This window comes from Sphingobium sp. FW305-3-2-15-F-TSA7 (assembly GCF_058787155.1).
Window position 1 is genome coordinate 1 of sequence record NZ_JBYSZM010000007.1, and the last position, 114,453, is coordinate 114,453.

A 114,453-nucleotide genomic window follows, 5' to 3' on the forward strand; every position below is an offset into this window, starting at 1 on the left:
TCAGGGAGCGTTGCCGCCTCGCTTTCGACCGCACCCGTCAGCGGATAACAGCCGAGCGTGCGGAAACGGATCGAGCGTTCCACCGGCACTTCGCCCTCGCGCAGCGGAAAGCGATCGTCGTCGACCATCAGCAACAGCCCGTCGCGCTCCACCGTCGGGCGCTTCGCCGAGAAATAGAGCGGCACGATCGGGATATTCTCCAGATGGATGTACTGCCAGATATCGAGCTCGGTCCAGTTCGAGATCGGGAACACCCGGATGCTCTCGCCCTTCGCCTTCCTCGCATTGTAGAGCCGCCACAGCTCGGGCCGCTGGTTCTTGGGATCCCAGCGGTGATTGGCCGAGCGGAAGCTGAACATGCGTTCCTTGGCGCGGCTCTTTTCCTCGTCGCGCCTGGCGCCGCCGAACGCCGCGTCGAAACCGTGCAGGTCGAGCGCCTGCTTCAAGCCTTCGGTCTTCCACATATCGGTGTGGAGCGAGCCATGGTCGAACGGATTGATGCCCCGCTCCAGCGCTTCCGGGTTGCGATAGACCAGCAGCTCCATGCCGCTTTCCGCCGCCATCCGGTCGCGCAGCGCGTACATGTCGCGGAACTTCCATGTCGTATCGACATGCAGCAGCGGAAAGGGCGGCGGGCTCGGGTAGAACGCCTTCCTCGCAAGGTGCAGCATCACCGCGCTGTCCTTGCCCACCGAGTAGAGCATCACCGGACGCTCCGCCTCCGACACCACCTCTCGCATGATGTGGATGCTCTCAGCCTCGAGCCTCTGCAAATGGGTCAATGTTGCGGAACGCATTGCTTCCTCTCCTGTCGATTGCCGCTCTGACAGGATTCGAAGGCCATTGAACCTCCCATATGGGAGGATATAGGATCGGCCATGCGATGGAATGACGACGCCCTGCTCGAAGCCCTTTACGAGGGCATGTTCCAGCAACCCTTGTGGCATGATTTCCTTGAGAGGCTGCGTGTGCGCACAGGCGCGCTCTACACGACGTTGATCTTCCGGACGATCGACGAGGATACCGTCGTCGAACTGTTCGCCGGCCGTACGCCGCCCGCGCATCTTCGCACGCTGTTCGTCGAGAAATATGTCCGCGATCCGCTGGCCTATCGCCATATGCGCGAGGGCCGCGTCTATACGCTGGACGAGCTGATCGACCCGGACGATCCGGTCCATCGCGGCTTCAAGGAAGAATTGATGCTGCCGCAGGGGATGACCGATCTTCGATCGGTGCGCGTCAGCGAGCCCAGCGGGGTCGAGGCATGGCTGGGCTGTGCCGGCGGTCCCGCGATCGGCGCAGCGCAGGGCGCGGTGCTGAGCGCGCTGGCGCCGCATCTGCGCATCGCGTTGCGAACCTTCGTCGCCTTCGAACGCGAGCGGTTTCGCTCGTCGGTCACGTCCGAAGCGTTCGGGCGGCTGAACTTCGGCTGGCTGACGCTCGATGCCAAATGCCGGGTGATCGACATGACCCCGCATGTCGAGCACCTGCTGGAAAGGACGATGGTGCTTCGGCGCGGGCGCTACGGCCGGCTGTTTCCCGCCAATCCAGCGCTCGACCGCGAGCTGACCGGATTGGTCAAACATTATGCGGCCAATCCCGCGAGCCCGCCAAAGGCGATCAATCTCAGCCGCGATCCGCAGATGGACATGCTGCTGGCGCCGCTTCACGACCGCTCGGTCTCGGCAAGCTCGACACCCGTCGCCATCGCCTATCTGAGCGGCGACCGCCGATCGCGCGCCGATCGCTGCGAACAATTGGCCGAGCTGTTCGGCCTGCTGCCCAGCGAAGCGCGCTTCGCCTGGGCGCTGACGAGCGGGCTCTCGATCGCCGAAGCCGCCGAGGAACTCGGCCTCAGCCTGGAAACCGGCCGCCATTATTCCAAGCGCATCTATGCGAAGACCGGCGCGCGCGGCCAGGCCGAGCTGGTTCGCAACATCCTGACCAGCGTGCTCGCCGTCGCATAACGCCCATTCACCCACCCTGCTCGGCCGAGTCCACGCCGCCTCCCCCAAATGGATGTAGCGCGCCCTACCCTGCCGTGAGACCCCGCGATGCGACGCAGCGGCGTCCCTTGCAGAGGAAGGCGGCAAAGGCATGACGGCCAATCTCGATTCACGCGCCTTTCGCGATGCGCTGGGATCCTTCGCCACCGGCGTCACGATCGTGACCGCGCGCGACGCGGAGGGATGCGATGTCGGCCTGACCGCAAGCAGCTTCAATTCGGTGTCGCTCGATCCGCCGATGATCCTGTGGAGCCTTGCGCGCAGTTCGCAGAGCATGGCTGCATTCCGTGGCGCCGGGCATTTCGCGGTCCATATCCTGGCCGCCGACCAGGAAGCGCTTTCCAACCGCTTCGCGAAGAGCGGCACCGACAAGTTCGCCGACATCGCGCTCGAACGCGGAACCGAGGGCCTGGCGCTGCTGACCGGCTGCTCGGCGCGCTTCGAATGCCGAACCGCCTATCAATATGAAGGTGGCGATCACATCATCTTCGTCGGCGAGGTGATCGGCTTCGAGAAACAGGATCGTGCGCCCTTGCTGTTCCATGGCGGCCGCTACGCGCTTGCCGCGCGCAGGGCGCAGGCGCTGTCCCCCCACCATGGCGGATCGACGCAGCCGGCGGGAAGCTTTGGCGAGGATTTCCTGGGCTATCTGCTCGGCCGCGCGCATTTCCAGCTTTACGCGCGCATGCAGGCGAGCCTCGATGCACACGGCCTCGACGCGCGCGATCATTTCATCCTGAGCGTGCTCGGCATCGGCGACGGGCGCAGCGCCGCCGAAATCGAGGCGATGATCGGCTATACCGGCGCGCACGTCACGCCGGAGCGGATCGGTTCGCTCGAAACGCGCGGCATCCTGTCCGTGGATGCGGACGAAGCGCGGCTGTGGCTCACCGAGTGCGGCCGCCGGACATTGCTCGAACTCACCGCCGCCGCCAAGGCGGCCGAGGAGGATGCGCTCGGCGCGTTCGACGAGAACGAGACCGCGCTGCTCAGGCATTTGCTGAAACATGTCGTCCGCAACACCGATCCCGGCCTGCCCGATCCATGGATGGCCGGCGCGGCACAGGAGGAAATCCGATGACCGCACCGCTGCTCGCAAGCCATGGTCCGATCCGCCAGATCGCCTGGGTCACCGATGATCTCGACCGGTCGATCGCGCATTGGCGGACGATCATGGGGGTCGGCCCCTGGACCGTCTATCGCAACGTCGTGCTCGACGGCGTGTTGCGCGGCGCGCCGGCAACGGTGAGGATCGATGTCGGCCTTTCCTATCAGCACGGCATGCAGATCGAGCTGATCGCCCCGCACGGCGATGGCCCCTCCCCCTATCATCATGCCGATGGCCGCGTGAAATCGGGAATTCATCATATCGCCTGGCTGGTGGCCGACATCGTATCGGCCACCGACGATGCGGTGGCCACGGGCCTCGAACGCGTGTTTCGCGCCGACGATGCCGGCGGCGCGACGCGTGTCGCCTATCTGGCGCAGCCCGCCGATCCTTCGCTGCTCATCGAGCTGATCGAGGCCACCCCGATGATCCAGGACGCCTTCGCCCAGGGCGTTGCCGCCGCAGGCGACGAAAGCGGGCGCAACGCAGTGACCGTGATCGACCTAGGCGCGCGAACCGCCTCACAATCCGCAAAGCGTGATCATAAACCCATAAATATCACGAAATGCGTAAAGCAGGCTTGACGAACCAGGCCTGACTGCGGCAAACCCTACGCAAATAGACACCATTGCGGATTCATTCCGACACAATGCGTCATTGAGCAGGAGAGGTTATGCGCGACACGCAAGATACACTGACGCGCGTCGACCCCGACGCGATCGTAAGTTCGGCGCGTGTCGAGATCGCGGCCCCCGCCGCGATCGTGTGGGAAATCCTGATCGACCTGCCGCGCTACGGCGAATGGAACCCGTTCTGCATCGCCGCGACATCGACGTTGGAAATGGGCGCCCCGGTCAATATGACGCTCAAAAGCTATACCGACCCCGACGTCACCTTTCCGAACTGCGAATATGTCTGCGCGTTCGAGCCCGAACGGCTGCTGTCCTGGGAACTGCCCCATGACGATGCCTGGCCCTATCCCGCGCGCCGCGACCAGATCATCGAAACGCTCGGCCCCGAGGCCTGCGCCTATCATTCGACCGACGCCTTTCTGGGCCCCAACGGCATCCATGTGATGCGGTTCGCGGGGTCGTGGGTGAAGCGCGCATTCGACGACACCGCCCTCGCGCTCAAGGTACGTGCGGAGGCGATGCACCGCGCGCGGAAAGACGCACGATGACACTCGACCTCGAGGCGATCGAGCGCATCAAGCGCGTCAAATATCTCTATTGCGAAGCGATCGACCGCTGCGACCTCGCTCAGCTCGAGGCGATCCTCACCGAGGATTTCAGCGCCGATTACCAGGGCGGCAGCTATCGCCTGCAAGCGACCGGCCGAACCGAGTTCCTCGCCGCGATCGAGGCGGCATTCCATCCGGAGTTCGTCGGCTGCCACGCCGTCCAGCATCCGATCATCGACGTCCATGGCGACGGCACCGCCGATGGCCGTTGGCGGCTGGTCGATTATGCGATGAGCCTGAGGGACGACAATCTGACGACGATCGGCGCGGCCAATTATGTCGACCGCTACGTGCTTCAGGATGGCGCCTGGAAGATCGCGCGGTCGCGCTACACGCGGATCTACGAACGCGTCTTCAACGAACCCAATCCGGCGATCACCTTCCACATATTGGGGAGCGTCGCGCGATGATCGACCTTTACGCGATGACGAGCCCCAATGTGCTGAAGCTCGTGCTCATGCTCGAGGAATGCGGGCTCGACTATCGGCTGCATCATGTCGACGTCTTCGCGGGCGAGCAGCATGCACCGGCATTCCTGGCGATGAACCCCAATGCGAAAGTGCCAGTGCTCGTCGATGGCGATTTCGCGATATTCGAAAGCGGCGCGGCATTGCTCTGGCTCGCGGAAAAGACGGGGCGCTTCCTGCCGCGCGCCGATCGCGACCGGTCGATCGCGCTGCAATGGCTGTTCTTCCAGGCATCGACGGTCGGCGCGGCATTCGGCCAATATGTCCATTTCTTCCGCTACGCGCCCGATCAGACCTATGCGCTGCGGCGCTATGAAAGCGAGACCGCGCGCGTGCTGCGCGTGCTCGAACACCGGCTGGCCGACAGCCCCTGGCTGAGCGGCGCCGATTATGGCCTGGCCGATATCGCGACCTGGCCGGGCGTGCGCACGGGCGACGCGATCTTTCCGCTGCTTGGCCCCCAAGGCGGCTGGGCCGCGCTGCCGAATGTGCGGCGCTGGTTCGACGCGATCGCCGAACGCGCGGCGGCGACACGCGCGATCGCCGCGCTCGACGCGCTCCTGCCGCAGGACAAGGCCGCCTTCGCCCGCGCCGACAGCGATGCGCTCGATCGTTTTTTCGGGCGCGGCAACCACGATCACGCCCGCGCGCTCGTCGCGCCGGAGCCCGTATGACCCGTTATTTCTATCCGGAGGGACAGTCTGCCATGAGAAACCGAGTTCATCGTTCGACCGCGAGCCTGTTCGCGATGATCACCGCACTCGGCGCACCGCCAGCGCTTGCGCAGGTTGCGGCGCCCGCGGCGGACGAAGCCGCGGCGCCGCAGGATGACGGCACGGGCATCGCCGACATCGTCGTCACCGCGCAGAAGCGCGCCGAGAACGTGCAGGACGTGCCGATCGCGATCTCGGCGGTCGATTCGGCCTATCTCCAGTCGCGCGACATCAGCTCGATCGACCGGCTCGGCTCGATCGCGCCCAACGTCAAGATCGACCGCGCGCCGTCGAACAAGACGATCTCGCAGATCGCGATCCGCGGCTCGGTGACGATCAATCCCGCGATCACCTGGGAACCGGCGGTCGGCCTATATCTCGACGGCGTCTATATCGCCAAGGCGCAGGGCTCGATCTTCGACGTCGCCGATCTCGAACGCGTCGAGGTGCTGCGCGGCCCGCAGGGCACGCTCTACGGCCGCAACACGCTGGCCGGTGCGGTCAACCTCATCACGCGCAAGCCGAGCGGCGAGTTCGGCGGATCGTTCGAGGCGACCTATGGCAATTTCGACTATTGGAAGCTGAAGGGCGCGATCGACCTGCCCAAGTTCGGCATCTTCTCGGTCAAGGTCGCCGGCCAGATCCAGAAGCGCAACGGCTTCATCGCGATCGGCCCCAATCCCCACCCGCAGGCCGCGTTCCTCTCCGGGCCCAATTCGGTCAACAGCACCAACGATATCGATGGCCAGAGCGCGATGGTCCAGGTGCGGGCGGAACCCACCGACAATCTGACCTTCGACTATATGTTCGACTGGACGCGCTACAATCAGCGCCCCGATTATGCACAGCTCTACCAGGTCAACCGCAACGGCGACCTGCGCGACATCTTCGATCCGAACTCGCCTTCCTATTCGGGCCTGCCGCTCTATCTGTTCGCCAACCACGAACGGCAAAGCAAAGGCAGCATCGACGCCGATCCGCTGTTCGAGAAATCCAAGACCTGGGGTCATGCCCTGACCGCGACGCTCGACCTTGGCGACGCCACGCTTAAGTCGATCACCGCCTATCGCAAGCTGCGCTGGTCCGACAGCATCGACCTGGACGGTTCGCCGATGGCGATCGCGCTCACCCAGCGCTTCAGCCGCTATCGCGCCTTCAGCCAAGAATTGCAGCTTTCGGGCAGCGCGCTCGGCGACCGGCTGAAATATGTCGTCGGCGGCTATTACTTCAAGGACAAGGCGGAGACCGACAATCCGCAGCACTTCTTCTTCGGCGCGCAATCCTTCGTCTCCAATTACGGATCGCACACCGAAGCGCTCGCCGCCTATGCGCAGCTCGATTTTTCGGTGACCGACGCGCTGACATTGGTCGGCGGCCTGCGCTACAATCACGAAAAGAAGGATATCAAGCGGCTGCTGTCGATCACGGCGGCGCCCAATCCACCGTTCACGCTGATCAACGTGCCTTATGGCGGCCTGCCCGATGTCAGCTACAATGATCTGAGCCCGGCCTTCACCGTCCGCTACGAGGCCGGTCGCCATGTCGACCTCTATGCCCGCTATTCGAAGGGCTTCAAATCGGGCGGCTTCAACGGCGAGACCAACGTCGTCGCGGCGCCGACGCCCGACTGCCCGTCGGGCGCGCTCGAACTGTGCCAGCCCTATCGGCCCGAAAAGGTCGACAGCTATGAAATCGGCGTGAAAACGCGGCTGCTCGGCAACACGCTGCAGCTCAATGCCGCGGCTTTCTGGGACGAGCATAAGGACCTGCAGCTTTCGGTGTTCCTGGGCACCGGGTCGGCGGCGTCGATCGTGCGCAACGCGGCAGCCGCGCGCATCCGCGGCATCGAGCTCGAAGCGATCATCCGCCCCGCGGACTGGCTGACCTTCAACGGCTCGTTCGCGCTGCTCGACACCAAGTACAAGAATTTCATCGAAGTGCCGGGTGGTCCCGACGTCTCCAACAATCGCGCCTTCCCGCATGCGCCGAAATATACGGCATCGGCGGGCGTCGACTGGCGCGTGGTCGAGGGTGACTGGGGCCGCTTCAACATGGTCGGCGACCTCAATTTCGTCTCCGCTTATTACACCTTCCCCTATGCGCTGCGCGTCGACAATCCGTCGGACCAGAATGCGCGCACGACGCGCTCGCCCGGGCGCGCGCTCGTCAATCTGCGCGGCACTTTCGCCGATCTGCCGCTGGGTGGGGTCAAGGGCGAGTTGTCGCTCTGGGTGCGCAACCTGACCAAGGAAAAGGCGCCGCAGAACTTCATCGATTTCGGGCCGAGCTTTGGCGGCCTCACTGTCGCCTATTATCCCGATCCCCGCACCTATGGTGTGACCCTGGGCGTGCGCTTCTGACGCGCACCGCTCCTCTCTGGGAACCTCGGGCGGGGCGACGATCGTCGTCCCGCCCTTCTTTTATGTGGAGACCCGCATGACACGCGACGCCAAGATTCAGGATCTGCTCGACCGCGAGGAGATCCGCCAGCTCATCACCTGCTATTGCAACGCCGCCGACCGGCACGATCACGAGAAGATGCGCAGCCTCTATCATGAGGATGCGATCGACGAGCATGGCGCGATGTTCTCCGGCCCCGCGATGGAGTTCATCGACAAGCTGCCCGAGATCCAGGCGAATATGGAGATCCTCCATCACAATGTGACGACGATCAACCTGGCGATCGACGGCGATTATGCGGAGGGAGAGGTCTATCTGCTCGCGCTCCATCGCGCGCGTTTGCCCGACGGGCCGATCGATGTGCTCGTCGGCGGCCGCTATTTCGACAAATATGCGAAACGTGACGGGGCGTGGAAATTCCTCCACCGCGCGATTGTCGCCGACTGGGCCAATGTCCATTCGCCCTCGATCATCGATCTCGACCACCCCTTCCTGACGGGCGCCAAGCTCGGCCGGCCGGGGCCAGGCGATCCTTCCTATGATTTCTTCAAGCTGCTGAAGCGGGGTGGCTGAGGGAGCATTCTCCTTCGCCAACGCCCGCGGCCTCTCCTCCCTGCGCTTCAGCGCGGGGAGGGGGACCACGACGCGAAGCGGCGTGGTGGAGGGGAATTGCGATGCATCCTACGCCCCCGCATCCAGCAGAAATCGTTCGATAAATACTGCTCGAATCCCTGTGCAGTGATGGATATCGTATTTTCCCCTCCACCACGCGACTGCGTCGCGCGGTCCCCCTCCCCGCGCTGAAGCGCAGGGAGGAGAATGGCCCCGGCGCCTCAGGATCGTCGCATGCCGCGGATCAGAATTTGATCGCCAGCTCCACGCCATAGCTGCGCGGATCGCCGTACATCACGCCGGCAAAGCCCAGCGATCCGAAATCGATGCCCGACAGCACGTAATCCTTCTTCGTCAGATTCTTGCCCCAGAGCGAAATCGATGCCTGCGAACCGCCGAACGCGACTTCCGAGAGCGTCAGCCGCCCGCTGAGCAACCCGACACCGCCGTCGGCGATCTCCTCGTTGAACGGATTGACCGGGTGCCAGTAGATCTTGCTGCGATAGGTCCAGTCGGCACGCGCAACGAGCTTGCCGATGCTGCCGACCGGCGTTTCATATTGGACGCCGAGATTGGCGGTTTTCGCCGCGGAATATTGGAATTTGGCGATGTCCGAGATATCGCCGACGACGCCGGTGACAGGATCGACGAACAGGAATTTCTTGTACTTGCGATCGGTATAGCCGACCGAGGCCTCGACGGTGAGCCCGGTCGTGATCAGCGCCTGCAGCTCGGCCTCGATCCCCGTATAGGTTGCCTTGGCAGCATTGACCGTGGTGCTCGCGGCACCGCCCGTGCCGGCCAGGAACTGCTGGACCTGGAGATCGTCATAGATCGCGTGGAACGCCGCGACGTTGAACCGCAGGCGGCGATCGAACCATTCGCTCTTCACCCCGATCTCGTAGGAAACCAGATCCTCGGGATTGAAGCCATTATTGTCGGCCGCCCGCGCATTGAAGCCGCCCGCCTTGTAGCCCGTGCTGGCGCGGGCATAGGTCATCACGTCATCGGTCCATTCATAGGCGATGTTGGCGAGCCAGTTGAGCCGGTTGAACTTCCTGCGCAGGTCGCGCGGCGCGGTCGGCAGCGGCGAGGACTGGATGAGGTGCTTGCGATCCTCGGTATAGCGCAGCCCGCCGGTGACGCTGAACCGCTTGTCGAGCGCAGCGGGTTTCCAGGTCAGCTGGGTGAATGCCGCCATCGAGCGTGAGATGTGGCGATAGGTGAGCTGCGTATCGAGATTGACGCCGAAGCTGTTGAGATTGACGCCCGGCGCGATCGGGATCGGCACCGGCGACGGCAGCACCAGGGTGAAACCCTGCGGATTGTCCTCGCTCGCCTTCTCGCGGAAATAATAGGCGCCGACGACATAATCGAGATCGTCGCCGATCGAGCCGATCAGGTTGAGTTCCTGCGAGATCTGGTTCTGGTGCCGCTCGTTGCTGGTGTGGAACAGGTCGACCGGGCCGATGCCGAGCGGGATGAACGGATTGGGCGGCGCCAGGATCGCCGGGCTGACGAGAAAGCCGACCAGCCCGCCATTGCCGTCGATATCCGATCCATCGATGACATTGTCCCATTTGCGATAGCCGGTGATCGAACGCAGCGTGGCGTCGCCGATCTCGACATTGAGCGTCAGCGTATGCCCCTGGACGCGATCGCGCACATTGCCGTCGCGATCGAGGCGGAGCGCGGCGAGGCGATCGGGGGAGATCTGCACCGCGCTGCCGCCGAACGCCGGCGAGAAGCCGAGATAGGCGAGCAGATCGGGCCGCATGGCGCGCAGCTGGAACGCATTGGCGCGGCCGTTGCGGTCGCTGAAGTCGTAGGAATAGTCGAGCGTGAAGCCGGTGCCGCGGTCGAACCGCAATGCGGCGCGCAGCGCATCGGTATTGCGCGCGCCCGGGTCGCGCTTATCCGAAGGCTCAAGCAGATTGTCGACGGTGCCGTCGCGCTGGCTGTGGAGATAGCCGAGCTTGATCGACAGGCCCGATCCCAGCAATTCGCCGGTGTCGAGCGTCGCCTTCATCACGAATTCGTCGAAGCTGCCATAGCCCAAAGTGACGCGGCCGCCGAAATCCTTGCTCGGCTTGGCGGAGATCAGGTTGACCGCGCCGCCCGTGGTGTTGCGGCCGTACAATGTGCCCTGCGGCCCGCGCAGCACCTCGATCCGCTCCAGATCCATCATGTCGAACAATGCACCCGCCGAACGGCCGACGATCACACCGTCGACATAGAGCCCCACCGCCGGATCGGCGGTCAGGATCGGATCATTATCGACGATGCCGCGGATCGCGATCGAGGGATTGGCGGTCGCCGACGGCGTCTCGCTGATCACCAGATTGGGCGCCGCGCTGCCCAGATTGGCGACATTGGTGATGCCGCGCTGCTGGATCGCCTCCGCATCGAGCGCGCTCACCGCGAGCGGCGTGTCCTGCAGGCTCTCCGCGCGCTTCTGTGCGGTGACGATGATATCGGCCAGCGCATCGGGGGCGGCCTCCGCCGCCTCCTGCGCCAGCGCGGCCGCGGTCAGCCAGGGGGCGACGAGCGCCAATGTCGCGACGGCCGCGCGAAAACCGGTCTTCGAATGCATAGGCGTCCTCCCCCTTTGAACCGCCGGCTTCCGGCGTATTCCGTATCCTATTTGCCAATTGAGTAGCACTATGCGCATTTTTTTTAAGAAAACAATACGCACTATGCATGATCATCGGCAGCTGTTGCACAAAATGCACAGTCGGAACGCAGGAGAATCGAAAAACCGAAGCGTGATCGGGGCTTATGCCCGCGTGCCGCGCGTCAGACGCCCGGCTGATCGGTGGGGACATGGACGCGCAGCCCGTCCAGTTCCTCGGTGATATGGATCTGGCAGCTCAGCCGACTCGTCGGCCGGACCTCGACATTGTCGGCCAGCGCCTCGATCATGACCGACTCGTCCTCGCCCGGCGGACCGACGCGATCGGTCCAGACCGGATCGACATAGACATGGCAGGTGCCGCACTGACGAACACCGCCGCACAGCGCGTCGATGCCGTCGACAAGGTTGGCAACCGCAAGGTGCATGACCGCCATGCCCTCGAAATTGGTGCAGGTCTTTTCGCTGCCGTCGGGCTGGACATAGGTGACGCGCGCCATCAGCCGCCCGCCTTCGCATGGGCAGGGCATCCGGCCGCGGCCGCGGCGATATCGGCGGGCGCGCGATCGGGGATGGTACGGCGGCGATACCGGACGCGGCACGGCTGGTCGGGCCAATAGGTGCCGGCACCCGCGATCGGCCGCGGCTCGTCGATCAATTCCATCTCGTAGCGCTGGAGGAGGATGGCGATCACCACCTTCATCTCCATGCGCGCGAAATTCACGCCCGCGCAGCGATGCATGCCGCCGCCGAAACCGATCAGGCTATTCGATTCCACCTTGGTATCGGCGCGTTCGGTATCGAAGCGATGCGGTTCATATGCGTCCGGCCGCTCGAACACCTCGCGCATCCGGTGGCTGACCGAAGGCGCGAGCAGGATCCAGTCGCCCTTGCGGATGCGATAGCCGTCGCGTTCGAAATCGGCCGCCGCCTTGCGGATCATCGTGAAGGCCACGGGATGGAGCCGCTCGGTCTCGCGCAGCGCCAGATCCATCTTCTGCATCGCCAGCGCCTGTTCCCAGCTCAGGTCCGCGCCCGACGCGCTGCCCAATATGCCGCCGATCTCGTCGCGCAGCGTGTCGCGATAGCCGGGGTTCTGGAGGATATCGATCAGCGCCCAGCTCACCTGCCCCGCCGTCGTCTCGTGCCCGGCCCAGACGAGCAGCAGGATCAGGTTGATGATGAGTTCGTCGGGGATCGGCCGGCCGTCGGGATAGGTCGAAGCGATCATGTCCTGGAAAAAGTCGGCGGGCTCGACCGGATTGGCACGGCGCTGGTCGATCCAGCTCTGGAGGATGCGGTGGAGCTTCTTCTTGGCGGCCTGGCTGCGGCGCATCTTCTTCGTCGGCAGCCACAATGGCAGCACGAATTCCATCCCGCCCGAAAAGTCGCGGAACAGCTCGAAGAATTCATGGCCGAGCTTCTGCTTGAAATCGCGCCCCATGAAGCTGTGCGCGGCGATGTCCATCACCACAGGGCCCAATGTCGGGATCAGGTCGAACTCGCCGCTGTCGCCCAGCCGGTGGCAGAGCGCGGTCGCCTCCTCCGCCATCACCGGCACATATTGTTTCATCGCCGATGCCTTGAAGCGCGGCATGATCACCGCGCGCTGGCGGAGATATTCCTCCATCTCGGCGAAGGAGTAGAAATCGGGCGAGAACATCTTGTGGAAGAAGGGCATCGATTCGCGGATCGACAGCAGCTTGTCGGTTTCCTGGAAGACGAAGCGGTTATTGTCGGGGCCCAGCATCACCACCATCTTCCGCCCGCCCATGCGGAAGGAATAGATCGGCCCGCGCGCTTCATACCCCTCGCGCAGCAGCTTGACGGGATCGCGGAAAAAATGGGGCAGATGCCCCAATAGGGGCTTTCCGCCGCGAAGCGCCGGCGGGTCGATGGCAACGGCCTGCATGATCCGATCCTCTCCTCCATGCCGGTATCCGTTCCGGCGATGGTGCGACTATCGCGCGGCGCAGCGCATCCGCCGACAGGCTTGGAGGAAAGTCGCGGCGGCTAAGCCCTGAAGTTGCGCCTCGTGCGACTTTCAGTGCCGAGCGAGCCATGACTGACATCGCGCGCCACCAGCGGCAGCGGGATCGGCGTGGAAGCGATGAGCAGCCCGACATTGGTCTTGACCGAGGGCGGCAGCGCCGCGTCATGCGCAACCAGGTCGCGCACTTCGCGGAACAGGCTGTGCAGCCGGCGTTCGAGCAAAGCGCGCGACGCGTCGGACAATTCGCCGATCTCGAACTCCCAGATCGATCCCGGCGCCGAGAAATCATGCTGGAGGAACTCCTCCTTGACGCGCCGGTCGAAGAAGCGGCGCATCGGGCCGCCCGGGCGCCAGCTGATGCTGCGCGCGGTCATCAGCCGGATCACATTGCCCGGCAACAGCTTGATCAGCCCGATCCGCTCCAGCATCAGCAATGCAGGGATCAGGAAACACTGGTCGATGCCATAATCGGTTTCGATCCGCGCCACCGTCCAGCCGCCCAGAACGAGGTGGAAGCAGAACAATGCCAGCGGTTCTTCCACCAGCGCCTGTTCCTGCGCATCGCTGAGCGTGTCGGGCCGGGGTGGGCGCCCCTCCTCGGCAAGCCGTGCCAGCTCGAGGAAGTTGAGACCGAGCAGCTCGCAAATCTCGTCGATCCGCGCGAGCGTGAAGCTGTGCTGCGCGAAAATGCGCTTGATGCTGGCATGGCTCACCCCCAGCGCCAGCGCGACATCGGCATAGGTGAGCCCGCGTTCCTTGAGCGCGCGTTTGAGCGCGTCGACAAGATAGACCGACTGGCTGTGAAAGCGCTCCGCGACCGCCACTGCGATCCTCTCCCCGGTCTTGGGCGGCTGCTCCGATCCGCACCGCGCCATATGGTCTTTACCGGATGATAGACCGACCGGCGCGACGGGCAAGCATCCCGTCAATCCAGCAGCGCCCCAACAGCGGCGTCGCAGAAACTGTGACAGATATGCGGGCCGACGATGCGATCGGGGCATTCCGGATCGAACCAGCGATCGATATGCGCCCAATGATAGGGGTGCAGCATATAGGGGCCCAGCAGAGAGCCGATATCGGCGTAATCCTGTTCCCAGACATGCGTCCAGCGCTGCGTGCCCGATGCGTTTTCGACCCGGCTCAGCTGCCAGTTGAGAATCGCCGGAATGTGATGCGGCATCCGCCGGGTCTCGTCCTCGAAGCGGCGGACCGTCGCCGCATCGGTGCCGTCGTCGATCCGCAGCAACAGCGTGCGATAGACGCCATTGCGGAGCCCCGGTGCATGCACGCCGTCGGCGACGCCGCGATAGTGTACCGTCTCGGTCGATGCGACAGCCGGCATCGCGAGCAATCCGGCGATAGCGGCATCGCAGGCTGCGCGTGCGACCGCGCTGTCGAACTGGAGATGGACGATCAGGTCGCCGCCCAACCAGCTGCCGTCCAGCGTGGGCGCGACGAGCGTCCGCAGCGGCCGGTGCGCCGCAACCAGTGCGCGCAATTCGGCGATCAGCGGTTCGCGATCCGCAGCCTCCGCCAGCGTCACCAGCTTGGTCAGCTTATACATTGCCAAGCTCCACGATATCGTCCGGGTCCGACGCGAAGATGCGGCGGCGGCTGACCGCACGGGCGTCGGTCTCGGTCCACCAGGCGGCGACGGTGGGATCACCGCCGCCGATAGCGCGCATCCCCCACCATGCCGCGGCATCGGTGAGCGACCAGCGGAAGCTGAGCGTGTTGGACTGATCGTCGAGCCAGACCGGCGGGCTGACCAATATCTGTTCGAGCACCATGCCGCGCGCGCGGGCGCCGGGCGCATAGCGCGCCAGATAATCGTCGAGCAGCGCCTTCCCTTCGCCGGGCCGCGCGACGATCTCGTCGATCACCTGGATCAGCGGGCGCTCACCATCCGGCATGATCGGCCACCTCGAGCACGATCTTGCCACGCGCATGGCCGCTTTCGATCGCACGATGCGCCTCGACGGCATCGCCCAGCGGCATCAGCCGGATCGGCACGGGCTTGACGCCGCCATCGTTGCACAAGGCCGCGAGCCCCCGGAGATGCTCGTCGATCCGTGCGATGGCGACCATGTTGGACAGGACCTGGATGCCGGCCGCCGCCGCAGAAACCTGCGCCTCGCTCGCGCGCGACATCAAAGTCTCGATTTCGACATAACGGCCGCCCGACGCGACGATGTCGGTCGCGCGCGGCAGCAGCGTGTCGAGCCCCACGGCATCGAGGACAAGGTCGACGCCGCCGGGCGCCCAGGCGCGAACCGCCTCCGCGACAGCGCCGTCACGATAATCGATGGCCAATTCCGCGCCCAGCGCGCGGACATGATCGGCATTGGCGGCGCCGCACGTAACCGCGACGCGCGCGCCGAGCGCCCGGGCGACCTGGATGCCGATGCTGCCGACCCCACCGGCACCGCCGTTGATCAGCACGGTCTGCCCCGCCTTCAGCGCGCCAACATCGACCAGCCCGCCATAGGCAGTCGTCCCGGCGACGGGCAGCGCCGCGGCGTCGGCGAAGCTCCAGCCCATGGGCAAAGGCGCCAGCATCGCGGCATCGGCGATGCAGAATTCGGCATAGGCGCCGTCACTGCCCTGCCCCTGCCTCGACATGCCGAACACCCGGTCGCCGGGCTTCACCGCGTCGACGCCCGCACCGACCGCTTCGACGATTCCGGCCAGATCGAAGCCGAGCACGAAGGGGAAATGATAGTCGATAAAAGCCGATAATCTGCCTTCGCGCGTCTTCCAGTCGGCCGGATTGACCCCCGCACAGGCCACGCGCACCCGCACGTCACCGGGACCAGGTTCGGGCCGGGGCAGTTCGGCCCAGTGCAGCATGTCCGCACCGCCGAAGCCGTCGATCACCATTGCGCGCATGCGCTTCTCCACATTTTCGGTCGTATCGGGAAAGCCGGTCCGGCGCTTATTCGGCGGCGATCGCCTGTTGCGCGCGGAAGTGCGGGATCACTTTCTCGCCGATATTGCGGATCGTCTCCATGATCACATCATGCGGCACCGCGCCCATCTGGAACAGGAACAGGATCTCGTCGGCGCCGGCATCGAACAGGCGCTGGACGTAACGGATGCAATCGTCGGCGGTGCCGTACGCGTCCGCGACTTCCTCATAGGCGCCGGTATGCTCGGACCCGATGGTGATCTTCTCCTCGGAGAGATAGGCGACGACCGCTTCCTTCTCCTTCTGGAGGATCGCGGCCTGCTCGTCTCCCGACAGATCCTCGACCGTCGGCTTGGGCCCGCCCTGATACCAATAGCCCAGCGATTCGACGAAGAAGCGCTGGCCGCGCAGGCCGATCCGGCGCGCCTTTTCGCGATCGTCGAGCACCAGCGCGGGGCACAGCGCCGCCAGATGCTCGGTCGGGCGGAAGCCCACCTGATCCTCGACCTTCCGGCTGCTCCAGGCGGCGCGATAGATTTCGTTCTTCTTGGCGATATCCTCGGGGCCGGCGAAACCGAGCACCAGCGCGCCGATGCCACGCGCGCCGGCGGTGGTCAGCGCATCGGCGCGCGTGCACGCCATGTAGAGCGGCGGGTGCGGATCCTGATAGGGCTTGGGATGGATCGGGCGCGACGGGATCTGGATATATTCGCCGTCATGTTCGATCTCGTCCTGCACCATGATCTTGGGGATCAGGTACATGGATTCGTCGATCATCGGCTGAAGATCGGCGAGGTTATAGCCGAAGGTGCCGGCTTCCTGCTGGGTGCCGCCCTTGCCCATGCCGAAATGGACGCGGCCGTTCGACAGGATGTCGAGCGTCGCGATGCGCTCGGCCACCTTCACCGGATGGTTCATCGCGGGCGGCAGGCAGACGACGCCATGGCCGATGCCGAGCCGGCTGGTCTTGCCGGCGAGAAACGCCAGGAAGGTCTCGGGCGCTGACATATGCGCATATTGGGTGAGCGCGGTGTGCTCGACCGCCCAGACGGTGTCGAAGCCCATTTCCTCGGCGAGCAGCGACTGCTCGACGATCTCGTGGAAAGTGCGCGCCTCGTTCTCGCGCGACGTGTCCACCATCTGCGCTTCGTAAATGATCGAGAATTTCATGCGTTTCAGTCCTCTCGGCGGTTCGGTTGCCGCTGACATAGGAGGATCCCGATCCCCTCATCCTCGTCCGTTTGGATCAATTCGTGGCCGCCGGCGGATGCTAGGCCTGTCGCCAACAGATCGAAGGAGACGGACCTGATGAGCATGTATGCGGGCAAAGTGGCGCTGGTGACGGGCGGCGCATCGGGGATCGGTGCGGCCGCCGCGCTCCGTTTCGCGGAGGAAGGCGCGGCGGTGATCGTCGCCGACATGAATATTGCGGGCGCGGAAGCGATCACCGGGCGGATTCGCGACGAGGGCGGACAAGCCAGCGCGGTCGCGGTCGATGTCGCGAGCGCGGCCGACAATGCCGCGATGGTCGCCGCTGCGATCGACAGCTTCGGTCGGCTCGATGCCGCCTTCCTCAATGCCGGCGCCTATGCGCAGATGCCGCTGGAGGCGCATGACGAAACCGCCTTCGACCGCATGGTCGCGATCAACCTGAAGGGCGCGTGGCTCGGTCTGCAGGCGGTGCTGCCCCGGCTCGAACGCGGCGGTGCGGCGGTGGTGACCGCGTCGACATCGGGCGTGATCGGTCTCAACGTCGCCGCCGCCTATAGCGCGGCCAAGCATGGCGTGATCGGGCTCGTCCGCTCGGCATCGCAGGATTTCGCGGCCAAGGGATTGCGCGTCAACGCGATCTGCCCCGGCCCCGTCGCCACCGCGATCCTCGGCGTCACCGAATTGCCGCCGATCCAGCCCGCCGACGCACTCGAAACGCCCGCCTATGGCGGCATGCTGCTGCCGCAGCATATCGCCGAAGTCGCGCTGTTCCTGGCAAGCCCGCGTTCGGGCGGGATCAACGGTCAGGCGCATATCGTCGATGCCGGCTATCTCGCCAGCTATCCGCCGATGCCCCAGTGAAAGAAGATCAGCCGCTTTCGACGCGGATGCGGCTCAGGCGCGTGGAGGCGATCAGCCAGCGCCCGCGCGCCTTGCGATAGCAGTCGTGATAATGGCCGAAGCCGCGCAGCCAGCGAAAGGGCAGTTCGCTGCCCTCGTCGACCCACAGGCGATCGTCCATCGCCCAGATCGCCTTGGCCTCGCGCGCGCCGGTCAGCATGATCTCCGGCGTATAGCCGTGATGCACGGTGGTGACGCCGGCCAGTGTCGCCCGAACCGAAGCGACAAAGGCGTCGGCGCCGTGGGTGAGCAGCCGATCGTCGGCCACGCCGGCGGATTCGCGGAAATCGGCGACGAGGTCGTCGGTCAGCTGGTCGCGCAGCAAGGCCCAGTTCTTGGTGTCGATCGCGCGGAAATAGCGCGCCTTGAGCAGCTTGATCTGGGTGATGACCGCGCCGTCCTCCGGATAGGACATGGCTCAGCCCGCCTCGACGAATGCGGCGCGATAGCCGGCGAAGCGGCGATCGACATCGGCCTTGTCCAGGCCGAATTCCTCCAGCGTGTAGCGGTGCGCCGCGCGATCCTCACGCTTGTTGCCCTCGATCCATTGCCCCATGCCGGCGCGGATCTCGGGCGTGACGGTAACGCCCGCCGCTTCGAGCACGCGCGTGCCTTCGCCGATCGGATCGGTGAGCAGGTCGGCATAGCGCACATCGACGAAGTTGCGCCCTTCGACGCGTTCGCGCACCAGCATGAAGCGCGCCATCAGATCGGCCAGGCGATCGACCCAGAATTCGGCGACACTGGCCTTGTCCACGCTGTCGGAGACCATCTGGTACAGGCTGTGCTCCATGCTGCAATAGCTGGGCACCGTCGCAACGGGATCGCGGTGGGTCATGACGATCTTGGCGTTCGGAAAAACCTCCATCACCGCATCGAGCGCCATCAGATGTCCGGGCGTCTTGAGCACCCATTTCGCGCCCTGCCGGCCGGGATCCTGCCACTGGAGCGACTGGAGGATCTGGCGGAGATCGCGATAGCATTGGAAACGGTCATTGGCGGTCAGCCAGTGCGCGAAACTCGGCACATAATAAGTGCCCTCGATCATCGTGCTGGAATAGAGCTGGCCGAGGATGATCAGTTCCTCATCGGGCTGATCCAGGCTCATCGGATGGATCGACATGAGATCGGGAATGTTCGCGATCATATAATCGAGAAAGCCCTGCGCGGTGGCGCGGCGCAGATGCGTCTCGCCGCGCGCCTCACCCGGCATCGGTGCGTAATTCTGAGTCTCGAACCAGCGCGCACCGGTCATGCCGGGCGCGGATGCGAGCAGGCGGTGGAGCATGGTGCTGCCGGTGCGCGGCAGTCCGACCACGACCGCCGCCACATCGATCGGCTCGTCCAGGATCTCGGGGTTGTTCTTGACCAGCTCGACATGGCGCAGCCGGTTGACCAGCCCGTTGACGATCATCGCGCTCGCGCTCTGCACGCCCGCCGGGCTCAGTCGCGCCTCGGTGTTGAGCGCCGGGATCAGCGCGTCGATGTTGGCGAAGAACCAGGTGTCGCCAAGGTCCGAAAGCCCCGTCTGCTCACGCGCACGGTCGACCAGCAATTCGCGGTCGGGCACGTGCCCCATCGCCATGTCCACCAGGCACCTCCACCATATTTCGTTGCGCGTCGCGATCGGTCGCGACCCTTCATGCTGGCAAGGCTAGGCGCGCAACCGACAGGCGCGACACCCCTGAATGGGAGGGGAGCTAGTCCGAATGGGAGGGGCTCAAGCGCTCGCGCCGAACTCGGGCATCGCGGCGTGCAGCAGATGGACGAGCTGAGACTGGCGCCGCGCGCCCGTCTTCGCGAAGATCGAGCGCAGGTGCGAGCGTGCGGTATTGTGCGCGATGCCCAGCCGGTCGGCGGCATCGACGAGCGAGGCGCCGCTCGCGAGCGCCGCCGCCAGCATCGCCTCCATGCGGGTGAGCTGGAACAGATCGCGGATCGCCTCGGGATCGGGCCGCGCGTCCTGCCCCGGATCGCTGACGAACAGCGCGAGGGCTGCGGCCGCACCGCTGCGCATGAAGGCGGGCGCGGTGACAGGCTTGGCCACCGCCCCCAGATCGCGCCGGCCCGACGGGCGCTCGATGCGGAAACGCTGCGCGGCGATCGAAGCGGGATCCGCATCGGCCTTCAGCGACTGGAGCAGTTTTTCGAGCATGCGATGCTCGGCGGTGGCGGTCAGCCGCAGCCGCCCGCCCGCGAGCACGACGCCATCCTTTTCGGCCAGCAGCCGGTCCGCGACCGCATTGGTGCGCATCACCTTGCCGTCATGATCGAGGATGATCGCCGCGACGCCCATCTGCTCGACCATGCCGCGATAGACGCCATGCTCGGTGTCCCAGGCCTGGAGCCGTTCGAACAGCCGCAGCGCATCGCGCAGATGCGGCACGATCGACTGAAGCGCGTCGCGCTCGGCGCTACCGAAATCGGCACGGCTGGCGTCGCGCGTCACCCGCAGCCGCGCTTCGAAACCGCTGTCGAAGCGCAGGTCGACGCCCAATATCTGGTCGCCGCCCGCCGCTTCGAGGAAATCGCGCCAAAAGGCGCTCTCTCGCGCATCGCCCTGAAGAAATTCGGTGAAGGACATCACCTTGCCTTCGGGCAGGCCCTTGAAGGGATCGCTGGTGAAGAAGCTCTCGGCATAATCCTCCGCGGTCCGCGGATCCGCGCCGGGCGTCACGATCGTACCCGGCCGGCTGGTGCCCGGCGCGGTCAGGATCAGCGTCGCATAGCTGGCGTCGAGCCAGGCGGCGAGCATGCGCAGGAAATCCTCCCATGGCGGTTCGGCCAGCAGGCCGCCGAACAGCGCGGAGATCAACCGCGAGAAATCCTCGACTTCATCGGTCGCGTTCACATGTCACCCATCCTCGACCTCGTTTCCATCCCATAACAAGCAGGAGTTTGCCAATGCCTCTCGATCCCGCGCTCGTACCGCTGCTCCAGATGCTCGCCGATGTGCCGCATATGAAGCCGCCCTTCGATCCGGCCGCGTTCCGGCTCGCCGACCGCCAGCCCATGCCGTTCGCACGCGCCGAAATCGCCGAAATCCGCGACCTGACGGTCGGTGCCATCCCGGCGCGCCTCTATCATCCCCGGCCCGGCGAGACATTGCCGCTGCTCGTCTTCATGCATGGCGGCGGTTGGGTGTTCGGCACGCTCGACACGCATGATCCGCTGTGCCGTGCGCTCGCGTCCGCCGCGGAGGTCGCGGTGCTGGCACTCGATTATCCGCTTTCGCCCGAAAGCCGCTACCCCGTCGCGCTCGACGCAGTCGCGGGTGCCCTGTCCGAGATCGTCGCACAGGCGGCTACGCTCGAAATCTATCCCGACAGGATCGCGCTGGGCGGCGACAGCGCGGGCGGCAATCTGACGGCGGCGCTCTGCCTCAAGCTTCGCGACGAAGGCGGGCCGGCGATCGCGCATCAGTTGCTGCTCTATCCCGTGCTCGATCCCGACTTCGCCCGACCGTCCTGGGTCGAGAATGCGACCGGCTACATGCTGTCGAGCGAGATGATGCAATGGTTCTGGGCGCAATATCTCGAAAGCCCCGCCGAAGCGCCTGCTTTCGCCGCGCCGCTGCGCGCCGACACCTTGGCCGGCCTGCCCTCGGCGACCATCGTCACTGCTGGCTTCGATCCGCTGCGCGACGAAGGCCTCGCTTATGCCACGCGCCTCGAGGAGGCGGGCGTCGCCGTGGCCCATGAGCATTTTCCGGACATGATCCACGGCTTTGCGAGCATGCTCGGCATGCTGCCCCAGGCCGACAGGGCGGTCGGCACCGCCGCGCGCGGCCTGAGGACGGCGTTCGCGCTCGATCAGATCCCGTATCCGCCGGCGACGGCAATCTGCTGACCGGTGACGTAAGCGGCTTTCGACGAAGCAAGGAAGACGGCGGCATGACCAATTTCCTCGGGCTGACCCCAGCGCTTGAGCGCCAGGTTCTTGTGGACCTCAGCGGTCCAGGCTTCGTCGAACACGCCCTGGCGGGAGAGTTCGAGGAACATGCCGGCCTCGATCACGCCGACCAGCACCGTATTGGCGCGGATGCCGAACTTGCCTTCTTCGCGCGCGAAACCCTTGACCAGCGCTTCGTTGGCGGCCTTGGGCGCAACCGAAAGCCCGTCCTTGTCGGGCCAGCGCAGATCACCCGCCGATCCGAGATGCACCAGCGATCCGCCGCCCAAGGCCCGCATATGCGGGATCACCGCGCGCGCGGCATTGAAGAAGCCATGCACCTCGACATCGATCGCGCGGCGCCATTGTTCGGCGGTCGTATCGGCAAGATGGACCTGATCGACCAGCGGCCCCGCGGCCCATACCAGAGTGTGGATACGCCCATGCGCGGCGACGGCGGCCTCGACCGCCGCAGCCAGCGCCGCTTCGTCGGTGACATCGCATTGATGCAGGCTGGCGGCGCGCCCGAGCGACTCGATCTCGCCGCCCAATGCTTCGGCACGCTCGCGCTTGGATCGCCACGCGATCGCGATATCGCTGCCCGCACGCGCGAATTCGGTCGCGACCGTCGCACCGATCCCCCCGGTCGCGCCGAATATCAGCGCAGCGCCTTCGGGGAAAAGCCGATCATCACCCATTTGCATCCTCCTTGATCTGATCCGCCTTGTATGCCGCTATCATTTGTGGGATGCTACCACGAAATGCGGTAGTAAACCCGCAACATAAAACGCAAACCGTAGTCAATATGACGTCGCAGCAATCAGAGAGAGGGTTTTCAATGGCGACGACCGCAGAATATGGGCTGGGCGAACACAGCTTTCCGCGCGGCTGGTTCATGATCGCCGCCGCCGCCGAGCTCGAGGGCACCACGCCGCTTCCCGTGCGCTTCTTCGGGCGCGATCGCATCCTGTATCGCGGCGAATCGGGGCAGGCCTATCTGGTCGATGCCTATTGCCCGCACATGGGCGCGCATCTGGCCAAGAACCAGACGAGCTTCGTGATCCGCGACAAGGAACATGTGCAGGGCGATTCGATCCGCTGCCCCTATCATGGCTGGCGTTTCGGCCCCGACGGCACGTGCAACCAGATCCCCTATTCGCCGCAGAAGATCCCGGCGGCCGCCCGGCTCGAGACCTGGCCGGTGATCGAACGCGCGGGCTGCATCTGGATGTGGCACGATCCCGAAGGGCTGGAACCCGAATATGACCTGCCGCCCTTCGAGGAATATGAACAGCCGCATTGGGTGAAATGGGAACTCGACCAGTTGGGCGAGCTTGCCAGCCATCCCGTCGAGATCCTCGACAATATGGCGGACCGCGCGCATTTCGAGCCCGTCCACGGCAACGACAAGGTCGACGTCTTCGAGAATGATTTCGACGGGCACCGCGTCGTCCAGCGCCTGCGCGCCGGCCATCGCACGCTGCAGGGCGACGCGCCGCTGGAAACCGATACCTGGTATACCGGCCCCGGCATCCTGCAGTCGCGCATGTCGGGCCAGTTCCCGGCGATCATCATGATCACGCACACGCCCATCGACGACGGCGTGGTGAAGGTGTGGCACGGGTTGCTGGTCAAGGTTCCCAATGCCGAGCCGACGGCCGAGGACACCGCCATGGCGCGCGCCTATCAGGCGGCCGCCTGCGCCGCCTTCGCGCAGGATTTCGAGATCTGGTCGAACAAGAAGCCGTGCATCAACCCGATGGCGGTGCAGGGCGACGGGCCGGTGGGCAAGCTGAGGATCTGGTACCGCCAGTTCTACAATCCCCGCGCGCGGGCGCAGGAGTTCCAGGCGCGCGTCAACGGCACGCACATCACGCGCGGAACATTGTCCGCGCCGTTCGAACAGAAAGTCGCCTGAGCGCGACGCTAGCTACAAGGACAGGAGAAGATTTTGGCCAGACTGGATGGCAAGGTGGCGATCGTCACCGGTGCGGCGCAGGGCATGGGGGCCGCCACCGCGCGGCTTTTCGCCGCCGAGGGCGCGAAAGTGGTGCTCGCCGACATATTGGAGGACAAGGGCAAGGCGACCGCCGCCGAGATCGGCGACGCGGCGCTGTTCCTGAAGCATGACGTGCGATCCGAACAAGATTGGGCGGCTTTGGTCGCCGCCGCGGTCGCGCATTTCGGCAAGCTCGACATCCTCGTCAACAATGCAGCGATCGTGCATTATTCGCCGATCGAGGCGATGTCGGCCGAGGATATCGAGCGCGTGCTCTCGATCAATGTGCTCGGCGTGATCCTGGGCGCGAAACATGCCGCGCCGGAGATGACGAAGGCCGGGCGCGGCGTGATCGTCAACATCTCGTCGGTCGACGGCCTGCGCGGCTGCAACGGCCTCACAGCCTATACCGCCAGCAAATGGGCGGTGCGCGGTCTGTCCAAATCGCTCGCTTATGAACTCGGCCCGCGCGGCGTGCGCGTGTGCAGCGTCCATCCCGGCGGCGTGAACACGCAAATGGGCAATCCCGCGGGGCTGAGCGGCGATGCGCTCAACACCGGCTATGAGCGCGTCCCGCTCCAGCGCATCGGCGAGCCCGAGGAGATTGCGCGCGCGAGCCTGTTCATCGCGTCGGACGAGGCGAGCTATATCACCGGCGCCGAGCTGGCGGTCGATGGTGGCTGGTCCGCCGGCTATTATCAGTCGATGCTGCCGGGCGCGCCGACCAGCCTGGGCCTATGAGCCGGCTCGACGGCAAGGTCGCGATCGTCACCGGCGCCGGCCAGGGCGTCGGGCGTGGCATCGCTGTCGCGCTCGCCGCGCGCGGCGCCGCCGTGGCCTTGCTCGGCCGGACGGTTGCCAAGCTCGACACGGTCGCCGCAGAGATCGGCGACGGTGCGGTCGCCTTTGCGTGCGACGTCAAGGATGCCGCGGCGGTCCGCGCGACCGTCGATGCCGTCGCGGATCGCTTCGGCGGCATCGACATCCTCGTCAACAATGCACAGGAAGTGCCGCTCGGCCCGCTGCTCTCGGTCAGCGACGAGGCGTTCGAAGCGGGCTTCGCATCGGGCCCGCTCGCCAGCTTCCGCTTCATGAAGGCTTGCCATCCCCATCTCGAACGGCGCGGCGGCGGCACGATCGTCAATCTCGCCAGCTCGGCGGCGCTGCGCTGGGACATGTCGGGCTATGGCGCCTATGCCGCGGTCAAGCAGGCGACGCGCGCGCTGACCCGCGCCGCCGCCGCCGAATGGGGCCCCGCCAATATCCGCGTGCTGACGATCGCGCCGCACGCCCGTTCGCCCGGGCTGGCTGCGTGGATCGACGCCAATCCTGAGGAAGCGGAGGCGTTCTTCCGTTCGATCCCGCTGCGCCGCGTCGGCGATTGCGAAACCGATATCGGCAATGCTGTGGCGGCGCTCTGCGGCGAGGACCTGGCATATCTGACCGGCGCGACCATCCCGCTCGACGGCGGGCAGGCCAATTTCGACTGAACCGCTCAGACAGGAGGACGCGGCGATGCACTATCCCAGGGAAGAGGTCGAAGCCGCGATCAGGGGATTGCGCGACGCTTTCGTCGAGGCGGAAAGGCGCGGCAGCTGGTCGTGGATCGCCGACGCCTTCTATCATGAGGATTGCGTCTATGAATGCCCCTATGGCGGCGCGATGTTCGTCCGCGCCGAGGGGCGCGAAGCGATCCGCACCACCCATTATGGCCGCGACATGGATGTCGGCTCGGGCTGGCAGGGATGGAGTTTTCCGATCCTGAGTTGGGCGATCAACGAGGATCGCATCATCAGCGAATGGGTCAATCGCGGTCCCGGCATGCGCCCCGACGGCAGCCATTACGAAACGCGCGGCGTCTCTCTGATCACCTATGGCGGCGGCGGCAAATTCTCCTACCAGATGGATTTGTTCGACATCGCGCACCAGATGCATCTGTGCGACGAACTCGATGCCGCGGGCCTGCTCAGCGCCGACCTCAAGCGCGACTGGGTGAAGCCGATGAAGGCGCGGATCGTCGCCATGCTCACCCGGGACGCAAGCGCATGAGCGCGGAGGATATCGTCGCGATCCAGCAATTGCTGGCGACCTATGTCTTCGCGATCGACGCGAAGGATTATGACGCGCTCGACGCGGTGTTCACCCCCGATGCCGAGATCGACTATCGCGCAACCGGCGGTGCGGCGGGGCGCTATCCGGAGATCAAGCCCTGGCTCGGACGGGCGCTGGCCCCCTTCCCGCTCACCCAGCATCTGATCGGGCTGCCGCTCATCCGGCTCGACGGGGACCGGGCGACCGCGCGGACGATGCTGTTCAATCCGATGCAATTGGCCCGTCCCCAGGGCGAGCATCTGTTCCTGCTCGGCTGCACCTATGCGGACGAACTGGTGCGCACGCCCGATGGCTGGCGGATCGCCAAGCGTGTCGAAACCGATTTCTGGGTGAAGGATCCGCCCGCCGATTTCACGCCGGAGCCGATGGCGTGAGCGCCGATCCGTTCAGTCCGGTCCAGATCGGCCCCGTCACGCTGCGCAACCGTTTCATCCGTTCGGGCGCGAACGAGATGATGAACAAGGACATGTTCCCGACGCGCGCGCTGACCGAATTCCATCGCGCCTATGCGCGCGGCGGCGTCGGCATGACGACGCTTGCCTATGTCGCGGTGTCGAAGGACGGACGGACCTTGCCGGGGCAAGGCACGATGCGCGCCGAAAGCGTGCCGCACTACCGTGCCGTCACCGATGCGATCCATGCCGAGGGCGCCAAGGCCTCCGCCCAGATCACGCATGGCGGCAGTTTCTGCCAGATCGACGATCTGTCGACGCCGCGCGCCATGTCGGCATCGGGCGGCATCGACAAGATGGGCGTGCTCAAGGGCCGTTTCCTCCAGCGCGCCATGACCCGCGCCGATATGGAGATGGTACGCGACGAGTTCGCACAGGCCGCTTTGCTCGCCGAACAGGCCGGCTTCGACGCGGTCGAGATCCATATGGGCCACGGCTATCTGCTCAACCAGTTCATCTCGCCGCTCTCCAATGTCCGCCGCGACGATTATGGCGGTTCGGCCGAGAACCGCGCGCGCTTCCCCGCCGAGGTGCTGGAGGCGGTGAAGCAGGCGACGGGCGGGCGGCTGGCGGTGCTCGCCAAGATCAACCTGACCGACGGCGTGCCCAAGGGGGCGACGGTCGACGATGCGATCGTGACGGCGCGTGCGCTGGAACGCGCGGGCGCCGACATGCTCGTGCTGTCCGCCGGCCGCAACATCGAAAGCACCTGGGCGATGTTCGGCAGCGCGCTGCCCTATGACGATCTGGCGGCGATGCAGACGGGCCTGCTCGCCCGGCTCCAGTTCGCGATCCTCAAGATGAGCGTGCCGCGCCTGCCGCCCTTCCGCGAAAACTATCTGATCGAACATGGCCTGAAGCTCAAGGCCGCACTGGCCGGCAGCCCGATGAAGCTCGCGCATCTGGGCGGCGTCCAGTCGCTCGCCGCCGCGAACCAGGCGATGGCGGAAGGATTCGACGCGATCGTGATGGCGCGCGCGCTGATCCACGATCCCGGCCTGGTCGCCAAATGGCGCCTGGGCACGGATCTCCGATCGGGCTGCACCGCGTGCAATCGCTGCGTCGCCGCGATGTACGGCCCGTCGGGCACGCATTGCCCGGAGGTCGGCAATGCGCTCGATCCGGCGCTCAAGGACATACTCGCAGGAAAGGAACTGGCGGATGCTGCTTAAGGACAAGGTGGTGGTGATCAGCGGAGTCGGCCCCGGCATGGGCCAGGCGCTGGCGCGCATCGCCGCCCGCGAAGGCGCCCGGGTCGCGCTCGGCGCGCGCAATCGCGATTTCATCGAAGCGGTGGCGAGCGAGATCCGCGCCGACGGCGGCGAAGCGGTGGCGCTGGCCACCGACATCGCCGATGCCGCCCAGTGCAACGCGTTGGCCAAGGCGACGACCGATGCGTTCGGGCGGATCGATGGCCTGGTCAACACCGCCTATATCCACGGCGCCTGGGTGACGGTCGATCAGGCCGACCCCGAGGATTGGGCGCGGGTGTTCGACGTCAACTGTCTGGGCGCTCTGCGCATGGCGCAGGCGGTGCTGCCCGCGATGAAGGCGCAGCAGGACGGTGCGATCGTCAACGTCGCCACCATGTCCCAGGTCAATCCCTTTCCGGGAGAAGGCGGCTATGCGACGGGCAAGGGTGCGCTGACGACGATGACCAAACACATGGCCAAGGATCTCGGCCGCTTCAACATCCGCGTCAACGCGACGCGCATGGGCTGGATCGGCGGCAAGCCGGTTTACGATTATATCGACGGACAAGTCGCGAACGGCGCCGATCGCGAGGCGCTGGTCGGCGAAATCACCGCGCGCATCCCGCTCGGCATCATTCCACCCGAAGAGGATTGCGCGAGGAGCGTGCTCTTCTTCCTGTCCGATCACGCCAGGGTCGTCACGGGCGCCACGCTCGACGTCAATGGCGGCCAATATATGGCGCCCTGACCATGGGAGACGAGATGTTCACGCGCGAGATGTGGCAGGATTTCTGCCGACGGCTGGAAGCCGCGGGAGAGGTGGTGCTGGCGCCCGAGGCGGCGGCATCGCCGCTCGATCGCGCCGAGGGCTTCCGCTATCTGACGCGGCTGCTGCGCATCGGGCTCGACATGCATCTGGAGCATGCCGATCCCGATTTCCCCAGCTTCTACGCGGCATCCCACCAGACCGCGAAGATCGGCGCCGACAATCCCGACAATATCTATATGAACGCCACGGTTTCGGGTGCGCGGCGCTACCGCATCACCGGCAGGCGCGGCAGCGTGCCGATCCTGAGCTTCGGGACCAAGGCCAATCGCTATGCGATCGACGGCACGATGGCGTCGACGGGCGAGCTCGATTCCGCCGACATGCAGGTCGCGCCCGACGGATCGTTCGAGATCGTCGTGAGCCGCGAACGGGCGGAGGGCAATTGGCTGCCGCTCGCCGAGGACAGCACGATGGTGATCGTGCGCCAGACCTTTCTCGATCGTGCCGTGGAGACGCCGGCGACCGTCGAGATCGCCGCGATCGACGGCCCCGCCACCCCCGTTCCGCTCACCGCCGGCCGGCTCGGTTCGGCGCTCGGGCGCGTCACCGCCTTTGTCGAGGGCACTGCCAGGACCTTTGTCGACTGGACCGAAAGCTTCCGTGCCGAACAGTTCAACCGGCTCGCGACGATCGACCAGACGCGCTTCTTTCGCGCGGGCGGCGATCCGACGATCTTCTATCTCCATGGCTGGTGGCAGCTCGCCCCCGGCGAGGCGCTGCGCATCGACACGCCCGTTCCCGAATGCAGCTTCTGGAATTTCCAGCTCGACAATTACTGGATGGAATCGCTCGATTATCGATACCATCGCATCCATGTGAACGGCCATGGCGCGCGCCTCAACGACGACGGCACGTTGACGCTGGTCGTCGCCGATCGCGATCCGGGCTTCGGCAACTGGATCGACACCGCCGGCCACGATCGCGGCACGATGCTGCTGCGCTGGACCGGCGCCACCGACCATCCCGTCCCACAAAGCAGGATCATCCGCCTCGATGACTGATCTCGAACCGCGCATCGCCCGGCTCGAGGCCGAGAGCGATATCCGCCGCCTCAAGGCACGCTATCTCAATGCCTGCGACGCCAAGGACGTGGCGGCGATCCGCGCCTGCTTCACGCCCGACGCGGTGATCGACTTCCCGCCGGTCGGCACATTCGATCTCGACGGCCTGATCGGCATATTCACGCAGATGGCGGCGACGACGCCGATCGTCGACGTGCATCAGGCACATAATGGCGAGATCGAAATCGACGGCGACGCGGCGAGCGCGCGCTGGAATCTGGGCTATGCCAGCTATGATCCGCGTGAGCGCAGCTTCCGGCTGCTCGCCAATTTCTATCACGACCGCTATCGCCGCACCGCCGATGGCTGGCGCATCTGCTACACCCGCTCCGAACCGCGCGCGATCGTCGACGGCACACTGGCAGAGGATGGGCTGAAAGCCGGCTGGGTTGGCCCCTGAGCTCCGGTGCGCGTCAGTCGACCAGCGCGCACCACCGATAGTCGTGCTTGATGAAATTCTGGCCCAGGCTGTAATTGACCCGCCGGATTCCCGGGATCTTGTCGACCGTCTGGTGCAGGAAATCGGTGAGCTCGTTGCCGTTCTCGACCAATGTCATCGCGAGCACGTCGGCGCGGCCGAGCGTCGTCGCGACAAAGGCAATCTCGGGCAGCGCGGCCAGGCTCGTCGCGACATTCTCGATATCGGCGGCGGTGTCGGCCTCGATCCAGAGATAGGCGAGGATCGGATTGCGCAGCCGGTTGGCATTGGTCACCGCGGCGACGCGGATCACCTTGGCGTCCAGCAGGCGCTTCAGCCGCGACCGGATCGTGCCTTCGGTCAGCCCGAATTCCCGGCCGATCTCGCGGTTGGAAACGCGGGCGTCATGGCCCAGCCGGTCGATGATCCGGTGATCGAGCTCGTCGAGGCCGATACGCGTGCTCATAGGGGTGCCCATTCCGGATTATATTTGAAGACCTTGAGCGCCAGGCTCGGGAACAGGCGTTCGACCCCCTCGATCTTCGCGATCACGTTGGTCAGCAGATTCTGCATCTCGTCCAGGCTCTGCGCGACCACCTGGATCTCCAGATCGTGCGTACCGATCGCCACATTGACCGTGATCACGCGTTCGAGCTTGGCGATGTCGGCGCCGACGGCGGCGGCCGAGCGCCCTTTCACCTGCACGCCGACCGGCGAGAGATATTCGAAGCCCAGCGCCGCCAGGTCGCGAATTGCGACGACACGCACCATATTGGCCTCTTCCAGCCGGCGCAGCCGCGTGCGGACCGTCGCCTCATTGACGTCCATGTCGCGTGCGAGATCGCGATTGGCGATGCGGCCGTTCTTACGGAGTGCCGCGATGATCTGGTCGTCGACCTCGTCGACGCGGTACATGCCGTCCTCGCGGCCGCTCCCCTGCGCCTTGCCGCGCGTCCGGCGCTCGCTCTTGCCCTCGGTTCGCAACGCGGCTCTCTCCTCAATTGCGACAATGCGCGGCCATCCAGCAGGCGACCTACGCGAAACGACGATGCACAGACCTTATTGCCGCAATCGTGTCAATATTTTCGGCCGAAGCAAGTCATTATCACACTTTGCGTACAGATTATGACTTCTCAGAACGCATTTCGTATGCAAAACCTCATCATGAACCGGAATGATGCCGGAAGCCGGGATTGGAGCCGCCGTGGAAGCCTTGCATGAAGTCGATGTGCTGGTCGTGGGATCGGGCGCGGGCGCGCTGACCGCGGCGTTCACCGCCGCCAATGCGGGCGCGGAGGTTCTCGTGGTGGAGAAATCGGCGCGATATGGCGGCACCTCGGCGACATCGGGCGGCGGCATCTGGATTCCCGCCAGCGACGATGCCCGCGCCAAGGGACATGCCGACGATCCCGAAGAGGCGCTCGGCTATATCAAGGCCCTGATCGGCGACGACGTGCCCGAGACCAAGCTCCGCGCCTTTGTCGACAATGCGCCGCGGATGCTGCGCGACATGGAGGCGCATTCGGAGCTGCGCTATACCGCCTATGCCTATGCCGATTATCACATGGACGTGGCGGGCGCGCGTGACGGCTGGCGGACGCACGACCCGATCCCGCTGATGGCCGACCGACTGGGCGAGGATTTCTGGCGGATGGAGCCGCCGCACACGCTGACACTCACCTTCGGCCGCTTCACCTGGACGATGGAGGAAGCCAAGCTGTTGCTGACGATGAGCCCGGGCGCCAAGCCCCTCCTCTTCAAGCTGATGATGAAATATCTGTTCGACCTGCCCTGGCGCTTCAAGACCAAGCGCTCGCGCCGTCTGACCGGGGGCAACGCGCTGATCGGCCGGCTCAAACTGTCGATCGATGCCAAGGGCGTTCCGATCTGGCTGGATGCGCCGATGGTCTCGCTCGTCGACGGCCCCCATGGCGTGACCGGCGCAATCGTCGAACGCGACGGCGAGGCAATCGAGATCCGCGCGCGCAAGGGCGTGATCCTCGCCAGCGGCGGCTTCGATCATGATCCGGCATTGCGCGCACGCCATTCGCCCCAGCCCGCCTCGGCCGACTGGAGCGCGGGCGTGCCCAGCAACACCGGCGACGGGCTGAAGGCCGGCATCAGCGTCGGCGCCGCGACCGGACTGATGGATTCCGCCTGGTGGGGGCCGGGCTTCATGCTCGATGGCGAGGATCGTGCACGTATCATGTTCGTCGAGCGCGCATTGCCGTCCTCGATCATCGTCAACCAGGCGGGCCGGCGCTACATGAACGAGGCCGCGTCCTATCATGTCGCGGGCGGCGAGATGCATCGCGCCAACCGGCCCGATGCGCCGACCGTGCCGTCCTGGTTCGTCTTCGACGCGCGCTATCGCGGGAAATACATGCTCGGCCCGATGATGCCCGGAAAACCATCGGCCGATGCGCGCATCCCGGCGCCGATGCGCAAGATCCTGAAAAAGGCGGATTCGCTCGACGGGCTGGCGGCGCAGATGGGCGTCGATCCGGCGGCGCTCCGCGAAACAGTCGCGCGCTTCAACGGTTTCGCGGCGCGCGGCGAGGACCCCGATTATGCGCGCGGCCAGTCGGCCTATGACCGTCACTATGGCGACGCCTCGGTCTCGCCCAATCCCACGCTCGCGCCGATCGAGCACGGGCCCTTCTACGCGATCGCCATCTATCCGTGCGATCTCGGCACCAATGGCGGGCTCGCGACCGACGAACGGGCGCGCGTGCTCGATGAGGACGGCAAGCCGATCCAGGGTCTCTACGCGGTGGGCAACGTCTCCGCCGCCGCCATGGGCCGGACCTATCCGGGTGCCGGCGCGACATTGGGCCCGGCGATGACCTTTGGCTGGATCGCCGCGCGCGACATGCTGGGCGTCAACCGGTGACGGGCGGCTTCAAGGTCATCTCGCTCTTGAAGGCGCGCGCCGATATCGATCGCGCGCGCTTTCGCGACTATTACGAAACCGATCATGCGCCGCTGATCCTGGAGTTGATGCCCAATATCCTCGCCTATCGGCGCAATTACGTCGCGGCGGACGGCGGCATCGCCTTCGATCGGACGCCGCCCTTCGACTATGATGCGGTCACCGAGATATGGTTTCGCGATCGCGGGGCTTATGAGGAGGCGCTGGCCGTGCTCATGCAGCCGGCAAATGCCGCGCGGCTCGCGGCGGATGAGGAGGAATTTCTCGACCGCTCGCAGACACGGCTGCTGGTCGTCGATGAAACCGAGAGCGCGATCTGCCGCCCGTAAATCTAATGGGCTGTCTCATTTCTTGTCATTCCCGCGTGCGCGAGAATGACAGAGCATGTCTTAACTACCGCGCCAGATAACCGCCATCGACGGCGAGCGGATGGCCGGTGATGAAGCTGGCCTTGTCCGAACAGAGGAAGACGACGGCATCGGCGACTTCCTGCGCTTCGCCCAGCCGGTTCATCGGATGCATTTCGGCGATGAAGCGCGCCGCGGCTTCCTCCTTCACCACCGCCTCGACCATCGGCGTGCGGATCGCGCCGGGGCAGACCGCGTTGATGCGGATGCCTTGCGCGGCATAGCGCATCGCGGCCGACCGGGTGAGGCCGATCACCGCATGTTTGGACGCGCAATAGCCGGCGCCCCCTGCCCCGGCCATGCCCGCGATCGAGGCGGTGTTGACGATCGCGCCGCGCCCGGCGCGTTCCATGTGACGAAGCTCGGCCGCCATGCACAGGGTCAGCCCGCGCTGGTTGACCGCGATCGTGCGGTCATAGGCGTCCAGATCACCCCAAGGGGTCTCCATGCCCTCCAGCGACACGCCGGCATTGTTAAATGCGCAGTCGAGTCCGCCCCAGCGCAAGACGATATCGTCGACAAAGGCATCGACCGCCGCCCGATCGGTCACGTCGAGCGCGCCATGATGCGCCTCGGCGCCCGCCGCACGCACCATCGCGGCGGTCTCGGCGGCGCTGTCGGCATTGAGGTCGGCGACAGCGACGCGTGCGCCCTCCGCGGCAAAGGCGAGCGCGGCGGCGCGGCCGATGCCACTGCCACCACCGGTCACGAACACGCTTTTTCCATGCAGCGAAGACGCCATGACCGCCTCAGACGATCTCGAACAGTCCGGCAGCACCCATGCCGCCGGCGACGCACATCGACACCACGACATAGCGGACGCCGCGGCGCCTTCCCTCGATCAGCGCATGGCCGACCAGCCGCGAACCCGTCATGCCGAAAGGATGGCCGAGCGCGATCGCACCGCCATCGACATTGATCCTTTCGGGATCGATGCCCAGCGTATCGCGGCAATAGAGCGCCTGGCTGGCAAAGGCCTCGTTGATTTCCCACAGGCCGATGTCGTCGACCTTCAGCCCCGCGCGATCGAGCAGCTTGGGAACCGCGAAAACCGGGCCGATCCCCATTTCCTCCGCCTTGCAGCCAGCAACCTGGAAACCGCGATAGATGCCCAGGATCGGCAGCCCTTCCCTTTCAGCGGTCGCGCGGTCCATCACCAGCTGCGCCGAGGCGCCGTCCGAAAGCTGGCTGGCATTGCCCGCAGTGATGTGGCGGCCTTCCTTGACGACGAGCCCGTCCTTGAACACCGGCTTGAGCGCGGCGAGCTTCTCGGCGGTGGTGTCGCCGCGCACGCCCTCGTCGCGATCCAGCGTCACCTCTTCCTTGCCGGTCTCGTTGCCTTCCTTGTCGAACAGCGCCTTGGTGACGGTGATCGGCACGATCTCGTCGTCGAACCGGCCCGCCGCCTGAGCCGCGCCGGCGCGCTGCTGGCTGGTCGCGGAGAATGCGTCCTGCGCCTCACGCGAGACGCCGTAGCGATCGGCCACGATCTCGGCGGTCTCGATCATCGCCATATAGGCGTGGGGATCGGCCGCCTTCACGAATTCGGAGCGGTTGCGATAGCTGGGCGCATGCTTGTTGATGGTGAGCGAGATGCTCTCCACGCCGCCGGCCACCGCGACGTCGATCTCGTCGCACATGATGCCGCGCGCGGCGAGCGCGATGGCGTTGAGCCCCGACGAACATTTGCGGTCGAGCGTGAAGCCCCCGGTCGCATCGGGCAGCACCGAGCCCTGAACCGTCAGGCGGCCGACATTATAGCCCTGCGTACCCCAATGATTGCCGACGCCCATATAGACATCGTCGACCCGGGCGGGATCGATCCCGGCGCGCGCGATCGCGGCATTCACGACATGCGCGGTCAGCACGGGCACTTCGGTATCGTTGAAGGCCCCGCGATAGGCCTTGCCGATGCCGGTGCGGGCAGTGGCGACGATGGCGGCTTCGCGCAAACTCGTCATGCCTCGAAGCCCTGCATATTCGCCTGGCTCCAGAAAGCGCGCATTTCGACCACTTTGCCCTCCTCGTCGAACTTGAACGTGTCGATCACGTCGATCGACTTGCGGCCGCCATAATCGAGCTCGACCGAGAAAGCGAAGGCCGCATAGTCGCCACCGGTGCGAACGGGGCCGTGCAGCTTCAGCTTCGGCCCCATCGTCATCGAGCGCGTGTAGAATTCCCGGATGGCGTCATGCCCCGCATGAGCGGGCGTGCCGATCGGATCCTCCACCGTCGCATCGGCGGCATAGAGCGCCACGACCATTTCGGGATCGCCCTTTTCGAACGCTTCGACATAGCGCTCGACCGCCTCGACCATCACCGCGTGACTGGGCATCCATTCCTCCTCAACCGCAAAAATTCCGGGAACCGGCGAACCGATCGGATCCCCATTGTCCCAACGGCGACATGGGACGCCACCACCATTTCGGGGCTACCCGTCTTTCGAACGTCCCGGTCGTCATCGACCGGCCATTCTCAGCCGCCGAAATTCCAGTGATGGCCCCACTCATCCTCCTTCAGGCTGATCGTCGGCGTGAAGGTTTTCCAGTCGGGACGGATGCCGCCGCAGCCATATTCGACGTCGAAGCCCGATGGCGTGCGCATGTAGAAGCTCGTCATCTTGTCGTTCATATGCTTGCCGAGACTCGACGAGATATGGACGCCGGCGGCGATCGCACGGTCGAGCGCGCGGCCGACATCGTCGAGCCCGGGCACTTCGACCATCATGTGGATCAACCCCGAAGGCGCTGGATATTCGCCGAGCGCCACGCTGTGATGGCGCGGATTGTCGCAATGCAGGAAATGGAAACCGATCCCCGGATCGTCGGGCCCGCCCTGCATGAAGGCGCGCATCTCGTCGCTGTCGCCGAAACCGAGCAGGTCGACATAGAAAGCGCGCGTCTCGGCGAGCTTCATCGCGGGAAAGACCACATGGCCCAGCCCCATCTCGCCGGTCACGAAACCCGGCACGCCGGCGGGCGAGACGAAGGGCCTGCCATCGACGATGTTGCCCCAGCCCAGTTCGAGCCGATTGCCCGACGGATCGCTGCAGCGGACAAAGGCGCGCAGATGGCGCTCGGCCGCCTCCTCCGCACTCGCCGCTTCGAACGTGACGCCGGCGGCGCGAAGCCGGGCAAGCCCGGCCTCGAACGCATGCGCATCGGCATAGACCAGACCCGCCGCGTGAAAGCTGTCCGTATCGCCCTTGCGGATCTGAATGCGGAAGGGCCGGTCGTCCATGCGCAGGCGGATGCCGTCTTGATGATCAATGGCCTGCATGCCCAGCACGGTTTCGCCGTAAACGCGCCAGGCTTCGACGTCCGCCGTGTCGACGACCACATAGGCAAGCGATCGTATCGCCATTCGCTTCATCCCCAGATTGCGCGTCTCCTGACGCCTCTCGCTGCGCAAGCTAATAGCATATTTGGCATCATACAAGCATTATACGTACCTATGACGTATAAATCATACGCATACCGCAGAAAATTTCAACGAACGATCGCGGGATGCGGGATGCGCGGCTCGCCGAGCATTTCGCGATAGGAGGGCGGACGACGGCCGCCCGCCTCGGTAATGCCATAGCGTTCGGCGAGCTCCGCGCCGATCCGGGTGCTGCCCGACAGCGTCATGCGCTCGGGGTCCTTGTGGACCGCCGCGATCAGCCGCCCCGTGAATTCGGGCGTCTCGGCATTGGCCATGAAACTCTCATACTGATCGGGCCGCTCACCGAGCGCACGCGCGGTACGCTCGGTGGCAAGCGGCCCCATCCAGATCGCGATCGTCGCGACGTCATGATCCTTGAGATCGACACCCATATCGGCGGCGAACTTGTCGACCCCGGCCTTTTGCGCGCCATAGGCCGGGCCGTGCATATAGCAGACCGATCCGAAGGACGAAGTGAAGGCGATCAGCCCACCGCCCGTCTCGATCATCAGCGGCGCCGCATGGAAGCTCGCGACATAGCTCGAACGCAGCCCGATATCGAGGATATCGACCAGCGCGACGGGCCGCTCCCAGAAGCCGCCGGGCATGATCAGCGCGTCGTGGATCGCGGTGGCGTTGTTGACGAGGATGTCGAGCCGGCCTTCGTCGCGACGCACGCGCTCGAACAAGGCGGCGACCTGCGCGTCGTCGCCATGATCGACGGCAGCGGCAACACCGCGCCCACCAGCAGCGGTCACCGCTGCGGCAGTGGCGGCAACGGTTCCGGGAAGCGGCGCGCTCCCCTCCTCCACCGTCCGCCCCGTCACATAGACGGCATAGCCCTGTTCACCGAGCGCGCGCGCGATCCCCGCACCCGCGCCGCGGCTCGCGCCCGTCACCACTGCCACCTTCTGCTCGCCCATCTGCAACATCCTCGCTTGCCCGATTGCGGGCCCGTTGACATCCGTGATCGGATATTCGATTCGATATTGCGTCATAGAACGCGTTTTGCGTAGTTTGGAAGCATATTTCATACGCAACACAACAATCACTGCTAAACGGCAGGAATCGCACGATACCGTCGCACGCAGCCTGGAGGCGGCACGACGCTCCCCCGAAGTGGATTGACAGCTTGCGTAGCAAATAATAGATTTCTGTACGAATATAGCAGTTGATCATTCTTATTTGCTGCAAACGGCGTACAAGAATCGCAAGGAGAGACCATGGCCACCGCCCTCGACCAGACCGGGCAGATCGCGATTCCCAGCGCCGAGGCACTGATCGAACGCGCGCGGGCAATGATCCCCGCACTCAAGGCGCGCGCCGCACAGGCCACCGCCGATCGCCGCATCCCCGACGAGACGATCGCGGAGATGCAGGCGGCGGGATTTTTCCGCATTCTCCAGCCGAGGCGCTGGGGCGGCTATGAAATGCACCCCAATGTGTTTTTCGAAGTCCAGAAGCTGCTTGCCGAAGGCTGCATGTCGACCGGCTGGGTCTATGGCGTGGTCGGCGGGCACCCCTATGAACTCGCGCTGTTCCACGATCGCGCGCAGCAAGAGGTCTGGGGCGACGACGACGCGATGCTCGTTTCCTCCTCCTATCAGCCCGTCGGCAGGGTCGAACATGTCGAGGGCGGCTTCCGCCTTTCCGGCCGCTGGGGCTTTTCGAGCGGATCGGAACATTGCGGCTGGGTGCTGCTCGGCGCCGTCGTGCCGCCCGCAAAGGAAAGCGACGCACCCGATATGCGCACTTTCCTGGTGCCGCGTAGCGACTACAGGATCGAGGATGCATGGCATGTCTTCGGACTGCAGGGAACGGGCAGCCAGGACATCGTCGTCGATGGCGCCTTCGTGCCCGACCACCGCACGCACCGGGCGGTCGACGGCTTCCTCTGCCAGAATCCCGGCCAGGCCGAGAATGACGCGCCACTCTACCGCCTGCCCTGGGCGCAGATCTTCGTAAGGCTCGTTTCGACGGCCGCGCTGGGCGGCGCCCGCGCCGCGACTAAAGGCGCGCTGGAGATCATGCAGACACGCGTCTCGACCAATACCGGCAAGGCATCGAAGGCCGATCCGCTGCTCCAGAACGCGATCGCGAAAGCCTGGGCCGAGATCGACGAGATGGAAACCGTGCTGGCGCGCAATTTCGACGCGATGATCGCCCATGCCGAAGCGAGCGAGGATGTGCCGATGGACAAGCGCACGCTTTACCGTTTCCAGTCGGCATCGGTCGTCCGGCGCTGCGCCGCGCTCGTCGATACGCTGATGCCGTTGCTGGGTGGGCGCGCAATCTACACGTCGAGCCCGGTCGTCCAGCCCTGGCTCGACCTCCACGCCGCGCGCGCGCACATCGCCAACGACCCCAATAATTTCGGACCCGACCTCACCAACGGGCTGCTGGGCGAAGCGCCGGGCTTCATGTTCCTTTGAGCAAGGCCGAAACGATGGGAGAGACGAGAATGGGCGGGATCAGCCAGGCGCGCTACGCCGTTACGGGTGGGTATGAGATTGCGATCGCGGAGGCAGGATCCGGCCCGGCGATCATATTCATCCACGGCAGCGGCCCCGGCGCGTCCGGCCAATCGAACTTCAAGCAGAATATCGCGCCGTTCGTGGCGGCGGGCTATCGCGTGCTGCTGCCCGACATGATCGGCTATGGCGCCTCGTCCAAGCCCGAGGGGATCGACTATACGCTCGCGCTGTTCACCGACACCCTGTTCGAAGCGCTGACCCAGGCGGGCGTGACAGAAGCCGTTCTGGTCGGCAATTCGCTCGGCGGCGGCGTGGCGGTGCAGATGGCGCTCGACCATCCCGGTTTCGCGACCCGACTGGTGCTGATGGCGCCGGGCTGTATCGAGGAGCTGCCGGTCTATTTCGCGATGCCCGGCATCGCCAGGATGGTCGGCGACTTCACCAGCCCGGACTTCACGCTCGAGGATCAGCGCAAGCTCGTCTCGAACCTGGTCTATGACGCCTCGGCCATCACCGATGCGCTCGTCGCCGAACGCTATGCCGTCGCGCGGACCCAGCCCAAGGACGTGCTTGCACGAATGCGCACGCCCAATCTCGCACCGCGGCTCGGCGAACTGCCCATGCCGATCCTCGGCTTCTGGGGATTGAACGACGAATTCTGCCCGGCCTCGGGTGCGCAGCATTTTCTGGATGCCTGCCCGAATGCGCGCTTCATGACTTTCAACAAGGTCGGCCACTGGGTCCAGGTCGAGCGGACGGAGGAATTCAACCGCTACACGCTGGCGTTTCTGCATGGCTGACATTGCCGGATTGCCCGATGCGCGGCCCGGCGACCCGCATTGGCATTCGGACGTCGAGGCCGCGCACATCGTCGATGGGCCGGACGCCATCGCCTGGGACGATGCCGCCGACCTGGTGGTGATCGGCTATGGCGGCGCCGGCGTCTCGGCGGCGCTCGAGGCGGCAGAGGCCGGGCTGGAGGTGATCGCCGCCGACCGCTTCGAGGGTGGCGGCGCCACGGCGATGAATGGCGGCGTCTTCTATGCCGGCGGCGGCACGCCCGCGCAGCATGAAGCCGGCGTCAGCGACGATGCCGGGGAGATGTTCAAATATCTCCGCATCGAGGCGGCGGGCGTGGTTTCCGACGCGACGCTCAGGCGCTTCTGCGACACCAGCGTCGAGACGGTCGACTGGATGACACGCCATGGCGTGCGCTTTCGCGGCATCCTCTATCCCAAGAAAACCAGCTATCCGCATTCGAGCTTCTATCTCTATCATCCCGACAATTCGCTGCAGCCCGCCTATGCCCGCGTCGCCCGCCCCGCACCGCGCGGCCATCGCGCCTTCGTGCCGGGCACGAGCAGCCCGGTCGGCTATGGCGTGGGCCTTTACGATCCGCTGCGCGACGCCGCCGAAAAGGCGGGCGTTCGCCTGCTCACCGGCGCCGAGGCGCGCCAGCTTGTCGTCGATCGCGCCGGCCGCGTCCTAGGCGTCAAGCTGATCCAGGTGCCTGGCGACGCGCCGGTCGCGGTGCGCTATCAGAAGCTCCAGCGGCGCGCGACGCGCCTGCTGCTCAAACTGCCGCCGGCCTTTCCCGGCGCCGGGTTCGCCGCGCGCATCGCCGAACGCTGGTTCGCCGAAACGCGCCGGATCGAGGCGAAGCACGGCGTCGCCCGCCATGTCCGCGCGCGGCGCGGCGTGGTGCTGTCGGCGGGCGGCTTCATCTTCAACCGCGCGATGGTGCGGCATTATGCGCCGCGCTATGCCCAGGGCATGCCGCTGGGCTCGCCCGGCGACGACGGCAGCGGGATCCGCCTGGGCCAGAGCGCCGGCGGTACGGTCTCGCGGCTCGACCATGTCAGCGCCTGGCGCTTCATCAATCCGCCTTTTGCCTGGGCGAAGGGCATGATCGTCGACGCGCGCGGCGAACGCTATGTCAACGAAGCGCTTTATGGCGCCACGATCGGGCAACCGATGGTCGAGGATCGCGGCGGCGTCGCCTGGCTGATCATCGACCAGTCGCTCTATGACGAAGCGATGGCGCAGAGCCGCGACAAGCTGATCCTGCCCTTCCAGAAATATCCGGCGATCGCGGCGATGCGCCTTGGCCGCAAAAAGGCCGCGACGATTGAGGCGCTCGCGCGGAAATGCGGCTTCGATCCGGCGATCTTCCAGGCCAATGTCGCGCGCTACAATGCCGCGGCACGCGGCGAGACCCCCGATGCCTTCGACAAGGCGACGGAGGATATGCACGCGATCGGCACCGGCCCCTTCTACGCGCTCGACATGTCGATCACGGCACGGCTGATGCCGCTGCCCGTGCTCACGCTGGGCGGGCTTCGCGTCGAGGAGGAGAGCGGCGCCGTGCTCGACGAAGCGGGCAAACCGATCGCCGGCCTCTATGCCGCGGGCCGCACCGCGATCGGCATCTGTTCAAACATCTATGTAAGCGGTCTGTCGGCCGCCGACTGCGTCTTTTCCGGGCGCCGTGCAGCACGTCACGCGGTCACGTCCATTTAGTCCGAACGGAGGATTTGCGACGCAGCGTGCCGGGATATGGCTTCCGATCAGGAGGCCCATGACCATGTTGATGACCCGCTCCCACCTTTCCAGCGTCGAGGAGATCATCGACGAGGCCCGCAATGGCCGGATGTTCATCCTGGTCGACGACGAGGATCGCGAGAATGAAGGCGACCTGATCATTCCGGCGCAGATGGCGACGCCGTCGGCGATCAACTTCATGGCGAAGCATGGCCGCGGACTGATCTGCCTGGCGCTGTCCAAGGCACGCGTCGACCAGCTCGGGCTCGACCTGATGAGCCGCAACAACGGCACGCGGCACGAGACCGCCTTCACCGTCTCGATCGAGGCGCGCGAAGGCGTCACCACCGGCATTTCGGCCGCCGACCGCGCGCGCACCGTCTCGGTGGCGATCGACGCGTCGAAGGGCCCCGAGGAGATCGCGACCCCCGGCCATGTCTTCCCGCTGGTCGCGCGCGAGGGCGGCGTGCTCGTGCGCGCCGGCCATACCGAAGCCGCCGTCGACGTCTCGCGCCTTGCCGGGCTCAATCCCTCCGGCGTGATCTGCGAGATCATGAAGGACGACGGCACCATGGCGCGCATGGACGACCTCGTCGCCTTCGCACAGGAACATGGCCTCAAGATCGGCACCATCCGCGACCTCATCGCCTATCGCAGACAGCACGACCATCTCGTCGAGAAGGTCGCCGAGACCGAGTTCGACAGCCAATGGGGCGGGCGCTGGCGCCTGATCACCTATCGCAACAGCGCCACGCGGTCCGAACAGCTCGCGCTCGTCAAGGGCATGATCGATCCCGATCGCCCGACTTTGGTGCGCATGCATGCCATGGAGTTCGGCACAGACATGTTCGGCGGCACCGGCACCCGCGCCGGGCTGCTGCGCGGATCGATGGAGATCATCGGCGCGGAAGGTGCGGGGGCGATCGTCGTCATCAACCGGCAGATGCCCGACCTGCTTTCACGCGCGGTCAAGGCGCTGGCCCGCGACGGCGATGACGATGCTGACGACGTGAGCGAGACCGAAACGCTGCGCGACTATGGCGTCGGCGCACAGATCCTGGCCGAACTGGGCGTGCAGGACATGGTGCTGCTCACCACCGGCACCCAGTCGCCGGTGGCCCTTGCCGGATACGGCCTCAACATTGTCGACCAGCGATCGCCGTTGCCCGCCTGATACCAAGATGCGATGAGCTTGACTCATCGCATCTTGGTGAAGCCCGCGCGGCGCTTGAGCGTTCCAAGGTGCGGATGCGTCAGCATCCCTGCACCTTGGTATGAGCGCTCTCAGGCGCCGGTCAGCAAAGCCTTTTTGAGCGCCGCAACGGTGGCATCGTCGATGCCTAGGCCGTCACGCACATAGGCCTCCATTGACCCATAACGTTTGTCCACCTCGGCAAAGGCGGCCTCGATATAGGCGGCACGAACGGTCAGCACCGGTTCGAGCTTCGCCGGATCGAGCGGCGTCGATGATTTGGCGAGCGCGGCAAGCGTCGCGCGGTTCTTGCCCGCGAGATAGGTGTTGCTCGCCAGATAATCCGCCATCACCGTCTCGCGCGGCACGCCGAGCAAGCTCAGCAGCACCGCACTGGCCCAGCCCGTCCGGTCCTTGCCGGCGGTACAATGATAGAGCACCCCGCGCCCGCCTGCCGAAGCCATGCGTGTCAGCAAGCGCTGATAGGCGTTACGTGCACTCGGCAGCGCGACGAAGTCGCGATTGGCCGCGGTCAGCATCTCGACGCCGCGCCCGCTCTGGATCATCGCCATGGCCTGACGCATGTCGCCGCCCAGGCTGCCCTCGCTGTCCGCCGCGACGTCGAGGATCAGATGCTCGACCCCGGCGGGCACGCGATCGGGTTCGCGCTTGCGTTCGGCTTCGGTGCGCAGATCGGCGATCGCGCCCAGGCCGAGCGTAGAGAGCGCCGCGAAGTCGCGATCGTCCAAGCGATCGAGCTGATCCGAACGATAGATCAGCCCCATCCGCACCCAGCGGCCATCGGCGGTGCGATAACCACCGATATCGCGGAGATTGGGGACGGTCGCGAGATGCAGGCCGCGATCGGCGACGACGAGCGCCGCACCGCGATCGGGCACGAGCGCGAAGAACCAGCGCCGGTCCGGTGCGAGGCCCATGACGGTGGCATTGCCCGTCGCCCCGCCCTTCGCGACGGCACGCGTCCGATCGATCGCATCGGGGCTGGCGCCGGCATAGATGGTGACGTTCGACGCGCCAGGCGCCGACCAGCGGATATCATGGCCACCATCGCCGCGCACGATTTCGGCCTGCGCAAAGGGAATGACATCGGACCGGACGGCTGCGGTCGCCGCGTGCGGCTCGACCGTCGTGCACGCCTGGAGCGCGGGTGTCAGCGCGAGCGCGAACAGGATGGGCAGGCGCTTCATCATGTCGATCCTATACGCGCTGCGAGGAGATATTGCCGCCATCGACGACGATCTCGGCTGCGGTGACATAGCTCGCTTCGTCCGACAGCAGGAAGCGGACGACACGGCCCACTTCCTCCGGCGCACCGATCCGTTCGAGCAGAATGCGCTTTTCAAAGAAACCCTGAGGCAGATTGTCGATCGCGGGGCGGGTCATCGGCGTCACGATCTGGCCGGGCGAGACCGAATTGATCCGGATGCCGTCGCGCGCCAGCCGGTCGGCGAGCGAACGGACGAGCGAGAGCATGCCGCCCTTGGCCGCGCTGTAGATCGGGTTGATGCCATTGCCGAGCGTCGCGTTGATCGAGGTGATCGCGACCACAGCCGATCCCGGATTGGCGGCGAGGTCGCCATGGATCGCCTGGGTCAGCATCGCCAGCGGGCGCAGATGCGTGTTGATGCCCGCCGCCCAGCTTTCCGCCGTGATCCCTTCGAGCGAGGCGGTGTCGACGATGCCCGCGGCATGGACGAGCCCGCCGATCGTGCCCATCGCTTCGCGGCTCGCGGCGATCGCCGCAGGATAGCTATCAAGGTCTGTAAGGTCGATCGCCACGCCCAGCGCGGCCACACGGAATTCGGCGGCGATCGCGGCAGCGCTCGTTCGGGCGCGATCGGCGTCGATATCCCAGAGCGCGACGGGACGGCCGACCGCGGCAAGCGCGCGCGCGGACGCCAGCCCGATGCCGGAGGCACCCCCGGTCACGATCACGCCAGTGGCGGGTGCGCCGAGCGCGGGCGATAAACTGGTCGAACTCATCGGAACATCATCTCCATATCATGATCATCGGGCCGCGCCCGGCCCTTGTTTTCCAAACATGCCGTCGAGCTTCAGATTGCTGATGCGCGGTGCGCCCTCCGCCATCGACACCCACATCACATGATCGACCACCGCCGGATCGCCCGGTGCACCACCAGGCATCCCGCCCGTCGTACCGAGCTGGATATGATCGACACCCCCGCGCTGTTCATAGGCATATTTGTGATAATGCCCCGCCAGCACGGTATGCGGGCGCCCCTTCAGCATCGTCTCGATCTCTCGGAAAGCGGCGGATTCGACCTTCCATGCCGGGCGGTGCATCAGGACGAAGGTCCAGCGCGCCTTGCGGTGCTTCGCCAGCGCGTCGCGCACCATCTTCACCTGGTCCGCGCTGAACGCGACATTCTCCGATCCGCGAACCCTGGCGGCAAGCTCGGCGAGCTTCGGATCGCCCGCGAAGATCGCCTCAGCCTTGGCGGGATCGCCCTGCAGCGCGGCGAAGACGGTCTTCATCGCGTCCGCGCCATATTGCTGGAGCAATTGCATCCGTGCGATCTTGGGCTGAGGCGGATCCTCGGTGTTGAGCACGAGGAACAGCGCGTCCTTATAGGTGAAACTGTAGTAATCCGCGCCCAACCGCTTGCGCCAGATCTCGCGCTGGACCGCGTTGGTCAGGTCGTGATTGCCCGGCACGTAGAAGAAGGGGACGCCGAGCCTGGCGACCGCGGCGTCCACTTCATCCCACTCCCCCTCGATCCGCGCGCGATCCTCCGTATTCCCCTCGATCAGGTCGCCAATATTGATGACGAAATCGGGGCGGAGCTGCTCGACCTTCGCCATCGCATCCTCGAACACGCCCGGCCGGTGCTGGCCGGTCCGATCGCCGATCACGACGAAGCGGAATTCGCGCGCGCCGCCGCCGAACGGCTTCTGCGTGCGCGCGATCGATGGTTGCGCACCCGCCCCCTGCGCGCCGGCCATGGGCAGCGCCAGCGCCGCCAGGCCGAGCACAAGGCCCAGGCGGCGCATCGCACGCCCGCGCATCAGAATTCGACGCTCAGATCGATGCCATAGGTGCGCGGTTCGCCGAACAGCGCGCCGGGGCGGCCGATGTTGAACTGCATGATGTAATATTCCTTGTCGGTGAGGTTGCGGCCCCACAGGCCGACGCGCACGCCATCGAGCCCCGGAATGTCGGACAAGGTCAGCCGCGCGTTGAGCAGGCCGTAATCGCCGATGATGTACTTGCCCCCCGCGATCGTCGAGCTGGCATATTTGTCGCTCTGCATCGTGTAGTTGATGTTGGTCGAGAGCGTGCCGATCGGCAGCGATTTGAGATCATGGTTGAGGTCGAGCGCCAGCGTGTGGCGCGGCGCGTTGGTGAAGCGATAATTCGCCGAGATATCGGCGCCGTTGGCGTCGATCACCTCGTCATAGCGCGCGGAGAGCCAGCCATAATTGACGGTGAAGCGCAGGTTGCGCACCGGCGCCAGGGTCAGATCGGCCTCTACGCCCTTCACCGTCGCCTTGCCCGCGTTGAGCACGTCGGTGATCCGCGCATTGGTCGGATCGGACTGCACGTTGATCTGGATGTCGCGATATTTGGACTGGAAGGCCGCGACGTTGAAACGGACGCGGTTGTCGAGCCACTGGCTCTTCATGCCCAGTTCGTACGACCAGAGCGTCTCCGAATCGAAACCGTCGTTGAAGCGCGCGATCGAGCTGGCGCGGATATTGTAGCCGCCGGATTTATAGCCCTTCACCGCCTTGGCATAGAGATTGACGTTGTCGGCGGCGTCATAAGCCAGGATGAAGCTGGGGCTGAAATCCTTGAACTTGCGGTCACCGTTGCCGAAGCCCGGCACGGTGACGATCGCGCCGTTGTTGACCTGGGTCTGGCGCGCCAGCGTGGCGGCGCGCTGATCCCAGCTATGGCGCATGCCGACGGTCAAATGAAGGCGGCGATCGAGCCATTCGGGGCTGTAGGTCGCCTGGCCGAACACCGCCCAGCTTTCATTGGCGATCGTCGCGGTGGTGAAGCTGCGCGTCAGCGTCGGTGGGCTGTAGCTGTTGGAGAAATTGCTGCCGTCCTCGGAGAAATAATAGACGCCCAGCACATATTCGAGCTGCCGGTCGAACGTGTCGCCGATCAGTTGCAGTTCCTCGCTCCACTGGTCCTGCTTCGCCCGGCTGCTGTTCTTCTGCAACGGATTGGGCCCGGTGACGCCGGACAGATAATCCTGGTTCTGGAAGTTATCGAGCTTGCGATAGCCGGTGATCGAGCGGACGGTGAGCGCGTCGCTCGCATGCCATTCGGCGATCAGGCTGTGCCCTTCGGCGGTGACGTCGTTGGGCAGCAGATCGCGGACAAAGGGGCTGCCCGCCTTGGGGCGCCGCACCGTCAGCGGATGCAGTGGAGAGAACGCCACATAGATCGGCGTGTCATTGATCTCCGAACGATCATAGCTGTAGCGCAGGCTGAAATCGTCGGACGGCTGCCACAGCACATCGCCGCGCATCGCCCGGCGATCCTTGTCGCCCCAGCGCTTCACGCCGGTGCCCGGATTGGCGACGAATCCGTCCTGCCGGATATAGGCATAGGACAACCGCGCCGCGAGCGTGCTGCCGATCGGGATGTTGACCGCGCCCTTCAGGCGAAGATTGTCGTAATTGCCGTAGGTCGCCTGCCCCTTGAAGCCGAACTCGCCAAGATCGGGCTTTTTGGTGATGAAGTTGATCGCGCCGCCCGTGGCGTTGCGGCCGTAAAGCGTGCCCTGCGGGCCGCGCAGCACCTCGACACGCTCCAGCTCGGCGACTTCGAGCGCCTGGCCCTGGCTGCGCGCGACATAGACGCCGTCCATATAGACCGCGACGCCGCCATCCTGGGTGATCTGGTCGTCGCTCAGCCCGACGCCGCGCATGAAGATCTGCGTCGTCGCCGCGCTGTTGGGATGCGGGGTGAGCTGAAGGTTGGGGACGTTGGCGCGCAGATCGGTCAGTCCGGTGATGCCCTTGGTCTCCAGATCGGCCTGGGTGAAGGCGGCGATCGAGATCGGCGTATCCTGCAGCGACTCCTCACGCTTCTGCGCGGTGACGACGATGTCGCCCAGTCCGTCGTCGGTCGCCTGCGCAGCCTGCGATTCGTCCTGTGCCCAGACCGGCGCAGCCATGGCGAGAACCGCCGAACCCATCAGCGCGCGCAGCAGCAATCCGTCTCTTTTCATCGAAATCATCCTCCCCTGAATGCCATGTCGCAGTGGTGGCACTCCACTTCTACCTACGCGACGGTAGACATTTTTACCTACATGAAGGTAGAATTGCAATCATGAAAAGAATGAAGGCTTCCACGCCGTCGCTTCGCGTGCTGCATCCCCCTGCCCCGGGCCACCGGGATCGCATCATATTGCGCGGAAAACCGGTTCCCACTTCGTCACGCGATGCTTTAGGAAGAACGGCAATGAAGCCGATCAAACATCACCGTGGCGAAGCGACCCGCCAGTCGATCCTGGACGCAGCCGAGCAGGTCTTCGCCGATCTCGGCTTCGCGACCGCGCGCCTCGAGGATGTGGCGCAGGCGGTCGGCATCCGCCGCCCGTCCATCATCTATTATTTCGCGGGCAAGCAGGAACTCTACGACGCGGTCGAGGCGGAGATCTTCGCATCGATGCACGAGGCTGCGCTGGGGCGCGTCGCCGATGCGACGGCGCCGCTCGACCGGCTGTTCGCATTGTTCGACGCGTGGCTCGACTTCCTCGTGGCACGCCCAACCGCGGCGCGCATCATCCTGCGCCTGGTCGCCGACGTCACGCCACGGCATGGCGATCCGACGCAATTCTCCAACGTGCTGCTGAGCGATATCGAGAAGCTGGTCGCCGAAGGGGTCGCCTCGGGCGACTTCAGGCCGCTCTCCGCGATGCATCTGGTCAATGCGGTGGGCAGCGGCGCGCTCTTCTATGTCTGCAACGGCAACCAGATCGGCGACAACCGCCGCTACGACCCCGCCGATCCCGAGGAACTCGCCCAGTTCCGGGCCCTGATGCACCTGCTCGCGAGATCGGCTGTCACGCCGGCGGGCTGAATGATTGGGGCACATGGTTCGCAGCCCGAGGCGGGTGGCCGAGGGCGCGTTCGGCCTGTTGCAATGCGATATGCGTGACTTCGGGTAGCATCGCGACCCGCTCCCGGGCCGCATCGGATGCGGCGTTGCCGCGCACGATCCTCCCCTTGATGCCGTGGAGGATCGCCGCGACCCGGAACAGATTGAACGCCAGATAGAATTCGAAATGGGGAAGGTCCGTGCGACCGGTCCGCCGGCAATATTCCGCGAGATAGGATTGCTCGTCGGGAATGCCGGTCCGCCAATAGTCGGTGCCCCGGAGCCCTGCGACGAGGCCGACAGGCATCCGGTACATCATGGCGTGATAGGCAAAGTCCGCCACGGGATTGCCGATCGTCGACAATTCCCAGTCGAGAACCGCGATCACGCGCGGTTCGACCGGATCGAAAATCAGATTGTCGATGCGAAAATCGCCGTGAACGAGGCTGACCTCCTCATCACCCGGATCATAGTCGGCGAGCAGTTCGACCAGCCTGTCCATCGCGGGATCACGCCCCGCATCGCGATCGGCCAGATACTGGCCCGACCAGCGGGATATCTGCCGGGCAATGTAGTTTTCCGGGCGCCCGAACCCGGTCAGGCCGGCGGCGGCGGGGTCGATCGAATGAAGCCGCGCGATCGTCCGGTTCATCGCGCCATAGAGCGATGACCGCTCTTCGACCGTACAGTCCGGCAGCGCCGGATCCCAGAAGATCCGCCCCTCCACCAGTTCCATCACATAGAATGCGCTGCCGATGACATCGGCGTCGGTGCAGAGCGCATGGATGCGCGGCACCGGAAAACCGACACCGTGAAGCCTGTCCATGACCAACGCCTCGCGGTCGATGGCATGGGCCCCCTTGACGATAGGGCCGAACGGCTTGCGCCGAAGCACGAACGATCGGCCGGAACCCGTGACCCTGTAGGTGGGATTGGACTGTCCACCGCTGAATCGCTCGATCGCCAGGGTGCCGGAAAAGCCGTCGACATGATCCGACATCCACCGCGCAAGCGATGCGGTGTCGATCGCGCGATCCGCCGGAGCATTGATGGATATGGTCGTCATCGCTCCCTTCAACCGTGCAAGAGGATCTGCGCACGCGCGCCTTCGGACAATTGCGCGCGCGAAACCCTGCCCAGCGCCCAGGCCGCGCCCCCCAGCATCAGCCAGATGCAAAGCGTGATCCATTCCAGTGGAACGATACCGGTCCTGTTGCGATAGGCTTCGGCCAGGGCGATGCAGACCAGGGCGGCGGAAAACAGCATCGCGCTTGTCGAGACCAGCCGACCGAAGACCGGATGCGCGAACGCGATCTGCCTCCGGCTCTGTGAGACGTGAACCGAAAGCGCCATGACGAAGAACACGATCGAAATGACCGTCACATGCGTCTTCACCAGCGGCAGGATGATCCCCTTTCCGAAGAAAATGACCGCCGCGCCGGTCAGGGCGACAAGCAGCGTCGCGATCGAAGGTGTCCCGTGGGGGGAGAGCCGGGCAAGCGAGGGCGGCAGGAGCCGAGCCCTGCCGAGCGCGAACAGGACGCGCGTTCCCGCGAAGAACAGGGCGTTCCAGCTCGAAAGAACACCGAAAAGTCCGCAGACGAGCACGAGTTTTCCAAAGATCGGAGACCCCAGGCTCAATGTGAATGCCTCGGCGACGACCAGTTCGAGACCGGCGAACTGCCCGCGCGGCAGCAGCATCGCCGTGCCCAGGATCACCGAAACATAGAATATCACCGCGAGCATGATCGCACCGACGACGGCGATCATGACGTGCCGTGGCGTGACGCTTGGATGCTTTTCCCCCATCGCCTGCGGGACGACATCGAAACCGGAGAGGAAAAAGGGCGTCGTGGCCAGCACGGTCAGAAACCCCGCGAAGGAGACGGACCAGTCCGCGCTTTTGAACAGCGGCCAGAGATTGTCGACCCGCCCGTTATAGACCCCGCCCACGACGATGACCGCCCCGAGCAGGAGGAAGATATAGGTCAGATAATCCTGGATCCGCGCGGTGAGGCCGGCCCCGCGATAATTGACATATCCGATCGCCAGCAACAGCAGGAATCCGACGATCATCGTTCCAAGATGGACCGTCGTTCCCATCACCTCGTAGAGCGCGGGCCCCTTTATGCCGGGCAGCAACGCCTCGATCACCCAGCTCGTCGACACGACCCCGAATGCGGACGCGGCGACATAGGTGAGCACCATCAGCCACCCGGTCATGAACGACGCCGGAGCGCCGAAGACATTATAGGCATAGGCGATCGACCCGCCGGTCACGGGATAACGGATCGCGAGCTTCGCGTAGCAAAGGCCGATGGCCGACATGAAGATGCCGGCGACCAGGAAAGCAAGGCTCGCGCCGAGCGCCCCGCCCTCAAGCAGCCAGGTCGACATGATGATGATCCAGCCGACACCGACGATCGTGCCGAAGGCGAGATTGAAATATTGCACGAACCCGATGTCGCGCTTGAGCCCCTGCTCATCCATGCCGATGCGCCCCACCTATCGAGTGTCAGGAAGCCCACATCCTGGGCGCGGAGAGCACCCGGCGGACCAGGGGCTCGAATTCCCTGAGCGGCAGGGTGTCGTATGTGGGATCGAACGACATCTGGTCGTATTTTTCACAGAAATCGACGGTGGCCTGAAAATGGGGATGGTCGCGGAACATGTCGCGCGCGTTCCGGTCGCGTCCCTGCCCGTCCAGATGCCAGAAATAATAGCCCTGGAAGACCGCGTGGTTCTTCACGATGAAATGCTGTTCCTCGGTGACGTACGGCTTGAGGATGCCCGCAGCGACATCGCCATGATTGTGCGGAGAGAGCGTGTCGCCAATGTCGTGGAACAACGCCATGACGACATAGTCATCGGGCCGGTGATCGCGCAGCGCGCGTGTCGCCGTCTGCAACGAATGCTCGAAACGGTCGACATGATGGCCGGCATCGTCGCCGAGGAGGAATTTCAGATGATCCATCACCGCGTCGGCATGCTGGGTCACGCACCGCGATCGGTCGAATCTCTCCGTCGCCAGCCGATAATCCTCGGCATCGCCATCGGCCATGTGATAATATTTAACCCGGTTCATCGTTGACCTCCCTGGCTGGCTGGAATGATTGGCGGGACCGTGCGGGAGGCTCAGCCCCGCTGATGCGCGGCACGGGTCATGGCGTCAGCCCCGATATCGTCGCGCCGCCATCGACCACGAGCGTCTGTCCCGTCATGTACGCGGCGGCATCCGATGCCAGATAGCCGGCGGCACCCGCGATTTCCGCCGCTTCCCCGATCCGCTGCAATGCCGTCGCCTGGACGACGCGCGCCTGCGCGCGCGGATCCTCCCATAGCGACCGTGCGAAATCGGTGCGGATCAGGCCGGGTGCGATCGCGTTCACCCGCACATCATGCGGTCCGAATTCAAGCGCGAGGTTGCGTGCAAGCTGGAGGTCCGCCGCCTTCGAGACATTATAGGCGCCGACCACCGTCGAGCCCGTCAGCCCGCCGATCGAACTGATCAATATGATCGATCCCCGACGCCGCGCGATCATCCCCGGCGCGACGAGTTGGACGAGCCAGTGATTGGACAGGATGTTGTTCGACAGGATCTTCTCGAACTGCTCGTCGGTGATATCGAGCATCGGCCCGTAAACAGGGTTGGTCGCGGCGTTGCAGACCAATATGTCGATATCGCCCAGTCGATCGCGTGTTTGCTCGACCAGCCGCGCCAGATCCTGTTTCCGCGAAATATTCGCCGCGACGGCGATGGCGATACCATCGCCATGACGCCGGTTGATGTCATGCGCGACCGCCTCGCATGCCTCGACCTGCCGGGAGGAGATCACGACGCGCGCGCCCTGGCTGGCAAGCTGGCGCGCGATCGCCTCTCCGATTCCGCGCGACGAGCCGGTGATGAGCGCAGTGCGCCCGGTCAGGTCGAAAGCGGCCGTTCCCGCACCCCGGCAAGGATCGGGACTATTCGGCACGGACGTCATCCCGCAGGATGTCGGTACGAAAGCCGCTGGGATCGCCATATTTGACAGCCCTGGGCCACAGCTCGTCCAGCGTGTCCGCCTGGTACATGCGCCCCGCCTTCACGACATAGCGCAGCGACAGGGTGTTGCGGATATTCGCGCGCGGGTCCGCGTCGAGCACGAGCAGGTCCGCGATCTTGCCGGTCTCGATGCTCCCGAGCTCACGATCCAGACCGATGAAGCGGGCACTGTCGATCGTCGCCGCTTCAAGGGCCTCGTCGTTGCTGAGGCCCGATTGGCCGCTGGTCATCGTCCAGAGTTCCCAATGCGTCCCCAGTCCGACGACTTCGCCATGCGCGCCCACGGCGACATGGCCGCCTTCACGCTTGATCCTGCGCAATCCGTCGGCGACGACCGGAAACAGATATTCGGTTTCCGGCTTCTTGTTGAAGATCCGCCGCGCCGTGCCGCGCTGCCACGAGGTCCAGCGGCTGGCCTTGCTGTCGGTGAGCAGGTTGTTGCGGCTGTACCAATATTCGAGCGCCGAACCGTTCGAGAAATCGCTCAGATAGATCTGCGCCGAGTTCGTCGATCCGACCTTGCCGAAGAACTGCACCACATCGTCGTAGAGCCTGTACTGCAGGGGGTGTTCCCAGCCCGTCAGCCCGTTCATCGCCTGGCCCAGCATATAGTTGAGCGGACCAAGTTCGGTGGTCACGGTCATGTTCCGCATCCGCGCCGCCTCGACGATCATCTGGCGCTGCTTGCGGTTGCACAGCAGATAATCCTTGAGCGAGAGCACGCCATAACTGGCCGCTCGATCGACATGATCGAGCGCGTCTTCGAACGTCTCGATGTTCCGGAGCAATCCGCCCGGCCCGGTGCAGGTCAGCGCATATCCGGTCGAATAAGTGCGTGGACCGACGATCCGCCCCGCCTCGACCAGATCGCTGATCGAGAATTGCGGAACCGGCGAACCGAACGGATCATGGATCGTAGTGACGCCGTAAGCGAGATAGGCCGAGGAATCGAGGCGGCGCAGGTTGATGATGTCGCTGCCCTCGTCCTCATGGATCGAGTGGGCATGCACATCGAACATGCCGGGCATGATGTATTTTCCGCTCGCATCGACGGTCCGCGCATCGGCCGGCGTATCGCAGCGCCCGACACAGGTGATCCGTCCATTGGTGACGACGACATTGCCGGTGACGACCTGTCGCTGGTTCATCGTGATCACGGTCGCATTCGCGAAGACGATCGAACCGCGCGCGATCGCGCGTGGCAGCACAAGGCCGCTGGGCGTCGATCGCAATGTCTGCGACGACACGTCGTAGCTCGTCAGCGCACCGCCGCTGGCCATCTCCAGAACATTGTCGTCGCGCCAGTTCAGGTAGCGCGCGCCCTTGCGGGTGATCTGTTGCGCGTCGGGCCCGGTGGTATCGACCAGTTCGCCGGGAACCGATTTGAGCCGCACCAGATAGGCGTCCTGATACTGGCCGATGGCGAGCAGCTTGCCATTGGGCGACAATGCCAGTTCGGACACGGGGCCCGCGACGGTCACGATCGGCTGGTCGGTCTTCGACTGCGGATCGAACGCGGTGAGCGTCATCCCCTTGTCGCCCGGTTTCAGGAAGAAGCGCTTGCCCGGATGCGCCGCATTGCCGGATGACGCGCCCTTGTCGCGCGCGACGATCGTCGCGGTGCCCCCCGTCGCCGGCAGCGATACCAGTTCCCAATATTGCTTGTCGGCGGTGAAGGTAAGCGCTGCCGGCCAGCGATCCGCGAGGATGCGCGCGCCATCGGCGCTGAAGGACGGCCGCATATAGAGCGCCGGTTCAAGGGAAATCTGGCGCGCGACCGCGTCGGATGCCTTGACCATCCAGATATGACCGGCGCGAGCCTCCGTCGCGGTGGTGAAGACGAACGCCTTGCCGTCGCCCGACCAGGATGGCGTGAGTTGAACCGCATCGTCCCCGCCCGCGCTGATCGCGCGCGGTGTCGCATGTCCAGTCGAGGTGAGCCAGAGACGGCCGGCCGCCTCGAACAGCGCGTGCTTGCCGGTCGGCGATGTCAGCGGCCAGCGCACGAAGCGTGGACTGAAGCTGTCATCCTCGATCCGCACGTTCGCGCGGGTCATCTGCGATATCTCGCGCTTGACTTCGGCGGTGAACTCGATCGTGGTCGTCCTGGCATCGTCGAGCCAATAGCGCTTCAGCTTGCCACCGATGCTCAGGACCAGGGACTTGCTGTCCTTCGCCCAGCTATATCCCGGCAGAATGCGGTCCTGGTAATTGGGAAGGTTGGTGCCGGCGTCCCGCGTGATCGGGTCGACGACGATCCTGTCCTCACCGGTCTTGAGGTCGCGGAGCCAGAGCGCTGTGCGACCCGTCATCTCATGGCCGGCCTGCTCCACCCGTCCCTCGGGAATGCGCCGTGCGAAGGCAAGCCACCGGCCGTCCGGCGACACTTCGGGCGCGAGTTCGGTCAGGTAGAGCGGGAACGGCCGTTCCGATGCCCAGTCGCCGAAATACCGGTCCTTGGTTTCGGTGACATCCTGCACCTGCCGCGTCTTCAGGTCGATGCGCTGGATACGCCGGGGATTGCCGCCATAGGGTGAAGTCTGGAAATAGACGAACTGGCCGTCGGGCGACACGCTCGGCCATTGATGGCGGTCGGCGCCGTTCCACAGGTTCGTACCACGCCAGATCTCGTTGCGATCCTCGGTGATGTCCGGGCGCCCGGAAATGCCGACAAGCTGCTCGGGCGCGCCGCCATCGACCGGCACCCGCCACACCGTATCGGTGGTGACGATGAAGCCCATGCCGGGCCGTTGGAACCGGCGCGTGGCGACGATGCTCTGCCCATCGGGTGTCCAGGCCGGTTCCGCGAAGCGCGAATCCTGATCCGGGTGGAGCGGCCGCGGATTCGATCCGTCGGCATCCATCAGCCAGAGATTGTCCTGCGAGCTGCGGTCGGAGACGAACGCGATCGTCCTGCCATCGGGCGAATAGCGCGGATGGTAGTTCACCGATATGCCCGACGCCTTTGTAAGCAGGGTCGCGGCGCCACCATCGGCCGCAACACGATAGATGTTGCCGAGCAGGTCGAATATGATCCAGCGTCCGTCAGGCGATATGTCGGCGGACATCCAGGTGCCTTCGCTGACATTGAATTCGATCTGGCGGGTCTCGCCGCGCGGGACGGAAACATCCCATTTGGCGTCGCTCGTATCGGCGGCGCGCGCATGGCCCGCCTGGGCAACCGCGATGGCGGCGAGGATCGGCGCGACGGATAGGAATTTCATGGCATTTCCCCATTCACTCTTACGGATGCTTCAGCGTGGTCGGGCTGCTTCGCATCATAGTCGGACATAAATCCTGGATGACGGGATCGGAGGCGCTTGTCGGTCATGCGGCCAGTCCGGGTCATGTAATCATGCGCGAAGTCGAGCGGATTCAGGCCCATCTTCTCGCTGAAATTCTCATACCAGGAGAAGCTTTTTGCCGCGGCATCGCTGAGCAGGGTCACCGCCGGGCGCCTCAATTGCTCGAAGAGTTCCAGCATGCGCGGAATATCGCCGCCTGAAGTCGAGAAGACGTCGCCAAGCGCGATCGCGTCCTCCATCGCCAGGCGAGTGCCGGATCCGATCGAGAAATGGACACTGCGCTGCGCATCGCCCAGCAGCACGATATTGCCGTGCGTCCAGCGCGCATTCTGGACCACCGGAAACTGGCGCCACGGCGAATGATTGGCGATGAGGCGATGGCCGCGCAGATCCTCGGCGAAGACATGCTCGATGAAATTCTGTCGCGCGTCGTCGGTCATCGCATCCAGCCCGCAGGCCAACCATGTGGCTTCGTCGCATTCGGCCACGAATGTGCTCATGTCGGACTGATAGGGATAATAATGGCCGACAAAGGAGCCGCCGCGAAAGGCGCGAAAGGCAAGAGCGGGACGGTCGAAGGCGAACTGGACGCCATACCATGCGAACCGGTTGGTCAGCATGTAGACCGATGTGCCGAATTCCTGCTCGAAACCGGCCCGCACCAGCGAATTGACACCGTCCGCGCCCACGACGAGATCGGCATCGAGATAGTCGCCCACCGCCTCGACACCATGATCGAAGCACATTTCGACGCCCGCCTCGGCACAGCAGGACTGCAGGATGTCGAGAAGGCGCAATCTCGAAATGCTGCCCGCCTTCGCCTCGGAATCGATGACGACCGACCCGGCCGGAACCGTGATGAGTTGCTCGCCCAGCATTTCCATCGCAGCCGAGATCTGGATGTACGACGCGGGATCGGCACGTTTGAGATGCTGCAACCCCTGGTCGGCGAGGACGACGCCAAAGCCATAGGTCGCGCCTTTGGGATTGCGCTCGAACACCCGTATCCGGGCATCAGGGTTCGCCTTCTTGGCGAGAATCGCGAAGTACAGGCCGGCGGGTCCGCCGCCGATGATATTGATCTTCATGAGGCCCTCGCGGCAGCAGGGAGGAACGCGCCGAATGTTTCGCCGAGCCAGTTTCGAATGGTTTCGCCGGCGATCAGTTGGCCGTCGACGCCGTCTGGGGACAATCGGCGGCCATGATGATCGCCGGGTATCGCCTCCAGCACCTTGTCGGACGATCCGATGGCGGCGAAGATCAGCGCGATGTCGGCGGGGAAGACGCAATTGTCCCCGGTATATTGGATGAGCAGGCTGGGTTGGCCGATCGCGGGCGCACACGGCTCCACCGCTGCCCGCGAGCTCAATCCAGACCAGGTCGACAGCCAGCTTTCCGCCGTGCAGATGCGCGCGAAGCCGATCGAGCCCCAGTTGGAAACGAAAGGGTCGGTGCCCCATAGCGACCCGAAACGGCGATCGGAGGGATCGAGCGTCAGATCGAAGCAGCGAAGGTCGGCATCGGTCCGCCAGACCGTGATCAGCGGCGAATGCGCCGCATCGATGCGCGTGGCGCGATCGGTTGCGCCGGCCTTGAGTTTGCGGCGCGCGACGGTGCGGCGCTCGACAATGGTGCGCGCCGTCTGATCGATACGCGCGACACGAAGCGCCTGAGCGGCCCTGTAACGCGCCACGAATTCGGGCGAATAGCAGGGGCCAGATGGATGGGGCGGGTAGCCGTTCTGCTCCGAAAACGGATCGAGCATCGGCTCCACCGAACGAGGATCGTTTTCGTCGACCACGGACGGATCGAGGGCATTCATCAGCAGCCGCCCCTGGCCGGGATGGGGTGAAACCAGGATGACGCCATCGGGAACGGGCAGATCGGCGGTGGATAGCCCGGTCGGTCGGCCCGCCGGCGTGGTCGCCAGCCGATCGCCGGGTGCGGCACCGGCTTGCTGATTGTACAGCGCATAGAGCCCGGCTCCGCCGGAATTGCCCAGCAGCACGATCTTCTCGAAACCGGCCTGCCGCAGGAATGCGAGCCCCGCCGCGACATCCAGCAGCGCGATTTCATGTTCCAGCCGGATGTCGTTGCCGGGCGACCGGGGCGCCTGCACCCAGACCGCCGCGCCGGCCTTCAGGATATCCGGCACCAGATAATGCGACACCAGCACTTCGCGCGGATGCATGAGGCACACCACAAGGCGCTCGCCACCGGTCGAGAACAGGAAGCCCGATGTTACGGCGCCATCGGCGGTCGAGAGGCTGTGGCTCGAAAGCGACATCCCCTCTGGCAGCCGCGCCGGATTCCAATGCGCGCCTCGCAGGCCGGCGGTAGCAGTGCGCCCCTTGATCGTCACAAATAACTCCTTGTGATTGCTCCGCCCGGCCCGATCCGGAAGCGCGCGCGGTAATTCCCTGAAGCGACCGGCTCCGGAGCGTGACAGGCCATGCAGCGAGACGCTGGGCGCGCCCCTGGGCCCCGGTCAGAACCGGAAGCCCAACTGCACGCCATATGTCCTTGGCGGCGCCAGCAGATCGAGTTGGCCGAAGAAGCCGAGCGCCCGGATCACATTCTGCTTGTAGACCCTGTTGGTCAGGTTCCGGCCGAACACGGCGATGCTCCATCGCTTGTCGGCGGTATCGAAACCGATCCTGCCATTGAGAATCTCGTAGGAGTCCTGCTGGCCGTAACGGTCGTTCAGATTGTTGAAGGCAGTGAAGAACACCCGCGACTGATGGTAGAGATCGCCCTGGATGTACGCGCTGCCCGCCCCGCCGATTTCGCGGCTGTACTGGGCGGACAAAGTCGCCGCGAATTTCGGCGCACGCGGCAGCCTGTTGCCCGACAGATCGACGATGAGCGTTCCGTCGACCTCGCTGTTGGGCGAAAGGAAGCGCTTGTATTTCGCATCCAGCAACGAGACGCCGGCGCTCAGCCTGAGCCCCTCGACCGGCAGGGCCGAGAGTTCGAATTCCAGCCCCTTCACTTCGGCGGAAGCAGCGTTGCCGACCTCGGTCGTCGCGCCGGTTTCGGGATCGGGCGCCGGAAGCGCCTGGTTCACCTGGATGTTGCTATAGTCGTAGAAGAAGGCGCTCGCATTGAACCTGAGCTTGCCATCGAGCCAGGTCGAACGCAGCCCCGTTTCATAGCTCCAGATGGTCTCCGGATCGAACACGTCGCGCGCGCTCTCGTTGAAGCCGCCGGACTTGAAGCCCTTGGTGACCGATGCATAGAGCATCACATCCTTGCTCGGGCTGAACTCGACCGCCAATCGGGGCGTGAACGAATTCCATGATTTGCGCCCCCGTTCATCCACCCCGAGCGACGCATCGGCGTTCACATATTGGATCGCCGATTTGCTCTCCCGGCCAAAACGCGCGCCGGCGGTGACGCGGAACTGCTCGCTCAGCGCATAGGTTGCCTGGCCGAAGGCGGCATATGCCTCGGACCGCTGATCGAAATCGCGCCCGATCGGGCCGTTGGAAAGCCCCAGCGAGTCGAACAGCGGGGTGGTATAGACGCCGCGCTCGCGCCGCTTGTCGCGAAGGTAGAACAGGCCCGCGACCCATTGCAGCGGTCCACTGCCTTCGCTGGAGAACTGGAGTTCCTGCGAGAACCAGCTGACCTTGCCACCATCGGTAAATCCGTTGAAATACGGAACCTCGGTACCGTCAATGTCGATATCCTCGGCCGCCTTGTTCGCCTGATACGCCGTCAGGCTGCGCAGATTCACATCGCCAAGCCGCCAGGTGAGATGCGCGCTTGCACCATATTGCTTGAAATTCTGGACCGATCGCTTGTCCGAATAGATCACCATCGGATCATCGGGGACCGTGCCGGGGGCAAGCCCAAAGCTCGGCAGCAGATCGACCTGCGGCGCGAAGACGTTCTTGTTGATCTTGAATCCCAGCGTGCGGGAATCCTTTTCGTGGCTGTAATTGCCGATCAGCAGCAGCTCGACATCCTCGTTCGGGGTCAGCAGCAGTTGCGTGCGACCAGCCCAGTAGTTTTCGTCGTCGATGCGTGTGTTGAGATAGGGGTTGCGCCTGAATCCGTCGCGATCCGTGTTCAGGAACGTGGCGCGCAATGCCACCTTGTCACTGACGATCGGCACATTCACCAACAGCCGTTCGCGAAGGCGATCGAAGTTTCCGATCTCGAGGTCGCCCTCAAGCTCGAAATCCATGGTCGGCCGCTGGGTGATGATGTTCACCACGCCGGCGGTGGCATTGCGGCCATAAAGCGTGCCTTGCGGCCCCTTGAGCACTTCGACGCGATCGACGCCGAGGAATTCCTGGAGCGCTGCCTGGGTGGTGACCTGGTAGACGCCGTCGACATGGACCGCGACGCTTTGATCGCCGCCGAAATTCGTGCCGACACCGCGCACATAGATCTGCGCTGTGGCGGTGTTGGTAGAGACCGCCACGCCCGGCGCGATCAGTTGCAGGTCCAGCGTGCTTTCGACGCCGGCCTCCTTGAGCGCATCCCCCGTCATCGCGACGATCGAAAGCGGCGTTTTCTGAATCGAGGAAGAGCGACGCTCGGCGGTCACGACAATGTCGCCAAGGCCGGGATCGGCGGCGGCTTCGGTCGCCGATTGATCGGCATCGGCCTGCGCCAGAGCGCTCGAGGACATGACGGCGATCGCGATCGCGCTCGAGCAGACCCACGTCCTTTTGAAATGTCGCATCTGGCTCCCCCTTTTTCTCGTATCGGACTTTAGTGTTGATAATCTGACACTAGAGTTGATTCGAGTCAAATGGAAATCCGATCACGCGGCATTGCATGTCCACAAGTCAGGTTTTCCGGGGAAAAATGATGGCCGGCAGGCAGGCACGCATCAAAAAGCAGAACGGCGAGCCCGCTTTCGCGCACCCGCCGTCCTCGCATGTCCATGATTGGATCGGTCGTCAGCTTCGCCTGGAGAGCTTGTCCGCGATATCCTGCCTGAGCGCCGGCTTGCTGACCTTGCCGACCTTGGTGACGGGAAATGTCTGCACGATCTCGATATGGTCGGGGTGCTTGTACCGCGCGAGCCCACGTTCCTTCAGATATAGGCTCAACGCCGCGACATCGGGCATCGCCTGCCCGACCTCCGGGATCACATAGGCGCAGACCCGCTCCCCAAACTCCCGGTCGGGCATTCCCACCACCGCGACCTCGCGCACCGAGGGATGATCGAGGACCGCGCGCTCGACTTCCTCGGCGCTGATCTTCTCGCCGCCCCGGTCGATATTGTCCTTGATGCGCCCTTCGAACGAATAGAAAATCTGCCCGTCGATCTCGTGCGCGCGCATGAGATCGCCCGAGCGGTAGAAGCCGTCGGCGGTGAATGCCTTTCCGTTATGCTCCTCGGCCTTGTAATAGCCCGCGATCGTATAGGGGCCCCTGCAACACAATTCGCCGACCTCACCGATCTCGACCGGCACTTCGCTGCCGGGATGCAGGATCCTGATTTCGTCGGCCGGGCTGAGCGGCTGCCCCACCGTGGCGCCCCTTGCCCGGGCGGGATGGCCAGGCGTCGTTCGCATGCAAAGCCCCTCGCTCATGCCGAACAGGTGATGGCCGGGGACATTGAAGCTGCGCTCGACAAGATTGGTCTCACCGGCAGTGATCAGGTCGCGTAGCGATGACAGATCGTGATCCTGTGCGATGCCGGCATCGATGATCCGCACGATCAGGGGAATGCTGGCGACCGTCATGGTCACGCGATGCTCGGAGATCGCCCTCAGCATCGCCGAAGGATCGAGCGATTGCTGGACGATCACGCAGCCGCCGCGCAGATGCGCCGGTGGCGCGCCGCAGACGATCCCCGCATTGTGGATGATCGGCAGCGGCCAATAGACCCGCACATCCCCGTCATAACCCGACGCGTCCGCCCAGGCCTCCATATTGTAGAGATATTCATTGTGGAAACGGGGAATGATCTTGGGAATGCCCGTCGTTCCGCCCGACAATTGGAACATCGCGATGTCGAACGGGTCGATATCGAGCGCCGCCAGCCGCGCACGGGCAACCGCGGGATCCTGACTGCGGACCAGTGCCTCGAAGCCATGACCGCCTTCTGGCGGATCTCCACATATCGTGATGAGGAATTCCAGCGACGGGCATTTGCCGGCCATCGCGAGCGCAAAGTCCGGCAACTCGCCTCCGCGGAAATTCGCCTGGACGATATGCCCCCGCGCTTCGGTAAAATCGGCGATGAAGCCTATTTCCTGCTCCCGGTGATTGGGGAGAGTCGCGATCGGAACGATGCCGGCCTTGAAACAGCCATAGAGGCAGAAGAACAGTTCCTCGACATTGCCGATCTGGAATATCATCCGGTCGCGCGGCTTCAGGCCAAGTTCGAGCAAGGCCGCGCCGAAGCAATCCGACATCGTGTCGAGCTGGCCATAGGTGTAGCGACGGCCGGACTCGCAGCCGATCAGCGCTATCCTGTCGGGCGCCTGGCGGGCGGCTTCGTGAAATGCCTGCCCCAGGGGCACATCCCCCAGAATGCCACGGTCATGATAGGCACGCAGACGTCCGGCGTCCGGATAAACCACACCCGGCAAAGGGTGACGAACCCCCACTGTGTCGACGATATCGTCTTCTTTCTGGCCAATTCGCATTTTCACTCTCTCTTGAACCCGGACTTTCATGCGGACCGCTCAGTCCGTCTCCGCCAGCACGGCGGCCAGCACGTCGAAAATCTCGTCGATCTGCCCGGCCGTGATGATGAGCGGCGGCGCCAGAATGATGGCACCATGCTGACCGTGCAGCTGGATGCCACGCGCCCGACAGCGGCGCGCGATGCGCGATACCGGATCGGCTCCGTCCGCATCGGGCAGCAAATGGATACTGCCGCCAAGGCCGACGCCGTCGACACGGGCTATGCCGGGGTGGCCGGACAATGCCCGCAAACGCGCCTGGAATACGGGGATCACCGATCTGGCATGATCGAGTACGCCGCCGCTTTCCAACTCGGTCAGCGCGGCGGAGGCGATGCGCATCGCAACGGGGTGCATCGCCGTGGTTCCCGCGTGCGGAAATTCGCCGATAACCTCGCAAAACCCATCGACCGCTTCACCGATCCGCCGCGACGGCAGTGTCGCCGCGAGCGCCGCATATCCGGAGGTCAGCCCCTTGCCGAGGACAAGAATGTCGGGGTGGCAATCGAGCCAGGCGCTCGCAAAAACGGATCCGGTCCTGCCGCAGCCGGTGATCACCTCGTCGAAGACGAGCAGGATGCCGTGCCTGTCGAGAAGCGAGCGAAGACCGGTAAGATAGCCCGGCGGTGGAACATGGAATCCCTCGACGACCGGGATGGGCTCGATGATCATCGCGGCGATCGTCCCGGCGCCCTGCTGCGCGATCAGGTCCTCAACCTCTTGCAGCAGCCGATCGACAAAAGCGTGTTCGCTCTCGTCCGGATCGCCATAGAGCGCGATATTGGGGCTCGATACATGGTGGATCAGCGTGTCTTCCGGGCCGAACAATTCCTTCATCCCGAGCCCCCCGAGACAGGACGCGAATATCGTCGTCCCATGCACGCTGCCGTGTCGGGCCAGCAGCTTTCGGCGTTCGGGCTGGCCGTTCGCCATGTGATAAAGCCAGGCCATCTTGACGGCCACTTCCACCGCTTCCGAACCCGAGTTCGAGAATGCGATGCGACCAAGTTCGAAGGGGGCGAGCGCCGCGAGTTGTTCGCACAGCATCACCGATGCATCGGTGCTGCAATTGTAGAGCGTGTGATAATAAGGAAGGATGCGCAGCTGCGTGGACGCCGCCTCGATGAGCGGCTGCGAACTGAAGCCCAGCGCGACATTCCATCCGCCGGAGATCGCGTCGATATAGCGGCGCCCCTCCATGTCGAAGACGTGGATTCCTTCACCCCGCACAATGACGAGGCCATCCTCGGGGGTCAGCTCGGACCATGGGCAATGCGCATGATATTGAACCGCGTGGCTGCGCTTCATGGTCGCCGTCATGGTGTCGATGCCGGTCATGATCTCTCCCTTCGCTATCTCATTGATGTCGAAAATTCGACGATATTGTCCACTCGCTTTCGCGCCGGATCAAGGATCGTCGGGCAAGCGGGCGTAGAAACGCCGATCCGGACGAGTGCCGTCCTTGTTGAGCGCATGCGCACGCAGCGTACCTTCCAGGATGTAGCCGCTGCGTTCGGCCACACCGATGCTCGCCTGGTTGTCGACATCGCAGATCAGGCAGATTTTTCGTGTCGCGGTCCGCTCGAACAGGAAGCGCGACACATGCCGGACCGCTTCCGTCGCAAACCCGCGCCTCTGGCTTTCGACATCGGTGAAATAACCGATCTCGACGATGTTCGCATGCCTGTCGATCGGCTGAGCATAGATCTGTGCCCGAAACGCCCCCTCGCCCCTGTCGACCGCGATCAGGCACAGGGCATCGCCCGCGTCCCAGGATGCGCCGAGCGATTCCAGAAAGCCGCCAACATCCCCGGCATCAAGATCCAGGATCTCGTCAGGCATATAATGGCCGATATGCCGGCGATTGCGTGCGAGTATCCCGGCATAGGCATGCGGGTCATATTCGCTGCACGGCACAATCCACAGCCGATCGGTTTCGAGGCGGAATGCCCGGCGTGGCAGAGGGTCGTTTTTCCACATTCTTCCAGATTCCCGGTTCGGTCCGCGCGAAGCGGGCACAGGATCCGACGGCGCTAGGCCGCCAATCGTTCGCGCATCGCAGCGATTTCGCCGCGCGCGATCGACTCGGCGTGAACCGCGTCCGGCCCGTCGGCGAGCCGGATGGTGCGGGCATAGACCCAGGCGCGAGCGAGAAAATGATCGTTGGTGACACCCGCGGCACCGTGCGCCTGGATCGCGCGATCGACGATTCCCGCCACGATATCGGGGGTCACCAGTTTGATGAGCGCGATCTCGCGCCGAGCATTTTTCGCGCCGTGCGCATCGATCAGCTCCGCGGTTCGCAGAACGAGCAGGCGGGCCTGTTCGATCTCGGCGCGCGAACGGGCGATGTCGAGCCGGATGGTGCCGAAGTCCGCCAGCGGCCGCCCGAACGCGACCCGCGCGATGGAGCGCTGGCACATTGCTTCCAGCGCCCGTTCCGCGATGCCGATCAATCTCATGCAATGATGGACCCGGCCCGGCCCCAGCCGACCTTGCGCGATCTCGAAACCGCGCCCCTCGCCCAGGATGAGGTTCGCGGCGGGAATCTCGACATTCTCGAAAGTCACTTCGGCATGCCCGCCGAAATGCGCGTCGGTCCCGGCATAGACGGGCATATGCCGAACGATCGACAGGCCGGGCGTGCCGCGAGGCACGAGAACAATGGACTGCTGCTTGTGCCGGGCGGCGTCCGGATCGGTCTTGCCCATCACGAAGAAGATTTCCGCGCGCGGATTCATCGCGCCGGATGCGAACCATTTCCGCCCGTTGACGACATATGTGTCGCCGCGCCGTTCGATCCGCGTCGCGATATTGGTCGCGTCCGAGGACGCGACATCGGGCTCGGTCATGCAGAAAACCGAACGCAACACGCCGCGCAGCAACGGATCGAGCCATTGCCGCTGCTGCGCGACCGACCCGAATTTCAGCAGGACTTCCATATTGCCGGTATCGGGTGCGCTGCAGTTGAACACCTCCGGCGCCCACAACACCCGGCCCATGATTTCGCCAAGTCGGGCATATTGCCGGTTGGTCAGGCCAGCGCCCGATCCATAGTCCCGCGTCACGAACAGGTTCCACAACCCGGCCTCGCGCGCCTTGCTTTTCAGCTCCTCAAGCAATGGCGGCATGTGCCATTCGGGCTGCGTGGTATCGATCGCCTCGTAGAATGCGTGTTCGACCGGGTGGACATGGGTGTCCATGAATGCCTGGAGGTCGCGCGCCACGGTCTCCAGCCGGCTATCGCTCATATCCATCAGCGATAGCCCCCGGCGAGAAGCGCGCCACAGCCCGGTGCCTGCGCGTCGAGCCCAAGCCGCTTGAGCATCTGATGAGTGGTCGCGATCGCCGCTGTCACGACGGGCCGCTGGAGCCGGGTCTCGACGATCGGCACGGACGCCAGCGACGGCATCTGGACGCACGCGGAAAGAACCACCGCGTCGGCACCGGCGACATTGAGGCCTTGCGATATCTCGACCAGCGCCAGAGGATCCCGACGGCCGACCTCCAGATTGTCCGCGATGCCGAGCGAGATGCAGTCCGTTACCTCATAGCCTTCATGCTCGATATATTCGACGACGAGGCGGGTGAGCGATTCGACATAGGGCGTGACGATCGCGACCTTCCTGATCCCCATCGTCGACAGCGCCTCGACCAGCGCGCCCGCGCTCGACACCACGGGCGCGTCGGCACCCTCGGCCAGGGCGACCTTGGCCAGCCGCGCCTCGCTCTCGCGATGATAGCCGGCGCCCCGGCTCATGATCGCCACCAGGCAGGCATAGCCCATCACGTCGACACGCGCGTCGGCGAGCTCGACCGCGCAGCGGCTGGACTCGCCGTCCATCGCCGAAAGCTCCTCCTTCGACACCTTGCGCATGCGCATGCGGCTGGAATGGAAGCTGAACGTATCTTCGGGAAACAGCGCGCGGCGCGCATTGAGCATCGCCGGAATCTCGATCTCCATCGTCGTGTTGGAGCTCGGAACGATCTGGCCGATCCGATAGGTCTTCATTGTCATTCGATACCCCGATCATCGCATCATCTGATTCTCTCCATTTATGTCGAATATTCGACGTTAGTGTCAATAGATGTGCGAGCAGGTGCGCTCACCGCGAATGCGGCAAGCGGGGTCAGCCCTTGGGCGTGCCCGATTTCTCGATTGAAATGGCGTTTTCCAGAAGCGCGATATTGGTCTTCAGCAAGGCGAAAGCCTGGTCGACGCTGCTGCCCTGCGACGTCGGCACGTCCGCCCAGCTCAGCGAACGGACGGCCATTTCGGCGAATTGCTCAGCCACCTCGACGGCAGTCCGGTCGCCGTCCGGCGCATACCACCAGGCCGTCCAGTTCCCCATGCCGATCAGGGCGAAGGCCGCGACACGCGGATCGACCGGGCGGAAATCTCCCGATTGAATGCCATCGGTGATCATATCGACAAATGCCTTCAGCACGCGCCGTTTCGCCTGCTGGTGCTCTTCCGCCAAGTTCACCGGCAATCTGGACTCGTTCGTTTCGAGGACCTTGATCACCAGCGGCGACCTGATGATCCAGGCGACCAGTTCCGCCATCGCATTGCGGAGCCGATCCGCCGGTTGCAGCCGGCTGTCCCGGCGATGCTTGTCGAGGATCGTGACCGGATAGGTCGTCGCTTCCTCGACCAGCGCGGTCAGCACTTCGTCCTTGTTCTTGAAATAATAATAGAGCGACGGGCGGCTCAGGCCCACGGCGTCCGCAATGTCCTGGATATTGGTGGAGGCGAAGCCCTTCTCCGCGAACAGCGCCGCGGCCTTCTGAAGCAGGTCGCCACGGATCATCTTGTTTCTAGGCCCCTTGGCGCTCACCGGGTTCACTCCGTTCATCATCGTCCCCCGCAAATGCGCCATCGCGCCAAGGGTGACAGGAAATTGCACATGGGCACACCGCCCGCCACAGCCTTTTGGAAGCTCAATTGATTTGACACAAGAGTTGACAATTCAACAATTGAGTCTGATTTTAGCGTCATCAGCCTTTAGGTGCGCTCATGACAACTCCCCTTCCCCCCTTGTCCCTCAACGGTGTCGACCACACCGCCTTTCCGACGGCGAAGCCGAAGGAAACCATCGAATTCTATCGCGACGTGCTCGGGCTGCCCGTGCTTCATGCGATCACGGCAAAAGGATGGGGGTGGAAAAACGGCTATCCGGACTTCTTCCATTTCTTCTTCGACGCCGGGCGCGGCAGCACCATCGCGTTCTTCTACCATATTGGCAGCCCCCCGCCGCCGCGTCCGGAAAATCCGTTCGGCTATCAGGCACAGGCGCGCCATACGGCATGGTCGGTCGAAACCGACGAAGAGATGATCGCCTGGCACACCCGCCTCAAGGCCAAAGGCGTCAAGGTGACGCCCCAGATCCGGCACGAACTGATCGAGTCGATCTATTTCCTCGATCCCAATGACTATCCGCTCGAAATCACGCGGCGGCTTCGCGACCTGACGCCGCTAGACAAGAGCGACGCCGAAAGATCGCTGATGGCCATCGCCGAAACCTTCGGCCCCAATCCCGAAGGCGCCACGATCACCGGACGGTCGATCGAGGATATGTGGCGGCTGAAGGCAAGGATCGTCCGGGACACATACGGGTTCCACCAGATCGACCCGGCCGCCCCCGCAATCTATGTGCCGTGCCTGCCCGAATATCGACCGCTGATCGACTATGCGGACCGTTCGGATCTCATGCTCACGCCGATCGGCGACGACTATGTCTGCGTGTCCGCCCCCGGTTTGTTGGAACTGTCGCGCGCGGACGTGAAGCTCGACGAGGCATTGTGGTTCAGCATGCTCGTCGGCGGCCTCAACGGTGATGTTTCCGAATTCACCACCGAGACGCTTTCGATCACCACGTCCGCCAGCATCGCCGCGATGGAGCCATCATGACCCGCCCAATGCCCCTTTTCCTGAACGAACGGGTCGAGCGCAAATATGGCTTCTCCCGCGCGGTCCGATGCGACAATCTGCTTTTCGTTTCCGGCACGGTCGGCGTCGATGCGGAGGGCACCGTCGTCGGGCAAGGGTCGATGGCCGACCAGGTCGCACAAGCCTATGAGAATTTGCGCTCGATACTCGACCGCGCGGGCGCGACGCCCGCCGATGTGGTGAAGGAGACGATCTTCACCACCGACATCCAGCGCTTCCTGTCCGAGTCTGCGGCACGGCATGACTTCTATGTCGCCGGGCTGCCGCCGGCGACCACGGGCGTCGAAGTCAAAAGCCTCGCCATGCCGGAATTGATGATCGAGATCGAACTGATCGCTTATCTCGGCACCCCATCCTGAGCTGAGCAGGGGACAAGGCCCACGCCGATCGCCCCGACCGTCATTGCTCCCTTGTGGACAGGCATTTGTGAGGGGGAGGCCTGCCAGGCTCGCACCCCGCTGAGCGCTGAAGCCTCTGCCGAACCTCCCCCAAGCCTCGCGGCTCGCTACCGATTGTCGGCCTGCCCGCGCAGGGCGAGCAACCCTTTTCGCGCGATGCGATAGGGGCCGCCTTCCTTGCTGGCGATCATCCTTTTGCGCTTGAGCGATCTGAAAATATCTATCGTGCAATTGGACAGCCGCCAGCCTTCATGCGTGAAGCAATCGACTTCGTCGATGCGGCCGGTATCTTCATCCCGCCGGTGAACGATACGCCCACCTCGCGCCAGCACGTGGAGCACGCGCTGTTCGGTCTTCGAAACATTCATGATTGAACTTTGCCCGTTCCGGCCCGCCATCTCGCGATCGCACCAGCTGAGCATGCGATATGGCTGGCATGTTGAACCACGCCGCGGAACAGCATGCGAAGAAGCGCATGGTTCCGCCGCGCAAATGGGCAGCAGACGGGGCGACACGCCCCGAGGCCGCCTATTTACGGGCTACAAGCTCAAAGATAGGCATGGGGCGGACGTAATCGCGAAAATGGCGCGGTGCAAGACGCCGGAGCCTGTATCACGCCGCTCCTCCCGCAAGGGTGATGCGATGGCCGGGCACATGACGGAACGCCTTGGCACGGCAAGTGAACAGGATCACCTGCATTCGGTTCGCGGCCTCGGTCAGAATGTCCGTCATCGCCTCGAACCGGCCATCGTCGGAATAGACCAGCGGATCGTCGAGGATGAGCGAGACCGGCGCGCCCTTTTCCAGAAGGAGGTCGGCAAAGGCGAGCCGCGTGAGCACGGCGAGTTGTTCCTGCGTGCCACGGCTGAGATCGCCGCTGGCCTCCGCGGTTCCGTCCCGCGTGATTCCGGTCAGGCTCATCTCCTCGTCGAACTCGGGATCGCCACCGGGAAGGATCCGTTCGATGTAACGCGCCGCGCGTCGCGTGACCGGCCCCAAAAAGGTTCGGGATGCCTCGTCGCCGACTTCGCGCAAGGTCCGGCGCAGCAGTTCCAGCGCGTCCGCTTCGGCGACGAGCCGCGACAGGCGCGCAGCCGCGGCCTGTTCGAGTTCCTCCGCCTCGCTTGCCAGGCTCGCCGGCCCCTTGGGACCATCGCTGGCGACACTGGTCTCCAGCGACGCGATCCGCGCCGCCAGCTCCAGTTGCTCTTCGCGCCCGCGAACCTGTTCGCGCTCGATATTGGCAATGCCCTTGCGAAGACGTTCGGCATCGAAACTGGTCGCTGCCTGCCTTGCCTGATCGAGCGCCTCCGCTCGCCGGGCAAGCTCCTCCCGCGCGTCCTGACGCGATTGCCCGACGGTTTCGCGATCGGCCTCTCCGTGCAGCGCGACAAGCCTCTGATCCGCCGCTTCGGTTTCACGGGCGGCGCCCGCCCGCTCGGCCTGAAACTGGACGAGGCGTTTCTCATGTTCGTGGGCCGCGGCCTGAGCGGCTTCTAGATGGGACAGCGCGACGCGTTCTTCCTCGCGCACCGCCTGGAGCGTCGCGTCGAGAGCGGCAATGTCGATATCGATGTCCTCGCGAGCGGCTTCAGGCGCCTCGGCAAGCTCACCCAGCAAGGCCTTCAACGCATTCGACCCCGGCGCCAGCCCCAATCCCGCTTCGCCGGGACACAGAGTCTCGATCTGCCGCTTGAGCGTGGCGATCTCCTGCGCCGCCGCGCGCGCTTGCTCCGCCCGGCTGCGGGCGGCCGCATGGTTCGCCACGCCGAGCGCGCCAAGCGCGGAAGCGAGCGCTTCATCGGCCGAACGCAGGCTGGCTTCGGCCGACAGCCCGCCGGCATTGGGTGGCGTCACGACGATCCGCGCCACCCGTTCCAGCACGATCTCGGTCGGACGGACAAGATCGTGACGGCCGGCGGGCGCTTCGTCGCCGTCGATCTTCAACGAACCGTCGCCGAGCAATTCGATGTCGACGGCCACCGCCCCCGCCTCGAACAGGATGCGCGCCTCCGTGGCCTTGCGATCGAGCCTGGCAAGCGCCTCCAGCGCGTCGTCGTCGATCGCGAGCCTCGCCTCCACCTCCCGCTCGGCGATCAGGCCCTCGATCCGCCGCACTTCGACAAGCTGGGCCCGGGCGCGCTGCAATGCGCCGGACCGTTCGCGACCGGCCAGGATCGCGCGCGCCTGATCGAGCGATGACTCGGCAGCCGTCTTGCGGGTTCGGATCTCAGCAAGCGCCGCCCGCCTGGCCGCCACCGTTTCGAGAGCCGCCGCATTCTCCGCGCGTTGCTCCGCCAGCACCTTGTCTGCAGCGACCAGGGCGTCCGCGCAGGCGGCCGTGGCGATCACCGCCGCGTCATAGCGTTGCAGCCATTGCTCCGCACTGCGCAGCTTCGCTTCGATTTCGCCATGGCGGGCCGTCGCATTGGACAGACGAAGCTGAGCCGTCTCCGCGAGCTTGAGATCCTCCTTCAACCGATGCAATCGCTCGACCAGTTCGGGGTCCGCCAGATCGCGTTCCACCAGACGCTTTGCGGTCCGGGCCTCTTCAAGGCGAGACAGCGTCTGCTCATAGTCCCGCAAAATCGTCACCGCTGCCTCGCGCCGGGTCCGGGCGCCGTCCAGCGCAGCCTCGGCTTCCGCCAGCTTGCCGGTCGCCTTGCCCGTCTTGGCCGTACGATAGCCGGCATAGGCCTCTTCGATCCGGGCCTTGACGAGTTCGAAGCGGCGCCCGCCAAGAACCACGCCCACCTCGGCCTCGAGCGCACCATGGATGCTGTCCCTGACAAGGCGGTTGGGCGCTTCCACGGAAAGAGCGCTGGCCTGCTCCACCCACAAGAGACCGAGCGCGCCGCGGGTCTCGGGGTCGTTACCGCGGCTGTTGTTCCTTTCGAACCCCAGCAAGCCTTGCAGCCGTTCCTCCGCGGCATCGCTTTCGATCCGGCCATTGGGGCCGATCAGCACCGCATGGGGGGATTTGAGGAATTGCTTTTCGATCCGCCATTGCGCGCCGTCGATCTCGAACGCCACGGCGACTTTCGGAGCAACATCATCGCCGAACGGACAATAGGACCGCACCAGCTCGCTCTTTGCCGAATGCCGGATGAAAAAGGCCGCGCGCAACGCCTCCAGAAGCGTCGACTTGCCGGTTTCATTGGGCTCGACAATGATATTGAGGTCGTCGCTGAATCCCGAGATCGTGATCGGTTTTCTGAATTTCCGGAAATTGGCGAGTTCGATCGAAAGCAGCTTCATGGCTGTGCCTCGTCCCGGACTCTCAGCGCTTCGATATAGAGACGCTCCAGCGCCGCGCGCGCCGATACGGCCTCGGGGCCGCCATCGAGCGCTTTCGCCCGCAAGCGCTCGGCAGCGATCGCCAGGGTTCCCTGCACATCGATATTGGCAAGATCGTCATCGGTCGGGCTTGCCAGCAGGCCGTCGCTCGTGAGTTCAAGCCAGCGCAGTTCGTGCGCAAGACCATCTTCGAGCTGACGGAGGACCGATACGCGATCGGCGAGCGACACCGATCCGGTCAGATCGAGATTGAGCAGGGTCTGCGCCGGCTGACAATTCTGCTTGAACGTGTCCAGCTCGTGTCGGAGGTCGTCGGACCGGGCCAGTTCCCATTGACGGGTCAGCCAGCGATAGCGGCCGGTCTCGATCCGCTCGAGCCTTGGCGCGGCACCCGCGGCCACGTCCGCCACGATGATGCTGCCGGGTTCGTCGCGGCCAAATCGGTCGACCTCCGGGGTTCCGCTATAGGCGGTATTGGCATTGACCATGAGATGGCCATGCCAGTCGCCCAGCGCGAGATAGTCGAGCCCCGACAATCGGGCACGGTCGGGCGGAATGAGATTGCTCGCCTCGCCCGACCCGCCGAACTCGGTGATCGAACCATGCGCCAGGCCGATCCGCACGGCGCCCGGCGGCGTATCCATGGCGTCGAACTGGGCCGTCGGATCGTCGCGGGTCCGGCGGTGATCGAGCGGCGCGGGCAGAAGCCATGCGCCCTCCTCCAGCATCACGGCATCGGCGGTGTCGGTTACGTGGACATTGTCCGACGCCTTCGCCCGCACACGCGACCAGAGCCCACCCGCACGCGCATGATCGTGATTGCCCGGCATCAGCCACCAGTGCAGCGACGTACGCCCCATGCGCGAAAGCGCCTGGACCAGAACGCGGTCGCCCGGATCGATATTGTCGAACACGTCGCCGGCGACGAGCACATGGCCGGCCTGCTTCCGCGATGCGATCTCCGCGATCCGATCGATCACATCGAGACGCGCATCCGCCAATGCCGCGCGCACGTCATCCGGAAAGCCGCCAAACGGCTTGCCGAGCTGCCAATCAGCCGTGTGGACGATTCTGACCATCAGCCCCCTATTTCAGACAATCGCGCCGTATCCAATCCGTTCGAGCCTCGCATTGAATCCATCATGGCGATTTGCGCGCCCATCCGGGACTGGTAGCCTGTGCCTGTGTAAGCGTTGGTGGAGAAAGATGGTGCGCGGCTGGATCCTGTTTCACCGAGAGCTTGATCCGGCGCTTCCGGAAGTGCCCGAGATATTCCGGTTCCAGGAAACCGCGCAGGCGATGGAGATCGCGCTCGAGGTCCTCAATCCGCACAGCTTCGACCTTATCGTCGGCGCGGACGACGATTGGTCGGTGACCTATCAGGACCGGCTGATGGAACGGCCCGACTTCATCATCTGCCGGACCGGCGCGGAGACCGATTATTTCACGCTGGCGCTGCTCCGCCATTTCGAGCGGCGCGGCGTCCGCCTCATCAACAGCCCCGCTTCCATCGAACTGGTCGCCGACAAGCTCCATACGCTGCAGGCGCTGATCCGTGCCGGCCTTCCCATTCCGCGGACGATTCTCGGCAAATTCCCGATGGATGTCGATCTCGTCGAGCGCGAGCTGGGTTTCCCCGTCATCGTGAAGACGCTGAAAGGCACGCGCGGCGCCGGCGTGCTCAAATGCGAGGATCGCAGCCAGTTCGAGGATCTGACCGGACTGCTCGAAAGCGCGGACGCGCAGGCGGATTTCCTGCTCCAGCATTATATCCGCGCGAGCCATGGTCGCGACGTTCGGGTTCTGGTCGTCGGTGGGCGGGTGGTCGCCGCGATGGAACGCCGGTCGCTGACCGGGGGCTTCAAGTCGAACGTGTCGCTGGGCGGTGTCGGCGCAGCCTATAATCCGCCACCCGAAATGGCCGAACTGGCGGTGCAGGCGGCGGACATATTGGAACTGGACGTGACCGGCATCGACATCCTGTTCGACGAGGATGGATATCGGATCTGCGAAGCCAATTCCGCACCGGGCTTTCAGGGGCTGGAGCGCGCCAGCGGTCTCGACGTACCGCAGATCATCCTCGAATGGATCGTGTCGACCCAGAATGCGCCTGCCGCCGCGCCCGCGCCGGTGGAAAGCACCGCGCTGGCCGAGCTCGCGTTCGGCGGACGCAGCGGCCTGCGTGCGATCAGCGACCGCAGCACGGGCTATCACCGCTTTGCGAGTGCCGTCGGCGTGCGCATGATCGCGGCCGGTATGGCATGCCTGGTCCATGCCGCCATGCCGCCCGCCCTGATCGACGAAAAGAGCCGCACGAGCCAGGGCCTGCGGACGCTGTTCGAAGGCCGTGTGCGGACCGACATGACCGCTTTCGACGACTCGGAACAGGAACGCACGCTCGTCGTGATCCTCGCGGTCTCGATCTGGGCGGCCGTGCTGCCCTGGCTGGCCGGCGCGCACGCCATGATCAGCGGCGCGCTGTCGGTGATCGCATTGCTCTTCCCGATCCTCTTCCTGCTCACCGCGCCAGCGAGGCGTATCCGCAAATCATCGTCCTCGGCCCTCAAGGCCGGAGGACGATGATGGACCTGTCGCTGATCCCCTGGGTCGATCTTGCGCCGTTCATCGCCATCGGCTTTCTCGCGCAGCTTGTGGACGGCACGCTCGGCATGGCCTTCGGTGTCTTCTCGAACGCGCTGCTGGTGATGATCGGCGTGCCGCCCGTTGCGGCGACAGCCGCCATCCACACCGCCGAAAGCTTCACCAGCGGCGCGTCCGGGCTGAGCCATGTCGTGCAGCGGAATGTCGACTGGCCCTTGTTCGCGCGGCTCGTCGTTCCCGGCGTCGTCGGCGGGATCATCGGCGTCTGGGTGCTCACCATGATCGATGCCGACATCATGAAGCCCGTGGTGCTCGTTTATCTGGCCGCAATCGGCGCCTATCTCATCTGGCGCGGACCGCGGCGCCCACAGGCCTATCGGCGCATGCGGCTCGTCGGTCCGCTCGGGCTCGTCGGCGGTTTCCTTGATGCGTCGGGCGGCGGCGGCTGGGGTCCGCTGGTCACGGGCAATCTCCTGGCCCAGGGCATGACGCCGCGCATGGCGATCGGGACGGTCAATGCATCGGAATTCTTCGTGACCGTCACCGTGCTTGCCGCGCTGATCGGCGCGCTCGGCCTCGAATCCTTCACGATCGCGGCCTCGGGCCTGCTCGTCGGCGGCATCGCCGCCGCCCCGCTCGGCGCCTATCTCGCCAGCCGCATCCCGCCGAAACCCCTGATGCAGCTGGTCGGCGCGGTGCTGATCGCGACCAGCTTCTATGGGCTCGTGGCGCTGATGTTCGAACCCATCCCGGCATTTCCGCGATTCTGACGTAGCGCTTGCCTCCGGTCAGCCGCCGGCGATGATCCGCACCTTCTGATCGATCAGCCCCGCGATACCGGCGCCCGCCTCGCCCAGTTCCAGCCGCACCCGTTCGCCGTTGCGCAGGAACGGCGTCGCAGGCCGGTCGGCGAGCGCGTCGAGCGCGCGGCGTTCGGCGATGCAGGCGGAGCCGACCCGGTCGGCGTCATAGTTGGAGACGGTGCCCGATCCGATCACAGTGCCGGCGCACAGATCGCGCGTCGCGGCGGCATGGGCAATGAGCTCGCCAAAGCCGAAATGCATCGCCCCGCCCAGCGGTTCGCCGAACAGCACGTCGCCGCGCCACAGACGCAGCGGCAGGTGCACGCGCCCGTCGCGCCAGGCATCGCCGAACTCGTCGGCCGTGACGGCAAAGGCCGAAAGCGTGCTCGGCGGCTTGGCATGGATGAAGCCGAAGCCGCCCTTCATTTCCGCCGGGCCGAAGGCGCGCAGGCTCCAGTCGTTGATGATCACGATCAGCCGGACATGATCGAGCGCCGCCTCCGGCGTGATGCCCATCGGCACCGCATCGGTGATCACGCCGATCTCGGCCTCGAAATCGACGTCATGGCGTATGTCGGGAAAGACGACCTCTTCGTGCGGCGCCAGATAGCGATGCGAGATACCCTGATACATCAGTGGCGGCTCATGCTCGCCGCGCTTCTCGAAACCCCAGGCATCGGCGAGGATATGATTGTGCGCCAGGAAAGCCGAGGCGTCGAGGAACTGATAGCCGCGCGGCAGCACCGCATCGAGCGCGGATGGGTCCACTGGAAACGCATCGCCCCCGCCCGCTACCAACCGCGCCGCCTGCGCGCGCAGTTCGGGTTCGACACCGGTCCAGTCGTCCAGCGCCGCCTGCAATGTCGGCGCGGCGGCGGCGAATTCGGCGCGGGCAAGATCGTTCGAGACGACAAGCAGCCGCCCGTCACCGCCGGTTCGAAGCGTCGCGAATTTCATGATGCATCCTCGAAAATGGCGACGGCGCGCGTCCAGCCTGCCGAAGCCGCCCGGATCTTCACCGGAAAGCAGGAAATGGTGAAGCCGTTGGGCGGCAGCGCCTCGAGATTGTGCAGCTTCTCGAGATGGCAATAACCGATATCGCGGCCCACCTTATGCCCTTCCCAGATCAGGCTCGCATCGCCGGTCTCGGCATAACGCCGGGCGGTGTGGCTGAACGGCGCATCCCAGCTCCAGGCGTCTGTGCCGGTCACGCGCACGCCGCGTTCGAGCAGGTACAAGGTCGCCTCGCGGCCCATGCCGGCGCCGGCCGAGAGATAATCGTCCGCGCCATAGCGGCTGCCGGCGCGCGTGTTCACCAGCACGATGTCGAAGGGCTGGAGGTCATGGCCGATGCGCGCCAGCTCGGCTTCGACTTCCGCCGCGGTCACCACATGGCCGTCGGGAAAGCCGCGGAAATCGAGCTTCACACCCGGCCGGAAACACCAGTCGAGCGGCACTTCGTCGATCGTGATCGCACGCTCGCCGCCATTCATCGTCGAGGCGAAATGATAGGGTGCGTCGAGATGCGTGCCATTATGCGTGATCAGTTCGATCTTCTCGTACGACCAAGCCTCCTGATCGGGCAGATCCTCCGCCGTCAGCCCCGGAAAGAATTGCGCCAGCTCACCCACCTGATCCCGGTGGCTGAAATAGTCGATCTTGGGGCGATAAGGCGCCGGGTCGGAGGCGACGTCATTCTCCAGCGGCACCGAGATATCGACGAAGCGGCGGCCCATGGTCAGGCAGCCCGTTCGACATAGGCATAGAGCGGATCGTCCGCGCCGCGCTTGCCGAACAGGAACGGCTTGGCGGGATGGCGTTCCCAGAATTTCGCGGTCTCGGGCTCCATGCGGCTCCAGTCGAAGATCACGTCGCGGTGGGTGATCGCCCAGCGCCCGTCGCGCCGCTCGAACCGGTCGAGATAACGGCCGCCGATCTCCGCATCGGTGCCGTCGGTCATCTGGCACCAGGCGACGTGATAGCTTTCGACAAAGGCATGGTCAGCATCGCCGAATTCGCAGAGGATGTTGGTGATCATGTGCATCATGCCCTTGATCGGCGATCCCGGTTTGGGCCGGGTGAACGAGACGACATCGATAAACTCGGTCGCCAGCCCGTCGAACTCGCCATGCCGTTCGGTGGCGCCGGGATGATAGCAGCCATGCGCCAGTTCCGCATCCGAACGGTCGCCCGCCCGCGCGCGGCGGTAAAGCACTTCAGCGATAGCCTGCTTGTCGAGAAGCTGCTGGATGGCTGCGTCCATATCGATCGGTTCCTTGATGCCGGGAGTGGGAAGAAGCGCGCCGCGGGTCGCCCCGCCTGTCGCGTAGAGCGGATCCTGTGCGGTGCGCGTGCCCATCAGATGCGCGGGCTGGGTTTCGGGATTCCAGAAGGGCGCGGTGCCGGGCATCACCCGCGACCAGTCATAGACGATATCGCGATGCTGGATCAGCCAGCGCCCGCCCACGTTCCTGAATGTGTCGAGATAGCGCCCGCCGATATGGAAGAAGACGGTGGCACCGCCCTCCACGAAAGTCTCGTGCGCGACATGATAGCTTTCGACGAACACATCACCATCGTCGCGGAACTCGAACAGCGCATTGCCGATGATGTGGAGCTTGGAAATGCATTCCGGCCCCTTCAGTCGCGCAGCTTCCAGGCTGTCGATGAAACCGTGCATCAGCCCCTGATAGGTGCCGTGATTGTCGGTGCCGTCGACGGGGTGACACGCCTTCATCAGCGCGGGATCGTAACGATCGGCGCCACGTGCACGCGAATGGAGCAGGTCCAGTATCTCCTGCTTGATCTTGTATCGCTCGACCGCAGTCACTCGACCCGCTCCTTCTCCACGTCGGCCTCGATCGCGCCGATTCCGTCGATCTCGCATCGCACCCGATCGCCGGGCTTCAGGAAACGCGGCGGTTTCATCGATCCACCGGTGCCCTTGGGCGTACCCGTCGCCAGCACGTCACCGGGCTCCAGCGTGCAGACCGTCGACAGATAGGCGATCTGTTCCCAGCAAGTGTTGATCATCTCGCGCGTCGAGCCGTCCTGCACCACCTCACCATTGACCAGGCAGCGCAGGCGCAGCCCGTGCGGATCGCCCAGTTCGTCGGGCGTCACGATCCATGGGCCGAGCGGGCCGTGGCTGTCGAACGACTTGCCAAGCATGATCGTCGGGCTGCGCCGCTGCCAGTCCCGCACGCTGACATCGTTGCAGATCGTGTAGCCCGCGACCACCTCATGCGCGCGGTCGACGGCGACGCGCCGGCAGCGGCGGCCGATCACGATCGCCAGTTCCACTTCCCAATCGAGCTCACTGCCCTCCGGCGGCAGCAGGATCGGATCAAAAGGGCCGTTGATCGAAGTCGGCAGCTTGACGAACCAGCGCTGGTGGACGGGCGGCAGATAATCGGGATTGGCCGCCTTCACCTCGTCGATATGGCTCTGGTAATTGGCAGCGATGCCCAGGAACTTGCGCGGGCGCAGCACCGGCGCGCGCAGCCGGACATCGGTCAACGCCTCGCCCGATCCGGTTTCCGCGGCGCGGGCGGCGCGCGCCATGCCCGCCTCTCCCTCGGCCAGCAGATCCTCCATCGACGATGCGTCGACCGCGAAGACACGGTCGTCCCGCACCACGCCGACACGCTGCGTCGATCCGCTGAGATAGGTGACCAGCCTCATTGGCCGAGCCGTTCCACCAGCGCCTCGCGGAAATCGCCCGCGGGCATGTAACTGGGATTGGCCTTCACCGCCTGCTCGGTCGCGGCGAAGATATCCTCGTCGGACAGCGAGAAATCGATCGGCGTCCCATAGGGCTGGCTGATATGCCAGGGCGTGTGGACATAAGTCTCGATGATATTGTCCTCGGGATCGCGGAAATAGACGGTCCAGCTATTGCCATGGTCGAGCGTCCAGATCTTGGTGATCCGGGGATCGGCCTGTGCCCGGTCATGGACCGCGCGCAACTGGCCGAAATCGTCGAGCAGGAAGGATATCTGCGCGACGGTCGACGGACTGTCCGGCGCGCGGCCCGATACCAGCAGCAATTGATGATGCTCGTCGGGCGACATCGTCATGAAGCGGATCGGATTCACGTCGGTGCGCTCGTCGGTGACGATGAAACCGAAGAAGTCCGTGTAGAAATCGGTCATCCGATCGATGTCGATCACATAGATGCCGACATGGTTGAGCGAGAAATTGATGCGCGTCATGGCTGGACGGTCTCCGTGGAAGCCGGCGGCGCAGCGACGCCGTCCGGCAGGATATGCAGTTGATCGAGCAGCGCAGCGCACATGACTTCGAGCGCCGCCTGCCCGCGTCCGATCGCGAAGACATAGCGATCGGGCCTGACCAGCGCCCAGCCCGCCGCGCGCGCGCCGAGCCAGTCGGCGATGCCTGCATCCGGCACCGAGCATATCTGCCCGTCTATGGCACGCCAGCGCGGATCGCCGATCGTCAGGCCGGCCGCATCCGCCGCGACCAGCGCGAAACGCCCGTCGAGCAGTCGATCGAAATGGCAGCGGCCATCGGACGTGTCGACGACGAATTCGGGCAGGCGCATGCCGCCGCTCGGTGGATCGACCACGCCCGAGCGGATCGGCGGCACGATATCGGTCATCGCGACCGTTCCGTTGCGGTTGCGCTCCATCTCGCGGAACATGGCGTCGCGCCGGGCGGCTTCGTCGGGGTCGCGCGTGCAGACCGCCGCCCCGGCTGCGACCGAGGCGGAGACGATCGCGCGGACATGCGGTTCGCGCTCCGCCTGATAGCTGTCGAGCAGCGTGTCGCCTGCCCCGCCGCGCAATACCAGCGACAGCCGCCAGATGAGTTGCGCCGCATCGCGGATGCCATGGCACATGCCCTGCCCGTAGAAAGGCGGCGTCTGGTGCGCGGCATCGCCCAGCAGGAAGACATTGCCGATCCGCCACTGCGCGGCGAGCAATGCGCGAAAGCGATAGACCGCGGCGCGGACGATCTCGACCTGGTCGGGATCGATCCAGTCGCCGATACGATCGCGCAGCCAGGCATCGGCCACGACCTGATCGTCGCTCTCGCCGGCCAGCAGCATATATTCCCAGCGGCGATGGCGCCCCGCGCCGGGGATCAGCGTCGCGGGCCGTGCCGGATCGCAGACCATCAGCGAGAAGCGGCCGTCGCGCACCTCGGGCGGGATGCCATGACTTTCCGGCCAGCGCATCGGCCCGTCGACCAAAGTATCGACGACCAGCCAGCGTTCCTCGAAGCCGATATCGTCGAGCGGAACGCCCAGGCTCTTGCGCACGATGCTGCTTGCGCCATCGCACGCAAGGATGATGCGGGCGGATAGCACGACATGCTTTCCATCCGCATCGCGCGCGCGGATCGTGCCGTCCTCGATCCCCAGCACGTCATGACCGGTGCGCACATCGACATGCGCGAAGCGTTCCAGCCCCTCGCGCAGCAATGCTTCCAGTTGCGGCTGGTAAAAGAGGTTGCTGGGATGCCAGGCGAGCGGATCGGCCCGCAGCGGCGCACGGAAGGTACGGATCGGCTGGAGATCCGACCCCAGATAGACCGAACCGCCCAGCGGCCTCGTCACCTCCGCGATCCGCTCCGCCAGCCCGATCGCGGCGAAGATGCGCATGATCTCGGCATCGAAGACGATCGCGCGCGGCTGACGATAGGGTGCGCCGCCGCGTTCCAGCACGAGCGTGCGCAGCCCCGCCATCCCCGCGAGATTGGCGGCTGCGGCCCCTACCGGCCCCATGCCGATGATCGCGATATCGTACCCGTCGGAACTCGTCATGCCCTTCGATCAGCCCCTGCCGCATCGCCCCGATCGGCAATGCTGTTTCGGCGAGGGCTATCGACGCATGACTTAATGGACAAAGACCGTTGAGGCCGATTTCGATAACTTGAGATTATCGATCAGACGAAACCGCCCCGGGAAGCGCGGTACAGGCGTCGCGGATCAACTGCATGACCGCGCGTGCGCCGGGCAGCAGCGAGCTGTGCTGGCGATAAGCGAGACCGACCTGTTCGGGGGGAAAGGCGAAATCGACCTCGAGCGCGACGAGATTGGTCGGGCGGGTGCTGAGCAGGGTGGAGGGCACGACGGTGATCAGATCGGTATTCTGCACCACCGAATCGAACAGGATCACGGTGCTCACGTCGATCGCACTCTGTGGTGGCGGCACCCCGGCATCGAGGAAGGCGCGATTGATGATCTCGCGATGCGACGGCGGATAGTCGGGAATGAGCCACGGAAACCCGGCAAGATCGGCCAGCGACAGATCCTTGCGGCCCACCAGCGGATGACCGGACCGGGTCGCGACGCGCGGTCCGGTCTGGACCAGAGGCTCGAAAGCGAGGCCGAGCGGATCGTTGTTCGCCGGCAGCAGCAGCAGCGCGGTGTCGAGTTCGCCGTCGAGCAGTGCCGCGGTCAGTTCGGCCGAAAAGGCGATCTTGAGCTTCAGCCGCAGGCCCGGCAGCGTCTCCATGACGATACGGGCGACGTCGGCCATCACAGCGCTCATCGTCGGGATCACGCCGATCACGATCGTGCCGCGGGTCAGGCCGCGCATCGCGTCGATCTCCGCCACGGCGCGGCGTACCTCGCTGTCGATCAGCTTGGCATAGCGGAACAGCGTCTCGCCAAAGCGCGTCGGCTCGACGCCGCGGGGCCGCCGGTCGAGCAGAGGCACGCCCAGTTGCGCCTCAAGGCTATGGATCGCCTTGCTCAGCGCGGGCTGCGACACATGCACGGCTTCGGCGGCGGCATGCATCGTCTTGTTCTCGACGCAGGCCATGAAATAGCGCAGCAATCTCAGGTCCATTCATTCCTCCGAGCCCCGATATCCGATCGATGAATAATGAGAGGAAGTGGAGCCTTCGGCAACCAGCGATAACCTCAGCCTATTGCTCCGCGCGCAAGTTTCACTTTTGCCCACCCCCGCCCCTGTCCAAAAGCACGATCAAATAAAGCGACACATGGAGGGGAAGATGGCACTTCAAGTCACGACGACGCGCAGCCGGATGATCGGCGCCGCGTCGGCATTGGCGATAGGATTTGCGGCCGCGCCGGCGCTGGCGCAGGACCGGCCGGCCGACGAAAGCGCGCCGCGCGAAGCCGAGATCGTCGTGACCGCCCAGAAGCGCTCCGAACGGCTTCAGGACGTTCCGATCTCGATCACCGTGGTCAATCCCGAGCTGCTGGAAAGCACCAATGCGCGCAATTTCGCCGAGCTTCAGGGCGTGGTGCCGGGCGTCTTCTTCCACGGCAATTCGGGCGGCGGCCGCACTTATATCACGCTGCGCGGCGCGACCGGCCTGGCGCTCAACACCGGCGACGAACCGGTCGCGGTCTATGTCGACGACATCTATATCGCGCGCGGCGTCACCGTCGGCATGTCCGACCTGCTCGACCTTGGCGGCATCGAGATCGTGCGCGGACCGCAGGGTACGCTGCAGGGCCGCAACGCGACCGCGGGCGCGATCCTGATCCGCAGCGCCGATCCGACCGACGCGCTCAGCGGCTATGTCAACGCCAGCATCGCCGATCCCCTGGAATTCCGGGCGCAGGGTGCTGTCTCGGGTTCGCTCGGCAACGGCCTCGCCGCGCGTTTCGCCGCCGGCTATGTCAACGACCGGGGCTGGGCCTATAATCCCGTCACCGACAAGCATATCGGCGGCGCGGAAAGCGTCCAGTCGCGCCTCGTGCTCACCTATGAATCCGGCGATTTCGACGCCCGCATCGTCGGCGATTACAGCTGGACCAACAACCAGCCCGCGATCTTCCGCTACGCCAACACCAATTTCAGCACCTTGCCGACGGGCGCGCTGGTCCCGGCAGGCACCGCCACGCCGAACGCGCCGCTGCTGCCCGCCGATCGCAAGGCGATCTTCAAGGACGATATCATCGCGCTCGATCCCGGCACCGATACGACGGTGCGCACCGGCGGCTTCGCGGCGAAGCTGCAATATTCGTTCGGCGGCGTCGATCTCGTCTCGGTCACCGGCTGGCGGCGCGCGCTGGTCGAGGGAACCAACGATTCCGACGGCCTCGCCACCGCGCGCATGGGTTACAACCACAATGACGCCCGCAGCAGCCAGTTCAGCCAGGAACTCCGCCTGCAATCGTCGGGCAACCGGCGCTTCTCATGGATTCTCGGGGCCTATTTCTTCGACGAGAATCAGTTTTACGACGACGATATCTACAATCTGCGCTTCTCGCTGCCGACCAACACCGTCACCAAATATCGCGGCAATCTCGATACCACATCCTATGCCGCCTTTGCCGACGCCACCTTCCGCGTGACCGAACAACTCTCGATCATCGGCGGCATCCGCTACACGCACGACAAGAAGACGCTCGACGCGATCATCCAGCCGACCAATCTCGATACCAAGGTCACGACCACGACGATCTATGCGCCACCCAGCGAAACCTGGACCGACACATCCTATCGCGCGAAGCTCGTCTATCAGCCGTCGCGCGACCTGATGTTCTTCGCGGGCTATGGCCGGGGCTTCCGCGCCGGCGGCTACAACCCCTTCGCGGTGCAACCCTCCTATCAGCCCGAGGTCAACAAGAGCTGGGAAGTCGGCGCCAAGGGCAGCCTGCTCGACCGGGCGCTCAATTTCTCGTTCGCGGCATTCCTGTCCGACTATTCGAACCTCCAGCTGCGCGCGGGCGTGCCGACCGGCGGTGCGATCATCACCAACGCCGCCGAGGCGCGGATCAAGGGCATCGAGCTCGAGCTGGTCGCACGCCCCGGCCCGATGACGCGGCTGACCGGCAACCTCGCTTATACCGACGCCAAATTCACCAGCTTCCCGACGGCGCGCGACACGCTCGATCGCCCGGTGGACGCGACCGGCAACAAGCTGCCACGGACACCAGACTGGCAGTTCTTCGTCCAGGCCGAACAGGATTTCGCACTGGGTGGAGACCTGATGCTGACCGCCGAGGCCAATTACCGCTGGCGCGATCGCATCTATTTCTTCTTCACCGATCAGACCGCCCAGCCCTGGCAGGATCCGGCCAATGGCGAGATCGGCGCGCGGTTGACGGTGAAGCCCAATGACGAAAGCTGGTCATTCTCGGTCTTCGGGACCAATCTGGCCAATGCCCGGATCATCAATACGGCGGCGGTGACCTTCAGCTATCCGCAGGTCGGGCTGAACAAGCCACGCGTGATCGGCGCATCGGCCGCCTTCAAATTCTGACGGGCGGGAGGGAGAACAAGATGGCGGTGTCGCACGAGTTCCGACAGCATTGGCGTACGCTGGCGGGGTGCACCATCGCCGCTTCGATCGGCACGATCGGGCTGCATGCCTATACCAGCGGCGCATTCGTCCACGCACTGACCACCGATGCCGGCTTCACCCGCGACCAGATGTCGCTGGCGACGCTGATCCTGTCGGCCTGCGTCGCGATATGCGCGCCCTTTGCCGGCGTGCTGATGGATCGTTACGGAGCGCTGCGCGTGGTTTCGATCGCGGTGGTGGGCGAAGCGCTCGCCTTTGCATTGCTCGGGCTGATCCCCGCCGATTTCGGCTTCTACGCCGCCGGCATATTGCTGCTCGCGATATTGGGTGTCGGCACCACCCCGCCCGGTTTCGCGCGTATGGTGACGACTCGCTTCGACCGGTCGCGCGGGCTGGCGCTGGGCCTGATGATCAGCGGCCTCGGCATCATGGCGATCACCGGACCGATCTGGGCAACCTGGGTGATCGATCAGTTCGGCTGGCGCGGCGGCTATCTGGTGATGGCCGGGCTCGTCCTGCTGCTCGGCGGGGCCGGCGTGCTGCTGATCCGCAGCGAAGGCGCAACCCATGACGAGAGCGCGAGGCCGTCCCTCAAGACCGGCGATTTCTCGGCACTCCGCCGTCCTTTGTTCTGGATGATGTTGCTCGGTTTCCTTGCTCCGGCCTTTTTCAGCGGCGGCTATCTTCTCCATATGATCACCTTGCTGCGCGAGCGCGGCTTCACGCCGGAGGGCGCAGCGCAAGTCCAGTCATTGATCGGCGTCGCCGTGCTGGCCGGGCGCATGGGGTCGGGCTGGGCGCTCGATCATTTCCCGCCGCAATGGGTGGCGGCGATCGCGTTCCTGATCTCCGGGCTCAGCTGTGCGCTGCTGCTCCAGTCGGATCCGCTGCTTGTCGGCGTCGCCGCGCTGGGGATCGGCCTGACCATCGGTGCCGAACTCGACATCATGGCCTATTTCATCTCGCGCTATTTCGGGCTGGAGAGTTTCGGCCGGCTCTATGCGCTCGCTTATGCCTGCCTGATCACCTCCGCGGGCGCCAGCCCGGTCCTGATCAGCAAGGTCGCGGATCTGGGCGGCGGCTATGCGACGGCGCTGATCGTCTCGATGATCGGCACCGTGGCTGGCGCCGTGATCCTGATGACGCTGCCCAATCCGACGCGGGTCGAGCGCGAGCCGTCCGACAGCCCGGTGGCCGCGCGTGCCTGACCCGGGTGGACGTCTCACCGGCAAGGTAGCGCTCGTCACCGGCGGTGCGTCGGGCATCGGTGCCGCAACGGCCAGCCTGTTCGAGGCCGAAGGCGCGACGGTCTGGCGCGGCGATATATGCGGCGCCGGCACGCTCGATCTCGACGTCACCAGCGAAGCGGCCTGGTCATCCGCATTCGACAGGATCCGCGAAGAGGATGGCGGCCTCGATATCCTCGTCAATGCCGCGGGCATCGCATCCGCCGGCGCGGACGACGCCCCTGCCCTCGCAACCGTCACGCTCGACCATTGGCGTCGCGTCTTCGCCGTCAATGTCGACGGCACGCTGCTCGGCTGTCAGGCGGCGATGCGCAGCATGGGCCGCGAACGGCCGGGCACGATCGTCAACATCGCATCGAGCGCAGCAGCGGCGCCGAGCCCGGCGCTCGCCGCCTATGGCGCATCCAAGGCCGCGGTGGTCCAGCTGACGCAAAGCGTCGCCGCTGCCGCAGCACTTTCCGGCGCGCGGCTGCGCTGCAACTGCCTGATGCCCGGCATGGCCGAGACGCCGATGACCGGCGGGATGCCGCCCGACTATCGCGACGCCTGGATCGCGCAGATCCCCGAGGGCCGCTTTGCCGATGCCGAGGAGGTCGCGCAGGCCATATTGTTCCTGGCGAGCGACATGGCGTCCTACATCAACGGCACCGCGTTGCGCGTCGATGGCGGCTTGCTCAGCCGCCCGATCGTCGCGGCGCGCCGCGAACTTTAGGCCGGCTGGGCTTCCGCCACTCGAGCCCGTGCCGCGGCAAACCAGGGGATCATGCGGGAGATGGCATCTTCGACACGGTCGGTGGAGACCGCGAAGCTGAAGCGCATGAAGCGGTGCCCCTCGACCGGATCGAAATCCACGCCGGGTGCGGTCGCGACACCGGTATCCTCGAGCAGCCTGGTGCAGAATGCCAGGCTGTCGTCGGTCAGGTCGCCGACATCGGCATAGATGTAGAAGGCACCGTCAGGCGGCGCGATGCTGGTCAGGCCGAGCGCGGGCAATGCGGCGAGCATCAGGTCGCGATTGCGGCGATAGGTTTCGACATGTCCCTCCAGCTCTTCGCGGCAGTCGAAGGCGGCAAGTCCGGCATGCTGGCTGAGCGAAGGCGGGGTCAGGAACATATTGCTCATCCGCGCGCGCGCCGCGCCGACCAGCGCGGGGGGCACGACCAGCCAGCCGAGCCGCCAGCCCGCCATGCTGAAATATTTGGAGAAGCTGTTGACGACCAGCGCTTCGGGCTCGTCCTGCAGGATCGAGCGCGCCTGGCCGGCATAGGTGAGCCCATGATAGATTTCGTCGGAGATGATGCGGATGCCGCGTGCGCGGCAGACTTCGACGATCGCGCGCATCTCGTCTTCGGGGATGATCGTGCCGGTGGGATTGGCCGGGCTCGCGACGATCACGCCGTCGGGCGCCGGATCGATCGCGGCGATGGCGTCGGCGGAGATCTGGAACCGCTCCTCGGCGCCGCAGGCCACCTCGATCGGCACCATGTGCATCGCCTTCAGCGTGTTGCGATAGGCGACATAGCCCGGCCGCGCGAGCGCGACCCGTGCACCCGGCGCGAAGGCACAGCTCAATGCGAGCACGAAGGCGGGCGACGCGCCGCACGTGAGGATGAGCTGCGCGGGCTCGATCGCGACGCCATAGGTCTCGTGATAATGGCGCGCGATCCGTTCCTTTAGCGCCTGATTCTCCCAATAGCCCATGCCGTCGGTGTCGAGCACGCGGTGCGCGACAGCGATCGCCTTGGTCGGCGCGCCGGTGGAGGGCTGGCCGAATTCCATATGGATCACCGATCGTCCCTCGGCGGTCATACGGTGCGCGAGCGTGCTGATCGTCATCGCGTGGAACAGATCGATCTGGGCGGTCATGCGGTCATTCCTGCAGATAGGTGTGGTCAGATGCCGCCATCGACCGGATCGCGCCCCAGCACGGCCAGTGCCTCGGCAAGCGCGGCGGCACAGGCGGCCAGCGAGTCGGAATCGGTCGAACGGATCACGAAATTGGAGCCGGTGCGGCCCTCGCGGAAAAAGGGGTAGCTGCCGATCTGGCAACCCGGATGCGCGCGCTCGGTCGCGCCCAGCATCTCCGCGATTTCGCTTTCGGCGACCCAGCAACCGATGACATGCGACAGCAGCGGGCGGCCACCCTCGATCGTGCCGGTCAGCGCATCGAGCATGCCCGCGGTGATGGCGGGCACGCCGGCCATGATGAAGACATTGCCGACGCGGATGCCCGGTGCCCCGGACGTGCGGTTTTCGATCAGCTCGGCCCCTTCGGGCACGCGCGCCATGCGCAGCCGCGCCTCGGTGAGCCCGCCGCGCGTCGCGTAATACCCCTCCAGCGCCGCGCGCGCGCGCGGATGGATGATCACGCCGACACCAAGCGCCGCGGCGATCGCATCGACGGTGATATCGTCATGGGTCGGGCCGATCCCGCCGGTGGTGAAGAGATAGTCGTTGCGCGCGCGCAATTGGTTGACCGCCTCGACGATCGCGTCCTCGCGGTCGGCGACGACGCGCACCTCGGCCAGGCGGATGCCCTGGAGATTGAGCCACAGCCCGATCTGCGCGACATTCTTGTCCTGCGTGCGACCGGACAGGATCTCGTCCCCGATCACGCACAGCCCCGCAGTCCAGATACGTTCCCCGCTCATCGCCCTGCCCTTAGAGCCTGATCGGCCACCGCGCAAAGGGGCGCGAGTGCAGCGACGACAAATTCCGCTTCGTTGTTTTCAAACCCGCGCCGCGCTATATTCCCCCCATGACCGAATATGTGATGGCCGAGGATCTCGGCACGCTCTCGCGCAATGGCGCGATCAAGCTGCATGGCCCCGCGGGTTTCGAGGGGATGCACAAGGCTGGCCGACTGGCCGCCGAAATTCTCGACGCATTGGTGCCGCATGTCGAGCCTGGCGTCACCACCGGCGAGATCGACGATATCGTGCGCGAACATATGCTGCGCGGCGGCGGCATTCCCGCGACGCTTAATTATCGCGGCTATACGCATAGCTGCTGTACCTCGATCAATCATGTGATCTGCCACGGCATTCCTGGCGACCGGGTGCTGCGCGACGGCGATATCGTCAATATCGACGTGACCCCGATCGTCGACGGATGGCATGGCGACACCAGCCGCATGTATCTGGTCGGCGACGTGCCGATCAAGGCCCGGCGCCTGGTCGACATCACCTATGACTGCATGATGCTCGGCATCGAACAGGCAAGACCCGGCAACCGGATGGGCGACATCGCTCATGCGATCCAGAGCTATGCCGAGAAATACCGCTATGGCGTCGTCCGCGATTTCTGCGGCCATGGCCTCGGCCAGCTGTTCCACGACGCGCCCGAAGTCGTCCATGCCGGGCGCCCCGGCACCGGCCCGGAGTTGCGCCCCGGCATGTTCTTCACGATCGAGCCGATGATCAATATCGGCAAGCCGTCGGTGAAGATGCTCGACGATGGCTGGACGGCGGTGACGCGCGACAAGACGCTGTCGGCGCAGTTCGAACATTCGATCGGCATCACCGAAACCGGCTGCGAGATCTTCACCGAAAGCCCGAAGGGGCTCCACCGCCCGCCTTATTGAGGCGTGCGGACAGGGCGAGGCAGCCGATGCCGAGCCAGCTTCCGACAATGGGGCTCATCCCGATGCCGAGCAAAGGCACGGGAAAGGCGCCGATCGCCGGCGCCAGCATCGTCAGCAGCATATAGACGGAAAGCGCCAGCGCAGGGTTGCGGGTCTGCGGATCCTCTCGCCACACCAGCACTGCCGGGGCCGCAGCGCTCGCGATCAAAGCAGCAGCGCCAAGAAACGCCAGAGCGGGTGAAACAGCCCAGGCCAACGCCATGATGCCCTCGACCTCCGGTACCGGTCGCAAGGGATCGGGGCGTAACCACGCCGCAATCGCCAATCCCACACCAAGTGCGCTTGCAGCGCCGCCCCATCTGCCGCGTCCTTGCAAGACAAGGATCGACGCGATCGCAAACGCCGTTGCCTGCGACGCATCGGGCTGTGCGACGAGCACCGCCAAGATCGCCACGGCAACCAGTGGCGCCAGGGCAGACGATGCGAGCACCACGATCGCCGCGGGCAACAACAGTGCCGCAACATTGACCTGCACCGGCCCCAGCGTCAGCCAACGATGAACGCCTTCAAGGCCCGGCGCCACGAGCGTCACCGCGAGCAACGACGTGATCGCGACCAGCCACAAGCCTGGCGACATATGGCGCATGCGCATCGTGACGGCTGCCGCGACCGCAGCGCCCGCCAGCCACGCCGCGGGATTGCGGATCCAGATCCCCATCGGAACATCCGCCCCCGCCGCGGCCACGCATCCCAGCGCAACCGCCAGGCCGGACGCCAACGCAAAGCTGGGCAGAATCCGATTCATATCGCCGCGGGAACCCGTCGACAGATGAACGCCATCCGCTTCACTCACTGCCAGCCGCGCGGCGCGCCGCATTGGCCGCATCATGCGCCATGCGGATCGGCACCGGCAGGCGGCGGCCGTCGCACAGGCGCAGCACCCACTCGATCGCGGTATCGAGCGAGATGCGGTGGCCGGTGCTGACATAGATGGGCAGCGCTTTTGCCCGTGTGCGCAACGCCATGCCGACCATTTCGCCGCGATCGACCAAAGGTGCACGGCTGCCGGGCGCCTGATCCAGCTCGCCCTCCACCCGGCCGCACAGGATCGTCTTGGCGCAGCCGATCGTCGGCACGTCGAGCAGCACGCCGAGGTGGGTCGCGATGCCGCAGCGGCGCGGGTGCGAAATGCCGTGGCCGTCGACCAGGATCAGGTCGGGCTTGTCGGCCAGCTTCTCCCATGCCTGGATCAACACCGGGGATTCGCGAAAACCCAGATAGCCGGGAACATAGGGGATATCGGGAATATCGGTCACGCACGCGGGCGCGATGGCGTCGCCCGGCGGCCATGCCATCGGCGCGATCGCCGCATGGATCGGCCCGCGACTGTCGCGCCACTTCATAGAGGTATCGGCGCCCGCGATCCGGCGGACGGGGTCGATCCGATCCATCCTCTCCGCCACGGCGGCGATCTCGCGTTGCGCCACGGTCGCGGCGGCTATGCCCTCGGGCTTGATCCAGCTGGGCTGCATATCGCCAAGATCGTCCATGCACGCCCCCGGCACAAGGTCCGCATCGAAACATTGCCCTTTTTTTGGGCAGTATCGCGATCATGCTGCATATTGCAGCAGCGATTGTGCGGTGCGACATAGGGTTTGCGGCCAAGGCGAGCGAATCGCCGATTGGCACGGTTATTGAAAGACGCGCGTTGCGTTCAGCATTGGGGAGGTCGGGGAGCGCCGATGAAGAAGATCGAAGCGATCATCAAGCCGTTCAAGCTCGATGAGGTGAAGGAAGCGCTTCACGAAGTCGGCGTGTCGGGCATCACCGTCACCGAGGCGAAGGGATTCGGGCGCCAGAAAGGGCATACGGAGCTCTATCGCGGGGCGGAATATGTCGTCGATTTTCTTCCCAAGGTGAAGCTGGAAGTCGTCGTCGAGGATTCGCTGGCCGACCGTGTGGTCGAGGCCATCGCGTCCGCGGCCCAGACGGGCCGGATCGGCGACGGCAAGATCTTCGTGATCCCCGTCGAGACCGCGCTCCGCATCCGGACCGGTGAACGGGACGGCGACGCCATCTGATCGATGCCGAACGTCAATGAGGGGTCGGCGCTCTGCCAGCCCCCGCTATGCTTTGCAGGAAGGTGAAAAACGATATGGCCAACGACGCCGCAACGATTCTGAAGATGGTGAAGGACCAGGAGATCGAATGGATCGATCTGCGCTTCACGGACCCAAAGGGGAAGTGGCAGCACCTGACCATGGTCGCCGGTGCGGTCGGCGAGGACGAACTGACCGACGGTCTGATGTTCGACGGTTCGTCGATCGAGGGCTGGAAGGCGATCAACGAGTCCGACATGATCCTGAAGCCCGATCTGGACGCGGTCTATGTCGATCCCTTCTCGGCCACGCCGATGCTGATCCTGTTCTGCGACATCGTCGAACCGGGCACCGGTGAGCTTTATACGCGCGATCCGCGTTCGACCGCCAAGCGCGCCGAAGCCTATGTGAAGTCGATCGGGATCGGCGACACCGTCTATGTCGGCCCCGAGGCCGAGTTCTTCATGTTCGACGATGTCCGTTTCGAGAGTGGCTACAACACCAGCTATTACAAGATCGACGATATCGAGCTGCCGACCAACACCGGCACCAAATATGAGACCGGCAACCTGGCCCACCGTCCGCGCGCCAAGGGCGGCTATTTCCCCGTCGCGCCGGTGGACTCGGCGGTCGACATCCGCGGCGAGATGGTTTCGACCATGCTCGAAATGGGCCTGCCCTGCGACAAGCATCACCATGAGGTGGCCGCCGCGCAGCACGAACTGGGCCTGACCTTCGGCACGCTGGTGACCACCGCCGACCGGATGCAGATCTACAAGTACGTCGTCCACATGGTCGCCAATGCCTATGGCAAGACCGCGACGTTCATGCCCAAGCCGATCAAGGAAGACAACGGATCGGGGATGCATACCCACATCTCGATCTGGGAAAAGGGCAAGCCCCTGTTCGCGGGCGACGGCTATGCCGGCCTCAGCGACATGTGCCTCTATTTCATCGGCGGCGTCATCAAGCACGCCAAGGCGCTCAACGCCTTCACCAACCCGACCACCAACAGCTACAAGCGGCTGGTGCCGGGTTATGAGGCACCGGTGCTGCTCGCCTATTCGAGCCGCAACCGCTCCGCTTCGTGCCGCATCCCCTATGGGACCGGCAGCAAGGCGAAGCGCGTCGAATTCCGTTTCCCCGATGCGCTGGCCAATCCGTATCTCTGCTACGCATCGCTGCTGATGGCCGGCCTCGACGGCATCCAGAACAAGATCCACCCGGGCGATCCGATGGACAAGAATCTGTACGACCTGCCGCCCGAGGAACTGGCCGAAGTGCCCACCGTCTGCGCGTCGCTGCGCGAGGCGCTGGAGTCGCTGACCGCGGACATGGACTTCCTGCTCAAGGGCGACGTGTTCACCCGCGACCAGATCGAAGCCTATATCGAGCTCAAATATGAGGACGTCGCCCGTTGGGAGATGACCCCGAGCCCGGTCGAATACGACATGTACTACAGCGCCTGACGCTTTCCGTAACGTCAAGTCGGGAGAACCCCGGGAGCCAGCCGCTTCCGGGGTTTTCTTTTGCCCGTCGAACCTCCATCTCATGCGTCAACCCCGGAAGCGCGTGACGAAAGGACGAGGCATGCAGAGCTATCTCAACCAGTATATCGACGGGAAATGGGTCGCGAGCGAAGGCGGCACGCGTCATAAGGTGATCGACCCGGCCACCGAGGAACCCTGCACGGAGATCACGCTGGGCAGCCGCGCCGATGTCGACAAGGCAGTGGATGCAGCGCGCCGTGCGTTCGACAGCTTCTCACGCACCAGCGTCGACGAGCGCATCGCCCTGCTCGAACGCATCCTGGCCGAATATAAGACGCGTGCGCCCGACATCGCCCGCGCCATCGCCACCGAAATGGGCTGCCCGATCTCGATGGCGCAGACCGCTCAGGTCGGATCGGGCATCGGCCATTTCATGGCGGCGATCACCGCGCTCAAGGAATTTGAGTTCGAAGAGACGATCGGCGGCAACAAGGTGGTGCATGAGCCGATCGGCGTCGTCGCGCTGATCACGCCGTGGAACTGGCCGATGAACCAGATCGCGGCCAAGGTCGCCCCCGCGCTGGCCGCTGGCAACACGATGATCCTGAAGCCTTCGGAGGAAGCACCGTCCTGCGCCGCGATCTTCGCCGAGGTGATGGATGCCGCAGGCGTGCCGGCTGGCGTGTTCAACCTGATTCAGGGCGACGGCCCCACCGTCGGCACCGCCTTGTCCGAACATCCCGGCATCGACATGGTGAGCTTCACCGGATCGACGCGCGCCGGCATCATGGTGGCGAAGGCCGCGGCCGACACGGTCAAGCGCGTCCATCAGGAACTGGGCGGCAAATCGCCCAACATCATTCTCGAAGGCGCGCCGCTCGACAAGGCGGTGCCCGCCGGACTGATGAGCGTGATGCTCAATTCGGGACAGAGCTGCATCGCACCCGCGCGGATGCTGGTCCACAAGTCGCAGCATGCCGAGGCGGTCGAGGTCGCCAAGGCGGCGCTGGCCCGCACCGTCACCGGTGATCCGCAGGCCGAGGGCCGCCATATCGGCCCCGTCGTCAACAAGGCGCAGTTCGACAAGATCCAGGGATTGATCCAGAAGGGCATGGAGGAAGGCGCGACTTTGGTCACCGGCGGCCCCGGCCGTCCCGACGGCGTCGATCGCGGCTATTATGTCCGCCCGACCCTGTTCGCCAATGTCACCAACGACATGACGATCGCACGCGAGGAGATTTTCGGCCCCGTCGTCACCATCATCCCGTACGAGGATGATGAGGACGCGATCCGCATCGCCAACGACACCAATTACGGCCTGTCCGCCGTCGTCTCGGGCGATCCGGCCAAGGCCCGCGCCTTCGTCCCCCGTCTGCGCGCCGGCATGGTCTATGTGAACGCCGGCAACCCCGACCCCAATGTCGCATTCGGCGGTTACAAACAGTCGGGTAACGGCCGCGAATATGGCAAGTTCGGGCTGGCCGAGTTCATGGAGATCAAATCGGTGATCGGCGACCTGGGCTGACGGAAGCGGGGGGGACAATCGCCGATATGATTGTCCGCCCCGCTCCAGACCGCGATTTCAGAATTTCAGCCGCACGCCGGCATAGAAGCGTCGGCCATAGGGATCATAGACGTCGGCGGTCTCGACGCCCGCGATGCTCGACGCGAAGCCCGCGGGAATGAGCGGCGGATTGCGATCGAACAGGTTGTTGACCCCGAAATAGGCCTCGTAGTTCCGCTTCTGGCCGATCGCGTAGCGGAGCTGGATGTCGTGATAGAAGACATCACCCACACGGTTCAGCCCCTCGAGATATTCCTTGTCCGCGCCCGACGCGACATAACCGAGCCGATCCTGGATCTTGCCCATATAGGTGACCTGCCAGCTCGCGGTGAGACCGCCGGCCTTATATGCGATCCGCGCGCTCGCCTTGTTCTTGAAGCCGGTGCCGAGCCGGCCCGCCGCGTAGAGCTGCCCAAGATTCTCCTCGATCGGCCCGCCCTTGAACGACTGTTTCTCCAGCGCGAGCAACCGCGTGTAGAGCAGGTTGACGCTGATATTGTCGTCCTCCGACAGGCCCAGCGGACGGCTGTAGTTCAGGTTGAAATCCAACCCCCGCGTCTTGATGCTCGCCACGTTCATCAGCGTGGTGGACATGGTATAGAGCTTGCCGGTCGGGAAGCGCTCGATCTGGCTGCAATAGACCGGATCGCCGGTTTCGATGCAGCGATTGACCAGGATCTGCGCGGGCAGCGAACCGACCGCACCGTCGACCTTGATGTCGAAATAATCGACCGACAGGCTAAAACCCGGAATGGCACGCGGCGTCAGCACGGCGCCGAGCGTCAGCGTCTTGGCGGTTTCCTCGCGCAGATTGGGATTGCCGCCTTCGGTGATGCCCATCCAGTTGAGGTCGAACGACGTGTAGGTGAAGGCACCGCCATTCGCCGCGGCTTCCTGCAGCAGCCCCGGTATCGCCCGGCAGGTCGCATCCTGCGGACGGCTGCTGGTGGCCGTCGTGCCCGCGCAGGGATCGATGACCGTCGCCCCGCTCGCTCCGCCGGTGATGCTGGCATAAAGCTCCGCGACATTGGGTGCGCGATTGGCCTCGGCATAATTGGCGCGGAAGCGCAATCCGCGGATCGGCGCATATTCCAGGCCGGCATTCCAGCTCAGCACGGTTCCGACGGTCGAATAGTCCGAATAGCGCGCCGCCGCGGTGACGCCGAGATATTCGAAGACGGGGCGACCGGCGAGGATCGGCACATTGACCTCGCCGAACACTTCCTTGACGTCGAACTGGCCGGCGAGATCGTCATAGGCCGCACCGGTGCCGTCGCCACGATTGGTGATGTCATCCCAGTCGGTCGTGCTCTTTTCCTTGCGATACTCGCCGCCGATCGCGATGCCGAGATCGCCCGCGGGCAAGGTCAGCAGGCTGCCGGTCAGGCTGGCGGAGACGACATGCTGGGTGTTCTTGATATGCGCGTAGCGGGGAACGGTGACATAATTCGCGCCCGGCTGCGTGACGGTGTTGAAACCGAACAGGTTGATCGGCACGCAACCCGCCGCACGTGCCGCGGCATCGCGGCAGACGACCTGGTTGGTCCCGGGATCGAAGATCGAATCGAGTGCGGCGCGATAGCGGGGCGCATCGATATCCTGCGTATTCGTCCGATCCTTCATGCTGCCGAAGACGTAGGAGAGTTCGTATTTCCAGTTATTGGCGATCTCGCCGCGAAGCCCGGCGGCGACGCGCCAGGTGTCGCGCTCGTTCACGTTGCTGCGGTTGTACACTTCGTTCTGGCGACGCCGGAACTGGATCGCCTTGATGTCGTTCGCCGGATCGGCATCGGCGTTGCGCGCGGTGATCAGGCTCTGGATCGACGCCGGAATATAGGCGTTGGTGATCGGCATGCCGAGCTCGCCATCCTTGTAGATGAAGCTCCAGTCGAACGAATAGGCTTCGAGCAATGCCGAGGATTTGACCTTGCCATAGGTCGGTTCGACAAAGGCGGTCAGCTTGTCCGAAATCTCGTAGCGCAGGTTCGCCGATACGATGTAGCGCTCCACCGGGAGTGAGATGCGCCGATCCCCGTTGCGATTATAGGCCAGCGCCTGCGGGAAGCCGAGGACGAGCGCGTTGCTCTGGTCGAAGGTGAAGACCTGGGCGCTGCCCGTCGCGGTGCGCAGGTCGAAACGGCCCTGCGGCGCATAGGAACTATAGGCGGGAACGCCGACCAGCGCGAGCGAGCGATCCTCGCTCGAGATCTTGCGGTTTCTGGACAACAGCCCTTCGTCGGACTCGTGAGTGAAGTTGATGGCGATCCGGCCACGATCGTCGGCTCCCCAGCTGGTTCCGCCGGTGACGCTGACCAGATAGCGCGGATTGTCGCCGCGCGACGTGAGGCCATATTCGGCGCGCGCTGTGATGCCGTCGATCTTGTCCTTGAGCACGAAATTGACGACGCCCGCGACGGCGTCGGATCCGTAAATGGCGGACGTTCCGCCGGTCACGACTTCGACGCGCTCGACGAAATCGGTCGGGATATTGTTGAGATCGACGGCCGAGGTGCCCGAGAAGCCGGCGACGAAGCGCCGCCCATTGACCAGCACGAGCGTGCGGCTGGGGCCGAGATTGCGCAGATCGACCGAAGCGGCGCCATTGCCGGTGGCGGAGAAGTTCGAATTGGAACGCGTCGTGCCGATGCCGACCTGCGGCATCTCGCGCAGCACGTCCTGGATGTTCGACGCGCCATCCTGCTCCAGTGCCGCGGCGTTGAGCACCGCGATCGGAATATTGGCATCGATATCCGGGCGCGCGATGCGCGATCCCGTCACCACGATGGCTTCCGCGGAATCGGCGGTATCGGCCGCCGTGGCGTCGCCCTGGGCGAGCGCCGGGCTCACGGTTCCGATCGCGACGACGAACGCCGCACCGTTCGCCAGCAATTTGGTCTTGATCAGTTTCCTACGCATCATCAGAGTCCCCTTATTGGCCAAAGCGGCGCGCAGCAGGGCGTCCGTCCCGCGCAGGTGCACGGATCCGCCCTCCCCGAAGCGGCCGCCCGGAGCGTTGCAATTCAGATGTCGTCCGCCAGCCGGACGATCGCTTACCTAGACATCGCCTTTCCCGACGCGCGTGGCGGTCCCACGTCTCTGTCCCGAACTGTTCAGATCATGTTCCACGGCTATTGCGCACGTCGCAGCACGCGCCCGTACCGCCCGGTGCCCATCACCCCATTCTCGCGCGCGACCCGACCGTTCACGATGACGATGTCGAAGCCTTCGGCGCGTTCATAGGGTTTCAGATAGTCGGATTTCGCGCGCACCTTCGCGGGATCGAACAACAGCAGATCGGCCTTGGCGCCCACGCGCACCACACCACGATCTGTGAAACCCATCGCGGCGGCGGGCAGGCTGCTGCTCTTGCGCACCGCTTCCTGCAGCGTCAGTGCCTTGGTCCCTTCCACATAATGCTCGATCAACCGGGCATAGGTGCCCGTGCCCCGCGGGTGACGGATCGACGGGCCACCGTCGGTGGAGATGGCGGTGAGCGGGCTGGCGACGAGCAGGTCCTGAACCCCTTCGTCCATGATGAAATGCGCGCCATGGGCACCGTTCGGCCCGAGCGCGAGCAGCACCTCCTCGAACGGCTTGCCCCGCTCCGTCGCGACATCGGCCAGCGTCTTGCCGGCGAGCGGCGCGGATCCGAACAGCAAGGCGCCGGGGCCGCCGCGCTTCGTCATGCGCGCCTTCAGATAAGCGAGCAATTCAGCCCGGCGCGTCTTGACGACGTCTGCGTAATTGGCCGGCGACAGCGCCCAGTCGGGGAAGATCAGGCCCAGCCCGCCATAGCCGGCGGTATAGGGATAGACGTCCGCCGACAGCCGGGCGCCTTCGCGCTGCCTGGCCTCGATGAAGGACAGCAGGCGATGCGCGGTCTCCGGCCCCTTGCCGAACACGATCTTCAGATGCGATGCCTGAATGCGGGCATTGGCGCCATAATCGACCAGTTCCTGGACGGCCCCTTCGACCAGCCCGTCATCCTCGGTGCGCATATGGCTGATGATCACGCCGTCAGCATCGGCGACGAGTTTCGCCAGCGGGACAAGCTCGGCGGTTTCGGCATAGCGGCCGGGCACATATTCGAGACCGGTGGACAGGCCGAAACTCCCCTCGCGCAATTCCGCGCTCAGAATGTCGTTCATCCGGGCCTGCTGTTCCGGGGTCAGTCCCCGCGCCGAATCCGGGATGCCGGCCTGATGCCGGATCGTCCCGTGCCCCGACAGGACGGCGATATTGAGCTGTACGCCCTTCGCCTCGACCGATTTCAGCCAGCCGCCCAGCGGCGCGGCGGGCCGCGAGATGTCGTCACCGGTCGCGGCGGTGTTCGCGCTGCGGCCGTCCTGTCCCAGGATGACGGTGGTCACGCCCATCGCGAGGAATCCGTCGAACGAATCCTTCAGGGGATCGGCATGGGTGTGGGTGTCGATGAAGCCCGGCGACAGCGCCCGCCCCGCCGCGGCGATCGTACGGTCGGCCTTGGCGGCGCCCTGCGGCACGTCGCCGATAAAGGCGATCCTGTCACCCTCGATCAATATGTCGGCCTGGACCGGCGCCGCGCCCGTCCCGTCGACCAGTGTCGCGTCCTCGATCAGCAGATCGAAACTGCCGCCTGCGTCCCTGATCGAGGACGCAAGATCCTGAGCCATCAGCGCCGACGGTGCGGCCGCCAGCAAGGCAAGGGCAATCACACGGGTCAATTTCATGGGCATGTCGCCTTTGTCAGGGGAAATTCGTCCGCATAGGCGAACAGCGCCGGCGTCCCTCCGGTGTGGATGAACACGACGTCGCCGCCGAGCGTGCCGCGGCCGAGCAGGTCGAGCAGGCCGGCCATCGCCTTGGCCGTATAGACGGGATCGAGCAGCAGCCCCTGGCTTGCGGCGAGCATCCGCAGTGCGTCATTCGCCTCCGCAGTCGGGATGGCATAGCCCGGCCCCGTATAGTCATCGAGGACGACGATATCGGCGTCGGGGACGGTCGCACGCGGCGCGGCGCACAGATCGAGCATCGCATCGGCGACCATGCGCACCTTGTCGAACTTGACCTCCTTCGGCTCGCTGACCGAAATACCGATGACCGGTATCGCGGATCCCAGGAGCCGCAGGCCCGCGAGCAACCCGGCATGCGTGCCGCCGCTGCCCGTCGCCAGGACGATCGCCGTCGGCGAGATCGCCTGCGCCTCGAACTGCGTCAAAAGCTCGCGCGCACATTCGGCATAGCCGAGCGATCCGATCGCGTCGGACACGCCGAGCGTGACGACATAGGGCTTTTCCCCACGCGCCAGCGATTCTTCGACCAACCGATCGATCCGGGCCGTGGTGGCGTCGCCGTCATCGGCGACGAAGTGCAGATGCGCACCGAAAAGGCTGTGGAGCAGCAGATTGCCGGAGGCGCGATAAGCCTCCGTATCCCGCCCGGCCGCATCGGAGATGACGACATGACAGCGCAGCCCGGACCGCGCGGCGGCGGCGGCGGTCTGCCGGACATGGTTCGATTGCCATGCGCCGCTGGTGATCAGCGTGTCCGCCCCCATCGCCAGCGCGTGGCCGATCGCGAATTCGAGCTTGCGCGTCTTGTTGCCGCCAAAACCAAGGCCCGTGCAATCGTCACGCTTGACGAACAGCCTTACGCCCTCGGTCTCGCCCGTCGGGATGTGCAGCGGTTCGAGCGGCGTCGGCAGATGCGCGAGGGGGGTCCGCGGGAAAGGCGAAAAATCCATTGTCATGCTGCCTCTTGTGCACGCGAAAAATAGATACGCGTCTCCGCCATCACCTTGCGGGAGAGCAGGATTCCCGAAACCATCGTCGGGATCGCCATGAGCGCGAACATGATATCGATGAAGCTGACGATCAGTGCGGTCGTCGATGCCGCCCCGACCACGATGCTGGCGACGTAGAAGCCGTTATAGGCACCCTTCACCTTCGCACCGAACAGGAAGGAGAAGCATTTCATCCCGAAATAGGAATAGCTGAACAATGTCGCGAGCCCGAAGGCGAGGATGCAGACGAGGAGCAGCGGACCGCCGAACATCGGATAGGTGTCGCTGAACGCGCGCGCGGTCATCAGCACGCCGTTGAGCCCCTCGACCTTCCACGCATCGGTCACCAGGATCGCCAGGCCGGTCAGCGTGCAGACGACCAGCGTGTCGACCACGGGCGAGAGCATCGCGACCAGCCCCTCATGGACCGGCTCCGACGTCTTGGCCGCGCCATAGGCGAGTGCGGCGGTGCCGATGCCCGCTTCGTTGGAGAAGGATGCGCGGCGCGCGCCGAGCACGATGAGGCCGCCGAGCGCCCCGCCGAACATGGCCTGGCCCTCATAATATTCGGCCTTGAACGCGTCGGTGACGATCAGCGAAAGATAGTGCGGCACGACATCAGCATGGGCGATCAATATGCCGAGCACGGCCAGGAAATAGACGCCGACCATTGCCGGCACGAGCGCCGCGGCAACCTGGCTGATCCGGCTGAGACCGCCGAAGATCACGAGCGCCGCCGTCGTCGCGAGCACCAGGCCGATCACCAGATCGCCACTGGCGCCCATGGCGATGCCCGCGGGTTCCAGTCCGAGGACCTGGATCGCCTGGGTCAGCTGATTGGCATTGAAGATCGGCAGGCAGCCGAACATCGCGGTCACGCAGAACAAGGCGGCGAGCGGCCACCAGCGCCGTCCCAGCCCTTCGGTGATGACGTACATCGGCCCGCCCTGCAGTTCGCCCAGCGAATCCCGGCCGCGGTACATCACCGCCAGGGTGCAGGTGAAATAATTGGTCGCCATGCCGACGATGGCGGAGATCCACATCCAGAAGAGCGTGCCGGGGCCACCCATCGCGATCGCCACCGATACGCCGGATACGCTGCCCATGCCGATCGTCGCCGCCAGCGTGATCGACAGCGCGTGATAATGGTTGATCTGCCCCGGATCGTCGGCGCGGTCGTAACGCCCGCTCAGCACCCGCAGCGACTGCCCGACATGACGAAAGGGCAGCAGGCGCGACACCAGCAGGAAATAGAGCCCCCCGCCGGTCAGCAGGAGCAGGAGCGGCAGATCCCAGATCCATTCGGCAAGGGCCAGGACCTGCCGTTCGGCGGCAAGCAGCATGGTCAGCGGCCGAAGAGCGGGAAGAGGCGCGTGAAGAGAGCCGTCCGTGTCCTGGCGAAGGCGTCTTCCTTTCTCGGCACATCGGCATTGCGCGTGTTCATGCCGAACACCGCGGCGCTGTTGCTCTCGGGCTGGATGTAGATGAAGGTCGCAAAGCCCATCTGGCCGCCGGTATGGCCGACGAAGCGCAGCGTCCGTCCGTCCGCCACCGGCTGATCGATCGTGAAGGTGCTCAAGCCCATTTGCTGGTTCGGCACGCGATCGTCCTCGGCCGCGAACAGCGGCTTGCTCATCTCGAGCAATGTCTCACGCTTGAGCACGGTCGCGTAATTGCCGTTGTCGCCGACGCCGAGCAGGAAGTGCGCGAATTTCATCAGATCCGACAGCGGGCCGTTAAGCCCGCCATTGCCGTTGGTGGCGCCCGTCTCGACCTCCAGCCCATTGGCCTTCACCGCGCCCTTCGACACATAATAATTGTTCGATCGATGCGGCAGCAGGAAATAGGGCGTCTTGTCGTAATAGCTGCGTGTCATGCCGAGCGGCATCAGGATGTTCTTGGTGATATAGCCTTCGATATCGTCGCCGGTGATTTCCTCGACGACGCGACCGAGCATCGACGTGCCCGGGTTCGAATAGCTGAACTTCGAGCCCGGCTCGAACTCGATCTCGGTATAGGGCATCATCGCCGCCACCTGCGACCATTTGGCGGGCTCGTGCGGCGCCCAGTCACTGTCGCCGCGCCACGGGAAAGTCGCGCCGCGCAGCCCCGAACTATGGGTGAGCAGGTGCCGCAGCGTGATGGTGGACATCGGCCCGAAGCGGTTGTGGATCTGCTTCGTCTCGGGAAGATAGTCGATAATGCGGTCGTCGAGCGACAGCTGCCCGCGATCACGCAACTGAAGCACCGCGATCGCGGTGAACATCTTGGTGATCGACGCCCAGTGATACAGCGTGTCGGCATCGACCCTTTGCCCGCCGTCACGATCGGCGAGGCCGTAATAGGCCTGTTTCACGATTTTACCGTCCTTGGACACGATCATGCTCGACCCGACCGCGCTCTGCGCCTTCAGATCGGATTCATATCCCGCGACGATCTCCGTCCAGGTGCGATCGATGGACTGGGCGGCCGCGGGAACGGGCGCCGCAACCAGGCAGATGGCAGCGGCCAGCGTCCGGATCCGAGGGGTCATCGCAGAGTCTCCTTGAAGAAGCGGGTCCAGTTGCCGCCCATGATCTTGTCCGCTTCCGCTGATTTGAAGCCGCCACGCAGCAGCGCGCGGTGGATCAGCGCCATGCGGTCGATGCTGTTGAATTCGGGGATCACCGCATGCTGCGGCAGCGGGCCGAAACCCGGAATGCCACGCTTGCGATTGCCCTCCCACCAGCCATGATAGCTGCCCGGCATGTCCTTGCCATTGTCGAACGGGCGCCCCTCCGCCTGGAGCCCGCCCATCGCATAATCATTGGCAATGCCGACCGCGTCGATCCCCGCCAGCTTCACCGCGTGGCGGATATGCGCAACATAATGGTCGGGCGTCGGCACCGCCGCTTCGGTCAGCCAGAAACTCATCATGAAGACGCCGAACACGCCGCCGCTTTCCGCCACCGCGCGGATCATCCTGTCGGTCGCCGCGCGTGGATGGTTGAGCAAGGCGCGGCAGGCGCCATGCGACAGGATCGTCGGCGCCTTCGACAGCTTCACGGTTTCGAGCGCGGTCGCCTCCGACGCATGCGACACGTCGGGGATCAGACCGACGCGGTTCATTTCGCGCACGCCTTCGATGCCGAGCGGCGACAGCCCCTTGCCGCCGCGCTCGTCGGTATAGGCGGTCGCGAAGGCGTTGCTTTCGTTATGGGTGAGTTGAAGAATACGCAGCGACTTGTCGCGAAAATAGGAGATACGCGAGAGATCCGTGCCGATCGGCTCGCAGCCCTGAAACTGGAAAACGGCGACTGGACGTCCCGTCGCCATGTCCGCGCCCTTGAGCGCGATGCCGAGCCCTGGAAAATCCGATCCGATCCGGGCGGCCGCCGCAGCGATGCTCTCGTCGCACAGTTCGAAGGTGCGATGATAAAAGGGATTGCCGGCGGCATCCGTATCCATCTTGCCCTTCGAAACGTCGCAGATGAAGGCATCGAGACGCGAGGCCCGCAGATCGGCCGGATTGTCGGGCAGGAAACTCATGCCGTCGACATAGGGGCCGGACCTTTTCGGCTCGGCGCCGCGCGCCGCCCCCGTCACCGCGAATGCGGCAAGCGCCGCAATCGCATCCCGCCGCCGCATGCCGAATGCCGCCCCCGCCATGTTCAGCGCCCGCCCCGTTCAGAGGTTTCGCTGACCTTCGCGCCGTCGACGAAGGACTCCACACACTGGATGGACAGTTCGTGCACCATGTTGCCCCCCGGATGACGAATCAGATCATGGATCTTGGATCCATTTTTTCACCTTGTAAATCTACCAAGTCAATTCGTAATGTCAATCGATACAGTTGAGAATATAGAATCTCGAAGAAATCAGCGGTTTACGGCGGATTCCAAGGCATGCGAACGACGCTCTTCCGCTTCGGCGATCGATCGCGAGATCGAAATACCGCCATCGCTGACATGCGAGATGATGATGTCGAACGCGGTTTCGGCGTCTCGCCGACGCGCGGCGTCGACAAGCGCGACATGTTCCCGCCTGTCGCGATCGGACACTTCCATCCCCGGTCGGCCGAAGCGCAGATGATAACGCCGCGCGGCATCGAGCTGATCGCTGATCATCTTCTGCAGGCGCGGCCCGGCCGCCGCGTAGAGCGACAGATGAAAAGCGCTGTGCCTGGCCTGCTTCTCGGCATCGGTCGCTTCTTCCAGCGCGGCATGGGCGCGCTCGATCACGGCGACCTGCGCATCGGTCAGTGTCGGAAATGACCGGCGCACCGCCACCCCCTCAAGCGCGGCGCGGATCTGGAACAGCTCCAGCGCGTCGTCCGCATCGAGTTGTGCCACCACCGCGCCGCGATGCGGCTGCTTGGTCACCAGCCCTTCCGCTTCGAGCAGCCGCATCGCTTCCCGAACGGGCATCCGGCTCACCTGGAAACGCTCGGCGATATCCTCCTGCCGGATCGGTTCGCCACCGGGATAATCGCCGCGAATGATGGCAGCACGCAATTGCTCGAACAGCCAGAGACCGGTCGATGGCGGACGGGCGGAATCTGTGCCGGACATTGGATCCTGGATATTGGAGATTGGTGACACCACTTGGACCGACCGCAAACGCCGTGTCAACGTGTCATCGCATCATGCCGGCGCCACCGAATGATCTTGCAGGGCGTGTATTATTCACATAATACACTCGGCCATGACCATTCTTCAGCTCGACGCCGTCGGCAAATCCTATGGCCGCAAGCAGGTCCTGCGGGACGTGACCGCCGGCTTTCCGATCGGCCTGACCCTGCTTGTCGGCCCCAGCGGCGCCGGCAAATCGACATTGCTGCGCCTGATCGCCAGCGCCGAACGGCCGAGCGCCGGCAAGCTGAGCTGGGACGGCCAGCCGCTTCCCGCCGCCCGCGCCGCGCTACGGCGTTTACTCGGCTATGCGCCGCAAGCGGTCGACCTGCCCGACGATCTCAGCGCGCGGGCCTTTGCGATGCATATGGCGGCGCTCAAGGGTCTCGATCTTGCCGCCGCCGACGCGCAGTTCGCCGCGATCACCGACGCGATCGGCCTGCATGCCGATATCTGCAACCGTATCATCACCTATTCGGGCGGCATGCGCCGACGGCTGATCTTCGCCCAGGCGCTGCTCGGCGCACCTCGCCTGCTGGCGCTGGACGAACCGACCGCCGAACTGGACCGTGAAACCGCGCGTCTCGTCGGCGCCCTCGTCGTCGAGCGTGCCCGCACCGCCGCGGTCGTCATGACCACCCATCTTGCCGACGAACTCGCGCCGCAGGCCACCCAGGTCCTGCGCGTCGAAGACGGCTATGTGACACCCGCATGAGCGGTGTCGCGGTCGCCCACTCGTCCTTCCGGACCAGCCTGACCCGCTACTCCCATAGCTGGGGTCTCTGGCTGCTGCTGCTGATCGCCCCGATCGGCGCGCGTTTCATGATCGCTCAGGATGACGGCTTCGGCATGCAGGTCGCGATCGGCCGGCATCTGCCGGTGATGACCTCCGCCACTTTGGGCGTCACATTGGGCATCATCGTCTCGACAATGCTGCTGCCCGTCGGCTTCCTCTATCTGCGATCCAACGTCACGCGCATCCAGCCCTGGCAGATCGAGGAAGTGACCGCGGCCTCGCGTGTCGCGATCACGCTCGGCCGCTTCGCCGCCGACGTCGCGATCCTCTTCGCCATCCTCGCCGCGCTGACGCTGGCCGGCTGGTTCCTCGGCTGGATGGTCGGCAGCGGCCCGCTCAACATCTGGCATATCACGCTGGCCTTGTGGGTGGTCGCCGGCCCCAGCCTGATGAGCCTTGCCGCGATCCGCATCCTGCTCGATTCGACCAAATTCACGCGCGGCGGCCTCGGCGACACATTGTTTTTCATCATCTGGCTCACTGCGATCGGGGCGCCGGCCGCGTTGAGCGCCCTGTCATCCTCCTATGCAGCGAACATGCTCGACATGACCGGTTTCGTGCGGCCGCTGACCGGCCCCGCACCGCTGGAGATGGGCGCCTTCACCATCGGCTTCACCGATATTCTGCCGGGGCGCGTGCCGCTCGATACGATGGCGGGCATATATGCGTCCGGCTATCTCGCCTCGCGGCTGAGCTGGGCGGCGATCGCCGTTGCGCTGGCGGCACTGGCCGGCCTGCTCTACCGCCCCCATGTCGCCCGACAGAAGATCAGGAAGCCCGGCCGCCTCGCCCGTCTGACCGCCGCGTCACCCCCCGGGGCCGCCGATCCCGAAGCTCCACCCGCCCCTTTCGCCCGGAGCATCGCGCTCAATCTGGCAAGCGCCGAATTTCGCCTGATCGGCCAGGGTCGGCTGTTCGCCCTGCTCGCCGCCGCTGCGACCTTGATCGGTGCGATCGGCGATTACCGCCAGTTTGGCAGTCCTGCCGCCATCCTCCTCCTGACATTCGCGCTTTCCGCCCATGCCGGGCGCAGCGAGAGCCTGCGCGCGTTGACCGGTACCGCCGTCCTGCCTCCGGCGATGCGACGGATCGCCTTTGTCGCCGCGGCGACGGGATGGGCGCTGTTGATGGCACTGCCCGCCGCGATCGCGCATCTCTCGGTCCAGCCCCTGCTGCTGGCACTCGCCACCGGCACCGCAGTCGCCACGATCGCGATCGGCCTCGCCGCGATCAGCCGCTCCGCCTTCGCGCCGCGCCTGGTGCTGCTCGTCCTGTGGTATGCCTATTTCTCGACCGGCGGCTGACCGGCGGTCAAAGCGTCTTGCGCAGCCGGACGAGGAAAAACGGGTCCATCACCGCGTTGCGGCGCTCGATGGCGGCGATCTGTCCGGCGAGGCGCGAACCATCGTACAGCACGCGCTTGCGGCCGCGCGAACGGAAGCCGATATTCTCGAACATGAAGCGCAGCGACATGCCTGGCTTCACCGTCCAGTCCCAATAGATCTTGGCCAGCGGATCGCTGGAGGCGTGGACGGTGCGGATCTCGTTGATCCTGTACGACGTCTCCTGAAAGCCGGTGTAGAAATCCGCGGTGATCACCGATCGCAGGCGCGGCAATTCCTTGATGATCGTCACATCGCCCTGGAATGGCCGCTGCAACGAGATGCGCCGCCTTTCCGCCGTCACCGGATCGGTCACCCGCGATCGTCGCCAATTGGCATTGAGCCGGATCAGCGTTCCGCGCGCGCCGAGCCGGTCGAGCGGCAGGCTCAGTGCCAGCTTCATTTCCTGCTTCGTGCCGCTGCCGATATTGCCGGGCGCATCGAACCGGCCCTCGATCGGGATCAGGTCGATCACATCGCTCAGCGCCGAATGGCCGGCGGTCAGGGTCACCGCGCCGCGATCCCAGAAGCGTCGCTCGACGGTCGCTTCGAACAGCCAGGCCTGTTCGGGCGTCAGATCGGGATTGCCGGCATTCACCGTGCCGGTATCGAGCGACGCGGTGGTCGCGAAATCCTCGAAATCGAGCTGGCTGACGACGCGCTCGGCGCGCAGGCGCACTTCCCAATTCTTTGCCGGCTCGATCGTGACGTTCAGGCGAGGCTTCACGAAATCGAGCGATCGGGATTGGACGACGTCGCCCTTCACGCCGATCGTCGATGTCTCGAAACCGATCGCCGCCTCGACCGTCGCCCCATCTCCGGCCTGCCAGCGCGCCGCGCCCTCGGCATCGATGCGTCGTTCCTCCACCTGGATGTTCGCCGATGGCAGCGCGACCGGCACGCCGCCGCGAGTGAGGCTGTTCTCCGCGTCGAGGAAATTGAAGGTCCGCTCGATCCGGCCGTCGATCGTCAGCCTGGACGTGGGCAGGAAACTGCCGGCGGCCCGGACGATCGACTCGCCCGACAAGGCGCGCTCGCTGGAGATCTGCGCCGGCCCGGCTCCCGTCGATCTGGTGACGATGCGGTCGCGCTCGCGGCTTTCGAGCGCCAGCAGCCGCATCGTCAGCCGCGACGAGAATGTCCGCTCATATTCGATGCTGGCCACGCCTTCGTCACTCGCGAAATCGGCGTCGACGGTTTCCTGAAATGACGTACCGCCGATATTGGTCAGCCGCGACATGTCCCGCCGGTCCTGCCGGTCGCGTTCGCCGCTGACGCTGAAGCGCAGGAAATCGGGGCCCTCGCGATATTCGGCCGCACCGTTGCCGCCGACGATGAACCGGTCCCAGTCCGCCTCGAACCGCCCCCAGTCGGTGAGCCGGCCATTGCGGTCGTGGCGCGAATAGCGGCCGATCCCCGAGATGGTCTGGTCCTTGTCCTCCCGCCAATGCAGCACCCCCTCCAGCGACAGCGCGCGACCCGAACGCGATCCTTCGACGCGCGCGATCCGCGCGGGCATGGCGTTGGTGTAGAATTTGGTCATCAATTCGGTCGCGACCGACGTCGTGGCGCCCGACCGGCGGACGATATTGGCGACGACGGTCTGGCCGCGCATGTCGATGCCCGGCGCACCGCCCCGGATGATGTCGATGCGCGCGATGCCGGTCGCGGGAATCCTCCGCAACAGATCGTCGAGATTCTGCGACTTGGTCGATGGCCGCTGGCCGTCGATCAGGATGTTGCCCCCGGTTCCCGCCAGCCCCCGGATCGTGATGTCGCCCCTGTCATAAGCGAAGCCGGGAATGCGCGTAATGATGTCCAGCGCCATGGTCGGCTGATATTCGGCGAAGAATTCGAGCGGGTAGGAAATCACGCCGCTCCCGGCCGTCGCCGATGCCGGCCGCGGAGACTCGGGGTCCTCCTGCGCGCGCAGCCCGCCTTCGCCCAGCGCGCCGAAGGACCAGATCAAACCCGCCGTCAGCCGCCTCAGCATCGCCATCTCCCCGGTTCCGGGCCAGCCTAGAGGTGTGGCAAGAGCGCGCAATTTCATTGTCGGATATGGATCGGATTGATCGGCCAGAGCCGTTGACAAGATACCCTGCACGGCCATAGCAGCCACTCAAATCATTGTTCGAGTTGGAGAGTTCCGAAATGCTGAAGCGCGCACTGCCGGTCGCGATGCCTTTGTGCGCACTGTTCACCGCAGCTTGCGGCGGCGGCGGCGTCAATTCAACTCCAACTCCAACTCCAACTCCAACTCCGACCCCGACTCCGACCCCGACCCCGACACCAACTCCAACCCCGACACCAACGAACAGTTCACTGGCGGATCTGCGCTACAGCGAAAGTTTCACCAATAACGCCGCCACCGGCAGCGCCAGTTTTCCGACCAGCGGCGCGGCGCCGACCGTCAGCGCGTCGCAAAGCAGCGCAACCGTCGCCTACGATGCCGCGACGAACAGCTACGCGATCACTGTAGCAGGGCGGACACAGACCTTCCGGCCATCCGATCTCGACAGCGCCAACTCGACGGCAAGCATCGCGGTGTATGTGCGGAAGAATGGATCGACCACCGACACGCTCACTCTGACGAAGGCCGGGGATTCAGGACGATTCACATATCGTTATGTCGCGGGCGGCTTCTGGCAGCGTACCATCACCGGCACGTCGGCCATATCGGGATCGGTCGACGCCTTCGCTTATGGTGTCGAAACGCCAGATACGGCGCTGCCTCGCGCCGGCCGTGCGGAATATGCCGTTGACCTGATCGGCGTGCAGACGAGCAACGACGGTGTCTACGGGATCACCGGGCAAGGCTCGACCCAGGTCGATTTTGCCAGCGGCGCGGTGATCACGCATGGCATGGTCGACGACCGGGTGAAATTCTCAAGCGAAGCGATGCTCTCAAGCAGTGGCAACAGCTTCTCTGGCAGTTTTCGCTTTGACAATTTCGGCGAATTCACCGGGACCATCGACGGTCGCCTGTTTGGCCCGCAGGCTCAGGAAATCGGCGCCGCATTTTCCGCCCGGCTGGGCGCGGTGGGCGACGAGCGTGTCGTCGTCGGCTCGCTCATCGGCCGAGGGGCAACCGTCAACGGCAAGAACAGCTCGATCAAATCCCTCATCGTCAACGATTTCTTCGTCAACGACTCCGCGACATTGAAGACCTCGCTGACCGGCAGGTCGGGCAGCAACGATGGCAGCCAGACCTTCTCGTCCGGCAGCGCGGCGGCGGCTTCGCTGATCGTCAACTATGACGCCAGCTCAAAGGCATATACGCTCATCGCTCCGGATCGGTCGCAGTATTTTCTAGGCCTCCGGGGAGTGGGTTCCGTTGACGAACAGCTGACGGAAACGACGCAGAAAAACACTCTCGCGGGTTTTCCATACAGCACGTTCGCCGATCTCAAATATGTCGCGTCGCAGCGTTGGACCACGGCGACCGGGAGCGGCCCGGCAACGCAGTACCGGATCCAGGATTTCGTATATGGCATCGCCACCCCCGACACTGCCATGCCGCGTACCGGAACCGCCGGCTATGCGATCGGCCTGACGGGAATCGCGGCGGATGCGAGCTTTCCCAATCTCACCAATATCGCCGGTTTCGGATTCCTGACCGCCGATTTCGGGGCGGGCACGCTTGCCGCCGAAGGCCAGATGCTGTTCACCGAGGATTGGCATATGGCTGGGCGCCGCGCCGGCCAGCTGGGCGGAAGATTTTCCGCGAGCGCAACGATCTCGAGCAGCGCAAACAGCTTCAGTGGCCCGATCAGCTTCGATGGGCTCGGTTCTTACAGCGGCACAATGACGGGCCGCTTCTTCGGATCGGCCGCAGAAGAAGTGGGCGCATCCTTCTCCGCCACCGACGGTGCGGGAGGTTTCGCGACCGGCGCTTTTGTCGGCGGATTGGATTCCGCCGCAACGGCAACCTCTCAAACGCTGGCAACATTGTCGTCGCCTACCAACTTTGCCTTCACAGGCGCACAACCCGGGCCCGACATCGGCAGCGTGACAGGCGTTTCATACGATCCGTCAACGCGCAGCTATGCGATCACGATCAGGGATACCCATCTCCAAGGCTCGCCCATTCATACGGTATCGCTGACGCCATCCAGCCGGGACGAAGCGGCGGGCAATTCCAGTGTCGACGTCTATCGCGGAACACTGAGCGGAGCGGCGTCCACCACCACGCTGCTGAAGCCGGCTCCCACCAATCCGACGATCGCGCTCACCTATACCAGCCTCGCGACCATTATCGCGCCACGCGCCGAGACGCCCCAGCTCAACGATCCGCTCCGCGACCGATATTATGTCGCTTTCGGCCTCCCGACACCAAATCTGCGGATGCCTGTGAGCGGAACCGGCACCTTCAACGGCATTGCTACAGGCGCAGGCCGGGTGACAACCAACGCCTTTTCCGGTGGTTCGCCAGGCAGCGTGACATCCTATTATGACGTCAACGGCAAGTTTTCACTCACCGCGGATTTCATCAACTACGGCTTCACCAGCAAGATCGAGCTGACGGGTACAGAGGTTGGCAAGGGATCCGTCGTCACACTTCCCACGATGAACATAACGGGCAATATCAGCGGCAATCAATTTTCCGGTGGAAGCAACGGCTATTCAATGGGTGGCAGATTCTTCGGCCCAAATGCCGAGGAAATCGCTGGAGCATTCGATTATCATCAATCCGACAGTGCCGGCACTTTGACACAGCTCAGCGGTGCAATTATCGGCAAACGCTGATCATTCCGGCGTCAGGGTCACAAAACCAGATTGCAACTCGCTAGAGTCGATCCGGTTCGGATTGAACCGGATCGACTCAGAATTTCCTTTGTTTGCTGCGACTTCCGAGTCAGCGGGTGCTTCTAGCCGTCTCGAAATCGCTCTAATCGGAGCTGCGCATGTTCGCATTCGAACGTGACACGACCTGCCGCATCACGCCCTCCGATTAGACCAAGGTCACTTCAGATTGGATCAATCTGAAGTGTGAAACGCAGTTGGCAAAGCCAAACCCGCTTCTTCGTGAAGCACCGGAAGAAGAAGCTGGGCCCCCGCTTTCGCGGGAATGACAACCGGGATGCTTCTACCCCGATGAATCAAAGCTCAGTCGAAGATATCCTCCAGCCACGATTTGCGCTTCTTGTGGTGGCGCGGGTCGTGGCTGCCGCCATGATAGCGATCGTCGGAATAGCGATCCTGCCCCCAGGGCTGACGCTGCTGCGGTTGCGGCTGGGCCGGCGCGCGCGGCGGGGCCATGTCGGCGGTGCTGCGTTCGATGATCTTGTCGAGTTCGCCGCGATCGAGCCAGATACCCCGGCATTGCGGGCAATAATCGATCTCGATGCCCTGCCGGTCGCTCATCGCGAGCCCGACCTTGCAGACGGGACAGAGCATCGCCGAGACGGCTTCGGGGGTACGCATCTTAAAAAATCTCCACTTTGCAATTCGTTACGTTGGTGAAACACATTCGGCGCGATTTTGTGCCATTTGCGGTCCGAGATTCAGGCCAATATGGGTTCGATTGACCCGATTACAGCCCCAATTCACGGCGGATCAGCGGTACGGTCCGCGCCCACGCCCTGGCTTCTGGGACGATCAGTTCGACATGACCTTCATCGGCCACCGTCACGGTGTGCACCGGCACGCCGCGTGCGCGCAACGCGGTTTCATAAGCAGCGGCATAGGATGGCGGCGCGATCGGATCGCGTGTCGTGTTCACCTGAATCCGGCGCGCACCGCCCGCCGCCATCTCGATCGGCGAGGTATCGGCATAGATGTCGGGCCGCGTCGCACTTGCCATGCCCGCCATCGCTCGCGGCGCATCGGTGCCACAGCCATGACCGGTCGCATTCGATGAAAAGCGCAGATCGGGCAGCCCGCCCTGGCTGATCACCGCATGGATCTTCGCGGGCGCCGCGCCGCGCAACGCCGATCCCCTGGGCAGAGCGGGCCGGTCGGCGAGCCACAAGGCAAGATGCCCACCCGCCGAATGGCCGACCGCGACGATCCGGTCGGTCCTGAGCCCATATTTGGCACCGTCGCGCACGAGCAGATCGGCAGCGGCGGCAACGTCCATGAACGTGCCGGGATAGCCACCCCCGGAGCGATCGACGCCGCGATATTCGATGTTCCAGACCGCAATCCCCTGGCGGCGCAGATCGTCGGCGATCCAGCCCATGATCGTACGATCGGCGACATCGCTGAGCCAGCAGCCGCCATGGACCATCAGCACCACCGGATGCGGCCCCGCCCCCGCCGGCAACCACAGATCGACGATCTGCAGGGGATCCTTGCCATAAGCCAGCGTCCGGTCGGGCGCGGGCTTCGGCCGGTCGAGCAGATCGGGCCAGGTCATGACCGGCCCGGGCTCAGCCGTCACCGCTGGACTATCGGCCG

Annotated in this window: 103 protein-coding genes (1 of these 103 only partly in view); 41 read left to right on the plus strand and 62 right to left on the minus strand. The window is 64.8% G+C overall.

Annotation, left to right across the window (positions count from 1 at the left end; genetic code table 11):
* Window positions 1-797, minus strand: a 797-nt coding sequence (gene cysD / locus AC3WN8_RS06815) for a sulfate adenylyltransferase subunit CysD (protein ID WP_492668642.1), incomplete at its 3' end; no start/stop codon positions are given.
* A gap of 81 nt (window positions 798-878) precedes the next feature.
* On the opposite strand from cysD, the gene AC3WN8_RS06820 reads away from it, so the two are divergent.
* The 8 genes from AC3WN8_RS06820 to AC3WN8_RS06855 all read left to right on the plus strand — a co-directional run bounded on the left by AC3WN8_RS06820 (window position 879) and on the right by AC3WN8_RS06855 (window position 8,507).
* Window positions 879-1,967 (plus strand): helix-turn-helix transcriptional regulator, encoded by a 1,089-nt coding sequence (locus AC3WN8_RS06820; RefSeq protein ID WP_492668643.1) that lies wholly within the window; start codon window positions 879-881, stop codon window positions 1,965-1,967.
* Window positions 1,968-2,097: 130 nt separating this feature from the next.
* Complete coding sequence (locus tag AC3WN8_RS06825) at window positions 2,098-3,087, plus strand: flavin reductase (protein ID WP_492668644.1); 990 nt, start codon at window positions 2,098-2,100, stop codon at window positions 3,085-3,087.
* A complete protein-coding gene (locus tag AC3WN8_RS06830) occupies window positions 3,084-3,698 on the plus strand; it encodes a VOC family protein (RefSeq protein WP_492668645.1) in 615 nt (204 codons plus the stop codon). The genes AC3WN8_RS06825 and AC3WN8_RS06830 overlap by 4 nt, the downstream gene beginning before the upstream one ends.
* 89 nt (window positions 3,699-3,787) lie before the next feature.
* Window positions 3,788-4,294, plus strand: coding sequence for an SRPBCC domain-containing protein (locus AC3WN8_RS06835; protein ID WP_492668646.1), 507 nt, complete (start codon window positions 3,788-3,790; stop codon window positions 4,292-4,294).
* Window positions 4,291-4,764 (plus strand): nuclear transport factor 2 family protein, encoded by a 474-nt coding sequence (locus AC3WN8_RS06840; RefSeq protein ID WP_492668647.1) that lies wholly within the window; start codon window positions 4,291-4,293, stop codon window positions 4,762-4,764. Before AC3WN8_RS06835 ends, AC3WN8_RS06840 begins: the two co-directional genes overlap by 4 nt.
* Window positions 4,761-5,495 carry a glutathione S-transferase family protein gene (locus tag AC3WN8_RS06845; protein WP_492668648.1) on the plus strand — a complete coding sequence of 245 codons (735 nt, stop codon included), beginning with the start codon at window positions 4,761-4,763 and terminating at the stop codon, window positions 5,493-5,495. Before AC3WN8_RS06840 ends, AC3WN8_RS06845 begins: the two co-directional genes overlap by 4 nt.
* Before the next feature lie 32 nt (window positions 5,496-5,527).
* Window positions 5,528-7,894 (plus strand): TonB-dependent receptor, encoded by a 2,367-nt coding sequence (locus tag AC3WN8_RS06850; protein WP_492668649.1) that lies wholly within the window; start codon window positions 5,528-5,530, stop codon window positions 7,892-7,894.
* 76 nt (window positions 7,895-7,970) lie between these two features.
* Complete coding sequence (locus AC3WN8_RS06855; RefSeq protein ID WP_492668650.1) at window positions 7,971-8,507, plus strand: nuclear transport factor 2 family protein; 537 nt, start codon at window positions 7,971-7,973, stop codon at window positions 8,505-8,507.
* A 283-nt stretch (window positions 8,508-8,790) separates the two neighbouring features.
* On the opposite strand, the gene AC3WN8_RS06860 is transcribed toward AC3WN8_RS06855, so the two are convergent.
* The 8 genes from AC3WN8_RS06860 to AC3WN8_RS06895 form a co-directional block, all read right to left on the minus strand.
* The gene (locus tag AC3WN8_RS06860; protein WP_492668651.1) at window positions 8,791-11,139 is read right to left on the minus strand and encodes a TonB-dependent receptor; all 2,349 of its coding nucleotides are present in this window, start codon (window positions 11,137-11,139) and stop codon (window positions 8,791-8,793) included.
* A 203-nt stretch (window positions 11,140-11,342) separates the two neighbouring features.
* A complete protein-coding gene (locus AC3WN8_RS06865) occupies window positions 11,343-11,678 on the minus strand; it encodes a 2Fe-2S iron-sulfur cluster-binding protein (RefSeq protein ID WP_492668652.1) in 336 nt (111 codons plus the stop codon).
* Complete coding sequence (locus tag AC3WN8_RS06870; protein WP_492668653.1) at window positions 11,678-13,090, minus strand: cytochrome P450; 1,413 nt, start codon at window positions 13,088-13,090, stop codon at window positions 11,678-11,680. The genes AC3WN8_RS06865 and AC3WN8_RS06870 overlap by 1 nt, the downstream gene beginning before the upstream one ends.
* Window positions 13,091-13,191: 101 nt before the next feature.
* Window positions 13,192-13,995, minus strand: coding sequence for a helix-turn-helix domain-containing protein (locus AC3WN8_RS06875; RefSeq protein WP_492668654.1), 804 nt, complete (start codon window positions 13,993-13,995; stop codon window positions 13,192-13,194).
* 101 nt (window positions 13,996-14,096) lie between these two features.
* Window positions 14,097-14,735 carry a Dabb family protein gene (locus AC3WN8_RS06880; protein ID WP_492668655.1) on the minus strand — a complete coding sequence of 213 codons (639 nt, stop codon included), beginning with the start codon at window positions 14,733-14,735 and terminating at the stop codon, window positions 14,097-14,099.
* On the minus strand, window positions 14,728-15,084 hold the full coding sequence (locus tag AC3WN8_RS06885; RefSeq protein ID WP_492668656.1) for a hypothetical protein: 357 nt from the start codon (window positions 15,082-15,084) through the stop codon (window positions 14,728-14,730). Before AC3WN8_RS06885 ends, AC3WN8_RS06880 begins: the two co-directional genes overlap by 8 nt.
* Window positions 15,071-16,060: a quinone oxidoreductase family protein gene (locus tag AC3WN8_RS06890; protein WP_492668657.1), complete on the minus strand. Its 990-nt coding sequence runs from the start codon at window positions 16,058-16,060 to the stop codon at window positions 15,071-15,073. Before AC3WN8_RS06890 ends, AC3WN8_RS06885 begins: the two co-directional genes overlap by 14 nt.
* Window positions 16,061-16,106: 46 nt before the next feature.
* Complete coding sequence (locus AC3WN8_RS06895) at window positions 16,107-17,249, minus strand: LLM class flavin-dependent oxidoreductase (RefSeq protein ID WP_492668658.1); 1,143 nt, start codon at window positions 17,247-17,249, stop codon at window positions 16,107-16,109.
* A gap of 138 nt (window positions 17,250-17,387) precedes the next feature.
* On the opposite strand from AC3WN8_RS06895, the gene AC3WN8_RS06900 reads away from it, so the two are divergent.
* Window positions 17,388-18,152 carry an SDR family NAD(P)-dependent oxidoreductase gene (locus AC3WN8_RS06900; protein WP_492668659.1) on the plus strand — a complete coding sequence of 255 codons (765 nt, stop codon included), beginning with the start codon at window positions 17,388-17,390 and terminating at the stop codon, window positions 18,150-18,152.
* Between the two features lie 7 nt (window positions 18,153-18,159).
* Here the strand turns inward: AC3WN8_RS06900 and AC3WN8_RS06905 are convergent, their stop codons facing one another.
* The 3 genes from AC3WN8_RS06905 to AC3WN8_RS06915 form a co-directional block, all read right to left on the minus strand.
* Window positions 18,160-18,606 carry a nuclear transport factor 2 family protein gene (locus AC3WN8_RS06905; protein WP_492668660.1) on the minus strand — a complete coding sequence of 149 codons (447 nt, stop codon included), beginning with the start codon at window positions 18,604-18,606 and terminating at the stop codon, window positions 18,160-18,162.
* Window positions 18,607-18,609: 3 nt separating this feature from the next.
* Window positions 18,610-19,776, minus strand: a complete 1,167-nt coding sequence (locus AC3WN8_RS06910) for a sulfotransferase family protein (protein WP_492668825.1) — start codon at window positions 19,774-19,776, stop codon at window positions 18,610-18,612.
* 135 nt (window positions 19,777-19,911) lie between these two features.
* Window positions 19,912-21,042: a helix-turn-helix transcriptional regulator gene (locus AC3WN8_RS06915; protein WP_492668661.1), complete on the minus strand. Its 1,131-nt coding sequence runs from the start codon at window positions 21,040-21,042 to the stop codon at window positions 19,912-19,914.
* 53 nt (window positions 21,043-21,095) lie between these two features.
* Here AC3WN8_RS06915 and AC3WN8_RS06920 point away from each other — a divergent pair, with 53 nt between their 5' ends.
* The gene (locus AC3WN8_RS06920) at window positions 21,096-22,040 is read left to right on the plus strand and encodes an alpha/beta hydrolase (RefSeq protein WP_492668662.1); all 945 of its coding nucleotides are present in this window, start codon (window positions 21,096-21,098) and stop codon (window positions 22,038-22,040) included.
* Here the strand turns inward: AC3WN8_RS06920 and AC3WN8_RS06925 are convergent.
* Window positions 22,004-22,780 carry an SDR family NAD(P)-dependent oxidoreductase gene (locus AC3WN8_RS06925; protein WP_492668663.1) on the minus strand — a complete coding sequence of 259 codons (777 nt, stop codon included), beginning with the start codon at window positions 22,778-22,780 and terminating at the stop codon, window positions 22,004-22,006. The genes AC3WN8_RS06920 and AC3WN8_RS06925 overlap by 37 nt on opposite strands.
* Window positions 22,781-22,920: 140 nt before the next feature.
* Here AC3WN8_RS06925 and AC3WN8_RS06930 point away from each other — a divergent pair, with 140 nt between their 5' ends.
* Genes AC3WN8_RS06930 through AC3WN8_RS06970 form a run of 9 tightly spaced genes read left to right on the plus strand, consistent with a single transcriptional unit; the run spans window position 22,921 to window position 30,128 of the window.
* Window positions 22,921-24,000, plus strand: coding sequence for a 3-ketosteroid-9-alpha-monooxygenase, oxygenase component (locus AC3WN8_RS06930; protein WP_492668664.1), 1,080 nt, complete (start codon window positions 22,921-22,923; stop codon window positions 23,998-24,000).
* Window positions 24,001-24,033: 33 nt separating this feature from the next.
* Complete coding sequence (locus tag AC3WN8_RS06935; protein WP_492668665.1) at window positions 24,034-24,822, plus strand: SDR family NAD(P)-dependent oxidoreductase; 789 nt, start codon at window positions 24,034-24,036, stop codon at window positions 24,820-24,822.
* Complete coding sequence (locus AC3WN8_RS06940; RefSeq protein ID WP_492668666.1) at window positions 24,819-25,571, plus strand: SDR family NAD(P)-dependent oxidoreductase; 753 nt, start codon at window positions 24,819-24,821, stop codon at window positions 25,569-25,571. Before AC3WN8_RS06935 ends, AC3WN8_RS06940 begins: the two co-directional genes overlap by 4 nt.
* Window positions 25,572-25,596: 25 nt before the next feature.
* Window positions 25,597-26,130: a nuclear transport factor 2 family protein gene (locus AC3WN8_RS06945; RefSeq protein ID WP_492668667.1), complete on the plus strand. Its 534-nt coding sequence runs from the start codon at window positions 25,597-25,599 to the stop codon at window positions 26,128-26,130.
* Entirely contained in the window at window positions 26,127-26,567 is a 441-nt protein-coding gene (locus tag AC3WN8_RS06950; RefSeq protein WP_492668668.1) for a nuclear transport factor 2 family protein, read from the plus strand. The genes AC3WN8_RS06945 and AC3WN8_RS06950 overlap by 4 nt, the downstream gene beginning before the upstream one ends.
* Window positions 26,564-27,817: an NADH:flavin oxidoreductase gene (locus AC3WN8_RS06955; protein ID WP_492668669.1), complete on the plus strand. Its 1,254-nt coding sequence runs from the start codon at window positions 26,564-26,566 to the stop codon at window positions 27,815-27,817. Before AC3WN8_RS06950 ends, AC3WN8_RS06955 begins: the two co-directional genes overlap by 4 nt.
* Window positions 27,807-28,586, plus strand: coding sequence for an SDR family oxidoreductase (locus AC3WN8_RS06960; protein ID WP_492668670.1), 780 nt, complete (start codon window positions 27,807-27,809; stop codon window positions 28,584-28,586). The genes AC3WN8_RS06955 and AC3WN8_RS06960 overlap by 11 nt, the downstream gene beginning before the upstream one ends.
* Window positions 28,587-28,600: 14 nt before the next feature.
* A complete protein-coding gene (locus AC3WN8_RS06965; RefSeq protein WP_492668671.1) occupies window positions 28,601-29,668 on the plus strand; it encodes a DUF1214 domain-containing protein in 1,068 nt (355 codons plus the stop codon).
* Window positions 29,661-30,128: a nuclear transport factor 2 family protein gene (locus tag AC3WN8_RS06970; protein ID WP_492668672.1), complete on the plus strand. Its 468-nt coding sequence runs from the start codon at window positions 29,661-29,663 to the stop codon at window positions 30,126-30,128. The genes AC3WN8_RS06965 and AC3WN8_RS06970 overlap by 8 nt, the downstream gene beginning before the upstream one ends.
* 13 nt (window positions 30,129-30,141) lie before the next feature.
* On the opposite strand, the gene AC3WN8_RS06975 is transcribed toward AC3WN8_RS06970, so the two are convergent.
* Together AC3WN8_RS06975 and AC3WN8_RS06980 are read right to left on the minus strand one after the other, a co-directional pair.
* Window positions 30,142-30,612, minus strand: coding sequence for an Lrp/AsnC family transcriptional regulator (locus AC3WN8_RS06975; RefSeq protein WP_492668673.1), 471 nt, complete (start codon window positions 30,610-30,612; stop codon window positions 30,142-30,144).
* Window positions 30,609-31,130 carry an Lrp/AsnC family transcriptional regulator gene (locus AC3WN8_RS06980; RefSeq protein ID WP_492668674.1) on the minus strand — a complete coding sequence of 174 codons (522 nt, stop codon included), beginning with the start codon at window positions 31,128-31,130 and terminating at the stop codon, window positions 30,609-30,611. Before AC3WN8_RS06980 ends, AC3WN8_RS06975 begins: the two co-directional genes overlap by 4 nt.
* 220 nt (window positions 31,131-31,350) lie before the next feature.
* Here AC3WN8_RS06980 and AC3WN8_RS06985 point away from each other — a divergent pair, with 220 nt between their 5' ends.
* The gene (locus tag AC3WN8_RS06985; RefSeq protein WP_492668675.1) at window positions 31,351-33,039 is read left to right on the plus strand and encodes an FAD-dependent oxidoreductase; all 1,689 of its coding nucleotides are present in this window, start codon (window positions 31,351-31,353) and stop codon (window positions 33,037-33,039) included.
* On the plus strand, window positions 33,036-33,407 hold the full coding sequence (locus AC3WN8_RS06990; protein WP_492668676.1) for an EthD domain-containing protein: 372 nt from the start codon (window positions 33,036-33,038) through the stop codon (window positions 33,405-33,407). Before AC3WN8_RS06985 ends, AC3WN8_RS06990 begins: the two co-directional genes overlap by 4 nt.
* Before the next feature lie 64 nt (window positions 33,408-33,471).
* Here the strand turns inward: AC3WN8_RS06990 and AC3WN8_RS06995 are convergent, their stop codons facing one another.
* The 5 genes from AC3WN8_RS06995 to AC3WN8_RS07015 form a co-directional block, all read right to left on the minus strand.
* Window positions 33,472-34,227, minus strand: coding sequence for an SDR family NAD(P)-dependent oxidoreductase (locus AC3WN8_RS06995; RefSeq protein WP_492668677.1), 756 nt, complete (start codon window positions 34,225-34,227; stop codon window positions 33,472-33,474).
* A gap of 7 nt (window positions 34,228-34,234) precedes the next feature.
* Window positions 34,235-35,437 carry an acetyl-CoA C-acyltransferase gene (locus tag AC3WN8_RS07000; RefSeq protein ID WP_492668826.1) on the minus strand — a complete coding sequence of 401 codons (1,203 nt, stop codon included), beginning with the start codon at window positions 35,435-35,437 and terminating at the stop codon, window positions 34,235-34,237.
* A 5-nt stretch (window positions 35,438-35,442) separates the two neighbouring features.
* On the minus strand, window positions 35,443-35,820 hold the full coding sequence (locus AC3WN8_RS07005) for a nuclear transport factor 2 family protein (protein WP_492668678.1): 378 nt from the start codon (window positions 35,818-35,820) through the stop codon (window positions 35,443-35,445).
* A 140-nt stretch (window positions 35,821-35,960) separates the two neighbouring features.
* On the minus strand, window positions 35,961-36,848 hold the full coding sequence (locus tag AC3WN8_RS07010; RefSeq protein ID WP_492668679.1) for a VOC family protein: 888 nt from the start codon (window positions 36,846-36,848) through the stop codon (window positions 35,961-35,963).
* 125 nt (window positions 36,849-36,973) lie between these two features.
* The gene (locus AC3WN8_RS07015; protein ID WP_492668680.1) at window positions 36,974-37,831 is read right to left on the minus strand and encodes an SDR family NAD(P)-dependent oxidoreductase; all 858 of its coding nucleotides are present in this window, start codon (window positions 37,829-37,831) and stop codon (window positions 36,974-36,976) included.
* 300 nt (window positions 37,832-38,131) lie between these two features.
* On the opposite strand from AC3WN8_RS07015, the gene AC3WN8_RS07020 reads away from it, so the two are divergent.
* Genes AC3WN8_RS07020 through ribB form a run of 4 tightly spaced genes read left to right on the plus strand, consistent with a single transcriptional unit; the run spans window position 38,132 to window position 43,097 of the window.
* The gene (locus AC3WN8_RS07020) at window positions 38,132-39,340 is read left to right on the plus strand and encodes an acyl-CoA dehydrogenase family protein (RefSeq protein WP_492668681.1); all 1,209 of its coding nucleotides are present in this window, start codon (window positions 38,132-38,134) and stop codon (window positions 39,338-39,340) included.
* A gap of 29 nt (window positions 39,341-39,369) precedes the next feature.
* Window positions 39,370-40,182 (plus strand): alpha/beta fold hydrolase, encoded by an 813-nt coding sequence (locus AC3WN8_RS07025; RefSeq protein WP_492668682.1) that lies wholly within the window; start codon window positions 39,370-39,372, stop codon window positions 40,180-40,182.
* Window positions 40,175-41,902, plus strand: a complete 1,728-nt coding sequence (locus AC3WN8_RS07030) for an FAD-binding protein (protein WP_492668683.1) — start codon at window positions 40,175-40,177, stop codon at window positions 41,900-41,902. The genes AC3WN8_RS07025 and AC3WN8_RS07030 overlap by 8 nt, the downstream gene beginning before the upstream one ends.
* Window positions 41,903-41,960: 58 nt before the next feature.
* Window positions 41,961-43,097, plus strand: coding sequence for a 3,4-dihydroxy-2-butanone-4-phosphate synthase (gene ribB / locus AC3WN8_RS07035; protein ID WP_492668684.1), 1,137 nt, complete (start codon window positions 41,961-41,963; stop codon window positions 43,095-43,097).
* Between the two features lie 110 nt (window positions 43,098-43,207).
* Here the strand turns inward: ribB and AC3WN8_RS07040 are convergent, their stop codons facing one another.
* The 4 genes from AC3WN8_RS07040 to AC3WN8_RS07055 are packed head-to-tail and all read right to left on the minus strand — an operon-like array spanning window position 43,208 to window position 48,343.
* Window positions 43,208-44,323, minus strand: coding sequence for a tyrosine-protein phosphatase (locus AC3WN8_RS07040; protein WP_492668685.1), 1,116 nt, complete (start codon window positions 44,321-44,323; stop codon window positions 43,208-43,210).
* Between the two features lie 10 nt (window positions 44,324-44,333).
* Entirely contained in the window at window positions 44,334-45,119 is a 786-nt protein-coding gene (locus tag AC3WN8_RS07045; protein ID WP_492668686.1) for an SDR family NAD(P)-dependent oxidoreductase, read from the minus strand.
* A 24-nt stretch (window positions 45,120-45,143) separates the two neighbouring features.
* A complete protein-coding gene (locus AC3WN8_RS07050; RefSeq protein WP_492668687.1) occupies window positions 45,144-46,163 on the minus strand; it encodes a metallophosphoesterase family protein in 1,020 nt (339 codons plus the stop codon).
* On the minus strand, window positions 46,163-48,343 hold the full coding sequence (locus AC3WN8_RS07055; RefSeq protein WP_492668688.1) for a TonB-dependent receptor: 2,181 nt from the start codon (window positions 48,341-48,343) through the stop codon (window positions 46,163-46,165). Before AC3WN8_RS07055 ends, AC3WN8_RS07050 begins: the two co-directional genes overlap by 1 nt.
* A 233-nt stretch (window positions 48,344-48,576) precedes the next feature.
* Here AC3WN8_RS07055 and AC3WN8_RS07060 point away from each other — a divergent pair, with 233 nt between their 5' ends.
* Complete coding sequence (locus AC3WN8_RS07060; protein ID WP_492668689.1) at window positions 48,577-49,197, plus strand: TetR/AcrR family transcriptional regulator; 621 nt, start codon at window positions 48,577-48,579, stop codon at window positions 49,195-49,197.
* Here AC3WN8_RS07060 and AC3WN8_RS07065 read toward each other — a convergent pair.
* The 8 genes from AC3WN8_RS07065 to AC3WN8_RS07100 form a co-directional block, all read right to left on the minus strand.
* Entirely contained in the window at window positions 49,181-50,281 is a 1,101-nt protein-coding gene (locus tag AC3WN8_RS07065; RefSeq protein ID WP_492668690.1) for a phosphotransferase, read from the minus strand. The genes AC3WN8_RS07060 and AC3WN8_RS07065 overlap by 17 nt on opposite strands.
* Window positions 50,282-50,289: 8 nt before the next feature.
* Window positions 50,290-51,705: an APC family permease gene (locus AC3WN8_RS07070; RefSeq protein ID WP_492668691.1), complete on the minus strand. Its 1,416-nt coding sequence runs from the start codon at window positions 51,703-51,705 to the stop codon at window positions 50,290-50,292.
* A 25-nt stretch (window positions 51,706-51,730) separates the two neighbouring features.
* Window positions 51,731-52,300, minus strand: a complete 570-nt coding sequence (locus AC3WN8_RS07075) for an HD domain-containing protein (RefSeq protein ID WP_492668692.1) — start codon at window positions 52,298-52,300, stop codon at window positions 51,731-51,733.
* 76 nt (window positions 52,301-52,376) lie between these two features.
* Complete coding sequence (locus AC3WN8_RS07080; protein ID WP_492668693.1) at window positions 52,377-53,192, minus strand: SDR family oxidoreductase; 816 nt, start codon at window positions 53,190-53,192, stop codon at window positions 52,377-52,379.
* Window positions 53,182-56,484 (minus strand): amidohydrolase family protein, encoded by a 3,303-nt coding sequence (locus AC3WN8_RS07085; protein WP_492668694.1) that lies wholly within the window; start codon window positions 56,482-56,484, stop codon window positions 53,182-53,184. The genes AC3WN8_RS07080 and AC3WN8_RS07085 overlap by 11 nt, the downstream gene beginning before the upstream one ends.
* Window positions 56,481-57,653: an FAD-dependent monooxygenase gene (locus AC3WN8_RS07090; protein ID WP_492668695.1), complete on the minus strand. Its 1,173-nt coding sequence runs from the start codon at window positions 57,651-57,653 to the stop codon at window positions 56,481-56,483. The genes AC3WN8_RS07085 and AC3WN8_RS07090 overlap by 4 nt, the downstream gene beginning before the upstream one ends.
* Complete coding sequence (locus AC3WN8_RS07095) at window positions 57,650-58,927, minus strand: alpha/beta fold hydrolase (RefSeq protein ID WP_492668696.1); 1,278 nt, start codon at window positions 58,925-58,927, stop codon at window positions 57,650-57,652. The genes AC3WN8_RS07090 and AC3WN8_RS07095 overlap by 4 nt, the downstream gene beginning before the upstream one ends.
* 126 nt (window positions 58,928-59,053) lie before the next feature.
* Window positions 59,054-61,207, minus strand: a complete 2,154-nt coding sequence (locus AC3WN8_RS07100; RefSeq protein ID WP_492668697.1) for a TonB-dependent receptor — start codon at window positions 61,205-61,207, stop codon at window positions 59,054-59,056.
* On the opposite strand from AC3WN8_RS07100, the gene AC3WN8_RS07105 reads away from it, so the two are divergent.
* Complete coding sequence (locus tag AC3WN8_RS07105; RefSeq protein ID WP_492668698.1) at window positions 61,206-61,469, plus strand: hypothetical protein; 264 nt, start codon at window positions 61,206-61,208, stop codon at window positions 61,467-61,469. The genes AC3WN8_RS07100 and AC3WN8_RS07105 overlap by 2 nt on opposite strands.
* A 12-nt stretch (window positions 61,470-61,481) precedes the next feature.
* On the opposite strand, the gene AC3WN8_RS07110 is transcribed toward AC3WN8_RS07105, so the two are convergent.
* The 6 genes from AC3WN8_RS07110 to AC3WN8_RS07135 all read right to left on the minus strand — a co-directional run bounded on the left by AC3WN8_RS07110 (window position 61,482) and on the right by AC3WN8_RS07135 (window position 68,077).
* Complete coding sequence (locus AC3WN8_RS07110; RefSeq protein WP_492668699.1) at window positions 61,482-63,182, minus strand: AMP-binding protein; 1,701 nt, start codon at window positions 63,180-63,182, stop codon at window positions 61,482-61,484.
* Between the two features lie 39 nt (window positions 63,183-63,221).
* Window positions 63,222-64,559, minus strand: coding sequence for an aminotransferase family protein (locus AC3WN8_RS07115; RefSeq protein ID WP_492668700.1), 1,338 nt, complete (start codon window positions 64,557-64,559; stop codon window positions 63,222-63,224).
* A gap of 69 nt (window positions 64,560-64,628) precedes the next feature.
* Complete coding sequence (locus AC3WN8_RS07120; protein ID WP_492668701.1) at window positions 64,629-65,201, minus strand: GNAT family N-acetyltransferase; 573 nt, start codon at window positions 65,199-65,201, stop codon at window positions 64,629-64,631.
* A 53-nt stretch (window positions 65,202-65,254) separates the two neighbouring features.
* Window positions 65,255-66,478, minus strand: coding sequence for an acyl-CoA dehydrogenase family protein (locus AC3WN8_RS07125; RefSeq protein ID WP_492668702.1), 1,224 nt, complete (start codon window positions 66,476-66,478; stop codon window positions 65,255-65,257).
* The gene (locus tag AC3WN8_RS07130; RefSeq protein ID WP_492668703.1) at window positions 66,478-67,239 is read right to left on the minus strand and encodes a maleate cis-trans isomerase family protein; all 762 of its coding nucleotides are present in this window, start codon (window positions 67,237-67,239) and stop codon (window positions 66,478-66,480) included. Before AC3WN8_RS07130 ends, AC3WN8_RS07125 begins: the two co-directional genes overlap by 1 nt.
* A 112-nt stretch (window positions 67,240-67,351) precedes the next feature.
* Window positions 67,352-68,077: a TetR/AcrR family transcriptional regulator gene (locus tag AC3WN8_RS07135; RefSeq protein ID WP_492668704.1), complete on the minus strand. Its 726-nt coding sequence runs from the start codon at window positions 68,075-68,077 to the stop codon at window positions 67,352-67,354.
* A 161-nt stretch (window positions 68,078-68,238) separates the two neighbouring features.
* Here AC3WN8_RS07135 and AC3WN8_RS07140 point away from each other — a divergent pair, with 161 nt between their 5' ends.
* Both AC3WN8_RS07140 and AC3WN8_RS07145 read left to right on the plus strand, forming a co-directional pair.
* A complete protein-coding gene (locus AC3WN8_RS07140; protein ID WP_492668705.1) occupies window positions 68,239-69,132 on the plus strand; it encodes a VOC family protein in 894 nt (297 codons plus the stop codon).
* Window positions 69,129-69,530 (plus strand): RidA family protein, encoded by a 402-nt coding sequence (locus AC3WN8_RS07145; RefSeq protein ID WP_492668706.1) that lies wholly within the window; start codon window positions 69,129-69,131, stop codon window positions 69,528-69,530. Before AC3WN8_RS07140 ends, AC3WN8_RS07145 begins: the two co-directional genes overlap by 4 nt.
* A 146-nt stretch (window positions 69,531-69,676) precedes the next feature.
* Here AC3WN8_RS07145 and AC3WN8_RS07150 read toward each other — a convergent pair whose 3' ends face one another.
* The 3 genes from AC3WN8_RS07150 to AC3WN8_RS07160 form a co-directional block, all read right to left on the minus strand.
* Entirely contained in the window at window positions 69,677-69,937 is a 261-nt protein-coding gene (locus AC3WN8_RS07150; protein ID WP_492668707.1) for a YjhX family toxin, read from the minus strand.
* A gap of 244 nt (window positions 69,938-70,181) precedes the next feature.
* Window positions 70,182-72,827: an AAA family ATPase gene (locus tag AC3WN8_RS07155; RefSeq protein ID WP_492668708.1), complete on the minus strand. Its 2,646-nt coding sequence runs from the start codon at window positions 72,825-72,827 to the stop codon at window positions 70,182-70,184.
* The gene (locus tag AC3WN8_RS07160; RefSeq protein WP_492668709.1) at window positions 72,824-73,945 is read right to left on the minus strand and encodes a metallophosphoesterase family protein; all 1,122 of its coding nucleotides are present in this window, start codon (window positions 73,943-73,945) and stop codon (window positions 72,824-72,826) included. The genes AC3WN8_RS07155 and AC3WN8_RS07160 overlap by 4 nt, the downstream gene beginning before the upstream one ends.
* 130 nt (window positions 73,946-74,075) lie before the next feature.
* On the opposite strand from AC3WN8_RS07160, the gene AC3WN8_RS07165 reads away from it, so the two are divergent.
* Window positions 74,076-75,449 carry a RimK family alpha-L-glutamate ligase gene (locus tag AC3WN8_RS07165; RefSeq protein ID WP_492668710.1) on the plus strand — a complete coding sequence of 458 codons (1,374 nt, stop codon included), beginning with the start codon at window positions 74,076-74,078 and terminating at the stop codon, window positions 75,447-75,449.
* A complete protein-coding gene (locus AC3WN8_RS07170) occupies window positions 75,446-76,237 on the plus strand; it encodes a sulfite exporter TauE/SafE family protein (protein WP_492668711.1) in 792 nt (263 codons plus the stop codon). Before AC3WN8_RS07165 ends, AC3WN8_RS07170 begins: the two co-directional genes overlap by 4 nt.
* Before the next feature lie 18 nt (window positions 76,238-76,255).
* Here AC3WN8_RS07170 and AC3WN8_RS07175 read toward each other — a convergent pair whose 3' ends face one another.
* From AC3WN8_RS07175 to AC3WN8_RS07205, 7 genes are all read right to left on the minus strand, one after another.
* A complete protein-coding gene (locus AC3WN8_RS07175; RefSeq protein ID WP_492668712.1) occupies window positions 76,256-77,227 on the minus strand; it encodes a fumarylacetoacetate hydrolase family protein in 972 nt (323 codons plus the stop codon).
* Window positions 77,224-78,006 (minus strand): cyclase family protein, encoded by a 783-nt coding sequence (locus AC3WN8_RS07180; RefSeq protein WP_492668713.1) that lies wholly within the window; start codon window positions 78,004-78,006, stop codon window positions 77,224-77,226. Before AC3WN8_RS07180 ends, AC3WN8_RS07175 begins: the two co-directional genes overlap by 4 nt.
* A gap of 2 nt (window positions 78,007-78,008) precedes the next feature.
* On the minus strand, window positions 78,009-79,100 hold the full coding sequence (locus tag AC3WN8_RS07185; protein ID WP_492668714.1) for a nuclear transport factor 2 family protein: 1,092 nt from the start codon (window positions 79,098-79,100) through the stop codon (window positions 78,009-78,011).
* The gene (locus AC3WN8_RS07190) at window positions 79,097-79,954 is read right to left on the minus strand and encodes a fumarylacetoacetate hydrolase family protein (RefSeq protein ID WP_492668715.1); all 858 of its coding nucleotides are present in this window, start codon (window positions 79,952-79,954) and stop codon (window positions 79,097-79,099) included. Before AC3WN8_RS07190 ends, AC3WN8_RS07185 begins: the two co-directional genes overlap by 4 nt.
* Window positions 79,951-80,484 carry a VOC family protein gene (locus tag AC3WN8_RS07195; protein ID WP_492668716.1) on the minus strand — a complete coding sequence of 178 codons (534 nt, stop codon included), beginning with the start codon at window positions 80,482-80,484 and terminating at the stop codon, window positions 79,951-79,953. Before AC3WN8_RS07195 ends, AC3WN8_RS07190 begins: the two co-directional genes overlap by 4 nt.
* The gene (locus tag AC3WN8_RS07200) at window positions 80,481-82,058 is read right to left on the minus strand and encodes a bifunctional 3-(3-hydroxy-phenyl)propionate/3-hydroxycinnamic acid hydroxylase (protein ID WP_492668717.1); all 1,578 of its coding nucleotides are present in this window, start codon (window positions 82,056-82,058) and stop codon (window positions 80,481-80,483) included. The genes AC3WN8_RS07195 and AC3WN8_RS07200 overlap by 4 nt, the downstream gene beginning before the upstream one ends.
* 115 nt (window positions 82,059-82,173) lie before the next feature.
* Entirely contained in the window at window positions 82,174-83,088 is a 915-nt protein-coding gene (locus tag AC3WN8_RS07205) for a LysR family transcriptional regulator (protein ID WP_492668718.1), read from the minus strand.
* 166 nt (window positions 83,089-83,254) lie between these two features.
* On the opposite strand from AC3WN8_RS07205, the gene AC3WN8_RS07210 reads away from it, so the two are divergent.
* The 3 genes from AC3WN8_RS07210 to AC3WN8_RS07220 are packed head-to-tail and all read left to right on the plus strand — an operon-like array spanning window position 83,255 to window position 87,481.
* Window positions 83,255-85,480 (plus strand): TonB-dependent receptor, encoded by a 2,226-nt coding sequence (locus AC3WN8_RS07210; protein ID WP_492668719.1) that lies wholly within the window; start codon window positions 83,255-83,257, stop codon window positions 85,478-85,480.
* A 20-nt stretch (window positions 85,481-85,500) separates the two neighbouring features.
* Window positions 85,501-86,730, plus strand: coding sequence for an MFS transporter (locus AC3WN8_RS07215; RefSeq protein ID WP_492668720.1), 1,230 nt, complete (start codon window positions 85,501-85,503; stop codon window positions 86,728-86,730).
* Window positions 86,723-87,481 (plus strand): SDR family NAD(P)-dependent oxidoreductase, encoded by a 759-nt coding sequence (locus AC3WN8_RS07220; RefSeq protein WP_492668721.1) that lies wholly within the window; start codon window positions 86,723-86,725, stop codon window positions 87,479-87,481. The genes AC3WN8_RS07215 and AC3WN8_RS07220 overlap by 8 nt, the downstream gene beginning before the upstream one ends.
* On the opposite strand, the gene AC3WN8_RS07225 is transcribed toward AC3WN8_RS07220, so the two are convergent.
* Window positions 87,478-88,635: a pyridoxal phosphate-dependent aminotransferase gene (locus AC3WN8_RS07225; RefSeq protein WP_492668722.1), complete on the minus strand. Its 1,158-nt coding sequence runs from the start codon at window positions 88,633-88,635 to the stop codon at window positions 87,478-87,480. The two genes, AC3WN8_RS07220 and AC3WN8_RS07225, sit on opposite strands and share 4 nt — an antisense overlap.
* Before the next feature lie 26 nt (window positions 88,636-88,661).
* A complete protein-coding gene (locus AC3WN8_RS07230) occupies window positions 88,662-89,420 on the minus strand; it encodes a competence/damage-inducible protein A (RefSeq protein WP_492668723.1) in 759 nt (252 codons plus the stop codon).
* Window positions 89,421-89,527: 107 nt separating this feature from the next.
* On the opposite strand from AC3WN8_RS07230, the gene map reads away from it, so the two are divergent.
* The gene (map, locus tag AC3WN8_RS07235) at window positions 89,528-90,352 is read left to right on the plus strand and encodes a type I methionyl aminopeptidase (protein WP_492668724.1); all 825 of its coding nucleotides are present in this window, start codon (window positions 89,528-89,530) and stop codon (window positions 90,350-90,352) included.
* Here the strand turns inward: map and AC3WN8_RS07240 are convergent.
* Together AC3WN8_RS07240 and AC3WN8_RS07245 are read right to left on the minus strand one after the other, a co-directional pair.
* A complete protein-coding gene (locus AC3WN8_RS07240; RefSeq protein ID WP_492668725.1) occupies window positions 90,312-91,229 on the minus strand; it encodes a hypothetical protein in 918 nt (305 codons plus the stop codon). The two genes, map and AC3WN8_RS07240, sit on opposite strands and share 41 nt — an antisense overlap.
* Window positions 91,198-91,902: an endonuclease V gene (locus tag AC3WN8_RS07245; RefSeq protein ID WP_492668726.1), complete on the minus strand. Its 705-nt coding sequence runs from the start codon at window positions 91,900-91,902 to the stop codon at window positions 91,198-91,200. The genes AC3WN8_RS07240 and AC3WN8_RS07245 overlap by 32 nt, the downstream gene beginning before the upstream one ends.
* A 192-nt stretch (window positions 91,903-92,094) precedes the next feature.
* Between AC3WN8_RS07245 and AC3WN8_RS07250 the strand changes: the two genes are divergently transcribed.
* The 3 genes from AC3WN8_RS07250 (at window position 92,095) to AC3WN8_RS07260 (ending at window position 95,466) form a co-directional block, all read left to right on the plus strand.
* A complete protein-coding gene (locus tag AC3WN8_RS07250) occupies window positions 92,095-92,433 on the plus strand; it encodes a P-II family nitrogen regulator (RefSeq protein ID WP_222992875.1) in 339 nt (112 codons plus the stop codon).
* Window positions 92,434-92,507: 74 nt separating this feature from the next.
* Window positions 92,508-93,920: a type I glutamate--ammonia ligase gene (glnA, locus tag AC3WN8_RS07255; protein ID WP_492668727.1), complete on the plus strand. Its 1,413-nt coding sequence runs from the start codon at window positions 92,508-92,510 to the stop codon at window positions 93,918-93,920.
* Between the two features lie 121 nt (window positions 93,921-94,041).
* Complete coding sequence (locus tag AC3WN8_RS07260) at window positions 94,042-95,466, plus strand: aldehyde dehydrogenase family protein (RefSeq protein ID WP_492668728.1); 1,425 nt, start codon at window positions 94,042-94,044, stop codon at window positions 95,464-95,466.
* A 57-nt stretch (window positions 95,467-95,523) separates the two neighbouring features.
* Here AC3WN8_RS07260 and AC3WN8_RS07265 read toward each other — a convergent pair whose 3' ends face one another.
* From AC3WN8_RS07265 to AC3WN8_RS07295, 7 genes are all read right to left on the minus strand, one after another.
* Window positions 95,524-98,424: a TonB-dependent receptor domain-containing protein gene (locus AC3WN8_RS07265; RefSeq protein WP_492668729.1), complete on the minus strand. Its 2,901-nt coding sequence runs from the start codon at window positions 98,422-98,424 to the stop codon at window positions 95,524-95,526.
* A gap of 209 nt (window positions 98,425-98,633) precedes the next feature.
* On the minus strand, window positions 98,634-100,214 hold the full coding sequence (locus tag AC3WN8_RS07270; protein WP_492668730.1) for an N-acyl-D-amino-acid deacylase family protein: 1,581 nt from the start codon (window positions 100,212-100,214) through the stop codon (window positions 98,634-98,636).
* Window positions 100,211-101,233 carry a D-cysteine desulfhydrase family protein gene (locus AC3WN8_RS07275; RefSeq protein WP_492668731.1) on the minus strand — a complete coding sequence of 341 codons (1,023 nt, stop codon included), beginning with the start codon at window positions 101,231-101,233 and terminating at the stop codon, window positions 100,211-100,213. The genes AC3WN8_RS07270 and AC3WN8_RS07275 overlap by 4 nt, the downstream gene beginning before the upstream one ends.
* Window positions 101,230-102,609: an alanine/glycine:cation symporter family protein gene (locus tag AC3WN8_RS07280; protein ID WP_492668732.1), complete on the minus strand. Its 1,380-nt coding sequence runs from the start codon at window positions 102,607-102,609 to the stop codon at window positions 101,230-101,232. Before AC3WN8_RS07280 ends, AC3WN8_RS07275 begins: the two co-directional genes overlap by 4 nt.
* Window positions 102,610-102,611: 2 nt before the next feature.
* Window positions 102,612-103,799 (minus strand): serine hydrolase domain-containing protein, encoded by a 1,188-nt coding sequence (locus AC3WN8_RS07285; protein ID WP_492668733.1) that lies wholly within the window; start codon window positions 103,797-103,799, stop codon window positions 102,612-102,614.
* Entirely contained in the window at window positions 103,796-104,914 is a 1,119-nt protein-coding gene (locus AC3WN8_RS07290; protein WP_492668734.1) for a membrane dipeptidase, read from the minus strand. Before AC3WN8_RS07290 ends, AC3WN8_RS07285 begins: the two co-directional genes overlap by 4 nt.
* Window positions 104,915-105,123: 209 nt before the next feature.
* Window positions 105,124-105,816 (minus strand): GntR family transcriptional regulator, encoded by a 693-nt coding sequence (locus AC3WN8_RS07295; RefSeq protein WP_492668735.1) that lies wholly within the window; start codon window positions 105,814-105,816, stop codon window positions 105,124-105,126.
* Between the two features lie 133 nt (window positions 105,817-105,949).
* Between AC3WN8_RS07295 and AC3WN8_RS07300 the strand changes: the two genes are divergently transcribed.
* Window positions 105,950-106,591: an ATP-binding cassette domain-containing protein gene (locus tag AC3WN8_RS07300; RefSeq protein ID WP_492668736.1), complete on the plus strand. Its 642-nt coding sequence runs from the start codon at window positions 105,950-105,952 to the stop codon at window positions 106,589-106,591.
* A complete protein-coding gene (locus tag AC3WN8_RS07305) occupies window positions 106,588-107,976 on the plus strand; it encodes a hypothetical protein (protein ID WP_492668737.1) in 1,389 nt (462 codons plus the stop codon). The genes AC3WN8_RS07300 and AC3WN8_RS07305 overlap by 4 nt, the downstream gene beginning before the upstream one ends.
* A gap of 7 nt (window positions 107,977-107,983) precedes the next feature.
* Here AC3WN8_RS07305 and AC3WN8_RS07310 read toward each other — a convergent pair whose 3' ends face one another.
* Window positions 107,984-110,047, minus strand: coding sequence for a TonB-dependent receptor plug domain-containing protein (locus AC3WN8_RS07310; protein WP_492668738.1), 2,064 nt, complete (start codon window positions 110,045-110,047; stop codon window positions 107,984-107,986).
* An 869-nt stretch (window positions 110,048-110,916) separates the two neighbouring features.
* Here AC3WN8_RS07310 and AC3WN8_RS07315 point away from each other — a divergent pair.
* Window positions 110,917-112,800 carry a transferrin-binding protein-like solute binding protein gene (locus tag AC3WN8_RS07315; protein ID WP_492668739.1) on the plus strand — a complete coding sequence of 628 codons (1,884 nt, stop codon included), beginning with the start codon at window positions 110,917-110,919 and terminating at the stop codon, window positions 112,798-112,800.
* 360 nt (window positions 112,801-113,160) lie between these two features.
* Here the strand turns inward: AC3WN8_RS07315 and AC3WN8_RS07320 are convergent, their stop codons facing one another.
* Together AC3WN8_RS07320 and AC3WN8_RS07325 are read right to left on the minus strand one after the other, a co-directional pair.
* Entirely contained in the window at window positions 113,161-113,478 is a 318-nt protein-coding gene (locus AC3WN8_RS07320) for a TFIIB-type zinc ribbon-containing protein (RefSeq protein WP_492668740.1), read from the minus strand.
* Window positions 113,479-113,587: 109 nt separating this feature from the next.
* On the minus strand, window positions 113,588-114,453 hold the 3' portion of the coding sequence (locus tag AC3WN8_RS07325) for an alpha/beta hydrolase family protein (protein ID WP_492668741.1). It continues 49 nt past the right edge of the window; 866 of the gene's 915 nt are visible here — the last part of the coding sequence; its start codon lies off the right edge, out of view; its stop codon occupies window positions 113,588-113,590.

Coding starts and splice junctions, on each gene's coding strand:
- AC3WN8_RS06820 (WP_492668643.1), top strand. CDS start 879: ATGCGATGGAATGACGACGCCCTGCTCGAAGCCCTTTACGAGGGCATG.
- AC3WN8_RS06825 (WP_492668644.1), top strand. CDS start 2,098: ATGACGGCCAATCTCGATTCACGCGCCTTTCGCGATGCGCTGGGATCC.
- AC3WN8_RS06830 (WP_492668645.1), top strand. CDS start 3,084: ATGACCGCACCGCTGCTCGCAAGCCATGGTCCGATCCGCCAGATCGCC.
- AC3WN8_RS06835 (WP_492668646.1), top strand. CDS start 3,788: ATGCGCGACACGCAAGATACACTGACGCGCGTCGACCCCGACGCGATC.
- AC3WN8_RS06840 (WP_492668647.1), top strand. CDS start 4,291: ATGACACTCGACCTCGAGGCGATCGAGCGCATCAAGCGCGTCAAATAT.
- AC3WN8_RS06845 (WP_492668648.1), top strand. CDS start 4,761: ATGATCGACCTTTACGCGATGACGAGCCCCAATGTGCTGAAGCTCGTG.
- AC3WN8_RS06850 (WP_492668649.1), top strand. CDS start 5,528: ATGAGAAACCGAGTTCATCGTTCGACCGCGAGCCTGTTCGCGATGATC.
- AC3WN8_RS06855 (WP_492668650.1), top strand. CDS start 7,971: ATGACACGCGACGCCAAGATTCAGGATCTGCTCGACCGCGAGGAGATC.
- AC3WN8_RS06860 (WP_492668651.1), bottom strand. CDS start 11,139: ATGCATTCGAAGACCGGTTTTCGCGCGGCCGTCGCGACATTGGCGCTC.
- AC3WN8_RS06865 (WP_492668652.1), bottom strand. CDS start 11,678: ATGGCGCGCGTCACCTATGTCCAGCCCGACGGCAGCGAAAAGACCTGC.
- AC3WN8_RS06870 (WP_492668653.1), bottom strand. CDS start 13,090: ATGCAGGCCGTTGCCATCGACCCGCCGGCGCTTCGCGGCGGAAAGCCC.
- AC3WN8_RS06880 (WP_492668655.1), bottom strand. CDS start 14,735: ATGTATAAGCTGACCAAGCTGGTGACGCTGGCGGAGGCTGCGGATCGC.
- AC3WN8_RS06885 (WP_492668656.1), bottom strand. CDS start 15,084: ATGCCGGATGGTGAGCGCCCGCTGATCCAGGTGATCGACGAGATCGTC.
- AC3WN8_RS06890 (WP_492668657.1), bottom strand. CDS start 16,060: ATGCGCGCAATGGTGATCGACGGCTTCGGCGGTGCGGACATGCTGCAC.
- AC3WN8_RS06895 (WP_492668658.1), bottom strand. CDS start 17,249: ATGAAATTCTCGATCATTTACGAAGCGCAGATGGTGGACACGTCGCGC.
- AC3WN8_RS06900 (WP_492668659.1), top strand. CDS start 17,388: ATGAGCATGTATGCGGGCAAAGTGGCGCTGGTGACGGGCGGCGCATCG.
- AC3WN8_RS06905 (WP_492668660.1), bottom strand. CDS start 18,606: ATGTCCTATCCGGAGGACGGCGCGGTCATCACCCAGATCAAGCTGCTC.
- AC3WN8_RS06910 (WP_492668825.1), bottom strand. CDS start 19,776: ATGGCGATGGGGCACGTGCCCGACCGCGAATTGCTGGTCGACCGTGCG.
- AC3WN8_RS06920 (WP_492668662.1), top strand. CDS start 21,096: ATGCCTCTCGATCCCGCGCTCGTACCGCTGCTCCAGATGCTCGCCGAT.
- AC3WN8_RS06925 (WP_492668663.1), bottom strand. CDS start 22,780: ATGGGTGATGATCGGCTTTTCCCCGAAGGCGCTGCGCTGATATTCGGC.
- AC3WN8_RS06930 (WP_492668664.1), top strand. CDS start 22,921: ATGGCGACGACCGCAGAATATGGGCTGGGCGAACACAGCTTTCCGCGC.
- AC3WN8_RS06940 (WP_492668666.1), top strand. CDS start 24,819: ATGAGCCGGCTCGACGGCAAGGTCGCGATCGTCACCGGCGCCGGCCAG.
- AC3WN8_RS06945 (WP_492668667.1), top strand. CDS start 25,597: ATGCACTATCCCAGGGAAGAGGTCGAAGCCGCGATCAGGGGATTGCGC.
- AC3WN8_RS06950 (WP_492668668.1), top strand. CDS start 26,127: ATGAGCGCGGAGGATATCGTCGCGATCCAGCAATTGCTGGCGACCTAT.
- AC3WN8_RS06960 (WP_492668670.1), top strand. CDS start 27,807: ATGCTGCTTAAGGACAAGGTGGTGGTGATCAGCGGAGTCGGCCCCGGC.
- AC3WN8_RS06965 (WP_492668671.1), top strand. CDS start 28,601: ATGTTCACGCGCGAGATGTGGCAGGATTTCTGCCGACGGCTGGAAGCC.
- AC3WN8_RS06970 (WP_492668672.1), top strand. CDS start 29,661: ATGACTGATCTCGAACCGCGCATCGCCCGGCTCGAGGCCGAGAGCGAT.
- AC3WN8_RS06975 (WP_492668673.1), bottom strand. CDS start 30,612: ATGAGCACGCGTATCGGCCTCGACGAGCTCGATCACCGGATCATCGAC.
- AC3WN8_RS06995 (WP_492668677.1), bottom strand. CDS start 34,227: ATGGCGTCTTCGCTGCATGGAAAAAGCGTGTTCGTGACCGGTGGTGGC.
- AC3WN8_RS07005 (WP_492668678.1), bottom strand. CDS start 35,820: ATGCCCAGTCACGCGGTGATGGTCGAGGCGGTCGAGCGCTATGTCGAA.
- AC3WN8_RS07010 (WP_492668679.1), bottom strand. CDS start 36,848: ATGGCGATACGATCGCTTGCCTATGTGGTCGTCGACACGGCGGACGTC.
- AC3WN8_RS07015 (WP_492668680.1), bottom strand. CDS start 37,831: ATGGGCGAGCAGAAGGTGGCAGTGGTGACGGGCGCGAGCCGCGGCGCG.
- AC3WN8_RS07020 (WP_492668681.1), top strand. CDS start 38,132: ATGGCCACCGCCCTCGACCAGACCGGGCAGATCGCGATTCCCAGCGCC.
- AC3WN8_RS07025 (WP_492668682.1), top strand. CDS start 39,370: ATGGGCGGGATCAGCCAGGCGCGCTACGCCGTTACGGGTGGGTATGAG.
- AC3WN8_RS07030 (WP_492668683.1), top strand. CDS start 40,175: ATGGCTGACATTGCCGGATTGCCCGATGCGCGGCCCGGCGACCCGCAT.
- ribB (WP_492668684.1), top strand. CDS start 41,961: ATGACCATGTTGATGACCCGCTCCCACCTTTCCAGCGTCGAGGAGATC.
- AC3WN8_RS07040 (WP_492668685.1), bottom strand. CDS start 44,323: ATGAAGCGCCTGCCCATCCTGTTCGCGCTCGCGCTGACACCCGCGCTC.
- AC3WN8_RS07045 (WP_492668686.1), bottom strand. CDS start 45,119: ATGAGTTCGACCAGTTTATCGCCCGCGCTCGGCGCACCCGCCACTGGC.
- AC3WN8_RS07050 (WP_492668687.1), bottom strand. CDS start 46,163: ATGCGCGGGCGTGCGATGCGCCGCCTGGGCCTTGTGCTCGGCCTGGCG.
- AC3WN8_RS07055 (WP_492668688.1), bottom strand. CDS start 48,343: ATGAAAAGAGACGGATTGCTGCTGCGCGCGCTGATGGGTTCGGCGGTT.
- AC3WN8_RS07060 (WP_492668689.1), top strand. CDS start 48,577: ATGAAGCCGATCAAACATCACCGTGGCGAAGCGACCCGCCAGTCGATC.
- AC3WN8_RS07065 (WP_492668690.1), bottom strand. CDS start 50,281: ATGACGACCATATCCATCAATGCTCCGGCGGATCGCGCGATCGACACC.
- AC3WN8_RS07070 (WP_492668691.1), bottom strand. CDS start 51,705: ATGGATGAGCAGGGGCTCAAGCGCGACATCGGGTTCGTGCAATATTTC.
- AC3WN8_RS07075 (WP_492668692.1), bottom strand. CDS start 52,300: ATGAACCGGGTTAAATATTATCACATGGCCGATGGCGATGCCGAGGAT.
- AC3WN8_RS07085 (WP_492668694.1), bottom strand. CDS start 56,484: ATGAAATTCCTATCCGTCGCGCCGATCCTCGCCGCCATCGCGGTTGCC.
- AC3WN8_RS07090 (WP_492668695.1), bottom strand. CDS start 57,653: ATGAAGATCAATATCATCGGCGGCGGACCCGCCGGCCTGTACTTCGCG.
- AC3WN8_RS07105 (WP_492668698.1), top strand. CDS start 61,206: ATGACGGCGATCGCGATCGCGCTCGAGCAGACCCACGTCCTTTTGAAA.
- AC3WN8_RS07100 (WP_492668697.1), bottom strand. CDS start 61,207: ATGTCCTCGAGCGCTCTGGCGCAGGCCGATGCCGATCAATCGGCGACC.
- AC3WN8_RS07110 (WP_492668699.1), bottom strand. CDS start 63,182: ATGCGAATTGGCCAGAAAGAAGACGATATCGTCGACACAGTGGGGGTT.
- AC3WN8_RS07115 (WP_492668700.1), bottom strand. CDS start 64,559: ATGACCGGCATCGACACCATGACGGCGACCATGAAGCGCAGCCACGCG.
- AC3WN8_RS07120 (WP_492668701.1), bottom strand. CDS start 65,201: ATGTGGAAAAACGACCCTCTGCCACGCCGGGCATTCCGCCTCGAAACC.
- AC3WN8_RS07125 (WP_492668702.1), bottom strand. CDS start 66,478: ATGGATATGAGCGATAGCCGGCTGGAGACCGTGGCGCGCGACCTCCAG.
- AC3WN8_RS07130 (WP_492668703.1), bottom strand. CDS start 67,239: ATGACAATGAAGACCTATCGGATCGGCCAGATCGTTCCGAGCTCCAAC.
- AC3WN8_RS07135 (WP_492668704.1), bottom strand. CDS start 68,077: ATGAACGGAGTGAACCCGGTGAGCGCCAAGGGGCCTAGAAACAAGATG.
- AC3WN8_RS07140 (WP_492668705.1), top strand. CDS start 68,239: ATGACAACTCCCCTTCCCCCCTTGTCCCTCAACGGTGTCGACCACACC.
- AC3WN8_RS07145 (WP_492668706.1), top strand. CDS start 69,129: ATGACCCGCCCAATGCCCCTTTTCCTGAACGAACGGGTCGAGCGCAAA.
- AC3WN8_RS07150 (WP_492668707.1), bottom strand. CDS start 69,937: ATGAATGTTTCGAAGACCGAACAGCGCGTGCTCCACGTGCTGGCGCGA.
- AC3WN8_RS07155 (WP_492668708.1), bottom strand. CDS start 72,827: ATGAAGCTGCTTTCGATCGAACTCGCCAATTTCCGGAAATTCAGAAAA.
- AC3WN8_RS07160 (WP_492668709.1), bottom strand. CDS start 73,945: ATGGTCAGAATCGTCCACACGGCTGATTGGCAGCTCGGCAAGCCGTTT.
- AC3WN8_RS07170 (WP_492668711.1), top strand. CDS start 75,446: ATGATGGACCTGTCGCTGATCCCCTGGGTCGATCTTGCGCCGTTCATC.
- AC3WN8_RS07175 (WP_492668712.1), bottom strand. CDS start 77,227: ATGAAATTCGCGACGCTTCGAACCGGCGGTGACGGGCGGCTGCTTGTC.
- AC3WN8_RS07180 (WP_492668713.1), bottom strand. CDS start 78,006: ATGGGCCGCCGCTTCGTCGATATCTCGGTGCCGCTGGAGAATGACGTC.
- AC3WN8_RS07190 (WP_492668715.1), bottom strand. CDS start 79,954: ATGAGGCTGGTCACCTATCTCAGCGGATCGACGCAGCGTGTCGGCGTG.
- AC3WN8_RS07195 (WP_492668716.1), bottom strand. CDS start 80,484: ATGACGCGCATCAATTTCTCGCTCAACCATGTCGGCATCTATGTGATC.
- AC3WN8_RS07200 (WP_492668717.1), bottom strand. CDS start 82,058: ATGACGAGTTCCGACGGGTACGATATCGCGATCATCGGCATGGGGCCG.
- AC3WN8_RS07205 (WP_492668718.1), bottom strand. CDS start 83,088: ATGGACCTGAGATTGCTGCGCTATTTCATGGCCTGCGTCGAGAACAAG.
- AC3WN8_RS07210 (WP_492668719.1), top strand. CDS start 83,255: ATGGCACTTCAAGTCACGACGACGCGCAGCCGGATGATCGGCGCCGCG.
- AC3WN8_RS07215 (WP_492668720.1), top strand. CDS start 85,501: ATGGCGGTGTCGCACGAGTTCCGACAGCATTGGCGTACGCTGGCGGGG.
- AC3WN8_RS07225 (WP_492668722.1), bottom strand. CDS start 88,635: ATGACCGCCCAGATCGATCTGTTCCACGCGATGACGATCAGCACGCTC.
- AC3WN8_RS07230 (WP_492668723.1), bottom strand. CDS start 89,420: ATGAGCGGGGAACGTATCTGGACTGCGGGGCTGTGCGTGATCGGGGAC.
- map (WP_492668724.1), top strand. CDS start 89,528: ATGACCGAATATGTGATGGCCGAGGATCTCGGCACGCTCTCGCGCAAT.
- AC3WN8_RS07240 (WP_492668725.1), bottom strand. CDS start 91,229: ATGCGGCGCGCCGCGCGGCTGGCAGTGAGTGAAGCGGATGGCGTTCAT.
- AC3WN8_RS07245 (WP_492668726.1), bottom strand. CDS start 91,902: ATGGACGATCTTGGCGATATGCAGCCCAGCTGGATCAAGCCCGAGGGC.
- AC3WN8_RS07250 (WP_222992875.1), top strand. CDS start 92,095: ATGAAGAAGATCGAAGCGATCATCAAGCCGTTCAAGCTCGATGAGGTG.
- glnA (WP_492668727.1), top strand. CDS start 92,508: ATGGCCAACGACGCCGCAACGATTCTGAAGATGGTGAAGGACCAGGAG.
- AC3WN8_RS07260 (WP_492668728.1), top strand. CDS start 94,042: ATGCAGAGCTATCTCAACCAGTATATCGACGGGAAATGGGTCGCGAGC.
- AC3WN8_RS07265 (WP_492668729.1), bottom strand. CDS start 98,424: ATGATGCGTAGGAAACTGATCAAGACCAAATTGCTGGCGAACGGTGCG.
- AC3WN8_RS07270 (WP_492668730.1), bottom strand. CDS start 100,214: ATGAAATTGACCCGTGTGATTGCCCTTGCCTTGCTGGCGGCCGCACCG.
- AC3WN8_RS07275 (WP_492668731.1), bottom strand. CDS start 101,233: ATGACAATGGATTTTTCGCCTTTCCCGCGGACCCCCCTCGCGCATCTG.
- AC3WN8_RS07280 (WP_492668732.1), bottom strand. CDS start 102,609: ATGCTGCTTGCCGCCGAACGGCAGGTCCTGGCCCTTGCCGAATGGATC.
- AC3WN8_RS07285 (WP_492668733.1), bottom strand. CDS start 103,799: ATGACCCCTCGGATCCGGACGCTGGCCGCTGCCATCTGCCTGGTTGCG.
- AC3WN8_RS07290 (WP_492668734.1), bottom strand. CDS start 104,914: ATGGCGGGGGCGGCATTCGGCATGCGGCGGCGGGATGCGATTGCGGCG.
- AC3WN8_RS07295 (WP_492668735.1), bottom strand. CDS start 105,816: ATGTCCGGCACAGATTCCGCCCGTCCGCCATCGACCGGTCTCTGGCTG.
- AC3WN8_RS07300 (WP_492668736.1), top strand. CDS start 105,950: ATGACCATTCTTCAGCTCGACGCCGTCGGCAAATCCTATGGCCGCAAG.
- AC3WN8_RS07305 (WP_492668737.1), top strand. CDS start 106,588: ATGAGCGGTGTCGCGGTCGCCCACTCGTCCTTCCGGACCAGCCTGACC.
- AC3WN8_RS07310 (WP_492668738.1), bottom strand. CDS start 110,047: ATGCTGAGGCGGCTGACGGCGGGTTTGATCTGGTCCTTCGGCGCGCTG.
- AC3WN8_RS07315 (WP_492668739.1), top strand. CDS start 110,917: ATGGTCGACGACCGGGTGAAATTCTCAAGCGAAGCGATGCTCTCAAGC.
- AC3WN8_RS07320 (WP_492668740.1), bottom strand. CDS start 113,478: ATGCGTACCCCCGAAGCCGTCTCGGCGATGCTCTGTCCCGTCTGCAAG.